This is a genomic window from Megalodesulfovibrio paquesii, from assembly GCF_054653055.1.
The window spans coordinates 227,983-342,227 of record NZ_BAAIGQ010000007.1; the positions used below are offsets into that span (position 1 = coordinate 227,983).

At 62.4% G+C, this 114,245-nt stretch carries 98 protein-coding genes, 2 tRNA genes and 1 CRISPR repeat array (2 of these 101 only partly in view); of the genes, 62 read left to right on the forward strand and 38 right to left on the reverse strand.

Annotated features, from left to right (window positions below; translation table 11 throughout):
- Positions 1–466 carry the 5' portion of a YkgJ family cysteine cluster protein gene (locus ACYQ00_RS17430; protein WP_460033361.1) on the reverse strand. The gene continues 77 nt to the left of window position 1, outside the view, so the window shows 466 of its 543 coding nt (coding positions 1–466); its start codon is at positions 464–466; its stop codon lies beyond the left edge, outside the window.
- A gap of 119 nt (positions 467–585) precedes the next feature.
- On the opposite strand from ACYQ00_RS17430, the gene cbiB reads away from it, so the two are divergent.
- The 3 genes from cbiB to ACYQ00_RS17445 all read left to right on the forward strand — a co-directional run bounded on the left by cbiB (position 586) and on the right by ACYQ00_RS17445 (position 3,214).
- Positions 586–1,635, forward strand: a complete 1,050-nt coding sequence (gene cbiB / locus ACYQ00_RS17435; RefSeq protein ID WP_460033362.1) for an adenosylcobinamide-phosphate synthase CbiB — start codon at positions 586–588, stop codon at positions 1,633–1,635.
- A 74-nt stretch (positions 1,636–1,709) separates the two neighbouring features.
- Positions 1,710–2,033, forward strand: coding sequence for a putative quinol monooxygenase (locus tag ACYQ00_RS17440; protein WP_460033363.1), 324 nt, complete (start codon positions 1,710–1,712; stop codon positions 2,031–2,033).
- Positions 2,034–2,080: 47 nt separating this feature from the next.
- Positions 2,081–3,214: a transporter substrate-binding domain-containing protein gene (locus ACYQ00_RS17445; RefSeq protein WP_460033364.1), complete on the forward strand. Its 1,134-nt coding sequence runs from the start codon at positions 2,081–2,083 to the stop codon at positions 3,212–3,214.
- A 99-nt stretch (positions 3,215–3,313) separates the two neighbouring features.
- Here ACYQ00_RS17445 and ACYQ00_RS17450 read toward each other — a convergent pair whose 3' ends face one another.
- The 3 genes from ACYQ00_RS17450 to ACYQ00_RS17460 are packed head-to-tail and all read right to left on the reverse strand — an operon-like array spanning position 3,314 to position 4,380.
- On the reverse strand, positions 3,314–3,568 hold the full coding sequence (locus ACYQ00_RS17450) for a hypothetical protein (RefSeq protein ID WP_460033365.1): 255 nt from the start codon (positions 3,566–3,568) through the stop codon (positions 3,314–3,316).
- Positions 3,569–3,609: 41 nt separating this feature from the next.
- Complete coding sequence (locus ACYQ00_RS17455; RefSeq protein WP_460033366.1) at positions 3,610–3,819, reverse strand: hypothetical protein; 210 nt, start codon at positions 3,817–3,819, stop codon at positions 3,610–3,612.
- 33 nt (positions 3,820–3,852) lie between these two features.
- Complete coding sequence (locus ACYQ00_RS17460) at positions 3,853–4,380, reverse strand: chemotaxis protein CheX (RefSeq protein WP_460033367.1); 528 nt, start codon at positions 4,378–4,380, stop codon at positions 3,853–3,855.
- Positions 4,381–4,520: 140 nt separating this feature from the next.
- On the opposite strand from ACYQ00_RS17460, the gene ACYQ00_RS17465 reads away from it, so the two are divergent.
- From ACYQ00_RS17465 to ACYQ00_RS17480, 4 genes are all read left to right on the forward strand, one after another.
- Positions 4,521–6,878 (forward strand): heavy metal translocating P-type ATPase, encoded by a 2,358-nt coding sequence (locus tag ACYQ00_RS17465; protein WP_460033368.1) that lies wholly within the window; start codon positions 4,521–4,523, stop codon positions 6,876–6,878.
- A 258-nt stretch (positions 6,879–7,136) separates the two neighbouring features.
- Positions 7,137–7,670, forward strand: coding sequence for an RNA polymerase sigma factor (locus ACYQ00_RS17470; protein WP_460033369.1), 534 nt, complete (start codon positions 7,137–7,139; stop codon positions 7,668–7,670).
- A gap of 3 nt (positions 7,671–7,673) precedes the next feature.
- Positions 7,674–8,048 carry a hypothetical protein gene (locus ACYQ00_RS17475; RefSeq protein ID WP_460033370.1) on the forward strand — a complete coding sequence of 125 codons (375 nt, stop codon included), beginning with the start codon at positions 7,674–7,676 and terminating at the stop codon, positions 8,046–8,048.
- 73 nt (positions 8,049–8,121) lie between these two features.
- Entirely contained in the window at positions 8,122–8,472 is a 351-nt protein-coding gene (locus ACYQ00_RS17480; protein WP_460033371.1) for a S1 domain-containing protein, read from the forward strand.
- A 74-nt stretch (positions 8,473–8,546) separates the two neighbouring features.
- On the opposite strand, the gene ACYQ00_RS17485 is transcribed toward ACYQ00_RS17480, so the two are convergent.
- From ACYQ00_RS17485 to ACYQ00_RS17495, 3 genes are all read right to left on the reverse strand, one after another.
- Positions 8,547–8,891: a DUF6693 family protein gene (locus ACYQ00_RS17485; protein ID WP_460033372.1), complete on the reverse strand. Its 345-nt coding sequence runs from the start codon at positions 8,889–8,891 to the stop codon at positions 8,547–8,549.
- A gap of 64 nt (positions 8,892–8,955) precedes the next feature.
- Positions 8,956–9,375: a hypothetical protein gene (locus ACYQ00_RS17490; RefSeq protein WP_460033373.1), complete on the reverse strand. Its 420-nt coding sequence runs from the start codon at positions 9,373–9,375 to the stop codon at positions 8,956–8,958.
- A gap of 359 nt (positions 9,376–9,734) precedes the next feature.
- Positions 9,735–10,514: a hypothetical protein gene (locus ACYQ00_RS17495; protein WP_460033374.1), complete on the reverse strand. Its 780-nt coding sequence runs from the start codon at positions 10,512–10,514 to the stop codon at positions 9,735–9,737.
- Between the two features lie 431 nt (positions 10,515–10,945).
- On the opposite strand from ACYQ00_RS17495, the gene ACYQ00_RS17500 reads away from it, so the two are divergent.
- Positions 10,946–12,433, forward strand: a complete 1,488-nt coding sequence (locus ACYQ00_RS17500; protein ID WP_460033375.1) for a glycosyltransferase family 4 protein — start codon at positions 10,946–10,948, stop codon at positions 12,431–12,433.
- A 216-nt stretch (positions 12,434–12,649) separates the two neighbouring features.
- Here ACYQ00_RS17500 and ACYQ00_RS17505 read toward each other — a convergent pair whose 3' ends face one another.
- Together ACYQ00_RS17505 and qmoC are read right to left on the reverse strand one after the other, a co-directional pair.
- The gene (locus ACYQ00_RS17505) at positions 12,650–13,339 is read right to left on the reverse strand and encodes a zinc ribbon domain-containing protein (RefSeq protein WP_460033376.1); all 690 of its coding nucleotides are present in this window, start codon (positions 13,337–13,339) and stop codon (positions 12,650–12,652) included.
- 28 nt (positions 13,340–13,367) lie between these two features.
- Entirely contained in the window at positions 13,368–14,576 is a 1,209-nt protein-coding gene (gene qmoC, locus ACYQ00_RS17510) for a quinone-interacting membrane-bound oxidoreductase complex subunit QmoC (RefSeq protein ID WP_460033377.1), read from the reverse strand.
- Positions 14,577–15,223: 647 nt separating this feature from the next.
- Here qmoC and ACYQ00_RS17515 point away from each other — a divergent pair.
- On the forward strand, positions 15,224–15,670 hold the full coding sequence (locus ACYQ00_RS17515) for a hypothetical protein (protein ID WP_460033378.1): 447 nt from the start codon (positions 15,224–15,226) through the stop codon (positions 15,668–15,670).
- A 260-nt stretch (positions 15,671–15,930) separates the two neighbouring features.
- Here the strand turns inward: ACYQ00_RS17515 and ACYQ00_RS17520 are convergent, their stop codons facing one another.
- A complete protein-coding gene (locus ACYQ00_RS17520) occupies positions 15,931–16,584 on the reverse strand; it encodes a LexA family transcriptional regulator (protein WP_460033379.1) in 654 nt (217 codons plus the stop codon).
- A 124-nt stretch (positions 16,585–16,708) separates the two neighbouring features.
- On the opposite strand from ACYQ00_RS17520, the gene ACYQ00_RS17525 reads away from it, so the two are divergent.
- From ACYQ00_RS17525 to ACYQ00_RS17555, 7 genes are all read left to right on the forward strand, one after another.
- Complete coding sequence (locus ACYQ00_RS17525) at positions 16,709–17,749, forward strand: NAD-dependent epimerase/dehydratase family protein (protein WP_460033380.1); 1,041 nt, start codon at positions 16,709–16,711, stop codon at positions 17,747–17,749.
- A gap of 126 nt (positions 17,750–17,875) precedes the next feature.
- Complete coding sequence (locus ACYQ00_RS17530; protein WP_460033381.1) at positions 17,876–18,532, forward strand: hypothetical protein; 657 nt, start codon at positions 17,876–17,878, stop codon at positions 18,530–18,532.
- Positions 18,532–20,055 (forward strand): hypothetical protein, encoded by a 1,524-nt coding sequence (locus ACYQ00_RS17535; protein ID WP_460033382.1) that lies wholly within the window; start codon positions 18,532–18,534, stop codon positions 20,053–20,055. The genes ACYQ00_RS17530 and ACYQ00_RS17535 overlap by 1 nt, the downstream gene beginning before the upstream one ends.
- Positions 20,056–20,118: 63 nt before the next feature.
- Positions 20,119–20,892, forward strand: a complete 774-nt coding sequence (locus tag ACYQ00_RS17540) for a hypothetical protein (RefSeq protein WP_460033383.1) — start codon at positions 20,119–20,121, stop codon at positions 20,890–20,892.
- Between the two features lie 58 nt (positions 20,893–20,950).
- Positions 20,951–21,595 (forward strand): tetratricopeptide repeat protein, encoded by a 645-nt coding sequence (locus ACYQ00_RS17545; RefSeq protein ID WP_460033384.1) that lies wholly within the window; start codon positions 20,951–20,953, stop codon positions 21,593–21,595.
- Between the two features lie 7 nt (positions 21,596–21,602).
- A complete protein-coding gene (locus tag ACYQ00_RS17550) occupies positions 21,603–22,232 on the forward strand; it encodes a hypothetical protein (protein ID WP_460033385.1) in 630 nt (209 codons plus the stop codon).
- A gap of 26 nt (positions 22,233–22,258) precedes the next feature.
- Entirely contained in the window at positions 22,259–23,077 is an 819-nt protein-coding gene (locus ACYQ00_RS17555) for a hypothetical protein (protein ID WP_460033386.1), read from the forward strand.
- 58 nt (positions 23,078–23,135) lie between these two features.
- On the opposite strand, the gene ACYQ00_RS17560 is transcribed toward ACYQ00_RS17555, so the two are convergent.
- The 3 genes from ACYQ00_RS17560 to ACYQ00_RS17570 all read right to left on the reverse strand — a co-directional run bounded on the left by ACYQ00_RS17560 (position 23,136) and on the right by ACYQ00_RS17570 (position 26,153).
- Positions 23,136–24,782, reverse strand: coding sequence for an NAD+ synthase (locus ACYQ00_RS17560; RefSeq protein ID WP_460033387.1), 1,647 nt, complete (start codon positions 24,780–24,782; stop codon positions 23,136–23,138).
- Between the two features lie 95 nt (positions 24,783–24,877).
- Positions 24,878–25,522, reverse strand: coding sequence for a hypothetical protein (locus ACYQ00_RS17565; RefSeq protein WP_460033388.1), 645 nt, complete (start codon positions 25,520–25,522; stop codon positions 24,878–24,880).
- A gap of 7 nt (positions 25,523–25,529) precedes the next feature.
- A complete protein-coding gene (locus tag ACYQ00_RS17570) occupies positions 25,530–26,153 on the reverse strand; it encodes a 3'-5' exonuclease (RefSeq protein ID WP_460033389.1) in 624 nt (207 codons plus the stop codon).
- A 95-nt stretch (positions 26,154–26,248) separates the two neighbouring features.
- Between ACYQ00_RS17570 and ACYQ00_RS17575 the strand changes: the two genes are divergently transcribed.
- From ACYQ00_RS17575 to msrB, 6 genes are all read left to right on the forward strand, one after another.
- Positions 26,249–26,620, forward strand: coding sequence for a VanZ family protein (locus tag ACYQ00_RS17575; RefSeq protein WP_460033390.1), 372 nt, complete (start codon positions 26,249–26,251; stop codon positions 26,618–26,620).
- Positions 26,621–26,774: 154 nt separating this feature from the next.
- A complete protein-coding gene (gene pdxA / locus ACYQ00_RS17580) occupies positions 26,775–27,809 on the forward strand; it encodes a 4-hydroxythreonine-4-phosphate dehydrogenase PdxA (RefSeq protein ID WP_460033391.1) in 1,035 nt (344 codons plus the stop codon).
- On the forward strand, positions 27,794–29,449 hold the full coding sequence (locus tag ACYQ00_RS17585) for a hydantoinase/oxoprolinase family protein (RefSeq protein WP_460033392.1): 1,656 nt from the start codon (positions 27,794–27,796) through the stop codon (positions 29,447–29,449). Before pdxA ends, ACYQ00_RS17585 begins: the two co-directional genes overlap by 16 nt.
- Before the next feature lie 10 nt (positions 29,450–29,459).
- Entirely contained in the window at positions 29,460–30,779 is a 1,320-nt protein-coding gene (locus ACYQ00_RS17590) for a histone deacetylase family protein (protein WP_460033393.1), read from the forward strand.
- A 122-nt stretch (positions 30,780–30,901) separates the two neighbouring features.
- Entirely contained in the window at positions 30,902–32,104 is a 1,203-nt protein-coding gene (locus tag ACYQ00_RS17595) for a sensor histidine kinase (RefSeq protein WP_460033394.1), read from the forward strand.
- Between the two features lie 171 nt (positions 32,105–32,275).
- Positions 32,276–33,415, forward strand: a complete 1,140-nt coding sequence (gene msrB / locus ACYQ00_RS17600; protein WP_460033395.1) for a peptide-methionine (R)-S-oxide reductase MsrB — start codon at positions 32,276–32,278, stop codon at positions 33,413–33,415.
- Between the two features lie 58 nt (positions 33,416–33,473).
- Here msrB and ACYQ00_RS17605 read toward each other — a convergent pair whose 3' ends face one another.
- Together ACYQ00_RS17605 and ACYQ00_RS17610 are read right to left on the reverse strand one after the other, a co-directional pair.
- A complete protein-coding gene (locus ACYQ00_RS17605) occupies positions 33,474–34,172 on the reverse strand; it encodes a response regulator (protein ID WP_460033396.1) in 699 nt (232 codons plus the stop codon).
- Between the two features lie 663 nt (positions 34,173–34,835).
- Positions 34,836–34,929, reverse strand: a tRNA-Sec gene (locus ACYQ00_RS17610).
- Between the two features lie 188 nt (positions 34,930–35,117).
- Between ACYQ00_RS17610 and ftsH the strand changes: the two genes are divergently transcribed.
- The 20 genes from ftsH (at position 35,118) to ACYQ00_RS17710 (ending at position 59,371) form a co-directional block, all read left to right on the forward strand.
- Positions 35,118–37,193, forward strand: a complete 2,076-nt coding sequence (gene ftsH, locus ACYQ00_RS17615) for an ATP-dependent zinc metalloprotease FtsH (protein ID WP_460033397.1) — start codon at positions 35,118–35,120, stop codon at positions 37,191–37,193.
- 13 nt (positions 37,194–37,206) lie between these two features.
- Positions 37,207–38,226 (forward strand): dihydropteroate synthase, encoded by a 1,020-nt coding sequence (gene folP, locus ACYQ00_RS17620; protein WP_460033398.1) that lies wholly within the window; start codon positions 37,207–37,209, stop codon positions 38,224–38,226.
- On the forward strand, positions 38,223–38,975 hold the full coding sequence (gene cdaA, locus ACYQ00_RS17625; protein ID WP_460033399.1) for a diadenylate cyclase CdaA: 753 nt from the start codon (positions 38,223–38,225) through the stop codon (positions 38,973–38,975). Before folP ends, cdaA begins: the two co-directional genes overlap by 4 nt.
- A gap of 18 nt (positions 38,976–38,993) precedes the next feature.
- Positions 38,994–40,082 (forward strand): CdaR family protein, encoded by a 1,089-nt coding sequence (locus tag ACYQ00_RS17630; protein WP_460033400.1) that lies wholly within the window; start codon positions 38,994–38,996, stop codon positions 40,080–40,082.
- Between the two features lie 27 nt (positions 40,083–40,109).
- The gene (gene glmM, locus ACYQ00_RS17635; RefSeq protein ID WP_460033401.1) at positions 40,110–41,462 is read left to right on the forward strand and encodes a phosphoglucosamine mutase; all 1,353 of its coding nucleotides are present in this window, start codon (positions 40,110–40,112) and stop codon (positions 41,460–41,462) included.
- 143 nt (positions 41,463–41,605) lie between these two features.
- Positions 41,606–42,475, forward strand: coding sequence for a UTP--glucose-1-phosphate uridylyltransferase GalU (galU, locus tag ACYQ00_RS17640; RefSeq protein ID WP_460033402.1), 870 nt, complete (start codon positions 41,606–41,608; stop codon positions 42,473–42,475).
- 8 nt (positions 42,476–42,483) lie between these two features.
- Positions 42,484–44,907 carry a replication restart helicase PriA gene (gene priA / locus ACYQ00_RS17645; protein WP_460033403.1) on the forward strand — a complete coding sequence of 808 codons (2,424 nt, stop codon included), beginning with the start codon at positions 42,484–42,486 and terminating at the stop codon, positions 44,905–44,907.
- Positions 44,908–45,036: 129 nt separating this feature from the next.
- Positions 45,037–46,836 carry a M3 family oligoendopeptidase gene (locus ACYQ00_RS17650; protein ID WP_460033404.1) on the forward strand — a complete coding sequence of 600 codons (1,800 nt, stop codon included), beginning with the start codon at positions 45,037–45,039 and terminating at the stop codon, positions 46,834–46,836.
- A gap of 109 nt (positions 46,837–46,945) precedes the next feature.
- On the forward strand, positions 46,946–47,425 hold the full coding sequence (locus ACYQ00_RS17655) for a tRNA (cytidine(34)-2'-O)-methyltransferase (RefSeq protein WP_460033405.1): 480 nt from the start codon (positions 46,946–46,948) through the stop codon (positions 47,423–47,425).
- A gap of 175 nt (positions 47,426–47,600) precedes the next feature.
- Positions 47,601–48,284, forward strand: coding sequence for a response regulator (locus ACYQ00_RS17660; protein WP_460033406.1), 684 nt, complete (start codon positions 47,601–47,603; stop codon positions 48,282–48,284).
- Between the two features lie 35 nt (positions 48,285–48,319).
- On the forward strand, positions 48,320–50,356 hold the full coding sequence (locus tag ACYQ00_RS17665) for an ATP-binding protein (RefSeq protein ID WP_460033407.1): 2,037 nt from the start codon (positions 48,320–48,322) through the stop codon (positions 50,354–50,356).
- Positions 50,357–50,496: 140 nt separating this feature from the next.
- Positions 50,497–51,264, forward strand: a complete 768-nt coding sequence (gene pstB / locus ACYQ00_RS17670; protein WP_460033408.1) for a phosphate ABC transporter ATP-binding protein PstB — start codon at positions 50,497–50,499, stop codon at positions 51,262–51,264.
- Positions 51,265–51,326: 62 nt separating this feature from the next.
- Entirely contained in the window at positions 51,327–51,995 is a 669-nt protein-coding gene (phoU, locus tag ACYQ00_RS17675) for a phosphate signaling complex protein PhoU (protein WP_460033409.1), read from the forward strand.
- Positions 51,996–52,141: 146 nt separating this feature from the next.
- Positions 52,142–52,744, forward strand: a complete 603-nt coding sequence (locus ACYQ00_RS17680; RefSeq protein WP_460033410.1) for a GAK system XXXCH domain-containing protein — start codon at positions 52,142–52,144, stop codon at positions 52,742–52,744.
- Between the two features lie 19 nt (positions 52,745–52,763).
- Complete coding sequence (locus ACYQ00_RS17685; protein WP_460033411.1) at positions 52,764–53,972, forward strand: hypothetical protein; 1,209 nt, start codon at positions 52,764–52,766, stop codon at positions 53,970–53,972.
- 36 nt (positions 53,973–54,008) lie between these two features.
- Positions 54,009–54,299: an amphi-Trp domain-containing protein gene (locus ACYQ00_RS17690; RefSeq protein ID WP_460033412.1), complete on the forward strand. Its 291-nt coding sequence runs from the start codon at positions 54,009–54,011 to the stop codon at positions 54,297–54,299.
- A gap of 59 nt (positions 54,300–54,358) precedes the next feature.
- Positions 54,359–56,038 (forward strand): PhoU domain-containing protein, encoded by a 1,680-nt coding sequence (locus tag ACYQ00_RS17695; protein ID WP_460033413.1) that lies wholly within the window; start codon positions 54,359–54,361, stop codon positions 56,036–56,038.
- A 58-nt stretch (positions 56,039–56,096) separates the two neighbouring features.
- On the forward strand, positions 56,097–56,975 hold the full coding sequence (locus tag ACYQ00_RS17700) for a GAK system ATP-grasp enzyme (RefSeq protein WP_460033414.1): 879 nt from the start codon (positions 56,097–56,099) through the stop codon (positions 56,973–56,975).
- Positions 56,972–58,060: an HprK-related kinase B gene (locus tag ACYQ00_RS17705; RefSeq protein WP_460033415.1), complete on the forward strand. Its 1,089-nt coding sequence runs from the start codon at positions 56,972–56,974 to the stop codon at positions 58,058–58,060. The genes ACYQ00_RS17700 and ACYQ00_RS17705 overlap by 4 nt, the downstream gene beginning before the upstream one ends.
- A 96-nt stretch (positions 58,061–58,156) precedes the next feature.
- A complete protein-coding gene (locus tag ACYQ00_RS17710; RefSeq protein ID WP_460033416.1) occupies positions 58,157–59,371 on the forward strand; it encodes a GAK system CofD-like protein in 1,215 nt (404 codons plus the stop codon).
- A 273-nt stretch (positions 59,372–59,644) separates the two neighbouring features.
- Here ACYQ00_RS17710 and ACYQ00_RS17715 read toward each other — a convergent pair whose 3' ends face one another.
- The gene (locus ACYQ00_RS17715) at positions 59,645–60,451 is read right to left on the reverse strand and encodes an NYN domain-containing protein (RefSeq protein WP_460033417.1); all 807 of its coding nucleotides are present in this window, start codon (positions 60,449–60,451) and stop codon (positions 59,645–59,647) included.
- Between the two features lie 235 nt (positions 60,452–60,686).
- On the opposite strand from ACYQ00_RS17715, the gene ACYQ00_RS17720 reads away from it, so the two are divergent.
- Positions 60,687–62,324: a glycosyltransferase family 2 protein gene (locus ACYQ00_RS17720; protein ID WP_460033418.1), complete on the forward strand. Its 1,638-nt coding sequence runs from the start codon at positions 60,687–60,689 to the stop codon at positions 62,322–62,324.
- A gap of 88 nt (positions 62,325–62,412) precedes the next feature.
- Here the strand turns inward: ACYQ00_RS17720 and ACYQ00_RS17725 are convergent, their stop codons facing one another.
- Positions 62,413–63,666: a methyl-accepting chemotaxis protein gene (locus tag ACYQ00_RS17725; protein ID WP_460033419.1), complete on the reverse strand. Its 1,254-nt coding sequence runs from the start codon at positions 63,664–63,666 to the stop codon at positions 62,413–62,415.
- Positions 63,667–64,555: 889 nt separating this feature from the next.
- Between ACYQ00_RS17725 and ACYQ00_RS17730 the strand changes: the two genes are divergently transcribed.
- From ACYQ00_RS17730 to ureG, 13 genes are all read left to right on the forward strand, one after another.
- Positions 64,556–64,631 (forward strand) — tRNA-Thr (locus ACYQ00_RS17730).
- A 438-nt stretch (positions 64,632–65,069) separates the two neighbouring features.
- Positions 65,070–66,359 (forward strand): urea ABC transporter substrate-binding protein, encoded by a 1,290-nt coding sequence (urtA, locus tag ACYQ00_RS17735; protein WP_460033420.1) that lies wholly within the window; start codon positions 65,070–65,072, stop codon positions 66,357–66,359.
- An 86-nt stretch (positions 66,360–66,445) separates the two neighbouring features.
- Complete coding sequence (gene urtB, locus ACYQ00_RS17740) at positions 66,446–68,110, forward strand: urea ABC transporter permease subunit UrtB (protein WP_460033421.1); 1,665 nt, start codon at positions 66,446–66,448, stop codon at positions 68,108–68,110.
- A 1-nt stretch (position 68,111) separates the two neighbouring features.
- Positions 68,112–69,194, forward strand: coding sequence for an urea ABC transporter permease subunit UrtC (urtC, locus tag ACYQ00_RS17745; RefSeq protein WP_460033422.1), 1,083 nt, complete (start codon positions 68,112–68,114; stop codon positions 69,192–69,194).
- The gene (urtD, locus tag ACYQ00_RS17750; protein ID WP_460033423.1) at positions 69,191–70,039 is read left to right on the forward strand and encodes an urea ABC transporter ATP-binding protein UrtD; all 849 of its coding nucleotides are present in this window, start codon (positions 69,191–69,193) and stop codon (positions 70,037–70,039) included. Before urtC ends, urtD begins: the two co-directional genes overlap by 4 nt.
- On the forward strand, positions 70,033–70,746 hold the full coding sequence (gene urtE / locus ACYQ00_RS17755; protein ID WP_460033424.1) for an urea ABC transporter ATP-binding subunit UrtE: 714 nt from the start codon (positions 70,033–70,035) through the stop codon (positions 70,744–70,746). The genes urtD and urtE overlap by 7 nt, the downstream gene beginning before the upstream one ends.
- Entirely contained in the window at positions 70,743–71,600 is an 858-nt protein-coding gene (locus tag ACYQ00_RS17760) for an urease accessory protein UreD (protein ID WP_460033425.1), read from the forward strand. The genes urtE and ACYQ00_RS17760 overlap by 4 nt, the downstream gene beginning before the upstream one ends.
- Before the next feature lie 31 nt (positions 71,601–71,631).
- Positions 71,632–71,934: an urease subunit gamma gene (locus ACYQ00_RS17765; RefSeq protein ID WP_460033426.1), complete on the forward strand. Its 303-nt coding sequence runs from the start codon at positions 71,632–71,634 to the stop codon at positions 71,932–71,934.
- A gap of 10 nt (positions 71,935–71,944) precedes the next feature.
- Complete coding sequence (locus ACYQ00_RS17770) at positions 71,945–72,268, forward strand: urease subunit beta (RefSeq protein ID WP_460033427.1); 324 nt, start codon at positions 71,945–71,947, stop codon at positions 72,266–72,268.
- A gap of 3 nt (positions 72,269–72,271) precedes the next feature.
- Positions 72,272–73,978: an urease subunit alpha gene (gene ureC, locus ACYQ00_RS17775; RefSeq protein ID WP_460033428.1), complete on the forward strand. Its 1,707-nt coding sequence runs from the start codon at positions 72,272–72,274 to the stop codon at positions 73,976–73,978.
- A gap of 21 nt (positions 73,979–73,999) precedes the next feature.
- Positions 74,000–74,458 (forward strand): urease accessory protein UreE, encoded by a 459-nt coding sequence (gene ureE, locus ACYQ00_RS17780; RefSeq protein WP_460033429.1) that lies wholly within the window; start codon positions 74,000–74,002, stop codon positions 74,456–74,458.
- Positions 74,455–75,228 carry an urease accessory protein UreF gene (locus ACYQ00_RS17785; protein ID WP_460033430.1) on the forward strand — a complete coding sequence of 258 codons (774 nt, stop codon included), beginning with the start codon at positions 74,455–74,457 and terminating at the stop codon, positions 75,226–75,228. The genes ureE and ACYQ00_RS17785 overlap by 4 nt, the downstream gene beginning before the upstream one ends.
- A gap of 15 nt (positions 75,229–75,243) precedes the next feature.
- Positions 75,244–75,852 carry an urease accessory protein UreG gene (gene ureG / locus ACYQ00_RS17790; RefSeq protein ID WP_460033431.1) on the forward strand — a complete coding sequence of 203 codons (609 nt, stop codon included), beginning with the start codon at positions 75,244–75,246 and terminating at the stop codon, positions 75,850–75,852.
- 100 nt (positions 75,853–75,952) lie between these two features.
- Here ureG and ACYQ00_RS17795 read toward each other — a convergent pair whose 3' ends face one another.
- Both ACYQ00_RS17795 and ACYQ00_RS17800 read right to left on the reverse strand, forming a co-directional pair.
- On the reverse strand, positions 75,953–79,108 hold the full coding sequence (locus tag ACYQ00_RS17795; RefSeq protein ID WP_460033432.1) for an efflux RND transporter permease subunit: 3,156 nt from the start codon (positions 79,106–79,108) through the stop codon (positions 75,953–75,955).
- Between the two features lie 69 nt (positions 79,109–79,177).
- Positions 79,178–80,407, reverse strand: coding sequence for an efflux RND transporter periplasmic adaptor subunit (locus ACYQ00_RS17800; protein ID WP_460033433.1), 1,230 nt, complete (start codon positions 80,405–80,407; stop codon positions 79,178–79,180).
- A gap of 354 nt (positions 80,408–80,761) precedes the next feature.
- Here ACYQ00_RS17800 and ACYQ00_RS17805 point away from each other — a divergent pair, with 354 nt between their 5' ends.
- Positions 80,762–81,559: an AraC family transcriptional regulator gene (locus ACYQ00_RS17805; protein WP_460033434.1), complete on the forward strand. Its 798-nt coding sequence runs from the start codon at positions 80,762–80,764 to the stop codon at positions 81,557–81,559.
- Between the two features lie 568 nt (positions 81,560–82,127).
- On the opposite strand, the gene ACYQ00_RS17810 is transcribed toward ACYQ00_RS17805, so the two are convergent.
- From ACYQ00_RS17810 to ACYQ00_RS17835, 6 genes are all read right to left on the reverse strand, one after another.
- On the reverse strand, positions 82,128–82,607 hold the full coding sequence (locus ACYQ00_RS17810) for a pyridoxamine 5'-phosphate oxidase family protein (protein WP_460033435.1): 480 nt from the start codon (positions 82,605–82,607) through the stop codon (positions 82,128–82,130).
- A 4-nt stretch (positions 82,608–82,611) separates the two neighbouring features.
- Positions 82,612–83,307, reverse strand: a complete 696-nt coding sequence (locus ACYQ00_RS17815; protein WP_460033436.1) for a type 1 glutamine amidotransferase — start codon at positions 83,305–83,307, stop codon at positions 82,612–82,614.
- A gap of 605 nt (positions 83,308–83,912) precedes the next feature.
- On the reverse strand, positions 83,913–84,665 hold the full coding sequence (locus ACYQ00_RS17820; protein ID WP_460033437.1) for a hypothetical protein: 753 nt from the start codon (positions 84,663–84,665) through the stop codon (positions 83,913–83,915).
- A gap of 367 nt (positions 84,666–85,032) precedes the next feature.
- On the reverse strand, positions 85,033–85,638 hold the full coding sequence (locus tag ACYQ00_RS17825; protein ID WP_460033438.1) for a hypothetical protein: 606 nt from the start codon (positions 85,636–85,638) through the stop codon (positions 85,033–85,035).
- An 83-nt stretch (positions 85,639–85,721) separates the two neighbouring features.
- Positions 85,722–86,540 carry a hypothetical protein gene (locus tag ACYQ00_RS17830; RefSeq protein WP_460033439.1) on the reverse strand — a complete coding sequence of 273 codons (819 nt, stop codon included), beginning with the start codon at positions 86,538–86,540 and terminating at the stop codon, positions 85,722–85,724.
- A gap of 63 nt (positions 86,541–86,603) precedes the next feature.
- Positions 86,604–87,545, reverse strand: coding sequence for a hypothetical protein (locus tag ACYQ00_RS17835; RefSeq protein WP_460033440.1), 942 nt, complete (start codon positions 87,543–87,545; stop codon positions 86,604–86,606).
- 373 nt (positions 87,546–87,918) lie between these two features.
- Here ACYQ00_RS17835 and ACYQ00_RS17840 point away from each other — a divergent pair, with 373 nt between their 5' ends.
- The gene (locus ACYQ00_RS17840) at positions 87,919–89,289 is read left to right on the forward strand and encodes a tetratricopeptide repeat protein (RefSeq protein WP_460033441.1); all 1,371 of its coding nucleotides are present in this window, start codon (positions 87,919–87,921) and stop codon (positions 89,287–89,289) included.
- A gap of 128 nt (positions 89,290–89,417) precedes the next feature.
- Entirely contained in the window at positions 89,418–90,968 is a 1,551-nt protein-coding gene (locus tag ACYQ00_RS17845; RefSeq protein ID WP_460033442.1) for a glycosyltransferase family protein, read from the forward strand.
- Positions 90,969–91,019: 51 nt separating this feature from the next.
- Here the strand turns inward: ACYQ00_RS17845 and ACYQ00_RS17850 are convergent, their stop codons facing one another.
- The 7 genes from ACYQ00_RS17850 to neuB all read right to left on the reverse strand — a co-directional run bounded on the left by ACYQ00_RS17850 (position 91,020) and on the right by neuB (position 98,808).
- Positions 91,020–92,516, reverse strand: a complete 1,497-nt coding sequence (locus ACYQ00_RS17850; protein WP_460033443.1) for a hypothetical protein — start codon at positions 92,514–92,516, stop codon at positions 91,020–91,022.
- Positions 92,517–92,580: 64 nt separating this feature from the next.
- Entirely contained in the window at positions 92,581–93,615 is a 1,035-nt protein-coding gene (locus tag ACYQ00_RS17855; RefSeq protein ID WP_460033444.1) for an N-acetylneuraminate synthase family protein, read from the reverse strand.
- A 4-nt stretch (positions 93,616–93,619) separates the two neighbouring features.
- A complete protein-coding gene (locus ACYQ00_RS17860) occupies positions 93,620–94,534 on the reverse strand; it encodes a dihydrodipicolinate synthase family protein (RefSeq protein ID WP_460033445.1) in 915 nt (304 codons plus the stop codon).
- Positions 94,522–95,289, reverse strand: coding sequence for an acylneuraminate cytidylyltransferase family protein (locus ACYQ00_RS17865; RefSeq protein ID WP_460033446.1), 768 nt, complete (start codon positions 95,287–95,289; stop codon positions 94,522–94,524). Before ACYQ00_RS17865 ends, ACYQ00_RS17860 begins: the two co-directional genes overlap by 13 nt.
- On the reverse strand, positions 95,286–96,752 hold the full coding sequence (locus ACYQ00_RS17870) for an aminotransferase class I/II-fold pyridoxal phosphate-dependent enzyme (RefSeq protein ID WP_460033447.1): 1,467 nt from the start codon (positions 96,750–96,752) through the stop codon (positions 95,286–95,288). The genes ACYQ00_RS17865 and ACYQ00_RS17870 overlap by 4 nt, the downstream gene beginning before the upstream one ends.
- The gene (locus ACYQ00_RS17875; protein ID WP_460033448.1) at positions 96,749–97,747 is read right to left on the reverse strand and encodes a TIM barrel protein; all 999 of its coding nucleotides are present in this window, start codon (positions 97,745–97,747) and stop codon (positions 96,749–96,751) included. The genes ACYQ00_RS17870 and ACYQ00_RS17875 overlap by 4 nt, the downstream gene beginning before the upstream one ends.
- Positions 97,744–98,808 (reverse strand): N-acetylneuraminate synthase, encoded by a 1,065-nt coding sequence (gene neuB, locus ACYQ00_RS17880; RefSeq protein ID WP_460033449.1) that lies wholly within the window; start codon positions 98,806–98,808, stop codon positions 97,744–97,746. The genes ACYQ00_RS17875 and neuB overlap by 4 nt, the downstream gene beginning before the upstream one ends.
- A 371-nt stretch (positions 98,809–99,179) precedes the next feature.
- Here neuB and ACYQ00_RS17885 point away from each other — a divergent pair, with 371 nt between their 5' ends.
- From ACYQ00_RS17885 to ACYQ00_RS17895, 3 genes are read left to right on the forward strand one after another with little or no spacing between them, the layout of a single operon-like run.
- Positions 99,180–101,252 carry a glycosyltransferase gene (locus tag ACYQ00_RS17885; RefSeq protein WP_460033450.1) on the forward strand — a complete coding sequence of 691 codons (2,073 nt, stop codon included), beginning with the start codon at positions 99,180–99,182 and terminating at the stop codon, positions 101,250–101,252.
- A 42-nt stretch (positions 101,253–101,294) separates the two neighbouring features.
- Positions 101,295–101,978 (forward strand): class I SAM-dependent methyltransferase, encoded by a 684-nt coding sequence (locus tag ACYQ00_RS17890; protein WP_460033451.1) that lies wholly within the window; start codon positions 101,295–101,297, stop codon positions 101,976–101,978.
- 28 nt (positions 101,979–102,006) lie between these two features.
- A complete protein-coding gene (locus tag ACYQ00_RS17895; protein ID WP_460033452.1) occupies positions 102,007–103,059 on the forward strand; it encodes a TylF/MycF/NovP-related O-methyltransferase in 1,053 nt (350 codons plus the stop codon).
- Positions 103,060–103,177: 118 nt separating this feature from the next.
- Positions 103,178–108,902: a CRISPR direct-repeat array (repeat unit 32 nt; unit sequence GTTTCAATCCACGCCCCCGTGTGGGGGGCGAC).
- A 181-nt stretch (positions 108,903–109,083) separates the two neighbouring features.
- Here the strand turns inward: ACYQ00_RS17895 and cas2 are convergent.
- From cas2 to cas5c, 6 genes are all read right to left on the reverse strand, one after another.
- On the reverse strand, positions 109,084–109,374 hold the full coding sequence (cas2, locus tag ACYQ00_RS17900; protein ID WP_460033453.1) for a CRISPR-associated endonuclease Cas2: 291 nt from the start codon (positions 109,372–109,374) through the stop codon (positions 109,084–109,086).
- A 3-nt stretch (positions 109,375–109,377) separates the two neighbouring features.
- A complete protein-coding gene (gene cas1c / locus ACYQ00_RS17905; RefSeq protein WP_460033454.1) occupies positions 109,378–110,409 on the reverse strand; it encodes a type I-C CRISPR-associated endonuclease Cas1c in 1,032 nt (343 codons plus the stop codon).
- The gene (cas4, locus tag ACYQ00_RS17910) at positions 110,406–111,050 is read right to left on the reverse strand and encodes a CRISPR-associated protein Cas4 (RefSeq protein WP_460033455.1); all 645 of its coding nucleotides are present in this window, start codon (positions 111,048–111,050) and stop codon (positions 110,406–110,408) included. The genes cas1c and cas4 overlap by 4 nt, the downstream gene beginning before the upstream one ends.
- 124 nt (positions 111,051–111,174) lie before the next feature.
- Positions 111,175–112,038: a type I-C CRISPR-associated protein Cas7/Csd2 gene (gene cas7c / locus ACYQ00_RS17915; protein WP_460033456.1), complete on the reverse strand. Its 864-nt coding sequence runs from the start codon at positions 112,036–112,038 to the stop codon at positions 111,175–111,177.
- 16 nt (positions 112,039–112,054) lie between these two features.
- Complete coding sequence (gene cas8c / locus ACYQ00_RS17920) at positions 112,055–113,830, reverse strand: type I-C CRISPR-associated protein Cas8c/Csd1 (RefSeq protein WP_460033457.1); 1,776 nt, start codon at positions 113,828–113,830, stop codon at positions 112,055–112,057.
- On the reverse strand, positions 113,827–114,245 hold the 3' portion of the coding sequence (gene cas5c, locus ACYQ00_RS17925; protein ID WP_460033458.1) for a type I-C CRISPR-associated protein Cas5c. 244 nt of this gene lie beyond the right edge of the window; only the last 419 of its 663 coding nucleotides appear in the window; its start codon lies beyond the right edge, outside the window — the gene reads right to left on this strand; the stop codon is at positions 113,827–113,829. Before cas5c ends, cas8c begins: the two co-directional genes overlap by 4 nt.

Genomic DNA, 114,245 nt, shown 5'->3' on the forward strand with positions numbered 1-114,245 from the left:
GGTCCAGCACCTTCCAGATGGCCTTGGCCTCGCGCAGGGCCAGACAGTCAGCATCCAGCACGCGCAGGCGGCGGCGCACAAACCAGAGCGGGAAGAGCGTGCAGTGCGCCGGGCGTACATGCCGGGGCAGGGTGCAGCCCTCGGGGCCCAGAAACACGCAGCTCCCGTCGTCCTTTATCGCCAGCTGCATGTGTGTGCCGTTCATGGGCACCAGCTCGCGCACCCGGTCGGCATCGTCGGGAAAAAGGCGGAGCATCGCTTCCTGAAAGGCCGGAGAATTGGGCGCGGCGACCACCGGGTCCAGGCCATCCGGCGCCACATCCCGCAGCCGCCGGATTTCCGCATCGAAAAGCGGGAACAGCATGTCTTCATCGCCGGGAACCACCACGCAGCACCGGGCGCAGCGGGCGCACACATGCGGCGTGGGTGGTGCGGCCGGGGAGGGGAGGGCTTCGGGCAAGGGCATGTATGGGGGATAGCGTCTGGACGTGACGCAGTCAACAGGCGGACGGATCACGACGGGGGGGAATGTGCAGGCACGCAGGGCTCTTGTCTGGAACGGTCGAGCCGGGTACAGGGAAGGGCATGGTTGACGAACACGTGCTCCCGGCCTCGATTCCCCTGCTGGCCATTGCCCTGGATCTGGCCCTGGGCGATCCCCATCGCCTGCCGCATCCCGTGCGCGGTATTGGCTGGCTGGCCGAGAAGCTGGAGCGGCTTTTTCGCCCGGAATCCGCCTCGCCTCTGGTGCACCGGGCCATGGGGCTGTGCTGCACGGTGTTGCTGATGCTCCTGGCCGGGACCCTGGCCGGGGCCGCCGTGGTGCTGTTGCCTTTGGGCGGGGTGGCGGCGTTGTATCTGGCCTTTGCCGGGCTGGCGCTCGGGCAGTTGCGGCGGGAGGCCCGACGGGTGCTCCGCCTGACCCGGGAGCAGGATGCCCTGGCCCGGAACGCGTTGCGCATGCTCGTCAGCCGGGACACGGAACACCTGACCATGCCCCAGGTGCGTCGCGCCCTGGCCGAAACCGTGAGCGAGAACACCTCCGACGGATTTGTGGCCCCGTTTTTCTACCTGGCCTTCTTTGGCCCGCCCGGGCTCTGGGCGTACAAGGCCGCTTCCACCCTCGACAGCATGTGGGGCTACAAGACGTCGCGCTTTCAGCATTTTGGCTGGGCCGCGGCCCGCGTGGACGATGTGCTGAACTACCTGCCTGCCCGGCTCACGGCCATGGCCATTCTGCTGGTGGCCTGGGCCCGGGGCTTTCTGGGCGGTCGCAGTGTGCGCCGGCTGCAACGCGCCTGGCGCTTTACCGTTCGCGATGCAAAAACCACCTCCAGCCCCAACGCCGGCTGGCCCATGGCTGCGGCAGCCTGGGGTATGGGCGCAGGAATGGGCGGACCGGCACGCTATTTTGGTCAGGCCACGGTCAAACCCTGGCTGGGGCCTCCGGAGCAGGGAGCAGGGGCAGAAGGGGAAGGCCGGCAATGGACCCAGGCCCGCTGTGAGGCCCTGGTGGAAGTCTGCACTGCAGCCTGTCTGATGGCGGCCCTGGGGCTGCATTTTCTGGCATTGAGTGCGGCGCTGGCCCTGTCTTCGTGGTGTGGCGTCTCCTGGCTTGGCTATTTCACGGGATGATGGCATGGTCCGGCTGTGTGGCGCCGGCACTCCGGCGTCGGTCGGCAGCGCATTTCAGCCCCACAGGAGGCGACATGTTTGCATTGATGGTGACCCTTCAAATCAAACCCGGCAAGCGCGAAGAATTTCTGGAAGTCATGATGGACGACGCCACCAACTCCGTGGCGCTGGAGTCGGGCTGCCTGCAGTTCAACGTCATCCAGGACCAGGAGGACGAACATACGCTGCATCTCTATGAAGTCTACGCCAGCAAGGAAGCCTTTGAAACGCACCGCGCCATGCCGCATTTCGCCCGGTTTGCCGCGGCGGCCGAGGTGCTGCTGGCGGCGCCCCCCGTGCGGGTATTCGGGACGCACCTGTTCCCGTCGGATGCGGCGTGGACCAAGCAAACAGCCTGATCTCCCCTTTGGCCGCACCGTGTTTTCACCAGGAAAGGCCGCTGCGGATGCGGCCTTTCCTGATATTGTTACTGGTGCTGTGGGGGGTGCTGGCCGCATGCGCAGTGGCGGCAGCCGCTGAGCCAGCCGGGCCTGCCGAAGCCGCCACGCCGGCGACACCGGCTTCGTCTGCCACGCCGGCAGGACCGCCTTTGCTGGTGGGGGTGGTGGAGGCGCCGCCCTTCGCCTATCAGGACGAAGAGGGCGCCTGGACGGGCATCGCGGTGGTGCTGTGGCGGACGATCATGGAGCATCGCAACCAGACCTGCACCTTTATCCCCATGGACCTCCCCGGGCTGCTGCAGGCGCTGGAAACCGGCAGCATCGACGCCGGTGTCTCCGCTCTGTCCATCACCTCCAGCCGCGAACAGCATATGGATTTTTCCTACCCGTATTACGATACGGATTTGGCTGTGGCCGTGCCGCACCAGGCCTCTGCCGGCGTGTTCCTGAATGTGGTGGAGGAGATTTTTTCCCTGGACTTTCTGGCCTATGTCTCGGCCATGCTCTTTCTGGCCCTGTTGGCCGGGCTGGTGGTCTGGCTGCTGGAACGCAAGGCGAATCCGGAGCAGTTCCGGCAAGGGCTGACGGGCGTGATCGATGGTGTCTGGTGGGCCAGCGTGACCATGACCACCGTGGGCTATGGTGATACGGCGCCCAAATCCACACCGGCCCGGGTGGTAGCCCTGCTCTGGATGTTCACCTGTGTGATTCTGGTGGCGGTCTTCACGGCAAGCATCACCACCACCTTGACGATGCATCGCATTGGCGGCCGGATTTCCAGCGCCGGGGATTTGCGCACGGCCCGTACGGGCTGTCTGGTGGATTCCCAGGCCGAGGAATACCTGCAGCACATCCGGGCCACGCCCCGACGGTACGAGACTCTGGACGCCGCCCTCGACGATCTCACGGCCGGCCGGCTCGACGCGGTGTTGCATGACCGGCCCCTGCTGCAATACGCCATGCTGCGCGGCACGGCCAAAGGGATCACCCTCCTTTCCATGATGGTGGATCAGGAAGACTACGGCTTTGCCTTTCCAGCCCACAGTCCCTGGCGAAAACGGGTGAACATCGCCCTCTTGCGCCTGCGCGCAGACCGCGCGTACTGGGAGCACCTGACCGAAACGTTTCTGGGATCCTGAAATCCTGCCACAGGCCAGATCCTCCAGGCCAGATCCCCTGTTGGACCTCGAAGCCAGCGGAACCGGCACGCGCCACGGCGTGCTCAGGCCTTGTCGTGCTCAGGCCTTGTCATGCACAATGCCGCCACTGTCTGACTCAAGGGTATGTGGTGCGGAGAGGTGCTCGCCAGGGGTATGCTGCCGGGACTGCGCAGCGATGTACTCGCCAATGGAGGGCAGCAGGCCCATTTTCCTATGGCGCTCGTAGCGCTCGGCCATGGCGTGCAGTTCGCGCCCCACGCTGGATTGCGAGGTGCGCGTCCATTCCTTGATGACGGCCCACATGGCATCGCGGGAAAAGCCGGGAGCAGACATGGCGTTCCTCCTGCGGCGCTCGAGCGCGAAATGAACAGGGCTCAGGCAGAGTAATTGGCCAGACGACCGGTCTCGGCCTCAATCAGAGGGGTGATCTCCACCATGGCGGGCTGCTCCGGCATGGTCAGGCCCCGGGCCTCCATGCGTTCGTGCAGTTCGGCCAGTTCCCGCTGCAAGGTGGAGGCAAAGGAGTGGGATACGCTGGAGGTCCGGGCAATGGCTTCCCAGTGTTGGGCCTTGGTCCAGGGCATGGTCAGTTCCTTTGTGTCGGCGCGCCTGCTGTATCAGGAGAGGCTCACTTCCACAGTCAAATCCCCAAACGGGGTGTTGAAGGGAATGCCGATAACAGGCCCATTGGTGGGGTGGACCACGGTATGCCCCTTGCCGTGCAGCACCTTGGGGATGCCGGCATGGAACTTCATGCCCTGGATGGCCAACCCCTTGCGCGCCTGACCGGAAATCATGTTCGTGAGTTCGCCCACGCCGTCCCAGACGTCCGGTCCCATCTCCCGGATGGTCTCATTGAGCATGTTGCCGACGATGACCTTGGCGCAATCTTCGGGAAAGCTCAGGGCAATGGAGCCGTTGGCATAGCCGTTCACATTGATGATGCCGCTCACTTCCCCACGGGCAAAGGTGGACTCCTTCAAAAACGGCTTGCCCGGAGTGGGCACCACCTGGGCCATGGTGGTGAGCACGTCCACAACCGCCTGCAGGAAGGGATTGATGAAGTCCACGTCAAATGTCCGCTTGCGCAGCCTGTTGGCAGCGCTGCCAGGACGGGGAATGTTGTTTGATTCGCCTTGGGCCATGCGGGCTCACCGTGTTGTTGTGCAGGAAAGGATGCCTTGAAGCCCCTTGCCGACAATTCCATCCGGGAGCATAGTAGAGATTCCCCCATGTTCGGTCAAGCAAGCGACGTGCAGAATCGCGTGAAAACGGAGGGATGTTCATGTCTGAGCAAGGGACGGCCGTGCGGCTTTCGGTGCAGGGGATGACCTGCGGGGCCTGTTCGGCCAGGGTGCAACGGGTAGCCTCCATGCAGGCCGGCGTCACGGCGGCGGATGTGTCCCTGCCGGCAGCCAGTGCGGACATTGTGTTTGATGCCGCGCTGGATGACGCTGCCCGGCGCGACGCCCTGAACGCCGTGCTGCAGGCCATTGGCAACGCAGGCTTTTCCGCCAGCGTGGCCTCGCGCCAGGCCGACGCCAGGGCCATGTGGGAGGCGCGGCAGCAAGAGCTGCGCGAGGAGCTGGAGGCGTGGCGCCGCCGCCTTGTTCCGGCCTTTATCTTTACCGTGCCCCTCTTCATTATTTCCATGGGCGAGATGGTCGGCCTGCCCATGCCGGCGTTTTTGAGCCCGCATCATCACCCCCTCAGCTTTGCGCTGATCCAGCTGGCCCTGGTGCTGCCCGTGGTCTGGACCGGGCGGCAGTATTACGTTTCCGGCGTGTCCCGGCTGTGGGCCAAGGCGCCGAACATGGATTCCCTCATCGCCCTGGGCACGGGCGCGGCGGTGGCCTATTCCACCTGGAACACCCTGGAGATCGCCCTGGGAGTGGACCCCATGCGCCGGGCCATGGATCTGTATTATGAAGGCGCGGCGGTGATCATCGCCCTGGTTTCCCTGGGCAAGTATTTCGAACTGCGCTCGCGCATGCAAACCTCCTCGGCCATCAAATCCCTGCTGCAGCTGACGCCGGAAGAAGCCACGCGGATTGTCGCCGGGGCAGGAGAGGACGCGCTGACCGCCACCACCACCGAACGTGTGGCCGTGGCGACGGTTCGGCCCGGGGATGTGCTGCTGGTGAAAAGCGGGGAGCGGGTGCCTGTTGATGGCGAGATTGTGGCCGGTGAAGCGGCGCTGGATGAAAGCATGCTCACTGGCGAGAGCCTGCCCGTGACCAAAGGCCCCGGCGAGATGGTGGCCGGCGGCACCGTGAGCGTGCAGGGCAGCCTGCGTCTCAGGGCCACCCGGGTGGGGGAGGAAACGGTGCTGGCGCGGATCATCGCCCTGGTGCAGCAGGCCCAGGGTTCCCGGGCGCCGGTGGCCAACCTGGCCGATCGCATCTCGCTGTATTTCGTCCCCGTGGTCATGGGCATTGCCCTGGTGGCCGGGCTGGCCTGGCTGGCAGCCGGCGAGCCGTTCAGCGTGGCCCTGCGCATCTGCATCAGCGTGCTGGTGATTGCCTGCCCCTGCGCCATGGGGCTGGCCACGCCCACCTCCATCATGGTCGCCACGGGGCGCGGCGCACAGCTGGGCGTGCTCTTCAAGAATGGCCTGGCCCTGGAGCAGTGCGGCAGAATTGAGGTGCTGGTGCTGGACAAAACCGGCACCCTGACCCAGGGCCGACCGCAGCTCATGGAAATCCAGCCGCTAGGGGAGTTCGACGAGACGACCTGCCTGACCCTGGCCGCCGCCGCGGAAGCCTCCTCCGAGCATCCGCTGGCCAAGGCCATCGTCCGGGCTGCCGCAGAGCGGGGGCTGACGCTGCCACCGGTCCTTTCCTTCGAAACCCAGACCGGCAAGGGCGTGACGGCTGTGATCCAGCAGCCCGAAGGCCAGGTACGGGTCGGCATCGGCTCCCCGAACTATCTTGAAGAAACAGGATTGCCCTATGGGGAAGGCCTGCGCCATCAGTTGGAGGCCCAGGGCGAAGCCGGCCGCACGCCGCTGCTCCTGGCGGTGGAGGGACGTATTGCCGCGGTCCTGGCCGTGGCCGACGCCCTGCGCCCTGAGGCCCGCGAGGTGCTGGACTGGCTGCGCGGCAACGGCATCCGGCCGGTGATGCTCACTGGCGATGCCCGGCGCACCGCCCTGGCCGTGGCCCGCGAGCTGGGGCTGGCCGGGAATGACGGGCAGGATGTCATGGCCGAAGTCTTGCCCGAGGGCAAGGCCGCGGCAGTGGCCCAGTGGAAGCAGGATGGCGGGCGGCCCCGGCTGGTGGGCATGGTGGGCGATGGTGTCAACGACGCCCCGGCCCTGGCCACGGCGGACGTGGGGCTGGCCATGGGCTCCGGTGTGGATGTGGCCGTGGAAACCGGGGACGTGGTGCTGCTCGGCGCTGGCGGTGCCGGCGGATTGCGCAGCCTGGTGACGGCCATCCGGCTTTCCCGGGCCACCCGGCGCAACATTCTGCAAAATCTTGGCTGGGCCTTTGGGTACAACATCCTGGGCATCCCCGTGGCCGCGGGCCTGCTGCATGCCTTCGGGGGTCCGACCCTGAGCCCCATGCTCGCCGGCGCGGCCATGGCCCTCAGCTCCGTGAGCGTGGTCAGCAACGCCCTCAGGCTCCGGTGGGCGAAGTGACTTCCCCAGCGCCGGCCTGCTGAATCCCGGCGCGGACATCGCTTTTGCGCCGACCCTTCCGGCGGGCCAGGAGGCGCATCGGGCCTTGCACTACCAGGAAGCGCCTGGCATGGCCCGTCTGTTTGTGGTGGATTCTCCCTGAATTGATCCAGTAATCCGCTCGGGGCATTTCAGGGGGAATCGTCCGGCGGCCTTGCGCAGCGCGTCTTTTTTCAAGCACCTGGGCAATATTTCTCTTACCCCGCCGTCTTGTTCTGCATGGCATCATCTTCCTCCCTCGCCGCCTTCGTGCAAGGCGAACGCTCCAGACTGCTGCGCTATGTGCGCAAACGGCTGTATCGCGCCTCGCGCATGGACGCCGAAGACATCCTTTCCGACGTGCTGCTGGGCCTCGTCCGGCGGGCGGACGTGTTCGGGGAGATCGAGAGTCTGGCCGCCTATGTGTATCGGGCCATAGAAAACAGGTTGATTGACGCGAGCCGCCGAGGCCACGCTGTCTGGCCGGCCGAGTCCCTGGACGAGGCGGCCCAGTCAGAAGCAGTGTGGGAGGATCACGGGGCGGTGTCACCGGAGCAGCAGGCCATGCGCGGGGAGCTTCGTGAGCGTCTGCTGGCTGCGCTGGGCACGCTCAGCCCGGCGGAACGGGCCGTCTGGCTGGCCACGGAAGTGGACGGCGTGAGCTTTCGGGAACTGGCGGAAGCCTGGGGCGAACCGCTGGGCACGCTGTTGTCCCGCAAGCACCGGGCCGTGGCCAAGCTGCAACAATATTTGCATGAATTTGCCAAGGAGTAAGCCATGATGCATTGCGCAATGACGGACACAACGCGAACCCCGCACAGCCGCGCCTGGCTCATCGCCGTTCATCTGGGCCTGGGGGTTGGGCTGGCGGCGGCATTGTCCCTTGGATTTGGCTGGGTTGTGATGCTCCTCTGGAACGTCCTCATGCCGGATCTCTTTGCCCTGCCAGCCATCGGCTACTGGCAGGGGGTGGGGCTGCTGCTGCTGACGCGCATCCTGACGGGAGGGCTGGGCCTGGGCGGGCACTCGCACCATACCCGGCGGGAGTCGCGCTCTCCCCGGCAGGAGTACGACGACTGGTGGCGGCAAGTGGGTGAGCAGACTGTTCGCGAGCAGAGGCAGGACGCTGCCGGGGAGCGGGCTCCCAGATAGTGGTGCAATAAAACTCCGGCGGGCGCGTCATATGCTGCAGGGCCGCCACTGCGGCCGAAGCAAGGAGGAAAGGATGATTGACGACGCCGTGATCCAGTCGTTCGAGTTGATGTGGGGCCTGTTTCCGGAATCCGTGATGCTGGTGCACAAGAACCGGACCATCCTGGCCGTGAACCGGCAGGGGCGGGAGCTAGGCGTGGCAACTGGCATCAAGTGCTCCAGTCTGAATCCGGAGAATCTTCACGACGCCAACTGCACCCATTGCCGGGCTGCTGCAAGCCTGCGGGAAGGGCAGGCCAAGTGGATATTCGGTGAGTTCCACGGGCGCAAGATTCGCGGATTCTGGGTGCCGCTTGACGGCGTGCCGGACGTGTACCTGCACTTCAGCGTGGGGACGGAGTCAGAGGCTGCTGCGTCCGTGTGATCGCACGAAGCTCCCGCCTGGAGCAGGCACAAACCCATGCGCCGGGGGAAGCGATTCCTCCGGCGCGTCTGTGTTCAGTCGGCATCCACCACGTGCGTGTGTTCGGCCACGAATTTGGCCACGCGGTACAGGTAGATGAAGTAGGCCAGACCGGCAGTGAGGCAGGCGAGAAGGAACCAGAGAATGGCATGCCCGATGCGGGAGGAGATATCCAGATCGCACACCAGCCGGCGGGAGCGGCCGCCGGAGTCCACAAGGCGGGTGCGATTGATGCAGAAGGCAGTGATGGCGTAGGGGTAGAGGAAGGCGGCGAGGCCAAAGGTCAGGATGGTCAGCAGAAACCACTTGAGGGCGTGAAAGAAGGCGGCCAGGAAGTCCAGATCCATTTCCATCGTGCCGATTTTCAACAACACCGTCATGCGAGTATCCTGTGGGGTGACCTTGGTGAGCCTGTGCCATCTGCGCCAACGCACAAGGCGCGGGCTAGCCCTTGATGTAGTCTTCCAGGCCCAGGTCCTCAAACTCCTTGCTCACCCAGAAGGCGGTGGCCCAGATCATCAGGGCTGTGGCCTGGGTGTCATCCAGCTTTTTGAGTTTGGCTTCGAGGGCCGCCGGCGAGGAACCATGGCGCGTGTGCACAAGATCCAGCTCGCACGCATCGGCAATGCGCAGCTGCAGGTAAGCCAGGCGGCTCTGGTCGGGGAGCAGGCGGACGTCCTTATGGGCCTCGACGATGGTTTTTAACTCCGCCGTAGAGAACATGGCCTTGATATTGTTCAACGCCCGATAAAAAGTGTCCACAGCCCAGGGGAGAATGAACTCCGCGCCGGCGCTTTTGGTCTTAAAGAACTCCTTGAGCCACTGCTCATGGGTGGGCGTAATTCGCGCAGCCACTTGCGGCATGTGCTCCCCCTTGGCTTATGGACTGCCTTGAGCGTGTCCTGCTGCAGGATGCAAGGTCTTGGCCGTGGAGCCCTCACCCGTTCACCCGGTCCACAGCGCAGCTTTCATGTAGCGCATTTCACCGGGTAGATCAAGATTATTTCTAGATGGAATACGGTCAGAAAAGCAACATGAATTGATTGCGTTAGATGATGGAATCTGCACCCGCAGGGCGACGCCGATCATGATAATGTTTAACGCACCACGATTCATGAATGTTGGCGCAAGGCAGGCCAAGGACTGCGCGGCGTCCGTATTTGGACAGGTGCAGCACGGGCCTTCTGCATGGCCGGGCAGGGGAGGCGGGCCTTCAGCACGTATTATCCGTCAAACTCTTCCTTGATTTTGCGGAAAAGAACCAGCAAAAATGGCTCTGGTGCATCCACGCCATCCATGGCCAGCCGGGTGATCTGCATCACCTCGTTGCCGCTGGGCGTGGTCACGCGGGCCACTTCCATGCGGTGGCGGCGGATTCGCCCGGTCTCGGGGTCATTGGCGGAAAGGGCCAGCACCCAGCGGGGAGGGTTGGTCAGCCTGGAGAGGGCCACATGGCCGCGGCGCGTGCCGCCATGCTCCACCAGATGCATGAAGTCCTGCAGGCTGAACGGCTTGGTCCGACCCACCACGCCCAGGTACTCGTTGGCCGCGGTGCGGATGACCAGCGGCAGGGAGAGGTGCCAGTCATCCTCGGCACCGCCGGGGGGCGCGTGAGCACCGGGATTTTGTTGCGCTTTGCGGCGGGATTCGTTGTCGTGGTGCGCCCGCTGGTGTGTCTGTTGATGGGCCTGTTCCTGGCGCAGGCGCTCGGTCAGAGCGTCGCGCAATTCATCCAGCTCCAGGGAAAGGGCCACTCGCTGGGATCGCTCCTCGAATACCTGCGCATCCAGGTCGCGGGATTTGGCCCGCACGGAGGCCAGTTCATCCCGCACCGATTCAAGCTCCCGTCGCAAGGCAGTCTGGGCTTCCAGCAACTGGGAGAATCGTTCCAGAACAGAGGAGGCAAACTGCGGGGAGGGATCCTCCATGGCCCTGGCGGCGCCGTAGAGTCTGGCAGCCAGATCCTGCTCAATGGCATCGGTGGTCCAGTGCTGGGTGTACATATCTCGGATCTCCTTGAAAATATGGAGGGCTTCAGGCGGATAGGCGGTCCTTGCAGACGAGGACGCGGGCGAGGAAGCACCAGCAGGAGGAGGGCACGTCGGGATATACGCCTCAAAGCGGTCCTTATAATACGAGACGCTGGAAGGCGGGATGCCGAGACGTCGGCTGATCTCACGCAGGGAGAGGCGTTCTGGGCGAATGTTGTTGCGCATGGTTGTTTATTTTTTCAACACCATGCCCGATAGTTAAAAAAAGTCAAGAAAATTGCTAGATGTGATTGTTGAACAATTGTTGCACATCCTCCCGGGGCCGGCGTTGTTACCTGAACGCTTTACGGAATGGAATTGGCCGTGTAGGGAGTGGATTCTATTTGTTTTGCACTGAAACCTTCGCACTCCAACCGTGCGATGTGATTTTGGATGCTGATGTTATGAACATGGCCCTGCTCGTGTCGCTTGCCGGCGGCATCGGGTTTTTGGTGACGCTATGCGCCATCCCGTTCGCCAAGCGTCTTGCCGGACGCTTTGATATTGTCAGCTACCCGGGTGGGCACAGCTGCCATTCCCGCCCCGTGCCCCTGCTGGGCGGTGGGGCCATGCTGGCGGGGGTGGTGGCTGCCTGGTTGTTCTTTTTTGTCGCCATCGCTCTGCATCCGGGGGCGGAACAGCACCCCGGGATGCGGCAGATGATCTCACTGATGCTTGGGTCACTCTGGATTTGCGGCCTGGGCACCCTCGACGACAAGCGGCACCTGGGCTGGCGCAACAAGCTCTTGGGCGAGTTGGTGGGGGTGGCCATCCTCATTGCCGGGGGGCATACCATCACCGTGGCGACCATCCCCTTTGTGGGGGTGGTACACTTCGGCTGGCTGGGCGTGCCCATCTTCGCCCTGACGATCCTGACCATCACCAATGCCGTGAATCTCATTGACGGGATCGATGGCCTTGCCGGCGGCATCTGTTTCTTTGCCGCGCTGGTCACGGGCATCATCGGCCTGGTCAAGGGTGATTTGTTTGCCGTGGCCACTGGATTTGGCGTGGCGGGGACCATCCTGGCCTTTCTGGTGTACAATTTTCCGCCCGCATCCATATTCATGGGCGATGGCGGCAGTCTGCTCCTAGGCTTCCTGCTGGGCGCCATGGCCAGCAGCTCCGCCGCCACCACGTCCGGGCAGCGCTCTGGCGCCTTGGTGATGCTGCTGGCGCCATTCCTTCCCTTTGGTATAGCACTGCTGGATGTGGTGCTGGCCATCGCGCGGCGGGGGCTTTCCGGACGGCGGATTTTTCTGCCGGATACGGATCACCTGCATCACCGGCTCATGGAAGCAGTGGGCCGCCCTCGTGGCGTGGTGGGCATTTTGTACGCCTTCAGCGCGCTGCTCTCCGCGCTTACCCTGACTCTTATTCTCGGGCAACGGAGCACTTCCTCGCTGGTACTGCTCAGCTTGGCCGGAGTCTTGCTGATAGGACTTGTGGTGATGGTGCTTCGCCTCTATATGCGCGAAAGCCTCCCTTCCATACTGGAAAACCGGCCACACATGAAGTTTCTGGCGAGCTACATGGATTACATGAGTCGCCGCGCCGGACGTTGCGAGTCCGCCGAGGAGCTGTATACCCTGCTAGGCAGCGGTGTGCATGACCTTGCCTTTGATAGCGTCACCCTGCTGCGTCATGGACAGGTGCTCCGCCGCTGGGACCGCACTGAAAAGACGCACCCCGAAGCCGAACGCCATGAAGAAGCCCGCCAGTTAGGGAGCGAGCTGATCGTTCAGGCGGTTATTCCGCAGCATTGCAGTCTTGCGTATCAGAAGTACCTGGTTCTGGTGTGGAATCAATTTCTTCGCGCAGTGGAATGCCGGCTCAGGGAATTGGTGGACGGCGTCTGCACCTCCGCCGACGACCCTGAGTGTCCCTGCTGATTATTCACGAAATTCTCCCTTTCTTGCCCTGTTTTGACCCTGCACAAAGTCGCCCGGAACCGTGCATGTGGGAGCATGTGCTGCACCTTGGCTGAAAATGTTTCGTGAGGTGAGGTCTGGCGTCGGACAATGGCCCTGTACCGATGAGGTTGCAAAAAAAAGGGGCCCTTCCCTAAGGAAGGACCCCGTGTGCATCAGGTCGGAGAGGCGCCAGACCTAGAACCCGAAGCCGTCGGAGCTGGGAGCAGAAGCACCAAAGCCGAAGCTGTCCGGCACCGCTGCTTCCTCGGCAGCCGGGGCAGCTGCGGCAGCGCCGGCCGCCGGAGCTGCCCCGCCAGCAGCCACGGTGACCACGCCGTGCTTTTTGACGTCTTCAATCATCTTGAGCAGTTCGTCCACCTTGCCAATGTATTCTTCCACCTTGGCCTGGGAGGTGACGAGAACCTTCTCGCCTTCGCCCTTGGCGGATTCTTCAAACGCTTCGACCTTGCCCTTGTAGAAGGCCAGGGACTTGCCGGTCTCCTCCAGCTTGGCGTTGGCGCCGGCCAGGGAGGTTTCCAGGGAGGCGACCTTGGCGGTCAGCTCTTCCTGGGCCTTCATCATGCCTTCCATCCGGGCAAAGATGGCGTCCAGTTCGTTTTTGGCCAGGGGAGGCAGTTGGGTAACGGAAACATTGTCGCCCATGGCCACGACGTCGCCACCCTTCATGCGGGCCAGTTCGGGATGCTGTTCGTAAATGTAGGCCCGGCACAGCGCGCTGGCGATGGGCTTGCCGCAGTCACAGATTTCGCGGCCGGTCATGAACGAGAGCAGTTCTTTGACCGAGGCGGCCTGGGCTTCCTGCTCCACACCCTTCAACAGCGCCGCAAAGGCAGCCATGGGGAAAATTTTACGAGCTTCGGACATTGGAAAACTCCTCCTTGAAATCAAATGCTTACACGTGGAAGGTCCTGTCCGCCACAGCAGGCATGGGCAGCCGGCCGGCGACGCGGGTGTAGACCAGAGCGGCAGTGCGATAGACCAAGTGCCCCAGCTTGGACCAGGGCAGGTACGCGATGAGCATGAACACACTGATCAGATGCAAGTAGTAGGTGAAGTACGCCAGAGTGGCCCAGTTAACCCACCGCAGGAGCTGGCTGCCAATGCCCGTCAGCGCCACGGCCCAGATCACGCCGAGCAGGAACCAGTCTGAATAGCTGGAGGTACTTCTGGATTTGTCCAGATTCATCCGCCGCTTGGTCAGTGCCAGCAGGCCGATGATGAGCATCACGGCGCCAACGTTGGCAAGAAGCTTCACCGGATTGTAAAGCGGAAGCGGCGTGTGCCCCATGGGTTCCAGGAAGTGCAGAAATGGCAGGAAGACTGGCCCCCAGTGAGACACAGCAATGACACCTGTGACGATGGCCAGCGCAATGAAGGCGAAGAACGTATAAAAATGCCCCTTGAAGCGCGCTTGATCGCCAGGAGTTTCGCCGCAATCCTTCCACTTGTTGTGAGTGATCAGTTCTTCAAGAATCACTTCCCTGATGGCTTGCAGCCATCCGACCTTCTTATGAGGGCCAATGAAAACTGTTTTGGGGCCTTTGTCGAATTCTGCAAAGAGTTTGCGAACACCCTTGTAAAAGGTGTACACCACAAAGGCAAAGGTCAAACAAAAGATAGGGTCAATGGTGTAGTCGCCAGGAAAAAGCTTGCCATAAACAATTTTGCCTTCTGGGATTCCAAATCCAGCTACGATAAGCCAGATAAATGCAAACAGCACCGCAGGAATAGCAAGCAACTTTGGCAAATGCTTGGGGGCGCTCATCCATTCCCCCAAAAATTTCGGGCCCACCAGTTCACGATATACCATGGACCGGGCCGCAGCCAGCACATCGCCAGGCTTGGCGCCGCGGGGGCAAAGATCCGAACAATTGCCGCACCGATGACACAACCACAGGTCGATGTCGGAAAGCAGCTTGTCCTTGAGGCCCCATTGCGCCCACACCATCTCCTTGCGCGGAAATGGGCCATCCTGCGGCGAGAGCGGGCAGGCAACGCTGCACGTCGCGCACTGATAGCAGCGTTTGACGGTGTCGCCGCCCGCAGCTTGCAGATTTTTGATGAATTCGAGGTTCGGCGCGATGCGCTGTGTCTGCGGCATGTCGCGATCTCCTTATGGTGCGTGCCAGGCTGGTCTGATGGCAGCGGCTTGTGAAAAAAATCCTGAACGCAATCTGCGTATCAGGACTCCTAGGAAAAGCCAAGCGTTTTCCGCACGATGCCCCACACGGCCATCACTAGAGCGTTCTTCGCTAACTGTGCATGATTGCAGAAAGTTAGAAATGTCAGGGACCCGTATCTCTATGTTGACACTATGTTGGGAATGTGTTGATTCATGCAGCCATGCTGGCGAAGTTGAAACGCGCATGACACCACCTGAGGAAACACCTCGGCCTCCCGTGAGCTTACTCGGCACGATACTTTCCTCATCCGGCTTGAAATTGGCTGAAAGAGCCCAAGGGTATGAGGGTTTGTGAAATCTCGGACAGGTTGCCAGTGCGTGCCCTTTTACCGAAGTCTGTAGCAATTGATAAAACTGCAAGAGGCATTGTAGGGTGGCTGTACCTGCTGCACAACAAAAGTTGAGGTAGTTTGTTGAGTTGAAAAAATATGGGAAACTGCAACAAGAGGCCGTGAAATAAGCTGACTAGCTTCATTTAAATGAATAAAAGTAGATTTCAGGTAATGCAGGTGTCGAGTTTCGCAGGGCTTTTGCAGGAATACAATCCGATGCAGTAAAGAGATGAGATGGAAATGAATACACATGAAATCAAAAACTACGTGGTTCAGTTGATAGCATCATCAGTTGTCACGGAAAGTGATACCAGGTTGAGTAATCTGCTGGAGTTCTTGTCTGTTGTGGCTCCACAGGAAAACAAAGAAGGCCCCCTGACCCGGTGGTGTCAGCGCATTCCTTCTCTTTTGCCTGAGCTGTACGAACGATGGGCCTCTCAGTTTGCAGAGAGAATGCTGGAGACCATTCCTCAAAATCAGTTGGAACTCTTATGTAATGGCGAACAAGAGAATGATGCGGCCTTGAAGTTGGCTTTCGTGATGTTTATGGAGTCCGAGCGCATGGAAAAGCAAGTTATTCAAGACCTCACGAGCGGTGCTTTCAAATCAAACACCGAAGAAGATCAGTTGCTTTTGGATACTCTGGCGCAGGCGCTGTCATCTCGTCTCCGTCAACAATAGAGCTGTGGAGACGAGACGACAGCAGGTTACTTGCACCAGAACGTACGCAAGCATCGTTTAGGATAGTTCGTCGATTCGCAACATGCTATTGCACTTCGGGCAGCATTGCACTTTTTCACCACTAAAGTATGCAATGCACCAGAATAATGCTTTCCAACGATCGCCGCGCGATGAAAACTGGACAACAATTTTTTGACCGCAACTGCAGTATCTTTCTTGCATTTGAATCTCCTTTGCGTATGGAAAATCACGGCATAGTGCTAGCGGTACTCCCGACAACTCCAAATCATTTTCCCAATAACCCGGACATGCTCAAGCTCCTCACCGTGTAACACTATTGGTGTGTAGTCCGTATTGTCGGATCGCAACACCAACGCGCCAGGACGCCGCTCTATGCGTTTCAACATGACGGTATCTTCAAGGCCAATGGCATAAATTGATCCGGCAATGATTTGTTTGTTGCTTTGGTCAATCAGGGCCATATCGCCTTCAACTATCAACGGTTCCATTGAATTTCCAAATACATCCATCAGGACCATTGCGTTTGGCTGTCCCTTCCGCAACAGCCAGCTGCTTTTAAATGCATAGTATTCCTGAACGGCGTCGCTCACTTCAAAAGAACCACTACCGGCGCAAAGCCGCGCTTGAACTTTTGGAATTTGAATAAGTTCGTCCTCTGCCGTAGGCGCCGAGAGGCTTGGCGGCCCATGCCCAAGGGAAAGCCATTGGGGGGACAAATTGTGTTTACGCGAAAGAATGGCCACCCAACTCTCAGGGACAATGTTCCGCAGTTTTGCCTGAGTGATTGCAGAACGGTTGATGCCCAAGGCGCGTGCCAAATCTTGTTGCGATGTAAGCCCAAGCAGCTGGGAAACCCGCTGGAAAAATGGCTCAAATTCAATCAGATATTTCATGCCTCCTCCTTCTGTTTATTTTTATAAACAAATTGCTCTTGCTGCGCAACTGTTTTCTTGCTTGCTCCATTGTTTCGGATGGCTTAAAGAACAAGCATTAACGTGAACTCGCCAAGAGGAATGTATGGAATCCAGTAAGTTGTTGCATGATTTTTCTTTCTTGACCCACCAGCTCCCGCGTACCTGGCTTGTGACAGGAGTTGCGGGCTTTATTGGTTCCAATCTTCTGGAATATTTATTGTTATTGAGTCAAAATGTAGTGGGGTTGGACAATTTCTCTACAGGTAGCCATCAGAACTTGGACGGCGTCCGCAAGGCTGTTGGAGAAGAAAGATGGGCAAGGTTTTCGCTCATCACGGGGGATATATGTAATGAGGCAGATTGTTATTCTGCTTTGCAACATGTAGATATTGTACTGCATCAAGCTGCGCTTGGTTCTGTTCCTCGGTCTATTGAAGATCCAATTTCTACAAATGCATCAAACATTACTGGCTTTCTTACACTCCTTACTGCAGCAAAAAAATCTGGTGTCCGACGTTTTGTATATGCGGCGTCGAGTTCAACGTATGGGGACTCCCCTTCTTTGCCAAAGGTGGAGCATGTAATTGGAAGGCCACTGTCCCCTTATGCAGTGACCAAACTTGTTAACGAACTCTATGCAGATGTATTTTCCAAGACTTACGGCATTGAATGTATTGGTCTGAGGTATTTTAACATTTATGGACGTCGCCAAAGCCCTGCTGGTGCCTATGCCGCAGTGATACCACTTTGGTTTAAGGGAATGTTGCGCAATGATGATATTTTTATTAACGGCGACGGAAGTACCTCCCGTGATTTCTGTCATGTCGATAATGCAGTTCAGGCTAATCTTTTGGCCGGATTGACTGAAAACCAGGAGGCAGTTAATCAAGTTTATAATGTTGCCTGTGGAAGCCAAACTACCTTGAATGATTTGTTTATGCTGATTCGCGAAAATGTTGCCGGTCAGTTTCCTCTCGTGGCTTCACGGCAGCCGAAGTACCGTGATTTCAGGGTCGGCGACGTGAAGCATTCGCTTGCGGATATTTCCAAGGCGCGCAGGCTGCTTGGGTATGCCCCTTATTTTATGCTTCCAGAAGGCTTGCGACAAACCGCGGCTTGGTACATCGCAAGTCTGGCTTCGTGAAGCATTGTGGATTGACAGCCTGAGGGGGGACATATAAATAAAGTAGTCTCAGGAATTTGTGTGGTGTCTGAAGCGTTGTTTCAGTGAGGGAATGCTGGGCTGGTATGACCATACATGGAGCCGCATATGCGAACTGTGTTGATCTGCATGGCGTTTGTCATTGGGATAATCGCACAAGCGCACGCGTTTTCATTCTCGGAATCTGAGCAAAAAGAGCAGGTTGAAGATCAAGCGCGTGCAGCGCGAATTATGGATCAGCTTTCAACGCCTTGCCGGAATAGTCTCAAAGGGCAAAAAATTGCTGTTCTCATTGCGGAACGCCATGGAGGAAATCTTCAGGTCGGTGGAAATCATGGCCTTTTGCACGATGCACTGAATGCTAAATTGCAGGCTTTGGGCTTGCAGACGTACTCACAGGCACAGATCAATTCGCAAATCGCCGCTGCTCAGATCAGAGCTGTTTTGAATAATGATCCAGATGCGGCACTTTCAGCTGCCAATAGATTGGGCGCTGCATTTTTTTTGAAAGGCATCATCTCTTCCAGAGCCAATCACGCCATGACAATGAACGTCAAGGGGGCTCAAATGAATGTGAATGATGTAACTGTTACCATTCAATTGACCCTTACGCGTGGTGCGAAACAGGTATCTCATGTTTCTGCAACGGAGTCTTCCTGGGCTGGTGCAGACACTGTAGGAGTGGCATTGGATATCGTTGAACGACAGGCTTCTGGCCTGATCGCTCAAATGTACCAGGATTTCTGCACGCAAGGCGGTAAGTAATGAGCCTCTTACACTTTCTGACTGTGCAATTGGCAAGTTCTTTTCGTGGCATTGCAACAGTCCAATTTTTGAGTGTTCTGTTTATTGTTGTTTCAATAGCTTTTTCCAGCCCTGAACGTGTGTATTCTAAGACTGCAAAACCCACTACTGCGGAACCCGTTGCAGCCCCTGCCGAGGCAAGCAGTAAAACCCTTATTGTCTCTGTTGAAGGACTGGCTGATCCCAATGCGGACACGTACCAGCGAGACAAGGGACTTTTATTGGATGCGTTGCGTCGAGATGCCAAATCGCAGTGCCTTGAAAAGGCTGTCGGTGCTTATGTTGAAACTAATACGTTGATGGAAAATTACACGCTTATTCGTGATCAGGTACTTAGCCGCAGCCAGGGGTTGATTAAGCAGGTTCTCAAGGAAAGCGATCCCTGGATTGGGGAAGACGGTTTTTCACATTTGTTGATGAAGTGCGAAGTCTATGTCGGCGGAGTTCAGGATGCGTTGCGGGAGACTTCGCGGAATGAGAGGCGAATGCTGCTAAAAGAGGTGGGTGATCCGCGCATTTCTGTAGCCATATTTGTGCGAGATGCCGATCGTAGTACTGATACCGAGGTCATTCGTTCTGATATTGCGGAAAATATTCTCAAAGAGCGAATTCAAAGTTTTGGATACCGCGTGTGGTCTGAAGAAATGGCAACAACCTTGGAAGCTGAATTGCGTTCCAAATCTACTGCGGAGAACCAGGTTCAGACCACGGTGGAAGCCAAACGTAGCATGGCCGCGGATTTCTTTATTAAGGGTGAAGCAAAGTTCAAAAAAATTTCCGTCACCTTGCCGCCTTCCGGGGTGACCGTGAGCAAGTATGCCCTTACCTCGTGGTCAGTGAAGTGCATTGATACCCGTACGGGTGAAGAATTGTTGTACAATAATCAGGTGCCCAAAAAGCAGACCTGGCCGGATGAAGATCAGGCCATTGAGGCTATTGGGCAGTTGATTGGCGCTGAATTTTCCAAGGATTTCTTTACAAATCACCTTCAGGCGCCTTCTCAGATGTATCAGCTTGAAGTTCTCGGATTGCCCAACTACGAAACCGGCCAGCTGCTCCGCAAAGAGTTTATTGGCTTGCGACCGGTTTTGAATATCGACTTTAGAAATTTTGATCGCAACGGGCTTTCGCTGTACGAAGTGGAGTTTGCCGGGGGGCGTTCGAATTTTAATGATCTGGTCCATGCATCCATTCTTGGTCCTTTAAACAAGAAGATCGGACAGTCCGCGTTCAGTCTGGAGTCTGCACAGGGGCAGGTTGTTCGTATCGCATTCAAGTCCTCCCTGACTGCCGAAGAGATTTCGCAACGCCTCAATGGCGTTGTTCCCAGCCAGCTTGCTGACGCAGCGCCTGAGCGGCTGCGGGATTTGATTAAAAGCGAACAAGCCTTGCAAAAAGTTGCTGAGCTGGCGCCCGAGGCAGTCAAAAAGCTTGAGGGCAGCGCTTCGCCGTCCGGGACTTTGGACGCGGTCAAGAGTTTCTAATGTGGCTGGGGAGGAGTGTGCTACAGGGTAACTGAAGTAACTATTTTAGGGGAGAGGAAGCACGTGAGCAAACTGCGTAATTTGCTTTTCGTTTTGTTTGCGCTGGCGAGTCTTGCTTTGATGGGGTGTCAAGGCACTGCCTCGCAAAGAGCAAACGCCCAGGCAGATCAGGCAATGTATAAGCCAGTGGCTTATGCGAATCAAAATGTGCAGGGTCCCTCTTTGGTGGTCATTCCTGGCGAATTCAAATCCGTTAACGTGAGCTTTTCGAACAAAATCACTCCGAACAACATTGCCGACTGGGGTGAATTGGAACTGACCAAGGCCAACTTCCAGGTGCTGGAACGTTCTGATCTTGGGCCCATGCTTGAGGAAATTGCCTTGGCAGCCAACATGGGGGACACCAAGGGGCTGCAAAAGTTTCGGAAAGGAAAATTTGAAACGACCAAGTGGTTCATCAAGTTTGACATATTGAAGGCAGAACCGGTTGCTTCCGTGCAGCAAGGGTTCGACGGCCGCGCTCTTGGCGCCATTGCTGGTGGCGTGCTGGGTCAGACTGTTGGCTATGGTGCAGGGTACGCGGCAGAAGCGGGCGTTGGCTCCATCCACTCCAGCGAGGCGGCTGGTATTTGGATTGTGGGCATGCGTTACAAAATTCTGGACGCTTCAACGGGACAGCAGGTTTCCACCGGCTATTTTGAAGAAAAGATGGAGCTTGGCGCAAAAAGCGGTGGAGCGCTCGGGTTTTCCCAGTCAGAACAACACGGCGTCTCGCTGGACACCATGTCTCAGCGTCTTGTGCAACGTTGTGTGCAAGAAATTGACCGCCAAAAATAACTTTTGATGCAACGCCAGCCACACAAGGCTGGCGTTGTTCGCTAGGGAGGCATACTTCATGCGCATACGTTCATTTTCCATTTTGTTGGCCTTGGCTGTTCTCTTGTTTGCGAGCGCCTGTAAACAGCAGCCAACGCCTGTGACCACTCTGCCGCAGCCCACGGCAATGGATTTCTTTAATGATGGACTCAACTACTACAACAGCGCCCAGTATGGCGCCGCGGCACAAGCTTTTGAAAATGCGGTGGCCATGATGCCGAGCATGGTTGATGCGCACTACTACCGTGGCATGTGCTATGTGCAGCAAGGGCAGAGCATGCGTGCGGAAGAGGCGTTTCGGGCTGCACTGCGTTACAATCCCAATCATTTGCTGACGCGTGAGGCGCTGGGACAACTGTACTTTACCACGGGTCGTCCTCTTCCGGCCAAGGCGGAACTCGAAACTGCCCGGGCATTGAACAGTGTGAACCCTACGGTGTATCTGTATCTCGGCAAGTTGTACCTGGCAGAGCGCAATTGCAAGGATGCGATTCTTTCCCTTGAACATGCATTGCGTTTGAATCCTGGGTATGCCGAAGCGCAAATGGAGCTTTCCAGGGCCAAGTCCGTTTGTCGTAGCACGCCCAAGCCTGCCACGCCCAAGGTTCGGGAAGAAAAAAGCTTCAAGGGCGGCGCCAAAGCGCTCGACCCCAGCGAATTCTAGGTGAACCATGAAGACGTGCTCGCGCGCATTCCTCATGGCAGTGTCGCTTTGGATGGTGGTGGCGGGGATTTTTCCCGCCACCTGCCTTCCCCAGAATTCGCCATTGCTAGAGCAACACGCTGCCCGGAAACGTGCTGCGCGCGATATCGTCCTGGAGGCGCTCCGGGCCAAGGGCCTTTTGCCTGCCAACGGCGTCATTGAATTTTCCGCCAGAACCTCGCCGGACCCTGCCAATGCATCGCAGTTGCGAATCCACATTGACTCCATCCGCATCGTGCCTTTGCCGGGTTCGCCCGCTACAACGGCTCCGGGAGTCGAGTTCCCGCCAGCGCAGGGGGAAAGTCTGCTTGCGCAGATTAAAGTGTCGAGAAATGTCGAATACATGGAGCTCGACATCCCGGTGCAGCAAGAGCCGGAATTGAAAGTTCAGCACTCGTTCCGCATGGAGTCAGGCGAGTTGCAGGATGACTTGTCGGGTGGCCTTCCAGAGGTGCTTCCGCCGGCAGAAACTCCTGAATCCGGGGTGCCGCCTGTTGCGTCGTCTCAGGATGAGGAAACCAGCGGACGAGAAGCTGCAACGTCGGGCGGGACAGAAGGGAATGCTTCGGGGGAGCCCTGGTACAAACACATCCAATGATGCATTGAATGACTCGGGAGATGCATATGAATCGCTATCTGCCTGTTTTTTGCGCACTCTTTGTATTATTGTTCGCCTCCTCGGGGGTGGCGGCCAATAAAGAACTGATGTCTGTAAAGATGGCCAAGCAGGATTTGTCCCGCAACATTGTCGAATCCATTGTGGGATACAAAGTAAAAAGTGAATCGCAAATGGGGTTGACGGAAGATCCCCGTTACGAAGTGCAGTCCAAATCCGCCGCCGTGGTCAAGGGTGTGGTGGTGGACAAGATGATTTACGACAAGGAAAAGGACATCGCGCTGGCCTTCGGGCATATCGATCTGGGAACCATCGACAATGTTCTTGGGCAGCGGATCAGCTTCAAGGGCGTTACCGTGCGGTCCATCGGCTTTGGCACCATGACTCAGGGTTCGCGGCCGCCGCTCATGGCGCTCCGGGCCGCGTTGTTGAATGCCTATGACCAGATGGCCGAACTGCTGGTGGGTGAGAAGATTCTCTCCAAGAGCCGTACGGAAAACTACGTGCTTACCGAAGACATCAACCATGCCAAAGTGTGCGCCGCCGTTTTTGGAGCATACATTCCGAACATTGATCTCAACTCCCCCAACCGGGGCTGGGGCTGGGACGAAAGCGGCAATGCATTTGTCCGCTTGCAGCTTGATGTGCGGACGGTCAAGGATGTGATGGGTAACAGATTGCGCTACACTGACGGTGATCACATCGTCGAGGTGCTTGGGCAGGGCTCGCAGACGGATGATCTGAATCCGGATCCGGGTAACATGGTGCAGCAGCCCAAGGCGCAGCCACAGTACATGGATCTGAATGTGCCGGGCGTGTCGCAGTAGGGAACACGGGTACAACTGGAAAAGCCGCCCTTCATGCAGGAGGGCGGCTTTTGCGTGCTTACAGCCAGCGTCCGGCCAGGGGCATGCGCCAGCCCTGGCCAAAGGCGCGGTCGGTGATTTTCAGGCCCGGGGCAGCCTGGCGGCGTTTGAATTCGGCGCGTTGCACCAGACGGACCACCTTGTCCACGGTTTCCTGGTCAAACCCGCGCTCCACAATGGCTGTGGGGCTGATGCGATCTTCGACGTACGCCTTGAGGATGGCATCCAGGATGTCATATGGCGGCAGGCTGTCCTGATCCTTCTGATCCGGCCGCAGCTCGGCCGAAGGGGCCTTGTCGATGATTGCAACCGGGATGGGCTCGCCAAACCGGGCATTCACATGGCGGGAAAGGGCATAGACCGTGGTTTTGGGCAGATCGGCGATGACAGCCAGACCGCCGCACATGTCACCATAAATCGTCGCATAGCCTACGGAAAGCTCGCTTTTGTTGCCCGTGGTCAGCAGCAGGCGGCCCTGTTTGTTGGAGATGGCCATGAGCAGGCCGCCGCGGATGCGCGACTGCATGTTTTCTTCGGTCACGTCCTGGGGCAGGCCGGCAAAGGGTTCGGCCAGGGCGCGTTCGTAGGCCTGCATCAGGTCGCTGATGGGCAGGGTGATGCAGGCGATGCCCGTGCGCCGGCAGAGTTCGTAGGAGTCGTCCAGGGAGCCGCGGCTGGAGTAGGGCGAGGGCAGGCAGACGGCCAGCACCTTGTCCGGCCCCAGGGCCTGGGCGGCCAGCACGGCGGTGAGGGCGGAATCGATGCCGCCGGAGAGGCCCAGCACCACGCGGGAGAAGCCGGTCTTGGCCAGATAATCCTTCAGCCCGCGGATGAGGGCCAGACGGATTTCCTCTTCTGGCGCGGGGTCTTCCGCAGTCATGGAGCCGCCGCGTTCCGAGTCCAGCAGCAGCACTTCCTCCTCAAAGGCCTGGGCGCGGGCGATGCAGCGGCCCGTGGCGTCAAAGGCCATGGAGCGGCCGTCAAAGAGCAGATCGTCGTTGCCACCAACCTGATTCACATAGTAAATCGGCAGCTTGTATTTACGGGCCACGGCAGCCAGCATGGCCTCGCGCGTGGCCTGCTTGCCGGCGGTGAAGGGCGACCCGGAAAGATTGACGATGCAGTCCACCCCCTGGGCCTTGAGGATGGCCACAGGGTCTGTGGCGTACTGTCGGCGCTGCCAGAAGTCTATGTCATTCCAGACGTCCTCGCAGATGGTCACGCCGATGCGCAGGCCGTTCAGCTCAAAATATCCAGGCTCCCCGCCGGGCTCAAAGTACCGGGCTTCGTCAAACACATCATAGGTGGGGAGCAGGCATTTGTGGAATTGCTGTGTGATGGCACCGTGTTGCAACAGTACGGCACCATTGTACAAAAACTTGCCGCCATCCGAACAGCAGGAGGGGCGGGGCAGGGCCATGCCTACCAGCAGGGCCGGGCCATCAGCCAGTTCGCGGGCCAGATTTTCCAGCACGGCCATGCTGCGGGCCAGAAAGTCCTCATACAGCAGCAGGTCGCGCGGAGGATAGCCGGGAATGGCCAGTTCCGGGGAAATGCACAGCTGCGCGCCAGCAGCGGCAGCCTGGCGGGACATGGCGGCCAGCCGGGCGGCATTGCCCGTCAGGTCGCCCACGGTGGGGTTGCATTGGAGCAGGGCGATGTGCATGGCGCGACTCTACGCGTGCTCGTGCTCTCGGTAAAGCGGGGCAGCCGCCTTGCAGCGAATTTTCCTTGGGTATTGGAGAAATCGGGAGTGGCGGACTATTCGAGACCGTCCCGCAGGCTGTCTGCGCCCTGTTCGAGCATGCGCATGATGGCCTGGGTGGCGTTGTCGTCCCGGGTGGGCATGGGGCCAAAGGTGCCACCCATGGGAGACGTCAGAGGCAACGGCGGAACCGTCGGAACCGGCGAAACCGGCGAGGGCGCTGCACGTTCCACGGGAATGGTCGCGTTGCGGTGCAGGGTGTAGACGACCTCCAGCTCCGCCTCCACCGCCGGCCCCTGGCCGGCAATGGCGCCGAGCTCCGTCACCCGGTGCAGATACACGGCCTCGCGCAGCACGTAGTCATCCTCCTCGGGAGGGCGGGTGGCATTGGCCGGCTGACCGGGAAAGGTCAGGGCCAGGCCAAGATTGCGCTGCCGCAGCTTGGTCTGGAGATCCTCGCGCACCTGGGCCAGGGCCTGTTTGCGGGCCTGGGTCAGGGCGGACTGGGTGTGGGCCGTGGCGGTTGCGGATTCCGGCAGGGTGGAGCGACCCTGGACCACCAGCCGGGCAGATCGCAGTTCCCGCTCCGGAGTAATCAGCAGAACCCGAAAGCTCAGGGCCAGCGCCGGAGTGGTGAGGCAGCCTGCCAAGGCCAGCATGAGCAGAAAAGGCAGCAGGAAAGGCACGGTGCGGCGCGGCATGGCTGGCTCAGAGCAGGTTGGCCGCCTGCATGCGCAGGTGGATCTCCCGGCTGGCCCAGGCGTCCGTGGCGGCGTAGGCAATTTGCTGGGGGGTCAGGCTGTCGCGGCCCCAGTTGGAGCAGCGCTCCTTTTTGGATATGCGAATGCCCAGGAAGTTGGCCGCCAGATTGCGCAGTCCGCAGGTGGGCAGGCTGTGCAGCCGGGCCACCTGGCCAAGATCCACAAATCCCGCGGCAGTGAACTGCATCACCTCCCGCAGCTCCCGCACGTCGTCATGCACGGCCACGCCGGTCTTGACGGTGCCGGGGTCGCTGAGCAGCGATTCCAGCACATTCGGCAGGGGCATACGGCAGAGTTGAAACAAATAGACAGCATTGGCCGTGGCCAGCTGCAGCAGGGAGAGCGGAAAGCTCTGGCCCTTGCGAAAGGTCGGTCGGCGTTCGGTATCGAACCCGATGACTGGCTCGGCGATGAGGTCTTCGATGGCGGCGTCGAGGTCTCCGGCGTCGGGGAATACGTGCACAGGCCCTTCATAACGGGTCAATGGAAGGGCGTTGATGGCCTCAGGCGGCAGGGGCTGGCGGTACGCCTCCAGCGTGCTGGACCTGGGCTCGGCGAGGAACATGGACATGATGTATGGGTGCGATTGGGTTGTGACAAGCACAGCGATTAATGATAGGCGATCATAACGCAAACTGACACAAAAGCAACCCGGAGAATACCGGCATGGAAGCGGCTTTGTTTCTGACGGATCGCGGCGCAAAAGTGTTACGCCTCGCATGGCTGGCCAGCATGGCCCTGGTGACGGTGTTGTCCCTGTTGCCGGACGTTGGCCCCCCGGCTGTCTTTGACCATGCGGACCTGGCCGCCCACCTGATTGCCTACGGCTGGCTGGCCTTTCTCCCGCGGCTGGCCCTGCGCGAAGGTGACCGGGCCTGGGCCTGGCGCATGCTCCTGCTGGGCCTGGGCCTGGAACTGCTCCAGGGGCTGACGCCTTACCGCTCCCTCTCGGCCCTGGACATGGCCGCCAACACCACAGGTGTGGCCCTGGGCGTCTGGCTGGGCGGATGGAGCCGGACCCGTCTGCCACTGACCTGATCCTGTCTGCCGTTGACCTGATCCCTCCTTTTCTGGCCTCCTCCTCTTCTTGCTCTTGGCAGGTCGTTTTGCTACGGGTTTCCATGCGTGTGAAAAAACGCGACAAATCAGGAATCGACAGAATCTGGACAGCCAGAATGGGGAGCCCATGCCCATGAATACAGGCTCAGTGCTGCTCGTTACCCTGGGGGATGCCGGCGGGCTGGGGCCGGAGCTGGCCGTGCGGGTGTTGCGACATTCGCCGCTGGCGGCACAGTGGCGGCTGCTCATGCTCGGCAGCGCCGCCTCCCTGGGGCTGCACCTGATCCGGCGGGGGGAATCGCCATGTTATACGGTGGTATCTCAGGACCAGGACTTCGCCGCCCTCACGCCCGGCGTGTATCTGCTGGAGCCGCCAGCCCTGGCAGGCTGCGCCCCTGAAATCGGCCGCCCCACGGTGGAAGGCGGCCGCTCGGCCGGCGCGGCCCTGGAGCTGGCCTGCGCGCTGCTTGCCCAGGGCCGGGCACAGGGCGTGGTTACCCTGCCGCTGCACAAGGCCATGCTCAAGGCGGCGGGCTATGATTTTCCCGGCCACACCGAACTCTTTGCCGAGCATGCCGGCCTTTCCCGCGACGACGTGACCATGCACCTGTGCGGGGACCGGCTGCGGGTCTCCCTGGTCACCACACATCCCCCCCTGGCCGCGGTACCGGGATTGATTACCAGGGAACGCGTGCTGCGGGCCATCCGGCACACGCAGCAGTTTTTGTGCGCCCTGGATCTGCCGCGCCGCCGCATGGCCGTCTGTGGGCTCAATCCGCATGCCGGGGAGAGCGGGACCATTGGCCGCGAGGAAATCAACATCATCGAGCCGGCTATGGCCCAGGCCCGGGCCGAAGGCTGCGACGTGGTCGGCCCTCTGCCCGGTGACACGGTGTTTCATCGGGCCATCCACGGCGCCGGTGGCGGCGAGTTCGACGCCGTGGTGGCCATGTATCATGATCAAGGGCTGGCGCCCCTGAAGCTCCTGCACTTCAACGAAGCGGTGAACGTGACCCTGGGCCTGCCTTTTGTGCGCACGTCCGTGGATCATGGCACCGGCTTTGATCTGGCAGGCAAGGACGCTGCATCCACAACGAGTTTCACGGCCGCGCTGGAACTGGCGGCCCGTCTGGTCACACGCTGGGAGGCGACATGTACTGCGGCATAGACGTGGGAGGCACGCACACGGACGCGGTGGTGGTGGATCGCGGCGTGGTGGTGGCATCCTGCAAGGTGCTTACGGATCATCGGAATCTGCTCATGAGCGTGCACGCGGCCCTGGAGGATGTCTGCTCGCGGGTCAAGGCCCATCGCATCGAGCGCGTCACCCTGTCCACCACGCTTTCCACCAATGCCATTGTGGAGGGCAAGACGGAGGATGCCGGCATCATTGTGTCCTCCGGACCGGGGATTGATCCGGAATCCTTCCGCTATGGCAAAGGGTTCTTCGTCATTCCCGGCTCCATCGACCACCGCGGCTTCGAAATCCAGCCCCTGGACGAGCGCGAGCTGGCCAGCACCATGACCATGTGCCGCGAGCTGGGGCTTTCCACGTACGCCGTGGTCACCAAGTTCTCCACCCGTAATCCTGCGCACGAGCTGCACATCGGCCAGGCACTGCAGGGGCAGGCCGATCATGTGACCCTGGGGCACCGGCTCTCGGGCCTGCTGAACTTCCCCCGTCGCATCGCCACGGCCACGTACAACGCTCAGGTCTGGCGGCTGTACAACCGCTTTGTGGACGCCGTGGAAACCAGCCTGCGGGAACTGGGGCTGGAAGCGCAGGTGGGCATCCTCAAGGCCGATGGCGGCACCATGCCCCTGGCGGCCTCCCGGCTCAAGCCGGTGGAGAGCATCCTCTCCGGCCCGGCGGCCAGCGTCATGGGCATGCTGGCCCTGTGCGATATTTATGAGGATGCCATCCTCCTGGATATCGGCGGCACCACCACGGATATCGCGCTGCTTTCCCAGGGAGCGCCGGTGGTGGAGGAGGGCATTGCCATGGGCAGCTACCCGACCCTGGTGCGCGCACTCAAAACGCGCAGCATCGGCGTGGGCGGGGACTCGCTGCTCACCGTGCGCGGGGGCACGGTCTTTGTGGGGCCGCGGCGCGAAGGACCGTCCATGGCTCAGGGCGGGCACGCGCCCACGCTCATCGATGCCTGCAACTACCTCGGCTACACCAGCTTCCGAGACCGCGACGCCTCCCGCCGCGGCATCGACAAGCTGGCCGCCCTGTGGGACATGTACCCTGAAAAGCTGGCCAGGGCCGCTGTGAGCACGGCGGTGGCCGCCATCAAGGAAGCGGCTCTGGAGCTGGTCCGCGAGATTAACGAAAAACCGGTTTACACCATTCACGAACTCCTCAAGGGCAAGCAGCTGGAGCCTCGCCGGGCCTACCTCATGGGGGGGCCGGCCATGGTCTTTCGCGAACTGCTGGAACAGGCCTTCGGCTTTGAGGTGGAAGCCCCCCAGCATTACGAGGTTGCCAATGCCGTGGGCGCGGCCCTGACCCGCACCACGGCCGAGCTGGAACTGACCGCAGATACCGAACGCCGCCAGCTGGTCATCCCCTCCCTGGGGCGCGTGGAGGACATTCCCGCCAAATACACCCTGGAAGACGCCAAGGCCAGGGCCAGGGACTCCCTCCTGGCCATGCTGGAGGCCCAGGGCCTGAAAGCCCGCGAGGAATACGGCGACGACGTGGAGTTCACCGAGGTCCAGAGCTTCAACATGGTGGATTTCTACGGCGCCGCCCACAAGAACATCCGCGTGAAATGCCAGATCAAGCCCGGCATTTCCGACTAAGGAGCCGCACATGCTCACCGCCAAGAACTCTCTGGGCGTTGTCTTTTTTCCGGCCTTCGACTGGGCCATCGAGGCCACGCATCCCGAACGCGAGGAGCGGCTGCTCTACACCCAGGATCAGCTGAAGGAAGAAGGCCTCTTCGACATCGAGGGCGTGGTCGAATACAAGCCCGAGGTCGCCTCCCGCCAGGATGTGGAGCGCGTGCATTTCTGCCTGCCCAGCGTGGAGACCGTGGCCACCAAGAGCCACATGATCAGTGCCGGCGGCGCCATCAAGGCCGCCCGGCTGGTCTTGGAAGGCGAAAAGGACCGCGCCTTTGCCCTGGTCCGTCCGCCAGGGCACCACGCCATGAAGGTGGTGGAGGGCAACCGGGGCTTCTGCAACATCAACATCGAAGCCGTGATGCTGGAATGGATCCGCGAGCACTACGGCCCCAAGCGCGTGGCCATTGTGGACACCGACTGCCACCACGGCGACGGCACCCAGGACATTTACTGGCACGATCCGAACACGCTCTTCATCTCCCTGCACCAGGACGGCCGTACCCTGTACCCCGGCACGGGCTTTCCCGACGAGCTCGGCGGCCCCAACGCCCTGGGCCGTACCCTGAACATCCCCCTGCCGCCCCGCACCGGGGACGAGGGCATCCTCTATGTGGTGGAACACTGCATCCTGCCGATTCTCAAGGACTTCAAGCCGGACCTGATCATCAATTCCGCCGGGCAGGACAACCACTTTACCGACCCCATCACCAACATGAACTTCTCCGCCCAAGGCTACGCCCGCCTGAACGAGCTGCTCAGGCCGGACCTGGCCGTGCTCGAAGGCGGGTATGCCATCCAGGGGGCGCTGCCGTATGTGAACCTGGGCATCTGTCTGGCCATGGCCGGGGTGGATTACTCGCATGTGCGCGAGCCGGATTTCGACCCCGCCCGCATCAAGCAGGACGTGCGGACCATGGACTTCATCAAGAAGGTCTGTGAACTGACCACCAGAAGCTACTTCCGCCCGCCCGCCCAGCCTGCGGATGGTGATATCTCCAACGGCTGGCACACCCGCATGAAGGACGTCTATTACGATACCGATGGCATCAGCGAGAGCCAGGTGGAAAGCGTCTCCCTCTGCTCGGCGTGCGGTGGCGTGCGCAAAATCGAGGTCTGGTCCTCCATCTCACCACTCTCCCTGTGCATCGAGATTCCCCAGACTGCCTGCGACCATTGCCTGGGACTGGGCAAGCGCGTCCTTGAAGAAGGCCACACCAAAGGCAACTACCGCATCATCCAGTGCATCAATCGAAAGGAAAAGGAATACACCCAGTTTGGGTTTTGATTGTTTGCCCGGCCGGCCTCGCCATGCTATTGTCACGGCAACCATGAGATAGCATGGCGCGATAGCATGACAAGGCCGGCTTTCCGGCAACACATGGTGTAAGGAGCTTGCAGGACCTGCACGTGCCAGACTCCACCCCCCCAACCGAGCATCGGGCAGAGAATGGAGAACATCCCTCCGCTGCCCCGGCCACGGACGCCTCCCCCCAAGACATGGAGGCGCTCACGCGACGTTGCCACGAGCTGGAAGAAGAACTCAAAACCATCCAGGCCATTCAACTGACGGCCGTGGAGCAGGCCCCTGTGGGGCTGCTGGTGGCCGACGCCCGGGAGCGACGCATCCGCCTGGCCAGCCTCAAGGGGTTGGGCATCCTGGGCAAGACCGACGCCAGCTGTCGCAACGCGCCCCTGCACAGCTGGAGTCTGCTGCATCCGGACGGAACGCCCTTTCAGCCCGAAGACCGCCCCCTGGAACGGGCCATGTGCAATGGCGAGGTGGTGGAAGGAGTGGAGGCCCTCATTGCAGGCGCAGACGGTGAACGACGCCACGTGACCATCAACGCGGCCCCCGTGCGTGACGAATCCGGAGAGATCGTGGCCGGGGTGTCCATTTTTCTGGACGTCACCGAGCGCCGCCGCCTGGAATGCCAGCGCACCCAGACCCTGACCTTTTTTGCCCATGATATGAAATCCCCGCTCATGGGCGCCCTGGGCCTGACCCGCCGGCTTCTGGACGGCAAGGAAGGCCCGCTTTCCGGCCGCCAGCTGGAAAATCTGGACATGGTTGCCAGCCTGCTGGACCGGGTGCTGACCCTGTCCATGGACTTTCTGGACGTGGCCCGCATGGATCAGGCCGGCTTTACCCTGGCTCGCGAACCTGTGCCGCTCGCGCCCATGCTCCAGGCCCTGGCCCGCGAGTTTCGCGAACGCGCCGAAGACAAAGGGCTGGTTTTTCACGCCGAATTGCCGCCGGAGCTCCCGGCCATCCTGGGCGATCGGCAGCGCCTTATGCGCATGGTTGCAAATTTACTGGATAATGCTGTCAAATATACCTCTGCGGGCGTTGTGGCTCTGGTGGCCCGCCGCAACGGCCGGGAGCTGGAAATTCACGTGCTGGACGATGGCCCCGGGCTTTCGGATCACGATCAGCACAATATTTTCGAGCAGTTCTTCCGGGGCGAGGCCGGCAAGGGCTCCGAGGGCTCCGGCGTGGGTCTGGCCGCAGTCAGGGCCATTGCCCAGGCCCACGGCGGCCGCGTGGCTGGGGAGAACCGCCCGGATGGCCATGGGGCGATGTTTTCCATCTGGCTGCCGCTGGCGGAGTAGGGGCGCGCCACCCCAAGGAGCACGCGGTCCAGGAACAGGCGGCCCTGGGGATCGCGGTCCTGGGGATCGATGATACCTTTGACACCACCGCAAGACGTCCTATTTATCAGAACATGACAGTCTGGAATGGCCGGGGCATCCTGCCGCTGGCCGAACGCCCGGAGGCTCGTCATGTTCTTTCCATCCAAAATCATTGGTTCCTTACGTGCGCTGCGGCGGGCTGTCTGGGCTGTTCCCGTGCTGCTGGTCTGCAGCGCCGTCTTCCTTTTTGCCGCCACGGAGAAAACCACCATGACTACCCAGCCTGCCAATGCCACTGCCGTCTTCGCCGGCGGTTGTTTCTGGTGCACGGAATCGGATTTCGAAAAAATTCCTGGCGTGTTGGATGCCATTTCCGGCTATGCCGGCGGCCAGGAGGCCAACCCCACGTACGACCAGGTCTCCATGGGCCGCACCGGGCACCTGGAGGCTGTGCAGGTGGTGTATGATCCGAATATCACCAGCTATGCCGCGCTGGTGGAAGTCTTTTGGCGAACCATCGACCCCACCGACGCCGGCGGGCAGTTCGTGGATCGGGGGGCGCAGTATCGATCGGCGATTTTTTACGCCACCCCGGAGGAGCGGGACGCGGCGCTGCGCTCCAAGGCCGCCCTGGAAGCCTCGGGCCGGTTCGGCAAGCCCATTGCCACAGCCATCCTGCCCCTGGAACGCTTCTGGCCGGCGGAAGCCTACCATCAGGACTTTCACAAGACCAACCCGGCGCGGTATTGCGCCTATCGGCAGGGATCCGGGCGGGATCAGTTCACGGCCAAGGTGTGGGGCAACGCCACTGGAACGGCCTGCAACGCGACCCGCACCGGGCCGGATGACGCGGCATGGGTCAAGCCATCTCGCGAGGCCTTGAAATCCCGGCTCACTCCCCTGCAGTTTCATGTCACCCAGGAGGAAGGCACCGAGCCACCCTTCAAGAACGAGTATGCCGAGAACAAGGCAGAAGGAATTTACGTGGATGTGGTTTCCGGCGAGCCGTTGTTCAGCTCTGTCCACAAATTTGATTCCGGAACCGGCTGGCCCAGTTTCTGGCAGCCTCTGGAACAGGCCAACGTCAAGGAGCGCACGGACCGTTCCCTGTTCATGACCCGTACGGAAGTGCGCAGCGCCAAGGCCGACTCCCACCTGGGCCACGTCTTCCCCGACGGCCCCCCACCCACGGGTCAGCGCTACTGCATCAACTCCGCGGCCCTGCGCTTTATTCCCAAGGACCAACTGGAGGCGCAAGGGTACGGTGAGTATGTGAAGCTGTTCAAATAGCACAAAAAAAGCAGGCCCTTCGGGGCCTGCTTTTTTACACGGATGCGTGCGGGGCGTTTCAGGAATGCGCTTCCGGGCGCACCCGGCCGGCTTCCTCGGTGAACATCCCGGCCCGGTGCGCCCAGGCCACCACTTCCGCGGAGTTGCGGCAGCCCAGCTTGCGCATGAGCCGGCAGCGGTGATGCTCCACGGTTTTGGTGGAGAGGCCAAGCATGGAGGCGATTTCCCGGGTGTACAGCCCCTGGGAGACCATCTGCAGCACCTGGCGTTCGCGGTTGGTCAGCTTTTCCACAGTCTGCCCCTGGCCGTTGCCCGGCGTGGCGTGCATGGGCCGCAGGCGGGCCATGGCCACGGACTGGGTCAGCTCCGGGTCCAGATACACATCGCCGCCGGCCACGCGGTTCAGGGCCTTGACGGATTCCAGGCTGCCGGCGGTCTTGGTCAAAAAGCCCGAGGCGCCGGCGTGGAAGGCGCCTTCCACCAGGGCCGGGTCCGTGTTGGAAGAGACGACCAGAATGCGGGACTGGGGCGACAAGGACTTGATTTCCCGCACCAGCCGCATGCCTGCGCCGCCCTGGATGGCGATGTCCAGGAGGACGAGGTCGGGCTTGTTGCTGCCCACGCAGGTGCGGGCGTCAGCCAGTTCTGCCGCCTCCCCCACCAGCCGGAGCGTGCCCGCAGTTTCCACAATGCGCTTGAGCCCCTCGCGGAAGAGCGGATGGTCGTCCACAAGGACTACCGTGAGCAGACGTGGCATGTTGCACCCCCTTGAAGCGTCCGGCTGCGGCGCACAGGCCAGCGCCCGGTCGGAACAGTGAGAAAAGAACTGCACAGCATAGGATTGCCCCCTAGTGACAGTCGGATATTCACCACACTTTCTGAAGGTATATCACAGAAAAATACCAATGCGTCAACACACCGTTGCGTATATCTCCTCAAGGTCCCGGTTTGGTGCGAAAAATAGTTGAACCGGCTGAATGAGCGGACAATTCTCCAGCCCGACCCAAACAGGCTGCGACGTTGCACGGTGTGTTTCAAGCAAAAAAAGGACTTGTGATGTACTGTATGCCGGGGAAATATCCCTAATGGCACTGCAAAAAAACGCCGCTGTCGGCATGAGGAAAACCTGGGCATAGCGAGAGAGGCAGCACTGGAAGTCCGGAGCTTGTGACAGAATTGCTACGGACAATGCGGCCGGGGGTTTCATATGGGTTTTTTTTCACAAACTGCAAAGATGCAGTGGTGTAACGGCATGGCGCACTGTATTTATAGTAGATATATGTATGACTCGGTACCACGAACTTGAGATGTCATGGCGGGCAGCCCTTTCCCTGAGGGGAATATCGCTGGACCGGGACTGTCGATCAGGCGGCTGATCAGGGGGGGGCGTCGGAATACCGGGATGGCAAGGCGGGGGAGGTGGCGGAAGCGTAGTGGAGTCGAACCACCCTGGGAGCTCTCACCCCCACACTGGTTTTGAAGACCAGGCGCCACACCGGTGACGACACGCTTCCGCAATGAAAGAAGAATGTACTTACCCGGCACGGGGCATTGTGGCAAGTCCTTGTGCGCTCCTGCGCCAACAACCTGGGATTTTAAGAAATTGTCATCTCCGTGCCGCGGCGTTGCCAAAATGCCGCCAGCCATCTATAGACAATGGCTCCAAGGATGCTATCCTATCCCCAGACACGGGAGACATACGTTGAACAATTTTGGACGCAATCTGATCATCTGGGTGGTTCTGAGCCTGGTGCTCATCGCCCTGTTGAATGCCTTCAACCAGCCTGCCGGCTCCGTCAAAAAGCTCACCTACAGCGAATTCGTCCAGAGCGTGCAGGAGGGCATGGTCCAGGAGGTCGTCCTTCAGGACCAGAACATCTCCGGCAAGCTTCTCGATGGCACCAGCTTTTCCAGTTACGCCCCGCGCGACGCCGGCGTGACCACCCTGCTCATGGAGAACAAGGTGCGCGTGAAGGCCGAGCCGGACGAAGAGGCCGGCTACATGGTCCTGCTGGTGAACCTCCTGCCATTCCTCATTATTGGGGCAGTGATTTTCTTTTTCATGCGCCAGGTGCAAAGCTCTGGCGGCAAGGCCCTTTCCTTTGGTCGCTCCAAGGCCAGGCTCATCACCCAGGATCAGGCTCGCGTCACCTTCGAGGACGTGGCCGGTGTGGATGAGGCCAAGGAAGAGCTGACTGAGGTTGTGGATTTTCTGCGAGATCCCAAGAAGTTCACCCGCCTGGGCGGCCGCATCCCCAAGGGGGTGCTTCTGGTCGGCCCTCCCGGCACAGGCAAGACGCTGCTTTCCCGCGCCGTGGCCGGTGAGGCGGGCGTGCCGTTCTTCTCCATATCCGGCTCGGATTTTGTGGAAATGTTCGTCGGCGTGGGCGCGGCCCGCGTGCGCGACCTGTTTGTGCAGGGCAAGAAAAACGCGCCCTGCCTGATTTTTATTGACGAAATCGACGCCGTGGGCCGTCAGCGTGGCGCCGGTCTGGGCGGCGGCCATGATGAGCGCGAGCAGACCCTGAACCAGCTGCTCGTGGAGATGGACGGCTTTGAGAGCAACGAGGGCGTCATCCTCATTGCCGCCACCAACCGTCCTGACGTTCTGGACCCTGCGCTGCTGCGCCCGGGCCGCTTTGACCGTCAGGTGGTGGTGCCCACCCCGGATCTGAAGGGCCGCCGCCACATCCTCGGCGTGCATGCCCGCCGCACCCCGCTGTCGGACAACGTCAATCTGGATATCCTGGCCAAGGGCACGCCCGGCTTTTCCGGTGCGGATCTGGAAAATCTGGTCAACGAAGCTGCCCTGCACGCGGCCAAGCTCAATAAAGACAAGCTGGACATGTCCGACTTCGAGGAAGCCAAGGACAAGGTCCTCATGGGCAAGGAGCGGCGCAGCCTGATCATGACCGACGAGGAAAAGCGCAACACCGCCTATCATGAAGGCGGCCACGCCCTGGTCGGCCGCATTCTGCCCGGCACCGATCCCCTGCACAAGGTGACCATCATCCCCCGCGGCCGGGCCCTGGGTGTGACCCAGTACCTGCCCGAGGACCGCCACAGCTACTCGCGCACGTACCTGGAAAACCGTCTGGCCATGATGCTCGGCGGGCGCGCGGCAGAGCTGATCATCAACAACGAGTACACCACTGGTGCGGGCAGCGACATTGAGCAGGCCACCAACATGGCCCGTCGCATGGTCTGCCAGTATGGCATGAGTGAAGCCCTGGGGCCGTTGAACTTCTCCGAGCGCTCCGACGAGGTGTTCATCGGGCGCGACCTGGGCCACTACAAGACCTACTCCGAAGAGACCTCCCGGCTCATCGACGCCGAGATCAAGCGCTTTGTGGAAGAAGGCCAGCAGAAGGCCCTGGATATTTTGCGCGAGCACATTGATGTCCTCCACGCCATTGCGGCGGCCTTGCTGGAGCGGGAAACCATCTCCGGCGATGATGTCGATCGCCTGATCCGGGGCGAGCCGCTGCCGCCGTTCAATGGCGTGGCGGGCAAGCAGGGCGGCACGCCTGCCGCACCGGCCGATCCTGCCGCACCTGCTGCCGCCGGAATGCCCAATGCCCCGGCTTTCAGCCAGAACCTGGCCCAGGCCCAGCAGCAGGCCGCCCCGCAGCAGGCGGAAGAGTTTCACCTGGAACCCGGCGAGGCCCAGCCCGCCGCACCTGCGCCTGAGCCGCAAGGCCAGACAGAGTCCCAAGGCCAGCAGGATCAGGATCAGCAGGGCCGGGCCAAAGACTCCAACACCCCATCCGGCTCCTAGGCAGGGGCGGGAAATGGCCATGATCCGCGGGGAAACCTGTCGGGAGGCACAGGGGGGGCGTGCAGTCTGTTGGGTGGTCCGTGAAGGCCGCCGACTGGGACCGGCTCCCTCCCTGGTAATGGGCATCGTCAATGTCACGCCAGATTCCTTCTCCGATGGCGGCAGGTTCTTTGAACCTGCCGCCGCGGCGTCTCACGCCCTGACCCTGGCGGCGCAGGGGGCGGACATTCTGGACCTGGGCGGCGAATCCACCCGCCCCGGCAGCGATGAGGTACCGGCGGAAGAGGAGTGGGCGCGGCTGGGACCGGTCTTTGGCTTGTTGCGCGAGGCGCCCCAGGGACAGGATCTGGTCCTCTCCGTGGATACCTGGCGGGCCGAGACAGCCGCCCGGGCCCTGGCGGCCGGCGCGGCCATCGTCAATGACATCTCTGCCTGCCGTTTCGACCCGGCCCTGATGGACGTCCTCGTCCAGCACCAGCCGGGCTATGTGCTCATGCACGCCCGCGGCCGGCCCAAGACCATGCAGCAGGATCCGCAGTACGACAACGTGGTCGAAGACGTGCTCCATTTTTTGGAGGAGCGTCTCGGCGCGCTGGTCCGTGCCGGGTTACGGGAAGATCACATCGTGCTCGATCCCGGCCTCGGCTTCGGCAAGACCGTGGCCCACAACCTGGCCCTGCTGCACGGTTTGGAGCGTCTGACAACTCTGGGGCGGCCGGTGCTTATGGGCCTTTCCCGCAAGCGGTTTCTGCAGTCCTTTCTGCCTGCCGGCGAGGAGGACCGCGCCAACGTCACCCAGGCTGCCACGGTGTTGGCCGCCCGCAATGGCGCGCGCATCCACCGGGTGCACGACGTGGCGCTTACCCGCCAGTCCCTGGCCGTGTGTGCGGCGGTGGAAGCGGCTGCGGAGTCCTGCCGGATTTCCGCCGTCGGAGTCTCCGAAGTCTCCGGACTGGCCTCAGACGCGCAGCGCGATCCCTCGGAACAAGCCGCCGCAGCGGGGCCGACGCTTGTTGGTGAGGATGTTTTGTGATCGACCTGGCCGTCATTCGCGTGGGCTGGCGGGATCTGTTGGACATGGCCGTGGTGGCCCTGGCGCTGTACCGGCTGCTGCTGCTCATCAAGGGCACGCGGGCGGTGTCCGTGCTGTATGGGCTCCTGCTGGTCATCCTGGTCTACTTCGCCTCCGAGGAGCTGGGGCTCTACACGCTCAACTGGCTGCTCACAAACTTCCTCGGCTCCATCTTCCTGGTTATTATCATCCTGTTTCAGCAGGATATCCGCAAGGCCCTCTCCGAGGTGGGCGCAGGGCGGTTTTTCCGACGCAAGATCATTGACGAGGAATACCTGAACCAACTCATCGCCGCCCTGGAAACTCTGGCCAAAAGCCGCACCGGCGCGCTGGTGGTCATCCAGCGCAAGGTGCCCCTCGGCGACGTGGTGGAGCGCGGCGTGCAACTGGGCGCGCGCATCAGCCGCGATCTGCTGGTAACCATCTTCTACCCCAACACCCCCCTGCATGACGGGGCGGTGGTCATCCATGGCGATCAGATTGTGGCTGCCGGCTGCATCCTTCCCTTGAGCGCCGGCCTGCGGTACAAGACGGAATTCGGCACGCGCCATCGCGCCGCCATCGGCATCACGGAGGAAACGGACGCCATCGCCCTCGTGGTGTCCGAAGAGCGCGGGACCATCTCCATGGCCATCAACGGCCGGCTGACCACCAGTCTGGACGAGGTCCGCCTCAAGCGCGTGCTCACCAAAACCATCGCCAAGCCCTGAACGCATGGTGACTGCGCTATGACCAAAGGCAACTGGCAGCTGCTGCTGCTTTCCATCGTGCTCTCCGTGGTGGCCTGGTTCTTCGTCTCCGGCCGGGCCAGGGTGGATGCGCTTCTGGAGTTGCCGGTGCAGTTTGCCGGGGTGCCGGAGAATCTGGTCATCCGCGGCGGGCTGCCCAACAAGATCAGCGTCCGGGTGCGCGGACCGCAAGGGCTGCTCAAGTCTTTGGACGCCAAGACCCCCACGGTCTCCATCAATCTCGCCTCCCTCAAGGCCGGGTCCAATGTGGTGGAACTGCGCAACGACACCATCCCGCTTTCCCGCAATTTCGAGATCATGGACATCCAGCCTCAGCGGCTGACCATCCTGGCCGACCGCTTTGCCGTGCGCACCGTGAGCGTGGTGCCCCGCTGGGACGGCGTGCTGGACAAGGACTGGGAACTGCGCACCGCCCTGGCCATCCCCGAGTTGACGGAAATCCGCGGCCCTGAACAGCTGTTGGACACTGTGGAATCCGTGGAAACGCAGGTAGTCGCCGTCAATGGCACGCGGCCTGGTCTGGTGGAGGAGCTGGTGGCCTTGGATCTGCCGGAGGAACTGACCGCCGACCCGCCCCAGGTCCAGGTCCGGTTGCTGTTTGCCGAGCGCCGGGCCACCATGCAGTTCTCCGCGCCGGTGCAGGTGAACAATCTTTCGCCCCTGGACGTGAAAGTGCGGCCGCAGCGGGTGATGGTCAGCGTGGAAGCACCCGTCTCCATGACCCGGAACAAGGACTGGCTCGACCATGTTGCCGCCCAGGTGACTGTGGCGCGCGATGCCCAGCCCGGCAAGCTTTCCCTGGCCTACCGGCTGCTGCTGCCGGCCGAGGTCCGTGCCCTGGAGGCCGAGCCGGAGGCCGTGGAGCTGACCCTCACCGGCACCCCGGCCCCGCCCTTACCGGCCAATGGCCCGGCCAATGGTCCGGCAAATGGTCCGGCAAATGGCGCAGTGAACGGGATCTCCGGCAATACGGGCACGCCGCACGCCACCATGGGCAATACCACGCAATCTTCAGGCGCCGCGGAGCCCGCCGGGGGGCGGCACTTCAGCGCACCAGCCGCGCCTTGAACGCACATAAACAAGGATCACCGCAAGATGGATGCAAAACTCTTTGGAACGGACGGGCTGCGCGGTCAGGTGAACATTTACCCCATGGTCCCCGAAGTGGCCATGCGCCTGGGCCTGGCCGCTGGCACGTACTTTCGCAACGGGAGCAAGAAGCACCGCGCCGTGATCGGCAAGGATACCCGCCTCTCGGGCTATCTCTTCGAGTTCGCCCTGGCCTCGGGACTGTGCGCCGCGGGCATGGATGTCTTCCTCGTCGGCCCCATGCCCACTCCGGCCATCTCCTTCCTCACCCGCAGCATGCGCGCGGATCTGGGTGTGGTCATCTCGGCCTCGCACAATCCGTTCATGGACAATGGCATCAAGTTTTTTGACAAGGAAGGCTTCAAACTGCCGGACGAGGCCGAGGAAGCCATCACCGCCATGGTGCTGAACGAAGAACACCGCTGGCGCTACCCGGCCTCGGAGGAAGTGGGCCGGGCCTTCAAGGTGGACGACGCCGAAGGCCGCTACAACGTCTTCGTCAAGAACAGCGTTCCCGGACAGCTGACCCTGGACGGCCTCAAGGTGGTGGTGGATTGCGCCAACGGCGCGGCCTACAAGGTTGCCCCGCTGATTCTCGAGGAACTCGGCGCGCAGGTGGTGCGCATGGGCAACAAGCCAGATGGGTTGAACATCAACCGCCAGTGCGGTTCCCTGTACCCGGAAATGGTGGCCGCCGCGGTGCGGGAGGAAGGCGCGGACCTGGGCATTGCCCTGGACGGCGACGCCGACCGCGTCATCATCGTGGATGAGCACGGCCGCATCCTGGACGGCGACCAGATCATGGCCATGGTGGCCCAGGATCTCATGACCCAGGGCCAACTCCCGGGCAATACCCTGGTGGCCACGGTGATGAGCAACATGGCCCTGGAAATCTTCATGAAGGAGCGGGGCGGCCGACTCCTGCGCACTCCCGTGGGGGACCGGCACGTGGTCGAGGCCATGCGCCGCGAAGGCGCGTCCTTTGGCGGGGAGCAGAGCGGGCACCTCATCTTCCTGAACTACGCCACCACCGGCGACGGCACCCTGGCCGCCCTGCAGATCCTGCGCATCATGCAGGAGCAGCAGCGCCCGCTCTCGGAACTGGCCCATCTCATCGAGCCCTTCCCGCAGCGGCTGCTCAACGTGCATGTGGAACGCAAAATCCCCTTCGACCAATGCCCCGGCATCCTGGCCGCCAAGGCCGCGGTGGAGGAAAAACTGGGCGAAAAGGGCCGCGTGCTGTTGCGGTATTCCGGCACCGAGGCTGTGGCCCGGGTGATGGTGGAAGGCGAACAGGCTGCCTTGGTGGAGGAAACTGCACAGTATCTTGCAGATGCGGTAGTCAGCAATCTGAAATAAACCCCTTGCCAAGGCATGCAGAACTGGTAAGAATTGAAGCATGATCGAGCCTGCTGCCGGCCTGGGTGGGCGACGGTGCGCTGCGGCGTACGACTGATGAAGCACTGATACGGGAACCATAGAACGACCCAGGGAGTTGGATCATGGAGATTAAGAAGGTAGTCATACCTGTTGCGGGATGGGGAACCAGGTCTTTGCCTGCTACCAAAAACATCCCCAAAGAGATGCTGCCTGTCTACAAGAAGCCCGTGGTCCAGTACGTGGTGGAAGAAGCCATGCTCTCGGGCTGCACGGACGTGATCTTCATCAACAACCAGAACAAAAAGATCATTGAAGACCACTTCGACTACAACTTCTCCCTCGAAGAAGTGCTCCAGCGCGCGGGCAAGACGGAAATCCTCAAGGAAGTCCGCGCCGTGGCCGAGATGGTCAACATCATCTCCGTGCGGCAGAAACTGCAGCTCGGCCTGGGCCATGCCGTGCTCTGCGCCAAGGAAGTGGTCAAGAACGATCCCTTTGCCATCATGGTCGGGGACGACATGATGTTCGGCGCCGAGCCGGGCATCAAGCAGCTCATCGAAGTGGCCAAGTCCGAACGCCTGCCTGTCGTTGGCGTCATGGAAGTGCCGCCCGAAAAGGTCAGCCGGTACGGTATCATCAAGGGCGACGAGTTTTCCCCCGGCCTGTTCAAGGTCCGGGACATGATGGAAAAGCCCAAGCTCAAGGACGCCCCCTCGCGCATGGCCATCGTTGGCCGCTACGTGCTGACTCCGGAAATCTTTGAGCATCTCGAAGCTGTTACCCCTGGTCACGGCGGGGAAATCCAGCTGACCGACGCGCTGCAGGCCATGGCCCACAAGGGCCGCCTGCTGGCCGTGCGCATGCGCGGCACCCGTTTTGACGCCGGCGACTGGTGCGAGTACCTCACCGCCAACATCTACTTCGCCCTGCAGGATGATTCCCTGCGCGACGACCTGATGCACCGGCTCAAGGATCTCCTGGCCTGCCGATAGTCCTGCCAGTGTCCGCTTCGGTGTCCGTTATCCGGGCGGCCCTGCTGTCGCCGCCGTTCACAGCCTATCATTACGCGCTTCCGAACACGCCCCCCGCAGCCGGGATGCTCCCCGGCCTGCGGGTGGCCGTGCCGCTTGGCAACACCATCCGGGCCGCCGTGCTGCTGCCCTGCGAACCGGACTGGGACATCGTGGCCGGCTCGGCCGGTGCACCGCCCGAAGGCGTGACCCTCAAGCCGGTCATCTGGCCCCTGGAGCGCGCGCCCCTCTTCAGCCCGGGGCATCTGGACGTCCTGCGCCAGCTGGCCCTGCGTCAGGGCATGCTGCTGGGGCAGGTGCTGGCCAGCGTGCTGCCGGCCGGGCTCAAGGTGGCGGACATCCGCTATCGCATCCAGGGCCTCCCCAAGCTGCGCAGCATCCGTCCGCGAGAACTGGCAACCTCCGCCGACGCCTTGCGTCAGACCCTGGCCGAGGCCTGGCAGGCCGGGACCATGCAGCCGGAAGCCGCTTTCCGCGAGACGCAGTTCTGCTGGCTCTCCCAGGATCCGCCCTGGCCGGTGCGACCTGCAGCGTTCAATCAGCTGAAAATTCTGGAACATCTCTGGGAGCATGGCCCCACGCCCCGGCCGGCGTTGCTGGCTGTTCTGGGAGACGGCTCCCGCGAAAGTCTGACCCGTCTGGTCGATCGCGGCCTCGTCCGCCAGGGGCTGACGCCTCCCGGCCAGACTGCGGAGGATGCAGAGGATGCGGGTGACGGCGTCCTGGATCCGGCCTGCGTCCTCGCCGGATCGCCGCCTCCGCCTACCCTCAGCGAGGAGCAGACCTCGGCCCTGGGCTCCTTGTCCGCGGCCCTGCACCGCTGGCAGGGCGAGACGCAGCTGCTCTATGGCGTGACCGGCAGCGGCAAAACCACGGTCTATCTGGCCCTGGCTCGGGAGTGCCTGGCTGCCGGGCGCTCCGTGCTGCTGCTGGCTCCGGAAATCGCCCTGGCCTGCAACCTGCGCAGCGCCGCAGCCCTGGCCTTTCCCGAGGCGGAGATCGTCTTCCACCACGGCTCCCAGACCCCGGCCCGGCGCGAGGCCCAGTTCCGCCGGCTGGCCGGCAGGAAGAAGGGCGATCCGCCCGTGGTGGTGGTCGGGGCGCGTTCGGCGCTCTTTCTGCCCCTGCGCGACCTCGGCCTGATCGTGCTGGACGAGGAGCACGACGCCTCCTTCAAGCAGGAGGAGCGGCTGCCGTATCAGGCCAAGGAGCTGGGCTATGTCCTGGCCCGACGCTTTGGCGCGCTGCTGCTCCTGGGCTCGGCCACGCCGGATATCAAATCCTTCCACGCCGCGCAGACCGGGGCGCTGCCCATGGCCGTGCTGCCGCACCGGCACGGCGCGGCCCAGCTGCCGGCCATCGACTTCGTGGACATCAAGACCACCGCCTTTGACCAGCTTCTGGCCCCGCAAACCCTGGCCATGCTGGACGAGACCATTGCCCGCGGCGAGCAGGCCATCATCCTGCTCAATCGTCGTGGCTACGCCCCGGCCATGTACTGCCAGGATTGCGGCCATGTGTTGCGCTGCCCGCAGTGTCAGATCGGCCTGACCTATCACAAGGGCCGCGAGCGCATGCTCTGCCACTACTGCGGCGAGGGCATCCCCTGGCCCTGCCTGTGCCCGCAGTGCGGCGGCATTTCCTTTCTGCCCATGGGGGAGGGCACCCAGCGGCTGGAAGAGATGCTCGCCCAGCGTCTCAAGCACACGGCCGGCGTCCTGCGCCTGGACCGCGACGCCGCCCGCCGGCCCGGTCGCCTGGAAGAGATCCTGGCCGCCTTTGCCCGCAAGGAGGCCCAGGTGCTCGTGGGCACGCAGATGCTCTCCAAGGGGCACAATTTTCCGGACGTGACCCAGGTGGTGGTGGCCGATGCGGACATGGGGCTGAACCTGCCGGACTTCCGCGCGGCCGAGCGCAGTTTCCAGCTGCTCATGCAGGTGGCCGGCAGGGCAGGCCGCGGGGACAAACCGGGCCGCGTGGCCGTGCAGACCCGTGACGCCTCCCACTATTGCTTCGAATTTCTCAAGCAACACGATTACCAGGGTTTTTTTGAAGCCGAGCTGGAACGCCGCAAAAAGTGGCGCTATCCTCCTTTTGTCAAACTGGGGTTGATCCGGGTCAGCTTTCCGGCGGAATGGGAAGGGCATGCCGCGGCCCTGTCCACCTTGGCTGCCCGCTCTCGCGAGGCCGGGCGGGAACATGGTGTCCTGGTTATGGGCCCGGCGCCTGCACCCCTGCCCATGCTCCAGGGTCGCAAGCGCTTCCATCTGTTGCTCAAGGGCGAGGACTGGACTCGCCTGCGCCGCGCTTTTGCAGCCCTCAAGCCCCTGCAGGCACTCCACGAGGGCGCCCTGCGGCTGACCCTGGATCTGGACCCCCTGGACATGATGTGAGAGTCAGCAGGGCAGCAGTGCAGATGTTCGCCACATGCTGCCGCCCCCCAGCTGGAGGGGGTCCGGGGGAACTCGGTTCCCCCGGTTCCCTCAGCCTTTCTTTTCTTCTTTTCTCTTCAGGAGCCAATCATGACGCACGCACCCACGTGGGATCTCGTCTCGTACTTCCCGGCCTTTGACGGTCCCGAATACCGCGCCCATCTGGCCGCCTTGCAAGCGAATCTGGAACGTCTGGACGCCCTGGCCGGAGCGCTCGACCCCGTCGGCCCGGAGAACCTGGAGGCGTGGGCGGAGTTTCTGCTGCTCGATGAGCAGGTGCTGGCCGACTATTCGCACATGGCCTCATATCTCGGCTGCCTGACCGCGGCGGACAGCCTGCACGAAGGCTACAAGCAGGCCCAGGCCGGGTTTGCCCGCATTGGCGCGCAGTTCAAGAAAGCCTTCGCCCCGGTGCTGGAGGCCCTGCGCAACACGCCCGAGGCCATGGTGGACGTGCTCATCCAGCGGCCGGAGCTGGCCGGGGCGGCGCACTTCATCCGCCAGCTCAAGGAAGAAGCCAGCCGGACCATGGCGCCGGAACTGGAGCGCCTGGCCGCGGACCTGGCCGTGGACGGCATCTCAGCCTGGGGCCGGCTGTATAATGAGGTGAGCGGCCGCCTGAGCTTCCGCATGCCCGGCCAGGACGCGCCCGTGCCCATGGCCCAGAAACGCAGCTTTCTGGAAGATCCCGATCCCGAAATCCGCAGGCAGGCCCTGGAGCGTTCCAACGAGGCCTGGGACGGGCTGTCGCATGTGGTGGCCGCCTCGCTGAACGCCATCGCCGGCACGCGGCTGACCCTGAACAAACGCCGGGGCATCGAGTCCATCATTGAGGTGGCCCTGTTCGATGCCGGCATGGAGCGCCGGGATCTGGAGGCCATGTGGCAGGCCGTGGAAGCGCATGTCCAGCTGCCCTGGGACTGGATGCGGCTCAAGGCCCGCTGCCTGGGCCGGGAGCGGCTGGGCTTTCAGGACCTCATCGCCCCCATCCCCCAGGCTGCCAGCCGGACCTACAGCTGGGACGAAGGCGTGCAGACCATCCTTTCCGCCTTTGACCAGGGGTATCCCGCCCTGGCCAACTTCTGCCGCCGGATGCTCGACACCCGCCGCGTGGAAGCGGAAAAGCGCGCCGGCAAGCGTCCCGGCGCCTTCTGCACCACCTCCCTCAAAAGCCGCGAGTCCCGCGTGTTCATGACCTTTGGCGGTCGTCACGGCGACGTGCAGACCCTGGCTCATGAACTGGGACACGCCTTCCACGGCTACACCCTGCGCGACACCCGTCCCCTGGCCAGCATGTATCCCATGACCCTGGCCGAGACGGCCTCCACCTTTGCCGAGCGCCTGTTGCAGGACGCCATCCTGGCCGATCCGAACGCCCCGGCTGGGCAGAAGCTGGGTCTCCTGGCCTCGCGCTGCGACGATGCGGCCATCTTCCTGTGCGACATCCGCATGCGCTATCTTTTCGAAAAAGCCTTTTACGACGAACGCGCTGCCGGCGAAGTGCCCGTCTCCCGATTGACGGAACTGATGCTTGCCGCCCAGGATCAGGCCTTTGGCGACAGCCTGGACCCGGCCGAGCGCGACCCGCTCTTCTGGGCCTCCAAGCTGCATTTTTACATCACCGGCGTCTCGTTCTACAATTTCCCATACACCTTTGGGTATCTGCTCAGCCTGATTCTCTGTGAACGTGGCCGGGCCAAGGGCGAGGCCTTCCACGCCGACTACGAAACCTTCCTGCGCGATACCGGCTCGGGCAAGGCCGCGGCCGTGGTTAAGCGCAGCCTTGGCGATGACATTGGCCAGCCCTCGTTCTGGGCCGAGGCCATGGCCGCCATCGGCCGCGACCTTGAGCAGATGCGCCAGCTGCTGGCCGAAGCCGGCGTGCGGTAAGCCTGCGAAGGGGCGCTGCTTCTGCATCACCCAACCGGAGGGGGCGCGGGGGAAATCAGTTCCCCCACTTTTCTTTTATCCTTTCTTCTCTCTTCCCAGGAGCATTGCCGTGCCTTCGTATCCTGCCTCGCCGTTCGATCTGGCCTTGTTCGAGCCGGAGATTCCGCCCAATACAGGCAACATTTCGCGGCTGTGCGCGGCCACGCAGACACGGCTGCACCTCATTGAGCCCCTGGGCTTTTCCATTGATGATCGCCAGCTCAAGCGCGCGGGGCTGGATTACTGGCCGCACGTCCCGCTTGCGGTGTGGCCGGGCTGGGAAGCGTTTCGGCAGATCATGCAGGGCCGGCGGCTGGTGGGCACTTCCAGCAGGGCCGGGGAGACGCACTGCACGTTTGCCTGGCAGCCCGGGGATGTCATTGTACTGGGGCCGGAAACGCGGGGCTTGCCGGCGGAGGTGCAGGGCGGGTTGGGATCCATGGTTCGCATTCCGGTGTACGACACGGTGCGCAGCCTGAATCTCTCCACTGCAGCGGGGATTCTGCTGTACGAGGCCTTGCGCCAGGTGGCCTGGATGCCGGGTGAATAATTGTGACAAACTGGTGACAAATCAGTGACGTGGCGTCGTCAATGGCGAGAAAGGAGGGAAAACTGCAGGGATTTTGTTGACAGGCCGGGCAATTGTCACACATTCGTCACAGTGGGACCATGCTTTCGTCACCTGTCGCGTGGTTTAGACTGTCTGAATATCCCTGGAGGATTCCATGCAGAAAGATGTGGTGCTCATCGTGGAAGACGATGAAGACATCTTGCAGCTCCTGACCTACAATCTGGAGAATGCGGGCTTTGAAGTGTTGACAGCCGTGGACGGCTACGAGGGTCTGAACCAGGCCCGTCGGCACAATCCCAATCTCATTCTCCTGGATATCATGCTGCCCAATGTGGATGGCTTTGAGGTGTGCAAGGAGCTCAAGCGCCGTCCTGAGACAGCGGGCATTCCCGTCATCATGCTTACCGCGCGTGGCGAAGAGGTGGACCGCATCGTGGGCCTGGAGCTGGGGGCTGATGATTATGTGGTCAAGCCCTTCAGTCCACGCGAGCTGTTGCTGCGCATCCGCGCCATCATGAAACGGGTCAAAAGCGAAGAGACTTACCGCACCCAGTGGCGCAAAAACGGGTTGGTAGTGGATTTGGAGGCGCACAAGGCCGTGGTGGATGGGGTGGAGATGCAGCTCACCGCCACGGAGTTCAAGCTCCTGGCCGAGCTGGTCAAACGCCAGGGCCGCGTGCAGACCCGGGATCAGCTGCTGAATACCGTCTGGGGCTATGAGTTTGAAGGGTATGCCCGCACGGTGGATACCCATATCCGCCGCCTGCGCCAGAAGCTCGGCCCCTATGCCAAGTACGTGGAAACCGTACGTGGTGTGGGCTATCGCTTCAAGGAATAGGGCGGGCAGGGGGACCCATGGCGCGCGGGGCGGGCATGTCGTTCAGAACCCGGTTGTTCATCGCCTTTTTGCTGCTGGTGGTGCTGGGTGTGGTGCTGCCTGCCGGGCTGTATCAGTGGTTTCACTTGCGGGAGTTTGCGCAGGAAATGCGGCGCGATGCCCGGTTCGCCGCAGCAGCGGCGGCGGACGTGCTGCAACACGAAGCCACCCAGGCTGACGCAACAGCCGTTCGTGCGCGCATGACGGCGTTTGCGAAGGACATGCACCTGTACATCCGGGGGGTGAGCGCTGCCGGCACCGTCTGGCTGGATACCGCACCGGGAGCCATGAGGCAGTCGGAGGACGCGCCCGGCGCGGCGGTATCTCCGGCGCAGGAGACGCAGACGGCGGGAGCGACAGGCATGTCGGCGGAGTTTCTGGCCGTACAGGCCGTCCTGGCCCGCCGGCTGGAGGCCTTGCTGCACGAACCGGCCGGGGCCCGGGAATTGGAAGACGCCGGCGTGCTCCAGCAGGGTGACGCCGCCTTTGCGCGGGTTCCCTGCGACATGACCCCGCAGGATCCGGCCGTGCCTGCCGCCGGTTGGCTGCTGGTGGGATCGGTGCATCCGGAGGCCCAGTCCCGTCTGGAAAATATCCTCATTGTCATGGGTTGTGCGGCTGTTTCGGCCGGGGTGCTGGCCCTGGGGTTCCGTATGGCCATGGTCCGCTGGCTGTGCGACCGGCTGGATGAGACCGCCGCCGTGGCCAGGGCCATCGGCGCGGGCGATCTCAAGCGTCGCGCCCCGCATCATGACAGTAAGGAACTTGATGATTTATCCAATGCCGTCAATAGGATGGCCGACGGAATCACCTCGCAGATACGCACCATCACCGAGCAGAAAACCCAGCTGGAGACGGTGCTGAACTCCATGCGCGAAGGCGTGCTGGTCATCGACAAGCACTGCCGCATCACCGCGGTCAACCGGGCCATGCGGGACATCTTTCCCGATGCCGACAATGCCGTGGGCCGCAGTCCGCTGGAAATCATCCTCTCGCCGGAATTGCAGCAGGCCTGTGAGGAGATGGTCTCCAGCTCGGCCATCCGGCAGGCGTCGCGTTCGTTTCAGATAGAGCCGATGCGGGACAAGGTCTATGATGTGACCCTGACCTGCCTGCGCAACCAGGACGAAGCCATTGGCGAGGCCTGCCTGGGCGCTGTGGCGGTGTTTCATGATATCAGCCCGCTCACCCGCCTGGAACGGGTGCGGCGGGATTTTGTGGCCAATGTGTCGCACGAGCTGCGCACGCCGTTGACCAGCATCAAAGGCTATGCCGAGACGCTGCTCCTGGGCATGGAGATGGAGAGTGCAGACGATGGCGGCTCCGCGTCTGGCACCCCTGGCAGCGCCGTCATCTCCGGCGGCGCCAGTGCGGCACGCAAGAATTTTTTGGAAATCATCCTCAAGCACGCCAATCACATGACCAAGATGGTCAACGATCTCCTGCATCTGGCGCGCCTGGAAAGCGGGGAGCGGCAATTCGAGTTCCGCATGCTGAATGCGGCGGAGGCCTTTTCCCAGGCTTACAAGGAATGCCTCCATCTGTTGGAGGAATCCGGCCAGAGCGTGGTGAATGCACTGCCTACGGAAGGCGTGCAGGCCTTTGCCGATCAGACCAGATTGGTGCAGGTATTCCGCAATCTGCTGGAAAACGCCATCAAATATGGTACGCCGCCTGCCACGGACAACCACAACGGTGGCGCAGGGGTCATCACTGTTTCCTGTCAGGTGCGCGAGGGGGATGTGGTCTTTTCCATCAAGGATCAAGGCCCGGGCATTCCGCGGGCGGACCGGGAGCGGGTGTTTGAACGGTTCTACCGCGTGGAAAAGCACCGGCAAAAGCACAAAGGTGGTTCCTCTGGCCTGGGGCTGGCCATCGTGCGGCACATTGTGGAGAAATCCGGCGGCGCCATTTGGGTGGAAAGTCCGGTGGAAGACGGGCACGGAACCGTGTTTTCCTTCACCCTGCCCACCACGGCGCCGGAACAGAGCGAGGACTACCCGGCAGGCTCGCCAGCCAGGGCGATCAGATGACGGCAAACGGTCACGCAGACGTCACCTCAGCCTGTTACGAATCCTTTCCTTGGCTCCGGCCACTTGCACTGGCTGCGGAGCGTTTCATTCTCAGTTATTTATCTGTTGCGTAAGCAGCACAGCACTGCAGAGGACGATTCATGGCCATCGAGAAGCGGGCGAAGATGCATAGCGCCAATCTTGATTTCTATTACGGGGATTTCAAAGCCCTGCACGACGTGAACCTGGAGTTTCTGGAACACGAGGTCACTGCGCTTATCGGTCCGTCAGGATGCGGTAAATCCACCTTTCTGCGCTGCCTGAACAGAATGAATGATCTCATTCCAGGCATCCGCGTGGAGGGTCGCGTGCTGCTGGATGGAGAGGACATTTACCAAAGCAGGATGGACGTGGTCGAGTTGCGGCGTCGCGTGGGCATGGTGTTCCAAAAGCCCAACCCGTTTCCCAAGTCCATTTTTGAAAACGTGGCCTATGGGCTCAAGGTGAACGGGGTCAAGGACAAGGCGTTCATTGCCCAGCGCGTGGAAGAAAGCCTGCAGCACGCCGCATTGTGGGAGGAAGTGAAGGACCGCCTGCACTCCTCGGCCCTGGGACTTTCCGGGGGGCAGCAGCAGCGGCTGTGCATCGCCCGCGCCCTGGCCGTGGAGCCGGAGATCCTGCTCATGGATGAACCCGCCTCGGCCCTGGATCCCATCGCCACACAGAAAATTGAAGAGTTGATTCATATCCTCAAACAGTATTACACCATCATCATCGTGACCCATTCCATGCAGCAGGCGGCGCGCGTGTCGGACATTACCGCCTACTTTTACATGGGCAAGCTCATCGAGGCCGGCCCCACGGAAACCATGTTCACCCGGCCCAAAAACAAGCAGACTGAAGACTACATTACCGGCCGCTTCGGCTAGACGCACGGCGCAGGCGACGAAACCCACCGGCCAGAGATTTTTCCCTGCAAGGACGCATTGCTATGAGCGTGAGACGACACCTGGATACCGACCTGACCCACCTGCGCCTCAAGGTGCTGGAAATGGCTGCCTACACGGAAAAGGCCCTGGACTGCGCCTTGCGCGCGCTCCTGGAGCGCGATTCCTCCCTGGCCCAGCAGGTTATCGACCGCGATGCCCAGATCAATCAGCTGGAATGCGATATTGATGAAGAGAGTCTGCGCATGCTGGCCCTGAGTCAGCCTGTGGCCGGGGATTTGCGCTTCATCGTCGGCTGCATGCGGATTATCGTCAACCTGGAGCGCATTGGCGACGAAAGCGTGAACATTGCCGAGCGCGCCCTGATCCTGGCCCATCGTCCGGCATTGCCGTTCAATCACCTGCTGGAGGAACTGGCCGGTATTTCTCTCGAAATGCTGCGCAGTTGCATCAAGGCCTTCAAGGACGAAGACCCCGAACTGGCCGACGCCGTGTGCGATCAGGATAGCCGGGCCAACGAGCTGGACTTGTCGATTCTCAAAAAACTCATAGATTTCATGCTCAAGGAAACTCCGGCCATCGAGCGCTCCGTGCATACGGTGCTGGCCTCCCGCAGCCTGGAGCGCTGCGCGGATTTGGCCACCAACATCGCCGAGAGCGTGATCTTCATCGTCAAGGGCGTGGACGTGAAACATCGCTGTAACAGAATTTAATGCGCCGCAGCATCGATGCTGTTGTCTTTTTGTTGCACCAAGACTACCTTACAGCATCAGATGGTACTGCCCGTGGCGCTGCGGTTCCGCGTGTCGGGACAGCAGGACACAGCGCCTCTTCACCTTCAAGCGCACAGGAGCCGGCCGTGAACGCAACGCCTCCCACCCACGTGCCCATGCAATACAAACGCAAACTGGAACTCCTGATGACCCGGGAAGAGGCCGCCAGCTTCCTGGCTGCCCTGGCCAAGGGGCTGGAGACGGGCTCCCTGGCTGTGGGGCAGTCCGGGCTGGAGATTTCCGGTTTCAAGAGTCTTGCCGTATCGTTCAAAAATCATCCCAATGGGTTGTACGTCAAGCTCAAGTGCAAGTTCCCCAAGCCGGAAGAATCCCTGGCTTGCAGCGTGCTTCGGGAGGATGGCACCCTGCCGCCCGAGTGCCCGGTTTCCTGCCCCACAGGAACAGTCAAGTACGGTTCGCTCAAAAAACGGATGAAGAGCCAGTTCAAGAGCATCATGGAGTCCCTGGCGTTCGGGAACATGCCGAATCTGGATCTGGTGCGCGCCTTTGTTGCCGATGGTGAACGCATGTGCAGCTACCCAGGCAAGGGCGATGAATACTACCCGGCCTATCTGGAGAGCAACGCTGCGTTGCTGCAGGCTGTGGAGGCCGGCGATGTGGCTACGGCCCAGGCCCTGGCCGGCGCCCTGGATCAGCTGAAGAAAGACTGCCACGACAGATATAAATAAGTTTTGGAGTTGTAGACAGATGGCCACACCCCGCATGGAGCTGGTGCGCTCCGATTCCGCGCCCGACGAGGTGCCCCAGGCACCCCAAGCCTGTGCACCCACAGTGGATCTTGCCCTGGTGGATCGCGAGCCTACGGATGAAGACACCCGGCGTTTCTTTGCCCTCATCGACACCCGCCTGACCTCCGAACAGGCCGCGCGCATCGTCGCGCCCCCAACTTCCTATCCCCGGCAGCAGGAAATCCTGGCTGTGCACTGGCATCCTGAGTATGTGCCCTTTCCGCTCATCGAGCAGCGCATCGCGGCCTTGTATCCCAATGCCAGGGAAACATTGATTATTCCCACCCAGCACAACGTGCTCCTTTCCTGGGGCGACTACAGCGGGGTGGAGGTGGACTGTTATTCCAGCGGCTTCAACCGCAAGGTGCAGCTCCTGCTGCACTTCAAGACTGCCAATCTCGGTGAACGCGCCCACACCCTCAACGCCATGCTGGCGCATACACTCAAGTATCGCGGCTCCCAGCTCTTTGAGCTGCTCGATGCGCTCATGCTTGATTCGCAGGAAGAAATCCGCCAGCGCGCCGCCGGAGAGAGTGGGGCGGATGAGGCACTGGTGGAGTTCTGTACCATCCAGGCATCCAAGCTGAAGTATCTGGTGGAAACCCACTGGAACGACGTGCCCGTGGACATGATCAAAAACAAGCTGGTGCGCAACTGGCTGGACATGCTGCGGACGTACTACGGCGACAAGTTCATCGCCCGCTGCCAGACCTACGTCAAGCAGGTCAAAATGCAGGTCAAGGAGCGCTTTTCGCTGAGCTACTTTTACCGGGCCTCGGAAGTCATCGAGGAAGCCCGCAGCCTGGGAGCCGGGGTGGTCATTCCGCATCCGGAGCAGTTCTGGCCCATTCTCCTGGCCGGCTACGATGTGGACGGCTACGAGGTCTGGAACCCGCAATCCCTGGAGTACACGGAATTCCTCATTACCGTGGTGCACCGGCAAAACAAGAGCCGCTGCCGCACCGAGCGTCAGCTGCTCGTCTTCATGGGCGACGACTGTCACATGAGCGAAAAACTCAAGGACACTGCCAGCCAGGATCCTGAGAAAACCGCTCGGGAAGTCGGTCTGCAGCCGCCCTGGGAAGACATGGGCATCCGCAAAAGCCTCATCGTGGCCGGCATGGACCGCCGTTCCCTCATCGCCGAATACGCCGCCCGGCTGGACTAACCCCTCTCAACCGCACCCGCCGCACGGGAGATTGCCATGAGCGACGACAAGACCTTCAAACACGAAAGCCTGCAGGACCCGGCGTCCGTCCTGGCCTATCTGGACGCCCTGCGCGAGGGCCTGGCCAAGGGCGCGCTGGTGCTCACCACCAAGGAAAAGGAACTCGTGCTGCAGCTCAAGGGGCTGATCCGCTTTGATATCGAGGCCAAGCGCAAGGATTCCCAGCGCAAGCTGACCCTGAAGCTGACCTGGAAAGACTGCGATGAGCCCATGGACGACGCCGAGGATCTGAGCATTGAAGCCAGGCCCGTAGACGCCCAGCGCTAAGGCCGGCTCTGGCCGAAACCCCCTCCGCACCCCAACAGGCAATCACAGGCAGGGACGTTGTGGAACGCATTCTCCTCCGGGAAGGCATCGCTGAAAATCTCCGCTTCATGGTCCTGGAAGTGACCAAGCAGGTGGAGAACACCCAAAAGGCCCTGGACAACTATGATCAGAAGATCATGGACTCCATCGCCAGCCGCGACGACTACATCGACAACCTGAAGAGCGTCGTGGAAAACAAATGCTTCACGGCCATCCATACCCAGCGCGCCCAGGACAAGCGGGCCGTGGATCTGGTGCGCGCCGCAAACACCGTGGCCAATAATCTGGAACGCGTGGGCGACTTTGCCGTCTCCATCGTCGGGCAGATCAAGTACCTGAAGAGCCAGAGCTTCATCCGGCGCTACGACTATCCCCGCTTCTTCAAGGAAGTGCTGGACGCGTTGGAAATGGTCTATCAGGCTGTGGTCAAACAGGATCTTTCCCTGGCCTTCAAGATCTGCCGGGTGGAGAACACCCTGGACATGCTCTACAAGGTCCAGTTCGACCGCATTCTCTATGAACTGCGCAGCGGCAAGGAGACCGAGAACCTCATCACCTCGCACCTCATCCTGCGCTATCTGGAACGCATGGGCGATGCCATCCTGAACATTGGCGAGGCCATCATCTTCGCGGCCGTGGGCGAGAAGTTCAAGATTCGCCAGTATCACGCCCTCAAGGAAACCCTGGCCCTTTCCGGCATCGACACGCCCATCAGCGACGTGGAATTCCACTCCATCTGGGGCACGCGGTCGGGCTGCCGCATCGGCTATGTGGCCAACTCCTCCCAGGACCCCGAGGAAGGCGAGGACGCCGGTCGCGCCAAGCCCTCCGCCGGCGTGCTCTTCAAGGAAGGCAACAAGAAGAAGCTGCTGCAGGAGATGGAAAACATCATGCGCTGGGAGTCCATTCTGCCGGGACTGCCGCCGCGCGTGCTGGCTCATCAGGAGGACGCCACCCAGGCCTCCCTGCTCATCGAGTTCCTGGGCGGCTGCAACTTTCAGGATGTGGTGCTGACTGGCGATCCGGAAGTGGTCAAGAACGCCTTTTTCCTCATTTCCGAAACCCTGGCCGGCATCTGGGACCAGACCCTGGCCGAAACCCAGGCCCGCTCCCACTTCATGGAGCAGCTCAGAAGCCGCCTGGGCGATGTGTTCCGGCTCTATCCCTCCCTGGACGCCCCGCCCATGTGGGTCGGTGCGCACCCGGTGCTGCCCCTGCGGGAGATGATCGACCGCGTGCAGGCCATCGAGGAAACGCTGCTGGCGCCGTACACCGTGTTCATTCATGGCGACTTCAACTGCAACAATATCGTCTACGACCACGAGACCCAGCGCGTGCATTACATCGACCTGCATCGCTCCAAACAGGCGGATCCATTGCAGGATATCTCCGTCTTCCTGCTCTCCAACTTCCGGCTGCCCATTTTCGATACCCACCTGCGCGCCCGACTCAATAGCGTCACAATGGCCATGTATCACTTCGCCAAGGAGTATGGGCTCAAGCATGGGGACGATTGCTTCGAGGCCCGCCTGGCCATCGGTCTGGCCCGGAACTTCATCTCCTCCGTGCGCTTTGAACTCAATCCCAAGTTTGCCAGAGAACTCTTCCAGCGCGGGCGGTACCTGCTGGAACGCATCCTGGCCCACGAGGGCAAGCCCTGGCAGGAGTTCAGGCTCCCGGAACAGGTGCTGGTGTATTAACGGACAACAACCGCGGCGGCCTCTGCCGTCGCCTGGCGCTGGTCAAGGAAGGTAGGACATGAAGAAGATTGCGGTCATCGGCATTCCCGGGGGCTGGTCCTCGGAACTGCTGGCGGACACCGTGGCCAAGAAGACGGGCTTCCGCGCGCTGGTGGAGCTCAAGGACTGTGCGCTGGACCTTGAACATGGCGAGCTCTTCGACTCGCAGGTCAAGCTCCATGAGATGGACGCCATCATCGTGAAAAAGGCCGGGCGCTACTATTCGCCCCACCTCATCGACCGGCTGGAAATGCTGCGCTTTCTGGGGCAGCGCCGGGGCATCCCCATCTTTTCCGACCCCGAGCGCATCATCCGCGTGCTTGACCGCATGACCTGCACCGTGACCCTGGCCGCCAACGACATTCCCATGCCGCCCACGGCCATCACCGAATCCCCGGATCAGGCCCTGGCTTTTGTGGAGCGCTACGGCCGCGCCGTGTTCAAACCCCTGTATTCGACCAAGGCCCGCGGCATGGAAGTGATCGAGGCCGGCCCGGCCGCCCGCCACGAGATTGAAGGCTTCCATGAGACCAACCCCGTGATGTACCTGCAGCGCATGGTCTCCCACATTGGCATGGACCTGGGCGTGACTTTCCTGGGCGGCGAGTACCTGGCCACCTACGCCCGCAAGGGCAATGGGGAAAGCTGGAACACCACCACCCGTTCCGGCGGCAGGTACGTGCCCTACGAGCCCAGCAAGGAAATCATCGAACTGGCACGTCGCGCTCAGAGCCTCTTCAAGCTGGATTTCACCTGCGTGGACATCGTGGAGACCAACGAGGGCCCCATGTGCTTTGAAGTCTCGGCCTTTGGCGGCTTCCGCGGCCTGCTCGACGCCAATAACATCGACGCCGCAGACCGGTATGTCGATTACGTGCTCGGGAGGATCGGCGCATGAGCTTCCCCACCGTGCAAGCCCTGGTGGACGGCCTTCTGGCCGGTGCGGAGACCCCGCACGTCCTGCATCTGGCGTTCGGGCATTACGTGGCCGAGGTCCGCTCGAACCACGAACCCCTGATCGCCTCCCTGCGGAAGTATTACCGGGATTTTCTGACCCCTCCCGCGCAACCCCATGCGGTGATCCATGCCGTGGAAGCGCCCGCACCGGACCCGGAAGCCCTGGGCCTGAATTTTGAGGTCAAGACACCCGATCCGGGCAAAACCAAGATCAAGGAAGAATTTCTGGATCTGCCCGACGGCCGGCTGGTGCGCAAGCGGCTCACCGGGCTGCTCTTTGCCTTCGGCGCGGGCCGGCATCTGGCCGTGGGCCCCTGTCTGGCCAACGACAACCAGATCGTCAACTTCATCAACAACCGCTTCATCGAATACTGTCTGGATGGCGGCAGCCTGCTGTTCCACGCCGCCGGCGTGGCCCGCAACGGGCAGGGCCTGGCCCTGGCCGGCTTCTCGGGCATGGGCAAGTCCACCCTGGCCCTGCACATCATGCGCCGGGGCACGCAGTTCGTCTCCAACGACCGGCTCATGGTCAAGGGCGGCGAACAGTATGATGACGCCAAAACCGGCATCTCCATGTTCGGCGTGGCCAAAATGCCGCGCATCAACCCCGGCACCATCCTGAACAACCCCGATCTGACCTCGGTGATGACCGAGGAGGAGCGCGAGGAGTTCGAGTCCCTGCCCCTGGACGAGCTCTGGAGCCTGGAACACAAGTACGACGCCTTCATCGACGAGTGCTTCGGCCCCGGCAAGTTCCTGCTGGCCTCGCCCATGAGCGGGCTGGTGCTGCTGAACTGGAAGCGCGACGGCGGCCCTCTGAAGATTGCCCAGATCGACCTGAATTCCCGCGACGACCTCATGCCCGCCTTCATGAAGCCGGCCGGCCTCTTCTACGGCCCCGGCAAGAACACGCCTTACACCATGGAGGCCTACCGGGCGCTCCTGGCCAACTGCCCGGTGTACGAGCTTTCCGGCGGGGTGGACTTTGACGCCGCCGCGGACTGGTGCGCCAAGCTCATCAGCTAGCCGCGCCCTGCGACATGCTGCACCCGCGCCGCCCGCTCCGGTTTTTGCACCGGGACGGGCGGCGTCTCTCCACATATCTCCCCTGGGGCGCGATCCATGCAACGTGTTCAGATCACTCACCACATCAACGTGCCGGACCCAATCAAGGTGGCCCGCTACCGCACGGCCCCGCACCTTGGGCCCAGGCTGCTCTTTTTTACCGGCGGCACGGCCCTGAAGACGCTTTCCCAGGAGCTGCTCAGCTACACCCACAATTCCATCCACATCATCACCCCTTTTGATTCCGGGGGAAGCTCCGCTGAAATCCGGAAACATTTCAACATGCTTGGGGTGGGAGACCTGCGCAACCGGCTCATGGCCCTGGCCGACCGCTCCTTGCAGGGCAACCCGCAGATCTTCGACCTCTTTGCCTATCGGCTGCCTAAGGACGCCGAACCAGCTGACCTGCGCGAGCGCCTGCGCAAGCTCATCGACGGCAAGGACCCGCTGATCACCCGCATTCACGACCCCATGCGCAAGCTCATCCGCAGCCACCTGCGCTTCTTTTCCGAGCGCATGCCGGACAACTTTGAGCTGCGCGGCGCCTCCATCGGCAACCTGATCCTCACCGGCGGCTATTTCAATTACAACAGGCACATCGACCCGGTTATCTACCTGTTCTCGAAACTGGTCGAAGCCCGCGGCATTGTGCGGCCGGTGATCAACATGGATCTCCATCTGGCCGCCGAGCTGGCCGACGGGAGTGTCATTCCTGGCCAGCACAACATTACCGGCAAGGAAGCCACCCCCCTGGCCAGCCCAATCAAGCGGCTCTTCCTGACCAGGGAGCGCGACCCCCGCGAAGACGGCGCGCCCTGTGAGGAGGCCGAACCGCCCGTGGTGCGGCGAAAGGTGTCCGATCTTATCAAAACGGCCGAGATCATTTGCTATCCCATGGGCAGTTTTTATTCCAGCGTCATTGCCAACCTGCTGCCCCGCGGGGTGGGTTCGGCCATTGCCGAGACCAACTGCCCCAAGGTCTATGTGCCGAACCTGGGCAACGATCCGGAAATGGTGGGCATGGGCCTCTTTGACGCAGTGCGCACGCTGCTCTCGTACCTGGAAAAAAGCTGCAATCAGGCCACGGCTCGCGACCGGCTACTGAACTTCCTGCTCATCGACACCAAACGCGGCAAGTATCCGCAACCCCTGCACCTGGACAAGATTCGCCGTTTTGGCGTGGAAATCCTGGATGTGGAGATGGTTTCGGAACACAGCGCCCCCTATCTGGACCCCAACAAGGTCATCGAGCACGTGCTAAGTCTGGTGTAGCGGACGGAGGCGAGCTATTGCCCCGCAGGGGAGGCCTGCCTGTACGGCAGCTCCAGGAGTAGCTGGAGCTCCGGGAATGGTGCTGACCAAAGGGCTGGAGCTGGCCGAAAGGGTTGGTGGCTCATATTATGTTGCGTACGCAACGACATGAGGCGTCGGAGCACATAACGGGTCGGCAGCATAGGCTGGCGGCGCGGGCGAGGAGGGGGAAAACAAAACGGGAGGGTCGGCAGACCCTCCCGTGGGGAGTTGGCGGGGCAGGGCGGCGGGTGACTACCTGTTGCCCGGGGCGGGACCGTCGTCTTGTTCTTCCAGGTCATCCAGGTCCGCTGGGTCCTCGGGGTCGCAGTAGTCGTCGCCGTTGACGTACTGGCTCTGGGGCGGGTAGTCCCTGTAGTCGGGGCGGTATTCCTGGTAGCTGGGTCTTCCGGGGCGGATTTCCGGGCCGCGGTCATTGCGGTAGTCCCCCCGGGGCTCAGGACGGTAGTCATTGCGGGGCTCGGGCCGGCCGTCGGGCCTGGTTTCGCGGAAGAGTTCGATATCTTCCCGAATGTCATCAAAATACGTGACATTGGAGGCGATGTCGAAGAGTTCGCGAGCCAGCTGGTCCTTCCAGCTGATGATTTCCACGCGAATGCCCAGATTCAGGATGTAGTGGACGCATTCGTACAGGTCGCCGTCGCCGCTCATGAGGATGGCGGTATCGTAGCCCTTGTTCAGGGCAAGGATGAGCATCTTGGTGGCAATGCCCACATCCACGCCTTTTTCCTCAATCATGGAGCGGGTATGCTGGCAGTTGCGGCAGGTGGAGACGTATGTTCTGGGCTCGTACAGCTTCACGTGCCAATGCAGCTGGCTGCGGACAAAGTGGTAAAAGGCCTCGGAGCTGGAGGTGGTCGGTGCGTCGCGTTCTGTCTGCATCATGGCCGTGCCGAACAGGTAGGTCTGCCAGACAGGGCCGCCAGTTTCGATGTACTCTTGCAGTTTTTTCCAGTCGATGCGCCAGCCGGCCTTGCCGACGCCGCGATAAATGTTGGCATTGTCAATAAAGCAGATGGTTTTCCCGCGAGGGTATGGCATGAAATTCCCTTTCTGAACGTGGCGAGGATGTTACGCGCATATGTGGTGAAAGCCGAATCATTTCGACATACCCCGCTTTGATGCGGCAATCAAGGACGCTTGGCGCGGTGGGAAATTTGCATAAAGAAATCAACGCGGCAACTTGTGCAGGCCGCGTGCGATGAGTTTTTCATAATAATTTGAAATGATATGGATATCAGCAGACAACCCGCCATGGTGGCATGGGGAAGCAGGCATGAATGAAAAATTGTCCACCCAGGAAACACAGCAGCACAGCGGCGAGTTCGGCTTCCCTGAGCTGGATGCCGCGGCTGTTGGCTATGAGAATTATCTCAACAACTTTCAAATCGATGCCCCCCTGGCCGCGTCATTCATCAACCGGGTACTGGCCGAGGGGCGCACGCAGCTTTCCGCCAGGGTCGGGGCCCTGTTCCAGCAGGCTGTGCGGGCTGCGGTGCTGCTATCGCCCTTTGATCCGGACATTCTGCATATCGGCGCCCAGTCCGGACTGTTTCCGAATATCGACACCGTGCGCAAGGTGCTCCTGGCCACCAACGGCGACGCAGCCGTCTTCGAGGAAATCCGTCACGCTCCCTTCAAACATCATGCGGAAGAGATCCGCGCCATCTGCCAGAAGCTTCTCACCCGGCACCCCATGCATGTGATGGCTGCGGATCTGCTGCTGCGCGTGGATTTGTACGAGGGCAGGCCGCCGGATCCACTTCTGGAACGGTTCCAGTGCCCCAAGGTCATCAGCCCACTCTGGGAGAAGCGGCTGTACGACCATTTTGCGACCATGGGCGACGACGCGAACGCCCTGCCGCGATGGAAGTCTGTGGCAGCAGTGGCCGAGGGCGATCCCTTCACCCTCTGCCGGGCCGCGGAGATGTGGCGGCGACAAGGCCGTCTGGACACCTGCCTGGCTCTGTACGCCAAGGCGCAGGCGCTGGATCCATTCACCACGCCCTATGCCCTGCGCATGCAGGCGTTGAAGCGGCCCTTTGTGCCAAATCCGGCGCTGACGGCTGCCAAAAAAGTGTGTATCTGCCTGTATAGTTACAACAAGGCCACGATGATGGGCGAGACGCTGGAAAGCCTGGCTGCCACCCGCATCGGCCCGGCTCGTATTCTGGTGCTGCTCAATGGCTGTACCGACCATAGCCGCGCCGTGGCTGATCAGGCCCGGGCCCTGTTTCCGGAGAATGAGTACGAGGTCATCGAACTGCCGGTGAATGTTGGTGCGCCTGCGGCTCGCAATTGGCTCCTGAGCCAGCCGGCCGTGCGGGAAAGCGAGTACGTGGCTTTTCTTGATGATGACATCTACCTGCAGGAGGATTGGCTGGACCAGTTCCTCACGGTGGCCGAGTCTGATCCTAAAATCGGCAATGTGGGCTGCAAGGTGGTCTTCCCTGGCGAGCATCCACTTCTGCAGTATCTGTATCGCCATGTATCCTGGAGTACAGAAAAGGCAGTTCGCGCCAGCTTGCCCACGCCGTATCTGCAATACGACATCGGTCTGTATGATGTGGTCCGGGAAACGCGCGTGGTAATGGGGTGTTTGCATCTGCTGCGCGTGGCCTCCCTGGCCGACGCGCCGTGGTTTGACATCCGCTACTCCCCTTCACAGATTGATGACACAGACCACGATCTCCAGCTCTGCGTGGCCGGCTGGAAGGTGTGGTATTGCGGCACGGTCACTTGTGTGCACCGGCAGAACTCCGGCACCTCCGTACGCAGCAAGCTGAATTGGGCGGGGCAGGGCAATATTATCGGCAACGATACGAAATTCTATTACAAATGGGTGGAAAAGGCGGAGGCGCTGCGGGCGCTGGATTCCCTGAGCTGCGCCAAGACGCTGCCGGAGGGGCAATAACCGCCGCCCCGGGAAATTGAAAACCTGCCTGCAACGGGGCGGCGCTTGGGATTGACGCGCCCCGTTGCAGGCGCTCTGGCGGCAGACGCTAGTGTGCCGCACCCAGGCCGGTCATGATTTCGTGAAGCCTGTGTGCCTGTTCGGCAAGATTCTGGACACTGCGGTTGGCAGAGCGCATGTCTTCCACCACCCGGCTGGCAATATCGGCAATTTCGCTGCTGGAGCGAGTGATTTCATCGCTGGCGGCGGATTGTTCCTCACTGGCGGCGGCGATGCTCTGGACCTCGCCGGCCGTATCCTGGACCAGGGCGCGGATGGAGGCCAGGGATTCCCCGGCAGCATGCACCTGGGCCGCCACCTCGCCAATGGTATTGGCGTTTTCCTGCGATGCGGCAATGCTGGTGCGGGCACTGTGTTGGATTTTGCTAATGTAACTGCCCACTTCCTTGGTGGCCTGCATCGTTTTTTCTGCGAGTTTGCGGACTTCATCAGCCACCACGGCAAAGCCTCGGCCGGCATCCCCGGCCCGGGCCGCTTCAATGGCCGCGTTGAGGGCCAGGAGGTTGGTCTGGTCGGCAATGTCGTTAATCACGGTCATGATCTCGCCGATGCCCTCAGCCTGGGTGCCCAGGGCGCCCATTTCCTTGGCCAGAGTCTCGGACTTGGCATGCAGACCGTCCATGGCCTGCACCACCTGCTGGACTTTTTCCGCGCCAGCGTTGGCTGTTTCCTGGGCCTCGGTGGCGCGGCGGGCTGCCTGGTTGGCGCTGGAGGCCACATTAAGGATGGTGTCGTTCATCTGTTCCAGGGCGTTGGCCACCTCATGCGCGCGCTGCCGTTGGGATTCCGCACCGTTGCCGGCATCTTTGGTTTCCGTCTCCAACTGCCCGGAGGAGGCCTCCAGGGCTTCGGCGATTTCGAAGGCTGTTTTGGCAGCCTCGGCCAGCCGTTCCTTCTGCGCGGTGATGGTCCGCTCGTTGCGTACCGTATTGGTGAAGTCCATGATGGTGGTGAAACCACCGATGAGCTTGCCGTCCAGGTCCATGATGGGAGCGGAGGCCACGGAAATATACTTGGTATTGCCCTTGTGGGACTGTACTTCCGTCTTGGCAAACTTGCGCTGGCGTTCCTTGATGGCCAATTCCGAGACGGTGGTGCGGTCATCACCATAAAAGAATTCCGAAAACTTCCTGCCGTAATGGTCTTCAGGCTTGCCAGTGTGTTCGAGCAGCTTGAGCAAGCTTTCGTTCATCCATTTGATACGGCCATCCTCAGTCACCACCACCATGGGAGTGATGACGTTGGCAATAATGGCGTCGGCAAATCCGACTTTATCTTTCATCGTGGAGAGCATGGCGCGGAACGATTGCTGTAATTCGCCTGTTTCAAGAATGCATTGATCACTTAAATCAACATTCAGATTGCCGCGTGAGACTTCATCTGCGCATTGAATGAGTTTTCGGAGAGGGTTGAAGGCCTTGTAGAGCGCATAATATGTGCCAATCAGCAAGGCAATGGATGTTGCACAGAGGATGGTAATAATCGTTTCCCCTCCGGAAACGACAATAGTTCCTGCTAACATCAGTGCGATTAATGCCAGTGAGGCAGCTACACGTAGCAACATGACTGTTTCCCCTTGCAGGTGATTGGAAGCCGGGCCATCAAGCAAACGAAATCTTGAGCAAAAAATGCGCCCAAACAATTAGAGCCGTGATTCGCGCAGGTTGCAGATCCTCCGCGTACAAATTTCCACAACGGCAGGTCAACCTGCGCCAGTGAGCAATGCTCCTGATCCGCAAGGATAATCCCCAAGACACGAAAATGCCATACTATTATTGTGCAGGAGGGGTGTGTCGGAAAGATACAGACTGTTTGTTTGACTGTATTGTATTGACACAAAGCCCCGTTTTTCGTTCGGAGGAGCGCGGAAAAATTTTCATGAAAACAAGATATTGTAACGATCTGCCATCCCAGAAAGCGGTCGGCATTCCAATCTGGCCGTGAGCCGGAAGGGAGTGCGTTCGATGCAATTATTGGGGGTTCAGCTGTTGCGGCCAGTGCTTTGTTACAAGCGTGTCGGCATGGCGGCCTGATCGAATGAGGGGGGCAGGGCTGGCAGGCTTCTCCGCCTCGCCGTGGCGCTTGGGGGGCGGTGGATGAGCCGACCTGAAGGGATAACTTTGAGTTGACAAGAGAGGGAATTCTCGCGTACAAACCCATCTCTTCAGAGCGCCGACGTAGCTCAGATGGTAGAGCAGTTGATTCGTAATCATCAGGTCAGGAGTTCAATTCTCCTCGTCGGCTCCAGGAAGTACAGCCCGGGTGCGTGAGCGCCCGGGCTTTTTTGTTGTTGTCAAACGCGCCCGGGCGATGTGTGGCAGGTGTGGTGGTGGCTTGAAGGCTAGGGTTCTTTAATGATTTCAGGAGGAATTTCGGTTGGGACACGAATGACAAATGTGTAAGTCTTGCCTTTTGGCTAATGTGACAAGGTTGACAAATTTGTATGAATTTTTGGTGACAATTTTTAACTGTCTTGAAAAAAATCTTCATTTTCATGTAGTTATTCAAGTGGCATGCCAGTTGCTCCCTCAAGTGCGAATGTCGCTGGGCCCTTGCGCGGGCCGGATCGCAAACGGGTTGCCGGTGTTCCCCAACCCGATGAATGCGTAACAGGTTGCTGCAGCATGAAAAACCCCGACAGGGTGCTGCAGGCGGTGTCCACTTGAACTTCATGAGGAGCAGTACATGCGGCGGACGAAATTTGTCATTTTTGGACTGGCAGCCTTGCTTGTCGTTGCTATCGCCAACCCTGTCCGTGCCGAGGAAACCATCAAGGTCGGCATTCTCCACTCTCTTTCGGGCACCATGGCCATCAGCGAAACCACGCTGAAGGACACGATGCTCATGCTCATCGACGAGCAGAACAAGAAGGGCGGCTTGCTGGGCAAGAAACTGGAAGCCGTGGTGGTGGACCCCGCCTCCAACTGGCCGCTGTTTGCCGAAAAAGCCCGCGAACTGCTGACCAAGGACAAGGTTGCCGCCGTGTTCGGCTGCTGGACGTCCGTGTCCCGCAAGTCCGTGCTCCCTGTTTTTGAAGAGCTGAACGGCCTGTTGTTCTACCCCGTGCAGTACGAAGGCGAGGAATCTTCCAAAAACGTCTTTTACACTGGCGCCGCCCCGAACCAGCAGGCCATCCCCGCCGTGGATTATCTGATGGACAAGGTGGGCGTGAAGCGCTGGGTGCTGGCCGGCACGGACTACGTCTACCCTCGCACCACCAACAAAATCCTGGAAGCCTACCTCAAGAGCAAGGGGGTGGCTCAGGAAGATATACTGATCAATTACACGCCCTTCGGACATTCCGACTGGCAGTCCATCGTGGCGGATATCAAGAAGTTCGGCGCGGCCGGCAAGAAGACCGCCGTGGTTTCCACCATCAATGGCGACGCCAACGTGCCCTTCTACAAGGAACTGGCCAACCAGGGTGTTTCTGCTGAAGACATCCCCGTGGTGGCCTTCTCCGTGGGCGAGGAAGAACTTTCCGGCATCGACACCAAGCCCCTCGTGGGCCACCTGGCGGCCTGGAACTACTTCATGAGCGTGGACGCTGCGGCCAACGACGAATTCATCGAAAGCTGGCACAAGTTCATCAAGGATACCAAGCGGGTTACCAACGATCCCATGGAAGCCCACTTCATCGGCTTCAACATGTGGGTGGAAGCGGTCAAGAAGGCCGGCACCACCGATCCCAACGCCGTGGCCGATGCCATCATCGGCGTGGCCGTGCCCAACCTGACCGGCGGCATTGCCACCATGATGCCCAACCACCACATCACCAAGCCCGTGCTCATTGGCGAAATCCAGGACGACGGCCAGTTCCAGGTGGTGTGGCAGACCTCCGGCACCGTGGTGGGCGACGCCTGGTCCGACTTCCTGCCCGGCTCCAAGGACATCATCGCCGACTGGCGCGCCCCGCTTTCCTGCGGCAACTTCAACGTCAAGACCAGCAAGTGCTCCGGCCAGAACTACAAATAGGCTGACGCGACGCATCCCCGGGGCCGCCGACCGCATTGGCGCGGCGGCCCTTTTCGAATTTTCTCAAGCAACTCCAGGGAGCAGCGATGCGCTTCGCAGCCAAGACCATGCCCGCGGTCCTCGGCCTTTTGCTGATCGGCCTGGCCCTGAATCTGGCCCTGAACTGGGCCCTGAACCTGGCCGGCACGCCCCTCTCCCTTGTCCGGCCCGCCGAAGCCGCCCCCGCCGGCGAGGCCCTCATTCCCCTGCTGACCAGCGACAACCTGGAAGACCGGGACAAGGCCGTGGATCTGCTGGCCCGGGATGATTCCCCGCAGGCTGATGTCCTGCTTGCCGCCTTGCTGGAGGGCAATCTGTACGTCCGCAAGCAGGACGGCCGGATCGTCCTGGCCCAGGATACCGGGGAGGCCCTGGCCATCACCGACCCCATGACCGGCGAAGCCCTCGGCGAGACCACCAAACGCAAGCTCTCCAAGGTTTCGGTCAACAACAGCCTGCGCACGCGCATCCGCAGCCTCCTGGCCCAGCGGACCCTGGCCAGCCCGGATCTGGACCGCCGCCGCGAGGCCGCTGCGCATCTGCTCGGCCGGCTGGAAGAAATCGAGCCCGAAACCCTGCAGGCCCGGCTGGAAGTGGAGCAGGATGCCCAGGTGCGCGAGAGTCTGGAAAAGGTTCTGGCCCTGAAAACCCTGGAAACGGCCGCCGGCCCCACGGCCATTGCCGCCGTGGAAAAGCTGGCTGGGGATCTGAACCCGGAAACCCGTCAGGCCCTGGTCAAAATGCATGAACGCGTGGCCAATCCCGAGCTTCGGCAGGCCATCGAACGGGTGCAGCGGGACATCGACCGCAAGGTGCAGCTGGTGGGCTTTGCCGAAACGCTCTTTTTCGGCGTCAGCCTGGGGTCGGTGCTGGTGCTGGCGGCCATCGGCCTGGCCATCACCTTCGGCGTCATGGGCGTCATCAACATGGCCCACGGGGAGCTGATGATGCTCGGCGCGTACACCACCTACGTGGTCCAGCAGCTCATGCCCCAGCATATCGGCGCCTCGCTCTTTGTGGCCGTGCCGGCTGCCTTTCTGGTGGCCATGCTGGTGGGCGTGCTCATCGAGCGGCTGGTGATCCGCTTTCTTTACGGCCGCCCCCTGGAAACCCTCCTGGCCACCTTCGGCGTCAGCCTGGTGCTGCAGCAGGCTGTGCGGACCATCTTCTCGCCCCTGAACCGCTCCGTGACCACGCCGGACTGGATGAGCGGCTCCATCATGATCAACCCGGTGCTGTCCCTGACGCTCAACCGGCTGTATATCATTCTCTTTTGCCTGCTGGCCTTTGCGGCGCTGAGTCTGGTGCTCAAGCGGACACGGCTGGGGCTGGAGGTGCGGGCCGTGTCCCAGAACCGGGCCATGGCCCGGGCCATGGGCACCAGGGCCTCCCTGGTGGACGCGCTGACCTTTGGCCTGGGCTCGGGCATTGCCGGCGTGGCCGGAGTGGCCTTGAGCCAGCTGACCAACGTGGGCCCCAATCTGGGCCAATCCTACATCATCGATTCCTTCATGGTCGTGGTCTTCGGCGGGGTGGGCAACCTCTGGGGCACCCTGGTGGCCGGGCTGGTGCTCGGGGTGGTGGACAAGGTCATGGAGCCGCTGAGCGGCGCGGTCCTGTCCAAGATCCTGGTGCTGGTGGGTATCATCCTCTTCATTCAGAAGCGCCCGAGAGGCCTGTTCCCGCAGCGGGGCAGGGCGGTGGAGAACTGATATGCGCATGCAAGAGCCCTTGCTCGACAAGCCGACCCGGGTCTTCCTCCTGGTCCTGGGCGTGGCCACGGCGGTGGTGTCCCTCTCCAACCTGTTCATTCCGCAGGGCACGGTCCTGCATGTGTCCACGTACACCGTGACCCTGCTGGGCAAGTATCTGGCCTATGCGCTCCTGGCCGTGGCCGTGGATCTGGTCTGGGGCTACCTGGGCGTGCTCAGCCTGGGGCATGGCGCGTTCTTTGCCCTGGGCGGCTACGCCATGGGCATGCACCTGATGCGTCAGATTGGCGACCGCGGGGTGTACGGCAATCCGCTGCTGCCGGATTTCATGGTCTTTCTGAACTGGAAGGAACTGCCTTGGTTCTGGCACGGGTTCGACAGCTTCCCCTTCGCCATGCTCATGGTGCTGCTGGTGCCGGGGCTGTTGTCCTTTGTGTTCGGCTGGCTGGCGTTTCATTCGCGGGTGACGGGGGTCTATCTGTCCATCATCACCCAGGCCATGACCTATGCCTTGATGCTGGCCTTTTTCCGCAACGAGATGGGCTTTGGCGGCAACAATGGCATGACCGACTTCAAGGATATCCTCGGCTTCAGCCTGCAGAGCGACGGCATGCGGGTCACGCTTTTTGTCCTTTCGGCCCTGGCCCTGGCCGGGGGCTGCCTGCTCTGCCGGGCCATCGTGGCCTCCAAACTGGGCCGGGTCTGCGTGGCCGTGCGCGATGCCGAAGACCGCACCCGCTTCCTGGGCTATCGCGTGGAGCGGATCAAGGTCTGGGTTTTCACGGCCTCGGCGCTGCTCGCCGGGGTGGCCGGGGCGCTGTACACGCCGCAGGTGGGCATCATCAACCCCGGGGAGTTCGCCCCTCTCAACTCCATCGAGCTGGTCATCTGGGTCGCCGTGGGCGGCCGGGGGACGATCTACGGCGCGGTCATCGGCGCGCTGCTGGTCAACTTTGCCAAAACCTGGCTCACCGCGGCCATGCCCGAGGCCTGGCTGTTTGCCCTGGGCGGGCTCTTTGTCCTGGTGACCATGTTCCTCCCCCGCGGGGTGGCCGGGCTCGTCCGCCGCAAGGAGGACGCATGATCACCGACGCTCTGAAAAAAGCCGGTCTCCTGGGACGCAAGCCCCCCAGACGCCCGGTCCGCAATCCCCGCATCGACAACGAGGCTGCCGACGCCATGCGCGGCTTTATCCTCTATCTGGACAGCGTCTCCGTCAGCTTCGACGGGTTCAAGGCCATCAATAACCTGAACCTGTACATTGACGAGGGCGAGCTGCGCTGCGTCATCGGTCCCAATGGCGCGGGCAAGTCCACCATGATGGACATCATTACCGGCAAAACCAGGCCGGATACCGGCACCGTGCTGTTTGGCGAAGAGCTGGATCTGCTCTCCATGTCCGAACCGGAAATCGCCCAGGCCGGCATCGGGCGGAAGTTCCAGAAGCCATCGGTGTTCGAGAACCACACCGTCTTTCATAATCTGGAACTGGCCATGGCCGGCCCCAAGACCGTGCCGGCCCTGTTCCGCAGCCGGCTTTCTGGCGAAGAGAAGGACGGCATCGAACAGACCCTGGAGCTGATCGGCCTGGCGGACAAGCGCGGCCTGCGCGCCGGCGTGCTTTCCCACGGTCAGAAGCAATGGCTGGAGATCGGCATGCTGCTCATGCAAAAGCCCCGGCTGCTCCTGGTGGACGAGCCCGTGGCCGGCATGACCACCCAGGAGATGCACCGCACCGGCGAGCTGCTGACCTCCCTGGCCGGGGACTACTCCGTGGTGGTGGTGGAGCACGACATGGACTTTGTGCGCTCCATCGCCAAAAAGGTCACCGTGCTGCACCAGGGCTCGGTCCTGGCCGAGGGCAGCATGGACGCCATGCAGGCCGACCCGCGGGTCGTGGAAGTCTATCTGGGAGAAACCCAATGCTGAGCGTGGAAAAACTGAACCAGAGCTATGGCGAAAGCCGCACCCTCTGGGACCTGGACCTGACCGCGGCCAGGGGCGAGTGCCACTGCCTCATGGGCCGCAACGGCGTGGGCAAAACCACGCTGCTCAAGTGCATCATGGGCCTGCTGCCCCTGGACTCCGGAACCATCCGCTACAATGGTGCGCCCGTGCAGAAGCTCTCTGCCGAACGCCGCGCCCCCCTGGGCATCGGCTACGTGCCTCAGGGCCGGCAGATCTTCCCCCTGCTCACGGTGGAGGAGAATCTGCGCATCGGCCTGCCTGCCCGCCGCACCCGACACAAGGAACGAAATGGCCAGCGGCGCATTCCGGACATGATCTTCGAGCTTTTCCCCGTGCTCAAGGAGATGCTGAACCGCCGCGGCGGGGATCTTTCCGGCGGGCAGCAGCAGCAACTGGCCATCGGCCGCGCCCTGGCCACCGGGCCGGACCTGCTCATCCTGGATGAACCCACCGAAGGCATTCAGCCCAACGTGGTGCAGCAGATTGCGGACATCATCCGCCTGTTGAACAAGGAGCAGGGCCTGACCGTGCTCCTTGTGGAGCAGAAGCTGCACTTTGCCCGCAAGCTGGGGGATCGTTTCACCATCCTGGACCGCGGCCGCGCCGTGGCCGTGGGCGCCATGGCCGAACTGGACGATGGATTGGTGAAAGAGTACCTGACTGTATGACGATGGAATCGGCCAGCCCGGAACGCTCCTGGAAGGCCCGGCTCTCCCTGGGGTTCGAGGCCCGGCCGGATCGGACCGTGTTGCGGGAGCTGGACTTCCGCGGCCCCCTGCGGGTGCAGCGGACTTTTTACCCGGAAGGCGCGCCCTGCCACTGCTGCATCCTGCATCCGCCGGGCGGGCTGGTAAGCGGCGACCGGCTGGATATCGCCGTCCAGGTCGAGACGGGGGCGCATGCGCTGCTGACCACGCCTTCGGCCGGCAAGATCTATGGCGCAGACAGCCGCAACCTGCCGCAGGAGCAGCACGTCCGCCTGCAGATCCGCGATGGCGGCCGGCTGGAATGGCTGCCCATGGAGACCATCGTCTTTGACCGGGCCAATGCCATGACCAGCCTGGAGATTTCGCTGGAGGGCAGGGCGGTGGTCCTGGGCTGGGATATCGTCTGCCTGGGCCGGCCTGAATCCGCAGCCCCGTTCGGCAGCGGCCGGCTGGTCCAGCGGCTGGCCATTCATTGCGACGGGGTGCCCCTGCTGCTGGAACGCCTGGCGCTGGACGCCGGCGGACCGGTGGCCCTGGGCCGCTTTGGCCTGGCCGGCCAACCCGTGCTGGGGACCTTTTTTGCTGCCGGGCTTGCGGAACCAGCCGCCCAGGCTGCCCTGCTCGCGGCCCGCAAGGTGTTGGACCGCGCCAGCCCGGGCGTCAGCGCCGCCACCTTCCGGCGCGGCGTGCTGCTGGTGCGGCACTGCGGCGCCTCCACCCTGGCGGCGCGCACCGCGTTCGAAGCTGTCTGGCAGGCCATCCGTCCGCTGGTGCTGGACCGGCCGGCCTGTCCGCCCAGAGTCTGGGCCACGTGACCTGAACCGAGGAGAATTGGCGAGGCAAACCATGGAACTCACCCCCAGAGAAAAAGACAAGCTGCTGCTCTTCACTGCCGCCCTCCTGGCTGAACGCCGCCTGGGTCGCGGGCTCAGGCTCAACTACCCCGAGGCCGTGGCCCTCATCAGCGCGGCCATCCTCGAAGGCGCGCGAGATGGCCGCAGCGTGGCCGAGCTCATGAAGCTGGGCCGCGAGGTGTTGACCCGAGACCAGGTCATGGACGGCGTGGCCGAGATGATCCACGACGTGCAGGTCGAGGCCACCTTCCCGGACGGCACCAAGCTCGTCACGGTCCACAACCCCATCGTCTAAGGAGCAGCGCATGATTCCGGGCGAATTCCGCATCAAGGACGGCGAGATCGAACTCAACGCCGGCCGGCCCTCCCTGGAGCTGGAGGTGGCCAACACCGGCGACCGGCCCGTGCAGGTCGGCTCGCACTATCATTTCTTCGAAACCAACGCGGCCCTGCGCTTTGACCGGGACCAGACCCTGGGCATGCGGCTGGATATTCCCGCCGGTTCGGCCGTGCGCTTCGAGCCCGGCCAGACGCGCCGGGTGGTTCTGGTGCCCTATGCCGGCGAACGCTGCGTATACGGCTTCCGCGGCCTGGTGATGGGCCGTCTTGCAGACCGGGTGGAGGACTGAGCCATGGGCAGGATTTCCAGACAAGCCTACGCAGACATGTATGGTCCCACCACGGGCGACCGCATCCGTCTGGCCGATACCGAATTGTGGATCGAAATCGAGCGCGACTTCGCCATCCCCGGCGATGAAGTCAAGTTCGGCGGCGGCAAGGTCATCCGCGATGGCATGGGCCAGAGCCAGCGCGGTGGCGGCGAGGCCATGGACACGGTCATCACCAACGCCGTCATCCTGGACCATTGGGGCATCGTCAAGGCCGACGTGGGCATCCGCAACGGCCGCATCGCCGGCATCGGCAAGGCCGGCAACCCGGACACCCAGGCCGGCGTGACCATCGTCATCGGCCCGGGCACGGAGATCATTGCCGGTGAAGGGCAGATCCTCACCCCCGGCGCCATCGACGCGCACATCCATTTCATCTGCCCCCAGCAGGTGGACGAGGCGCTCATGTCCGGCGTCACCACCATGCTTGGCGGCGGCACCGGCCCGGCCACGGGCACCAACGCCACCACCTGCTCCCCCGGCCCCTGGCACCTGGGCCGCATGCTCCAGGCCGTGGATGGCCTGCCCATGAACTTCGGCTTTCTGGGCAAGGGCAACGCCAGCCAGCCCCAGGCCCTGCGCGAACAGCTGGAGGCCGGGGCCTGCGGCCTCAAACTCCATGAAGACTGGGGCACCACCCCCGCAGCCATCGACTGCTGCCTGGGCGTGGCGGAGGAATACGACGTCCAGGTGGCCATCCATACGGATACATTGAATGAATCCGGATTTGTGGAAGACACCCTCGCCGCATTCAAGGGCCGGACCATCCATACGTACCACACCGAAGGCGCCGGCGGCGGCCATGCCCCGGACATCATCAAGGCCTGCAGTCTGGAGCACGTCCTGCCTTCGTCCACCAACCCCACGCGGCCCTACACGGTGAATACCGTGGACGAGCATCTGGACATGCTCATGGTCTGCCACCATCTGGACCCGGGCATTCCGGAAGACGTGGCCTTTGCCGATTCCCGTATCCGCAAGGAGACCATTGCCGCTGAAGACATCCTGCACGATATGGGCGCCTTCTCCATGCTTTCCTCAGACTCCCAGGCCATGGGCCGGGTGGGGGAGGTGGGCATCCGCACCTGGCAGACGGCGCACAAGATGAAGGTGCAGCGCGGGCTGTTGCCCGAGGATGCGGCCCTGGGCTGCGACAACTTCCGGGCCCGGCGCTATCTGGCCAAAATCACCATCAACCCGGCCATTGCCCACGGCATCAGCCACGAGGTCGGATCCATCGAGGTGGGCAAGCTGGCGGATCTGGTGCTCTGGCAGCCGGCCTTTTTCGGGGTCAAGCCGTCCCTGATCATCAAGGGTGGCTTCATCGCCGCCGCCCCCATGGGCGACCCCAACGCTTCCATCCCCACACCCCAGCCGGTGCATTACCGGCGCATGTTCGGCGGGCTGGGTCTGGCCGCCGCGGCCACGAGCGTCAATTTCGTTTCCCAGGCCAGTCTGGCCAATGACGTTGGCCGCCAGCTCGGCCTGGGCCGCCGGCTTGTCGCCTGCCGGAACGCCCGCACCGTGCGCAAGGCGGACATGCGTCACAACGCCGCCACTCCGCACATGGAAGTCGATCCGCAAACCTATGAAGTCCGCGCCGATGGGGAACTGCTGGTCTGCGAACCCGCCGCCGTGCTGCCCATGGCCCAGCGGTACTTTTTGTTTTAGGCGATGCGTGGGAGCGTCTTCATGTTGCGACTGGTGGAGCTATTGAGACCGGACCCGGCGGTGGCGGTGCAGGATACGCTGACCCTGCCCTTTGACCAGCGCGTCCGCAGCCGCTTCAAGACCGTGAGCGACGGCGGCCGGGCGCTCGGCCTGTTCCTGGAGCGCGGCCACGTGCTGCAGGAAGGGGAACTGCTGCGGGCGGAGAGCGGGGAGCTGCTGCGTGTGCATTGCGCCCTGGAGGATCTGATCTCCGCCGAATGTGAGGACTGGGACTGCTTTGCCAAGGCCTGCTTTCATCTGGGCAACCGGCACGTGGTGGCCGAGATTGGCGAGCGTCGGATTCGCTTTCAGCCTGATCACGTGGTGGAGGTGCTGGTCTGCCACCTGGGCCTACGGGCCGTGGCGGTGCGGGCGGCCTTCAACCCTGAACCCGGCGCGTACTTCAGCGGTTTCGGGCACGGCGCAGGGATAGTGGGATGACGCTGCCGGACCGCCGCATCCTGGCGCTCCTGCATCTGGCCAGCCCGGCCCTGCCCGTGGGCGCCTTTGCCTATTCCCAGGGGCTGGCCTCGGCCATAGATCTCGGCTGGCTGCGTGACGAGGCCGACATCGCCGCCTGGCTGGAGGGGCTGCTGGTCCACGGCCTGGGACGGCTGGATCTGCCCGTGCTCCTGCGGCTGCACGCCGCGGTGCAGGCCGGGGACAGTGCGGCCATTGCCCGATGGGACGCCGTGATCCAGGCCTCGCGGGAAACGAAGGAACTGTTGCTGGAGGAAGTCCAGCTCGGCCAGGCCCTGCGTCGGCTCCTGGCCGGACAGGGCCTGCTGTCCGAGGCCAGGGAGCTGGCGCGGCCAGCGTCATCAGGCCAGCTGGCGTTGCCGGCGACATCTGGCCAGCCGGCTTTGTCAACGTCACCAGGCCAGCTGGCGTTGCCAGCGTCACCAGGATGGACGTGCATGTTCGCCCTGGCTGCGGCCGCCCTGGGGCTGAAGGACATTGAGGATGGCCCCGCCGTGGCCCTGGCCTATGCCTGGAGCTGGCTGGAAAACCAGCTGGCCGCCGCAGGCAAGGCCCTGCCCCTGGGCCAGACCGCGGCGCAACGAATCCTGATCGCCCTGTCCGACCCCCTGTACCGCACCGTCGAGGGCGCAGGGAACGTGCCCGATGACGAACTGGGGGCCGCGCTGCCGGGGCTGGCCCTGGCCTCCAGTCTGCATGAAACCCAACATTCCAGACTATTTCGGAGCTGATTTCCAGGAGATTCCATGAGTGCGCATTGTCTTCGTGTGGGGGTGGGCGGTCCCGTGGGCTCGGGCAAGACGGCCCTGGTCTGGCAGCTTTGCATGGCCCTGCGCCACCACTGCAACATGGCCGTGGTCACCAACGACATTTACACCCGGGAGGACGAAGCGTTCCTGCAGCGTCACGGTGCGCTGCCGGCGGACCGCATCCTGGGCGTGGAAACCGGCGGCTGCCCCCACACGGCCATCCGGGAGGACGCCTCCCTGAACCTGGCCGCCGTGGAAGAGCTGCAGGCCCGGCATCCCGGCCTGCAGCTGGTGCTGGTGGAAAGCGGCGGGGACAATCTTTCCGCCACCTTCAGCCCGGAGCTGGCCGACCTGAGCCTGTACGTCATCGACGTCAGCGCCGGGGACAAGATTCCCCGCAAAGGCGGCCCGGGCATCTGCAAGTCCGACCTGCTGGTCATCAACAAGATCGACCTCGCCCCGCTGGTGGGCGCGTCCCTGGAGGTCATGGACCATGACGCCCGGCGCATGCGCGGCGACAAGCCCTTCGTCTTCGCCAACATGAAAACCGGCCAGGGCCTGGAGGAGATCATCGCCTTCATCCGGGATCGGGGGATGCTGGAGTAGGCGGCCGCAATCTTGGCAAAGGGCGTCCATACGAAAACAAGCCTTGCGGCTTCCACCGCAAGGCCTGTTTGGTTGTTGTTGGTCAATTATCCCTGGCGCGTCAGAGATCCTGCGCCTGGGGTTCCAGCTGGGCCGCGGCCTGCAGCTGCGCATGCTTTTTGCGGCTGGACACGGCGTACACCAGCACGAAGAACACGGGCACAAAGAAACAGCCCAGCACCGTGGCCGAGAGCATCCCACCAATCACACCCGTGCCGATGGCCTGCTGGCTGCCGGAGCCGGCCCCGTTGGCCAGGGCCAGGGGCAACACGCCCAGGATGAAGGCAAAGGAGGTCATCAGGATGGGCCTGAGTCGCAGGCGGGAGGCCTCCAGGGCGGCGTCGAAGAGGCTTGCGCCCTTGTCCACCATATCCTTGGCGAATTCCACGATCAGGATGGCGTTCTTGGCGGAGAGGCCGATGGTGGTCAGCAGGCCGACCTGGAAGTACACGTCGTTGGACAACTCCCGGCCCATGGTGGCCAGCACCGAACCGATCACGCCCAGGGGCACCACGAGCATGACCGCCGTGGGCACGCTCCAGCTTTCATAGAGCGCGGCCAGGCAGAGGAAGACCACCAGGATGGAGATGGCGTACAATGCCGGGGCCTGGGCGCCGCTCATGCGTTCCTGGTAGGAAAGGCCGGTCCACTCCACGCCAAAGCCCGGCGGCAGCTGGGAGGCCATTTGCTCCATGGCGTTCATGGCGTCGCCCGAGCTTTTGCCCGGCGCGGCAGAGCCCATGACTTCCACTGCCGGCAGCCCGTTGTAGCGTTCCAGGCGGGGGGAGCCGTAGACCCAGCGGCCATGGGAGAAGGCCTGGAAGGGCACCATCTCCCCCTGGAGATTGCGCACAAACCAGCGCTGGATGTCGTCAGGCATCATGCGGAAGGGGGCATCGCCCTGGACGTAGACCTTCTTGACGCGGCCGCGGTCCACAAAGTCGTTCACATAGGTGCCGCCCAGGGCCACGGACATGGTATCGGTGATGTCGGCCATGCTCAGGGAGAGCGCGCCAGCCTTGGCCAGATCCACATCCAGCTGATACTGGGGCGTGTCTTCCAGGCCGTTTGGCCGCACGCCAGCCACCACCGGGTTGCCGGCGGCCATGCCCAGGAGCTGGTTGCGGGCCTGCATCAGCTTTTCGTGTCCATGCCCGGCGCGGTCCTGCAGGAACATGTCAAAGCCCGTGGCGTCGCCCAGTTCCAGCACCGCCGGCGGGGTGAAGGCGAAGATCTGCGCGGACTTGATCTGCATGAAGGCCCCCATGGCCCGCCCGGCGATGGCCTGGGCGCGCTGGGAGGGATCATGCCGCAAGCCCCAGTCCTTGAGCTGGATGAAGGCCAGGCCCGCGTTCTGCCCTTGGCCGGCAAAGCTGAAGCCGGCCACGGTGAAGATGGACGATACCGAGGCCGCCTCGCCTTCCAGGAAATGCTTCTCCACCTGCTTGAGCACTTCCACGGTGCGTTCCTGGGGCGAGCCCACAGGCAGCTGGACCATGCAGAAGATGATCCCCTGGTCTTCATCCGGCAGAAAGGACGTGGGCAGCCGCATGAAGAGCACGCCCAGGGCCGCCACGATGAGCACGTAGAGCACCATGACCCGCTTTTTGCGTGTGATGAGCCCCTGCACCCCGCGTTGGTAGCGGTGGCTGTTGCGGTCGAACATGCGGTTGAACCAGCCGAAGAAGCCATGCTGGGCCTGGATGTGCTGCTTGTGATGCTGCTTGAGCATGGTGGCGCACAGGGCCGGCGTGAGCACCACGGCCACCACCACGGAAAGCAGCATGGCCGAGACGATGGTCAGGGAGAACTGCCGGTAGATCACGCCCGTGGAGCCCTCAATGAAGGCCATGGGGATGAACACGGCAGAGAGCACCAGGGCAATGCCCACCAGGGCGCTGGTGATCTGGTCCATGGATTTGCGGGTGGCATCCCGGGGCGAGAGGCCTTCCTCGCTCATGATGCGTTCCACGTTTTCCACGACCACGATGGCGTCGTCCACCAGAAGGCCGATGGCCAGCACCACCCCGAACATGGTCAGCGTGTTGATGGAATACCCGAATGCCGCCATGGCCCCAAAGGTGCCCAGGAGCACCACGGGCACGGCGATGGTGGGGATGATGGTGGCCCGGATGTTCTGCAGGAAGAGGTACATGACCAGGAAGACCAGGAAGATGGCCTCCAGCAGCGTCTTGACCACTTCCTCGATGCTGGCCTTCACGAAGGGCGTGGTGTCATACGGGAACACCACGCGAACGCCGGCCGGGAAGGTGGTGGAGAGCTGTCCCAACATGTCCCGGACGTTGTTCACCGTGTCCAGGGCGTTGGCCCCGGTGGCCAGCTTCACGGCCAGCCCCGCGGCGGGGTTGGCATTGAAGCGGGAGAGGGTATTGTAATCTTCGCTGCCCAGTTCCACACGGGCCACATCACGCAGGCGCACGGAGGAGCCATCCTCGTTCACGCGCAGCAGAATGTTCTCAAACTGCTCCGGGTTGGTGAACTGGGTCTGGGCCAGAATGGTGTAGCTCATCTGCTGCCCGGCCACGGCGGGGGTGCCGCCGATCTGGCCGGCGCTGGTCTGCGTATTCTGGGCCTCCACGGCGCTGACCACATCGGCAGGGTTGAGCTTGTAGTTGTTCAGCTTGTCCGGATCGAGCCAGATGCGCATGGCATACTGCGCGCCGAAGATCGAGGCTTCGCCCACACCATCCACGCGGCTGATGGGATCGAGCAGGTTGGAGGAGGCGTAGTCGGCAAGGTCCGGCCCGGTCATGGAGCCGTCTTCGCTGATGAGGCCGATAACCATCAGGAAGCTGGAGGAGCTTTTGTCGACGGTGATGCCCTGGCGCTGCACTTCCTGCGGCAGCAGCGGGGTGGCCAGGGCCAGCTTGTTCTGCACCTGGACCTGGGCGATGTCCGGGTCGGTGGAGGCATCGAAGGTGATTTCGATTTCCGCCTGCCCGGTGGAATCGCTGGTGGAAGTCATGTAGCGCAGGTTGTCGATGCCCTTCATCTTCTGTTCGATGACCTGGGTCACCGTGTCTTCCACAGTCTTGGACGAGGCGCCGGGGTAGGTGGCCTTGATGGTGATGGCTGTGGGCGCGATGTTGGGATATTGCGCAATGGGCAGGCGCAGGATGGACAGCGCGCCGGCCAGCATGATGATGATGGCGATGACCCAGGCAAAGACCGGGCGATCGATGAAGAATTTTGCCATGATGTTCCTCTGAAACCTCTGGGCGTCGTCCCTTGGGGAGTGACTGGAAGGCGTGTCCCGAAGGGATCCTTACTGGACAGCCGGCGCGTTCGCGGCCGCACCGGGCTGCGATTCGGCCTGGCTGAGCGCAGCGGGAGTGTGGGCCTGGGCCGGGGCGGCCTCCACCGTTTTTACCGTGGCGCCGGGCTTGGCCTTTTGCAGACCGTCCACCACGATTTTTTCGCCGGCGGAAAGTCCGGCGCTGACCAGCCAGCTGTCGCCCACCACGCGGTCCACCACCAGGGGGCGGGCCTCGACCACACCGTCAGGCTTGACGACCATGGCCAGGGCCGTGCCCTTGGGGTCACGGCTGACGGCGGCCTGGGGCACGAGGATGGCTTGCTCATCCACACCCTCCGCCAGCACGGCGCGCACGTAGAGGCCGGGCAGCAGCAGGCGGTTCGGATTGGGGAATTCGGCGCGCAGGGTGATCATGCCGGTGCTCTGGTCCACGGTGATGTCGGCAAACTGCAGCTTGCCTTCGTGGGGGTACTGGTGGCCGTCTTCCATGAGCAGGGTCACGGTGGCCCCGCCATCCTCGGCACGATGGAGCTTGCCGCTCTCCAGTTCACGGCGCAGGCGCAGGACCTCGGCGCTGGACTGGGTCAAATCCACATAGATGGGGTCGGTGCTCTGGATGGTGGCCAGTGCGGCGGCCTGATTGGCCGTGACCAACGCCCCGGGAGTGACGGCGGATTTGCCAATGCGTCCGGAAATGGGCGCGCGCACATCAGTGTATTCGAGGTTGATGCGGGCGGTATCCAGGGCGGCCTTGGCGGCGAGGACCTCGGCTTCGGCCTGACGAGAGGTGGCCTGGGCGTCATCGTTGTCCTGCTTGCTCACGGCGTCCTGGCGGGCCAGATTGGCCGTGCGCTCGGCCCGGAGTTTGGCGGGCAGGAGGTTGGCCTCGGCCTTGACCACCGCGGCCTTGGCGTTGTTGTAGGTGGCCTGGTAGTGCGCGGGGTCAATTTTATACAGAATCTCGCCTTCCTTGACTTCCGCCCCTTCGGTAAACATCCGCTTTTGGATGATGCCGTTCACCTGGGGCCGCACATCGCTCACCAGATGGGCCGAGGTTCGGCCGGGCAGCTCGGTGGTCAGGGTGAGAGGCCTGGGAGCAATGGTCAACACCGTCACTTCGGGTGTCATGGCCGGTCCGGCCGGCTGGGCGTCCGCAGCCTGGGGACCCTCGCTGCACGCAGAGAGCAGGAGGAGGGCAGCAAGGCAACAACACTGGAGAAACATGGCGCTCGTGCGCATACGATATCCTGACGTGTGTTTGAGGTGGCTCTTATGAACTGAATAGTGGAAGGTGGCGTGGGTACAGCGCCGCGCAAGGGTGTGTACGCCTGGATGGTTGCAGGCAGGGTACGTGAGCCTCACTGGCCATCAGCCGGCACGCGTCCATAAGGGTGCGGCTCGGGTCGCTGACGGAAAATTGCTATAACAACGAATTTGGGTCGCGGCATTCCTAAAGTTTGCCATAATATATTTCAAACCGGTCATACTTTGTTGCTTTAAACAGCCAAATACGCCAATGTGTTGACTGGATGGATAAACATGGCAATAATGTGTTTCAAAAATGTCACACGCCACTGAGGACGGACGCGAGCCATGCCGATTCTGAAGCCAGATTGTGAGTTCTTTGACCCGGATGCAATCCCCAAAGACGTGGTGGCAGTGGGGGTGGATGAGGTGGTCAAAAGCGTGGAAAAAACCATTCTGCCGTGCCGCAAGGCGCATTTGATGCTCACCTTGCGCGGGGTGGTTACCTGCGAGGCTGCGCATGCGGTATGGATTGTGCCGCCGCGTTGCGCCTTGTGGATACCCAGCTACATGCCGGTGACAGTGCGCGCAAGTGGTTCCTTGGAAGTGTACCTGCTGTTTGTGGAGCCTGTTGCCGTTCCTGCCCTGCCGGCGGAGTGCTGCACGCTCTCCGTCTCGCCGTTGCTGCAGGAACTGCTGCTGTATGCCGCGCAAATGCCCGTGCTGTATGATGAGCAAGGCCCCGACGGCCGACTGGTCCGGGTGATTCTGGATCAGCTGGTCGCCTCACCCGTGGCCCAGCTGAAGTTTCCCATGCCCCAGGACGACAAGCTGCGCGCCATTGCCACGGAATTGCTCAACAACCCGGCAGACCGGGCCACCATTGCCGAGTGGGGGCGCCGGGTGGGCACGGCAGAGCGCACCCTGGCCCGCAAGCTGCATCGGGACACGGGCATGAGCTTTGGCCGCTGGCGGCAGCAGCTGCATATTCTCATCGCCCTGAAGCAGCTGACACAGGGGGCGCAGGTGCAGGCCGTGGCCATGGAGCTGGGCTACGAAAGCGCCAGCGCCTTCATTACCATGTTCCGCAAGGCCATGGGCAAATCTCCGGCTCGCTATTTTGCCGAAAACGGCCTGGGGCGGTAAGTCCCGGCCTCGGGAAATGAGCATTTTCCAGAGGGCGTCCTGCTGTCAGGAAAGTCGATCATTGCAGCTGCACCAGGAGAATCACGGGGGTGAATTTTCGTGAGTGTGGAAGCTCCGACCGCAAGGCAAGTGCAACACGCAATTAAATTAATTCGTGAAGAAATCAATGCAAGCTCCCAACGTATTGAGCTAACTTCACTATTCACGAGTAAAGTATTATTCGTGATTTTGTTGGTCTTTTTGGGGTGATGCCTGGACGCAACTCCAGGTTTGCGCCATCCTCTCTCGGCATCACGCCTGCGGCAGCTCAATGCAATGTCTCTGCAGTATGAAAAAAATCTGTATGCATGAAGTTCCTCTTGCATGCGGAGAGGATGTTACGCATTGCTCACGAAGAAGAAAAGAACAGGAAAGTCAGCGCTCTCAATCTGCAGGTTAGGTGCCTTCGTTCTGGCCGGTTGCTCTGCGGTACGGGGCACACCCGGCACGACGTGCCAGCAGGGCGAAAAAAAAGGGCCGAAGCGGAATCCGCTTTGGCCCTGTTGCAAGGCGGTTATGCAAGGACTGCTCAGACCTGGGGATCGCCGGCAAAGGCCGGGTTGCCCTTGCCGATGAGTTTTTCCAGCGTCACGCGGACCACCGCTGTGCGTTCCAGCACCCGGGCGTCGTAGGTGCGCACAGGGCCTTCGTGATGCGCCATGATCACATCCAGGGCCTGGGCCTTTTCTTCGGCATCCGTCAGTTCCTCGGCCCGGCCAAACCCGCTCACGGACTTGTAGAACGTGCTGTACCCACAGGCTTTTTCCGCCCGGACCAACTCGCTTTCCACCACGGTGATGAAGCTGACCAGCCCGTTTTTGCGGATGCAGTCCATCTTGCGGCCTTCCCTGGCGCTGTGAAAATAGATGCAGCCGTCGGCGTAGCCGAAGTTCACAGTCACGGCATAGGGCTCTTCGCCGTCCCAGAGGCCCAGCTGCATGGTGGTGCACTGCTTGAGCAGGGCTTCCACCTGGGCGTTGTCTCGAATGGCACGTTTTTCCTTGCGCACGGCATCACTCCTGAATCATGTTGCTGAAGAGTTGGACCAGTACAGGATGCGTCGCGGCGGTCTGCGCCAGTTGCTCCCGCATGCGCCCGGGGCTCTGGATGTACGGGCCGGCGGGAGAAAGCTCGTCGGCGCAGTGGGTGAGCAGTTGTTCCATGCTGAGCGGGGTGGTCTCCAGGTGGAACTGCAGGCCGACGATGCGGTTCCCCACGGCAAAAGCCTGGTTGGCGCAGGCCTCGCTGGAGGCCAGGCGTATGGCCTGCTCGGGGATGGAAAAGGTTTCGCCATGCCAGTGGAAGGCGGGGAAGGTATCGGGGATGCCCGCCAGCACCGGAGCCTGCCGGCCTTCTGGCGTCAGCTGCACGGGGAACCAGCCGATTTCGCGCTGGGGATTGCGCGTGATTTGCCCGCCAAGGACCTCAGCCAGGAGCTGCGCCCCCAGGCAGATGCCCAGCATCCGTGTGCCGGCATGCACTGCCGCGCGTAGCAGGGCCTTTTCCGCCGCCATCCAGGGGAATTGCCCTTCGTCATGCACGCTCATGGGACCGCCCATGACGAAGAGGACGTCCACCTCCGCCAGGGCGGGCAAGGGGTCGCCGGCGTACAGACGGCTGCGCGTGAGCGTGTGGCCCTGCATGACGGCCAGTTCGGTAATGGCGGCGGGGCCTTCAAAGGGAACATGCTCCAATGTGTGCAACCGCATGGCAGGCGCTCCAGGGGGTGAGGAAAAAGAAAATGGCATGGAAGGGCGCGGGGTATGCGCGGGCACCCCGGTGGCGAACTCCTGACGCAGACGCCGGGAGTTCACACGCGTCCAGACGCACAGGCCGCCCGCCAACGTCCAGGCCGGGCCGACATCGCTAGGCCGACATCGCTAGGCCGATATCGCCGGGCCAGTGGGGGCATGACCCTGGCTGGGGCCGGCGTGGCAGGGCGCTGGCTGGGCTTGTCCGCCGCGGCCGCAAATGTATCCGCAAAGTGTTCCGCAGGGATGCTACTCTTGCTGTCGCGATCGCGCAAGGGGGGAATGAGATGGACAGGGCACTAGGCCCTGGGCTCGTCAGTTCCCCCCTCACGCAGGCGTTGAGATGGAGCAGCCAACTGATGCCGCCAGATGGCTGCTGCAACATGGCAGGCTTCGTCCCGGGGATGCTTACCCGCAGGACCAGTTGCGGACCAGCGTGCCAGGGTCTCAGTCGCTGGCCGGGATTGCTGACCATGGGGCAGTGGTTGCTCTCCACGGTACAGCCCAGCCAGCCGAGTCCCTCGGCGACATTGGCCATGCGCCGGAACCGCGATGGGAGCAGATCAGAAACACCCCACCCGATAGATACTTTGAATGCCGGTATGCTGCAGGAACTTGCAGCGGTCGTTCAGGTGGACCTGGTAGCGGCGGGAAATGCTGTTCGAGCTGGGGTTTGTCTGGGTGTTGAAGCTGGCCGCCAGGGAGGCGGTGCGCAGAATTTCCGACGCCTGGACCTCTTGGTAAAGCGGTTTATTGGGATCAGGATCCAGGATGTACAGTGTCTCAAAGGCCGGCCCAGGGTATTTTCCGGGGTAGCCCATGGCAAAGGTGGCGCCGATGATCAGCACGGCATGCCCGAGCTCGGCACCAGTGGGATTGTAGTACACCAGCACATACTTGCCGCGCGCAAGCGCCTCGGTGATCTGGTGGGAGGAGAGCGTTTGATGGCTGATGTCCATCCCCCAGCGGCGGTTCTTCGAATGCTCCAGGATATCCAGAAAATCGCCGGCTTCCGTCTGGGCCGTCAATTGACTTAAGATGCTGGTCGCTTCCGCATCGCGCTCATACCCGGCATACCCATGTTCAAACATGGTCCGCAAGGAGGCAGCCCAGCAATCATTCGCATTCGGACGCTGCTTGTGGACAGTGCAGTCGGGCGTTTTGGCGCCGACAAAATAGCGGTTCTGGCCAATCCGCGTGGCCCGTTGCACATACTCGGTATCCGCGAACGCCGTCCTTGGATCGAACGTGGCGATGTTCGGATAGTCTTCCGCAAGGGCCACGGGGTCGTTGCCGTCAAAAATGACAATGCTCATGAAGGGGTCTCCGGTCGGCACGCCACGATGGACACAGGCCGCAGCCGCCAGCAAGAGACAACCACTCAGACACAGAATCACACGACGGGACAGCATGCTCATGGTATTCTCCGAAATTGGGTGTTGCAGTGTAATACGCTTTTTTTACATGAAAAGTGTAAAGAAGCCCTGCTCGGGCGCCCAGGTGTTCACGGGGTTTGGCCAGTCTGGGAGGTCGAAGAGGATGTTGGGGGCTGGCCACAGATGGGGGGCGGCTGGGGAGGGGCGCTGGGGAAGATGGGCGGTGACGGGCGAGGGCCGCCGGCTTTGGAGCAGCCGCACAACGCGAGGGCCAAGAGCAACGCCAGACATAGAACCATTCGCATGATCAGCTCCATGGGGCTCGGGCGAATTTAAGAAGTTCCTGCTGGGATTTGGCCAGGGAGGTGGAAACATGATGGAGGATGGCAAAGTATTGTAAGCGGATCGCATCCACTTTATTAAGGAAGTCGTCATAGGACTGCTTGCGGATATCAAACTCCTCAAGTTCTTTGTACTTGGCCTCCAGTTCATCGATTTTGCACGACAGCGCAGGGTCATCATCAAAGAAGATTCTGAGCTGTACAATGCCCACTTCGGGCGGAACCGCCTCACACCAGGCCTTGTAGGCCTCCACCATGGCCTGATCATCGGTTGTGCGGTTCATGGCGTGCTTGGCGAGTTCGCGAGCATACAGTTCGTACTTGCTGAGGGATGTGGTGAACACAGCGGCAAAGGTCTCAAAAGCCTTTTGTTTGCTGAAGTGGTGCTGTTTTTTGATTTCTGAGGAGATGGTGAGGTGGTTATAATACAACGGAACAAATACTGCTCCAGCCAGTAAGACAAAAGTGCCTATGACGCTGATCCAAAGTTCCTGTCTGGCAATACTGTTATGCAGTTCACTGTCAGAAGCCACAGTGCGGCGTCGCCTTTTTCGCATTGAGAATCTGGCCATGGTGGAGAATCCCTGCAGGAGTAGATAGTGTGCTCAACCGCGCGTGGACTTCACAGGCGCGGTCATTCCGATTGGCAACAGCGTCAGTACTGTGCGGTCACATCCTCCCCCAGCCCGCGTTGGACGGCCAGCTTGAGGCTGCGCTCCAGTACATCAGGCGAGTGGAAGGTGATGGATGCGTATTGCGGATCGGTCCAGAGCCGCAGATCGCGCCCATCGAAGCGCACCCACTGGGGGATGGCCAGGGTCACCCGGCTGCCCAGGTGGATGCCGGCCCGGTCCGCAGCGCCCACGGCAAAGCCGGTGCATTGCGGACCTGTCAAGGAAAAAACTGAATAATCGTACTGTTCCACATAGTCTTTGACGGCCTGGAAGGCCTCCGGGGTGAGCGGGAAGCGGACGGCACAGGCCGGGGTGTTGCCGCCATTGTGGGGTTCGTAGCGCCCGTCGCGTTTGGCTTCCCAAAGATGCCTGGCCGGGTTTTCCTCCCCGCGCTGCGCCGCCCGCAGCACTTCGCGGTAGTAGGAGGTGTCGTGGAAGCCATACTCGCCGGTATGCCCGCATTCGATATGAAAGTTGTCACCATCGGAGAGGATGATCCACGAATGGCCCACGGCATTGCTTTTGCGGTCGCCCCGCGGATGCTTGTGCAAACTGGTGAAGAATCCTTCGGGGTTGGCATAGTTCAGCCCGATGGGGTTGACCAGAATCACCAAAAACGGCGCAGGTCTTGCGGGGGGGGCTTCGACGCCTGCCCCTTCGCGGGACGCGGCGACCTCCTGGACCGCAAACGGCGAGTGCAGAGGCGCCAGATGCGTGGGGACGGTAATCACTGCGCAGCCGGCAGACAGGCCCAGCACGGCCAGGAGAAGGCCCGTGAGGGCAACGCGCATGACATGCATGAGAATATCCTGTGCGCCTGACGATGAGCCCTCTGCAGGGAGGGCTCATCGTCACTGCAGCGCCTAGTCGATGATGTCTACGGTAAAGTCGATTGCAATGCCGGTTGCCTTGGGCATGGAGACCTTCTGCAGTGAGAAATGCAACACGTTGCCATCCACTTGCTGTTCCATTTGCAAGGAACCAGGGGCGATGGGGGTATAGGTGTAGTCATCCATGCCCAGGGCAATCAGGTTCAGGAGGGGAATGAAGGCCATGACCTTCTTGGCCGTATTGCATTCGGCATGTTGCACGGCCTTCAGATTCTTGAAGCGCAGGCCCCGCACCAGATGATCGAGCACCAGGACATTACCCTGGAAGTCCAGGTCACCGTCATTGAAGAGTCGGAGTCGGAAGGTGGCTTGCTTTTTATCCTTGTCCACCTTGAGCTCCACAACGTGCTCAAAGCGTTGCCGGCCTTCCTTTTCCAGGGCCACTTCCTTGCTGATGGACAGCGCCGCGTGCTTGTGCTTGCCCGGGGCGGACTGCTTTTGCTGGGCATGCTTTTCCGGCTGTTCCTGCTTCTGTTCCTTGTTTTTCCGTGCACCCAGCTGTTCCGACTTGAGCGGGTCCGGCTTTTGCTTGGCCGCCCGCGTTTCTTCGGATTTCATGGGGTTGGGTTTCTGCTTTTCAGCCTTCTTGCCTTCGGCCTTGCTCTGGTCCGGCTTGTGCTTGGCGGCGCCCAGGCTCTCGCTCTTCATAGGGTCGCCTTCGGGTTTGCCGGGTTTGGCCATCAAGGCAATCAACACCTCGTTGGAGTCCTCCAGTCTGAACACGGAGCCCTGGAACACCGCAATGGTGTCGCCTTCCCCCAGTTCGGCAAAGGAGCCGGCCTTGACGGCTGCCTCGGTGATAAACGGCGGAGTGTCCTTGCCGTTTCGCCGCAAGTCAATTTGTTGATATTTTGAACAGCCGAAGGAGAAGAGAATGAGGCAGAGGAAAATTAGTAAAGCTATTGATCGATTCATGACTGCTTGCCCCTCATGTGCTATTATGAATTATTGTTCAGATAAATAGATAAAACGCTGTCTATTGTCAATTGATACGTGGCGGGCGAATCTACGATCCTGATTTTATCGCCGGCTCGGGCCGGAGGAGGGGGCGGCCCCGGCGAGGAGGTCTGGGAATGCCGCACGCCAGGCTGCACCCTGGTCCTACGAGCAGCTCCAGGCCATTACATCCCGGAGACCGAGGGAACAGCCCTGTCCTGGGTGTGGGACACCCGTCCGGCATGATCCTCGCATGCGGAACTGCAGCCGTGCAAAAGTTGACACCCGGCAGGCAGGCGGACAACTGCCGTCTTGCCGTCCCCTCGTTCACCACAGCCAACATGCTGCACTTATGACATACGATCTTGCTCACACGGCCGGGCCCGAGGCCGCCGGTTTCGTCTCTGCCCTGACGGAGGTGCAACGCGCCATGCTGTTTCCCCAGGATGTCGCGTTTTCGAGGATCGGGTCGGATTTTGACGAGCCGCCCGCGCGCGTCACGGCGCGTGACCGGCTTGAACCCGTGCTGCGCCAGTTGCGCAAAAATGACCGTGAGGGTGCCTTGCGCGCCGCGGAGAGCCTCTGTCGCACGCATCCAGGGCAGCTGTTCTACCTGGTGGAAAAAGGGGTGCAGCTGGCCGGGCTGGGGCGTTTTGCCGAGGCGGTGCAGGTGTTTGACGAGGTTCTACAGCGGAATGCCAATCATTTTCAGGCACTAAAATACAAGGCCTTCATTGCCTTTGTGCAAGGTGATTCAGGGGCCGCGCTGGAGCTGTTCGGCCGGGCCTTGCGGGCGCAGCCGGGAGATCTGTTTGCCAATCTCAATTTTGGCATGGCCAAGGCCGCCATCATGCCCAAAGAGCGCCTGCCGCGGCATGCCATGCCGAACACGGCCATCTGCACCAGCCTGCCGCCGCGCAATTTTGAGCGCTCCCAGCAGGCGGTGGCGTCCTGGCTTGCACGCGGCTTTACGGTCTATTCCGTCAATACAAAGGCCGAGGCGGAGCTTTTGGCGCCGCACTTTCCAGAGGTGCGTTTCCATTTGTGCGAGGTGACAGCCAGGGAGAAGTTCGGGAAGGATTTCCAATACCTGTCCACGGTGATGGAATGCCTTGCCGCCAGCGGGGCCGAGGTGTGCGGCATTGTGAACGCAGATATCGTGATGCGCGGCACGCCGGAGGACTGGGCCACCATCGCCCATTCCGGCCGCACGGCGTTCACCTACGGCTCACGCGTGAACATGCACAGCCTGGAGGACGCCCACGGCTGGGTGCATGAGCCGGGCTTTGATGTGTTTTTCTTCCCACCGACGTTTGCCTCGCAGGTTCCTGCCTCGGAATATGCCCTGGGGTTGCCGTGGTGGGATATCTTTTTGCCAAACTGGGCCATGGCCTCGGGATTTCCCATTGCCTATGTCTATTCCCCAGTGGCCATGCATCAGTATCACGCCATGAACTGGGATTTCACGCTGTATTACGATTTTGGCTTGTACACGATTCGCCGGTTCTTCGCGCCCATGCTTGGCACGCTTGTGGCGGCCAACCCGGGGCGTAATCTGTACCTGCGCCGACTGGTGGCGGCGGTGGCCTTTACCGCCAAGCGCACGCCCAGGGGCGTGGCCACCCCGGTGATCTGCACCAGCGATCTCTTGCGCCGCGCCCATGCACCCATTGACCCCATGCAATGGATGCATCTGGAATACGATACGTTGGTCATGTTCTAGTGTTTGGTTCTCAAGCCAGATTTCTTGCATTATTAGATGCAGGCTGGCCGCGCCGGATTGCGGCGCTTGCGTAACGTCCGCTCCCAGGGTTGTCGTCTTGTCACCCCGGGAAACCATATGGAGCCCTCATGGACCACCAGATTTCCTCGCAAGCACAGTCTGCTGCAGGTCGCCCCTTGCGTTTCATGCAGGTCCATACGTTTTATGACCAGTATCTGGCCCAGCTGTACAGCCAGTTTCCAGCTCTTGCGCAGGCTCCGTACGCAACCCAGCTGCAGGTGTTGAAGGAAGACGGCTTCAGTGCCGTCCATATGCTTGGCTTTCATATGGATTCGCTTGGGTATGAGACCAATGTGGTCATTGGCAACAACCTGCCGGCCCAGTATGCCTGGGCCTTTGAAAACGGGCTGGCCCAGGGACCGCGCCGCGCCCCATCCATGCGGGAAATCCTGCTGGCGCAGATCGAGGCCTTCAATCCGGACATTCTGTACCTCACGGATCCAATCCACTATGATTCCGGCTTTGTCCGGCAGTTGCCCCGGCGGCCGCGGCTGGTGCTCGGCTGGCGCGCCGCCAATGTGCCTGCCGATTGGGATGTGAGCGAGTTTGACGTGATCCTCTCCTGCTTGGCCGGGATGCGCCGCATTGCCCTGGAGCGAGGCGCCCGCAAGGCCGTGCATTTTTACCCGGGTTTTCCGCAGGTGCTCTTTGATGCGGTAAAAGACGTGCCGCAGGGGCATGACGTCTGTTTTTACGGGCAGGTCAACGGGCATCAGTACCCGGCCCGCATCCGCATGCTCCACACCCTGGTGGAGGCTTCCCTGCAAGCCCAGTATTCCTTGCGCATGCATGTGGGCGGTCAGCTGGAGACTGCCACGCCGCTGACGCGGGCAGTCAGCCAGGGGGCGGTCTATGGCATGAATCTTTGGAGACTCCTGCGCGCCAGCCGACTGATTTTTGATGTGCGAGGCAGCATTGCCACCCTGAACGCCAAGGGCGAACTGCAGGACCTTGCCGGCCGCGAAACGGCCAACATGCGGCTCTTCGAGGCCACGGGGCTTGGAACCTGCCTGCTGACCGAGCATTATGACAACCTGCATGAGCTGTTTGTGCCCGGCAAGGAGATCGTCACCTACGCTTCGGAAAAGGAAATGGTGGACAAGCTGCGCCACTACCTCGCCCACGAAGAGGAACGCCAGGAGATTGCCGCGGCCGGTCTGGCGCGGTGCCAGCGCGACCATTCAATGGCCGCGCGCATCCAGGAATTCCATGCCATCATCCAGCGCCATCTGGCCCGGCAACAGGACGCGCACGCGCCGGAACTGCATTCCCGCGCGCTCCCGGCGCACAGCATTGAGCGGGTCATCACCAGCCTTGGCCGTCTGGCTGCCAGGGGCACCACGCAGGAAGCCCTGGTGGGCCCGGTGCTGCAGCAGGCCATGGAGCTTGCCGAATCCCTGTTGCAGGGCGGCGAGTACCGCAAGGCAATGCAGCTGGCCATGGCCGCAAAGGCATTGCCGGTGGCCGCGCCGGGTGTGGATGTCTTGCGGGCCAGGGTGTTCCTGGCCCTCAATCAGTCGGAACGCGCACGGGAAGCACTGCAGGAAGAGTTGCAGGCGTTTCCACACAGTGCCAGCGCCACAGTCTTGCTCCAGCAGATCGCGCCCCCTATCCAATAGCGGACAAGCGGGCGCGCCCAGAATGCGCCACCCGCGTGGCCGTTTCGCCGGTCAGCAGCAGGGGGGCTTCCCGGAACGCAGACTGGCGAGACACTGACGCATTCTCTCCTGGCCATGGAGAATGTAAGGATTGTGTTCCTGACGCTTTGGCTCGACAATGCCCCTGGCGACGCTGTGCAGGATGGTTTCCGCACGGTCCGCGTACCGGAAGTGCCCGCATTCGAGGTACGTGGGATACAAATCCAGGGCCGTGGGATGAAACAGGGTGGAGGACAGGCCGAACTGCAGGGCCTCGTATGCCACGCTGGAAAAGCCGGTCACATGGTGTACGCTGCGTTTGAGCAGGCTGTACAAAGGCATTTCATTGGCCAGGGTAACTTCCACATTGCGCACGCCTTTTTCTGCAAGCCATGCTGCAAGGGGACCGGCCTCTGATGCATTCCGGGGATGCAGGCGCAGCAGCCACAGCCAGGACGGCGAAGACTGCAACATGACCTGCAGCAAGGCCGGCGGCAGTGGTTCTGCCAGGGGTTGCAGGGATACAAGCACGGGATGCCGGCCGGCGCAGCGGGCTTCCAGCCGGTGCAGCGCCTCTGGCGGCGGCTCGCAGCCCGGGCCATCCAGCCACAGCGTCAGCCACGGATTGCCTGCTGTGAACACCACCGGGGCGGTGCGGTCTTCGGGCAGACCGGCGGTCAGGTTCTGGCGGGATTCCTCCCCCCACATCCAGAAATGATCGGGCATCAGCTCGTAGCCTTCAGGGGGCATGCAGGTCCAATGGGTGTACATGCCGTGGTATTTTCCCTGCTTGCCGTGTTGCAAATCCACGCACGGGATTCCCAGCGAGCGGCAGGCCCAGGCCAGGCCCATGGCCTGCACGTGGTAGTAGCAGACAATTCCCACGCACCGGGGCTGCAACGCTTGCAGGATCTGCGTGTACAAGGCCCGCCACGCCCGCAGCGTGATCAGTTCTTCCAGGAAGCGCGCCTCGCTCACCTCCTCGCCGAGGACGGCCTGCGTCGTGTGGCGAAAGGAATCAAAACCGGTGATCACCCCTGCCTTGGAGACGGGCACCTCCCGGCACTGTGTTGTATAATTGATTGTCAATCCCGGATATTTTCGCGGCAGGGCCGGCGCGCGCTGGCCTTCCGCAAGTTCCAGCGGCACCATGTTCCATGTTTCTCCGAAGAGATCCAGCAGAGGATCCACATGGCGATTGTAGGCCAGGCCATTGCAGCGGTCGGTGTAGTATCCACTGGCCGAGAACAGCAAAAAGTCCGGGCCCGGGCCGGCCTGTTCCTGCCCGGCCGGCCCGATTTGGGCAGGCCGGGCTGTCAGGGCGGCCTGGCTGCGAGGAGACAGGATAAACCGGGTACTTTTGATGTCCGGACCGGGCAGGCGAAGAAACTGCGAAGCCGGGCCGCCGATGCACTGCCAAATGGCCAGGCGCATCACCGGCCACACCCGCAGGCCGTGATGCCGGAGCGCGTTGACATCGCAGCGGCGTTCTATTTCGACCAGTTGCTCGGTCAGGGTGCGGTGATTCATCGGTATGTTTGTTCCATGTTGCCGGCCGGGGCTGCCCGGGAGCCTGCAGCCTGCCGTGGAGGCGCTAGGCACCCAGGTTGCTGTGCAGCACCTGGGCATACCGGGCCAGGGGGGCGGTCAGACGCCGGCCTTTCAGCGCGGACCAGGCCGTGGGCGGCAGGCCGGGCTCTCCGGACGTGCGCATGAATTCCACCATGTCCCGCGTCAGTACTTCCCCGGCCGCGAGATTCCGCGCGGCGACGATGGATTTCTTCTGGAACTGGCGGTAGGTGCGGTCGGATTCAGAGAGCGTCTTGAACCGCGCCGGCCCCAGGGCCGCCTCCGCCGTGCGTACCAGCTGCACGTACCGGGCGAACTCCTCCGGCTCCAGCGCGGCCTGATAATCCACCCCTTTTTCGGCCCGGCTCAGGGTGTAGTGCTTTTCCAGCACGCAGGCCCCGGCGCCCAGGGCCAGAAGATCCATCAGGGGCGATTCCGGCAGGGAGCCGTCGGTATGGTCGGCATACCCCACGGGATAGTCGAAAATACGCTGCAGCAGCCCCACGCGGCGGATGTGCGCATCGGCAATGGCCGTGGGGAAGTTCTGCACGCCATGCATGAGTATCATGTGCAGGGGGGCGTGGCGCTCCGCGGCAAGCACTGCGGCGCAGATCTCCTCCACCGTGGAGGCGCCGGTCCCCAGGGTGAAGGGCGTGCCCGAGGCGGCCACCAGATCCAGCAGGTCCGGATTGGACAGGTCCGAGGAGTTGAGCTTGATGCCATCCACCCGAAACTCCAGGGCCAGCCGGGCGCTGGGCACATCAAAGGTACAGGCCAGGACATCCAGCCCCGTGGCGCGCGCCGCGGCGACGATGGGCTCCCACTGCTCGCGGGTAAAGGCAATGCGTTGCAGGGTGGCATAGGCCGGATGGTCCGGGGTGACCTGATGGTCCCTGGAAAAAAACTGCAGCTGCACGGCGTCCGCGCCAGTCGTGGCGGCGGCTTCCACCAGACGGAGGGCCTTTGCAGGATCGCCATCATGCGCGCAGGCCATCTCGGCGATGATGTACGCGGGCCGCTGCGGGCCGACTTCTTTGGAACCAAGGCGAATGCAGTGCATGGGATCAGTCCGCGGGTAAGAGGTGCACCAGTTCGTCCCGAATCGTCTGGCCCGGCATGGGCATGGGCGCGCGTTCCCAGGGCGGCATCAGGCCGCGGCCGGCCAGGGCGGCCTTGAGGGAGAGATGCCAGCCATGGCGGCAGGCGGTCTCGAAAAAGGGCTCCTCCACCTCAAAGACGATGGCCCGGGCCCGGTCCAGTCTGCCGGTCCGCACGGCCTCGAAAAATTCCAGCTCAATGGCGGGGACCACATTCCCGATGCCCACCAGATAGGCCGGCTGCCCCCAGAGGGAGGCCGTCAGATAGGCGCGCATGCCGCCAGCCCCGCCGATGATGCACAGATCCTGGCCGAGCTGGCGGTTGTACGCGTAGCTCATGGCCGGGCTGTGGCTTTCTTCCTTCATGCCGGCCACGGCGGGCAGCGCCGCCAGCCGGCGCAGCAGGGCCACCGAGGGCACATAGGGAGCGCCGCCAAACCCATTGGGGATGGGGGCCAGATGCAGCAGAATAGGGAGGGGGCTGTTCTCGGCCACGGCCCTGGTGTACTCGTACGCCGCCTCTTCCCCATAATACCGGTCGGGGAAAACGCTCAGGATGGCCGCTGCGCCGATGGTGGCCGCGTGGTGGACGAATTCCCGCGCCCGGGCCAGCGGACCAGCCGGGGGCGTGGTGACGATGACCGTCGCCCGGCCCGCGGCGGCCTGCACGGCCGTCTCGTTGACGGCCAGCATTTCCGCCTCGGTCAGCAGCGAAAAACGGCTGGTGCCGATGGTGGTCATCACCGTCCGGGCGCCGGCGTCGATCAGGTAGCGGACATAGCCGGCCAGACCATCCAGATCCAGGCTGCCGTCCTCACCAAAGGGCACGGGCAGGGGAAAGACAGGGCCTTCCACCCGAAACTGCGCGCTTACGGCTGACATGGTTCCATCTCCTGCGCTCTGGCGGGCGCCTGCAGTTGCGCCATGAACTGTTCCACCACGGTGAATTGGTAGGGGTAGTCGATATCGAAGGAGCGTTCCGGCGGCATGACGTGCACGGTCATGGGGCGGCCAAAGAAGGTTTTTTCCCGAACATAGGTCTCCACGGTGGCAAGGTAGATGGAGCCATTGGGGTAATACAGGGGCTCGATTTCCTGGCTGCGGGTGGAGAATTGATAGGCCTCCGGCTCGCGCATGTCCATGCGTTCGATGCAGCCCGGTCGGCTGCCGTTGGCCGGTGCAAGGGCGCGCAAGGCCAGCTGGGGCGGAAACTCGTACCGTGTCACGCCGATCAGCCGCGGGCATTCGGCCCGATGCCGTGCAAAACGGGCCATGGCCTCGCGCACGTCTTCAGCCGTGCGCAGGGGGCAGGTGGGCAGACACATGCCCACCACGTCGTACTGCCCGGCATGTCCTGGACGGTCAAGGAATTCAGATATGATTTCAACGGCCTTCACCGTATCGCCCGCCAGTCGCTGCGGCCGGGTATCCGCCTGCGCACCAACGGCCACCGCCAGTTCCAGAATCTCCGGATCGTCCGAAGAGACGTACACCTCGGAAAAAACCCCGGCCCGGAGCACGGCTTCCACCGTGTAGGCCAGCAGCGGCTTGCCATTGAGGGGCAGCAGATTCTTGCGGGGGATGCGTTTGGACCCCCCGCGGGCAGGGATGATGCAGACGGATTGGCCGGTGCTCATGCCACCTCCTCCAGCAGGCTGAGGGTATTATGGTAGGCCACGCTGTCCCGTACGCTGCGACAGACGCGTTCGACCTCCTCGGCGGTCATGGTGTTGCTGGACGGCAGGCTGATGCCCCGCTGGGACAGGCGCAAGGACACGGGCTGCACCGGACTCATCCCTGCAAAGACCGGCTGGCTGTGCAGGGGGGGGAAGAAGGGCCGGGAATCCACCCCCTCGCGATTCAGCCAGCGCATCAGCTCGTCCCGCGTCAGGGGGAAGGAGTCTTCCACCAGCACGGTGAACAGCCAGCAGATGCTTTGGGCCCAGGGAGCCTTGGGTTGCATCGTCAGCCCGGCGATACCCTTGAGCAGATGCCCATAGGTATCCGCCAGACGCTGGCGCAGGGTCAGGAACTTGTCCACCTGTTCCAGCTGGGCCAGACCAATGGCAGCCTGGAGGTTGGTCATGCGATAATTGAAGCCCACGGTTTCGTGAACGTACCGTTGCGTGGGGCTCATGCCGTGGTCGCGCAGGACTTTCATGCGCTCCATGGCCGGGACGTTGGAGGTGGTGATCATCCCGCCTTCGCCCGTGGTCATGATCTTGTTGGAAAAGAAGCTGAAGCAGCCGGCATCGCCAATGGATCCCACGCTGCGGCCCTTGTAGCGCGCCCCGAGAGCCTCGGCGCAATCCTCGATGACCACCAGCCCGTGCTCGCGGGCCAGTTCCATCAGCGGGTCCATGTCACAGGGGTGGCCGTAAAGATGCACCGGGAGCATGGCCTTGGTGCGCGGGGTGATGGCTTCGCGGCAGCGGTCGGGGTCCATGGTCCAGGTTTCCGGGGAAACATCCACAAAGACCGGCGTGGCCCCGGCATGAACCACCGCATTGGCCGTGGCGGCAAAGGTGGCATCCGGCACCAGCACCTCGTCGCCCGGGCCCACGCCAAAGCCCAGCAAGGCCAGGTGCAGGGCCGTGGTGCAGTTGCTGGTGGTCAGGGCGTGGCGCACATTGGCAAAACGGGCGAACTCCTGTTCAAACGTGCGGACGTAGGCGCCCTGGGAGGAAATCCAGTTGGAGGCAATGCAGTCCGTCACATATTTGAGCTCATTGCCGCCAAGGTGGGGCTGCATGACCGGCATGCGCCACAGTTCCGCCAGGGAGATGAAATCCACCAGCCGGCCCTGATCATCCAGGATGGGCAGGTGCCGGATGGTGTCCGTCAACTTGTCCATATAAGTCTCCCGAGGCTGCCCGGCCAGGGCGAACACAAAATTGCGCTGCATGTGGTCGCGGGCGGGGGAATCCAGATGCGCGCCTTTGAGGATGGCCCGGCGCACGTCGCCATCGGTGAAGATGCCTTGCACGGTGAGTTGGGTGTCTGCCACAAACACAATCCCGAACGCGCCGGCGTTCAGGGCGGTGAGCACATCCTTGATGACGGCGTCGTGCGGCAGAATGTTCTTGCGAATGTCCTTCATGCGATCTGCTCCCTGTTGTCCGGCGGAATCCGGCCGGAGCGAAAAACAGCCTCCAGGAGATCAAGCTGCGGCCGCAGATCCTGGAACGGCACACGCCAGGCTTCCAACACCAGATCCACCCCCCCCGGCAGCAGCGGAGCCAGCCGCCGGAACAGGCCGCCATCGGGCGGCAGGGGAAGGTGACGATCCGCCAGGCCATCGTTGTGGCTGACATGCACCACCCGCACATGCGGGGCCAGCAGCCGGACGGCGCTATCCACCTCGAATCCCAGGGTCCGGGCGCTGACATGCAAATGGCCCAGATCCAGCAGCAGCCCGACGTTTGGCGCAGCAATCCTTTCCAGAAGCATCAGCAACTCCAGCGGCTCCCCACCAAGCAGCAAGGGATCGCCCGGCAAAAAGTTGCTGTCTTCCACCACATTGTTTTCCACAGCAAGTTCCAGACCAAGCTCCGCAGCCTCCCGCGCCAGGATCTGCACGGACTGCACAAAGATTTCCTGGGCCTGTGCGGCCGGGATGCGCGGCAAGGAACGCAGTGGCCGCCCCAGATCCGCTGGCGAGGCATGCACGCAAAACCCGGCATGGACGCTGTAATAGGGAATCTCCAACGCCGCGCAGAGCTGCAGGGCCGTGCGGCACAGGGTCAGGCTGGCCTTGAGTACGTCCGGATCATTGGAGGCCAGATTGAGGACAAACTGGTTGGCCGGCGGCGGGAAATAGTTGTGGATGCGGAAGCGGAAGCCCGATTCGGCGACGTGCCGGGCCAGGGTTGCGGCCAGTCCCGCCACGGCAGCCGGCCCGTCCCCGGCAACCGGACAGGCCAGCCCGGCGCTCAGTTCCAGACCCGACACACCCGCCTGTCGCGCCTGATGCACCAGCTCGTCCAGCGTGGAGGCGGCAAAGCAGACGTTGGAGGCGAACACGTTGCCATCGTCAATGGCCGGGCCAGAATCCGGATCCAGCTCCGCAGGGGGGGGGCAGGTTGCGGTGTTCATGCCAGAAGTCCGAAGTGGATGCGCGTATCGGCCGCAATGGCAACCCGGGCCGTGCAGCCAGCCACGCGCAGGGCGGTTTCGCCACTGAGGCCGCCGGCCGGGCGCTTGAAACAGAGGTTGCTCCAGTCCAGCACCTCGCCGGCCGCAATGTCCCGCGCAGCCACCAGACTGCGGCGCATGGCCGGCAGGTTGGCCTGCTCCTGGGCACAGGGCGCCTTGTGGCTCGACCCAAGGCTCAGCTGGGTCTGGCGCGCCAGTCGCACCAGTTCGCCCAGCTCCGCCGGCTCCATGGAACTGGTGTGGTCCGGCCCGGGCAGAGTGCGGTCCAGGGTGAAATGCCGTTCCAGCACGCAGGCCCCCAGGGCCACTGCCGCCAGGGAGGCTGCCAGCCCCTCGGCATGGTCGGAATAGCCGGCCAGACAGTCAAAGGCCTCTCCCATGGCCACCATGGCCCGCACATTGGCGTCTTCCAGAGCCGAGGGATAGTTTGTGGTGCACTGCAGCAGGATGATCTGTTCGTTGCCGGCCCGGCGGATGGCCTCCACGGCGCTGGCCACCTCGGCCAGGGTGCACATGCCCGTGGAAAGCAGCATCGGCTTGCCCTTGGTCGCCACATGGGCCAGGAATGGCAGCTCCACGGCCTGGCCGGAGGCGATCTTGAAGGCCGGCGCCCCCAGCTCATCCAGAAGATCCGCATCCTCAAAGGAGTAGGGGGTGGACAGGAAGAGAATGCCTTCATCCCTGCAGCACTGGGCCAGGGCGGCAAAATCGCTGTCTCCCAGCTCCAGCTGTTTGAGCATGGCCAGCTGGGACTCTGCCGGATCCGTGAGGCGCTGCTGATAGGCCGCCTTGGCTGCCGCCCTGGTGACCACCCGTTCGGCCTTGAACGTCTGAAATTTGACGCAATCCGCCCCCTGGCGCCGGGCCTCGGCCACCAGACGCTTGGCCAGCTCCAGGCTGCCGTTGTGATTCACCCCTGCCTCGGCGATGATGCAGACAGGCTCGTCCGGGCCCGTCAGGCGTTGGCCAATGCGGATAGGTTTGATCATAGGTTTGATCATTGTTGCGCGCTCCCAGGTCCTTAGTGCTCACCCGGGCCGTCCCGCCCCTGACCGGCCGGACGGCGCGGTCTGGTGCAATACGGCGAGGCACTGTTCATTGCGTTGCAGGAGCACCTGCCACGTTGACGCGAGGTGCTGTTCGTGCATCCATGCGTGCATAGCAAGGATTGCACCATCCTTCTTCGCAAGGCTGGAACAGTTTTGGCATTACAAGAGAATCTCATAGGTTGATGCAGGGAACCCGCCGGCGAACCCGTCGGAAGTGCGGCTCAGGCCGCCGCCGTGCGCGGGCTCTGCGGCACTCATTCAACACACTGGCGCGCAGGCCCTGGCGGTGGCTGCCACAGTGGCTGGTTCCGGAGGAGGAGTTCATGTCGCGTTTGCTCAATCTTGGCTGCGGAAGCACCTTTCATCCCGATTGGGTGAATGTGGATGTGGCTCCCAGGCCTCCGCATGTCCTCGGCTATGACCTGCGGCATGGCGTGCCCTTCCAGGACGAGCTGTTTGACGCCGTGTATCATTCCCATGTGCTGGAACATTTTTCTCGCAAGGATGCCGGGGCCTTTCTCCGGGAGTGCCTGCGGGTGCTCTTGCCCGGCGGCATCCTGCGTGTGGCCGTGCCGGATCTGGAGGGTATTGCCAGGGCCTACCTGCAGACGCTCGCAGACGCCCAGGCCGACACGCCAGAGGCCGAAGCCCGGCACGAATGGATGACCATTGAGCTGCTGGATCAGCTGGTCCGTCACGCCAGTGGCGGGGAGATGCTGGAATTCTGGCAGCGCCGGCCTGTTCCGGCGCGCGAATTCGTCCTGGAGCGGGTTGGGGCCGAGGCGCGCCAGGTTCTTGACGATCCGAACCCCGGCCCGGCCGCCTCTGACGCTCCGCCCTCCGCCCAGGAGGTGGGACAGTTTCGGCTTTCCGGCGAATGCCATCTCTGGATGTACGACCGCCTCTCCCTCAGGCGGCTGTTGCACGACGTGGGATTCGAGCAGATCCGCGTCATGCCGGCTGCGGAGTCGGCCATCCCCGGCTTCGCGCGCTATGGTCTGGACGTGGAAGCCGACGGCAAGGTCCGCAAGCCGGACTCCCTCTTCATGGAAGCCCGCAAACCTGCTGGCACCACCACGACCCTGCGCGTGGCCGGCTTCTGCATGCAACCTGCCGGGGGCGCAGGCGGTGCGGCCTTCCGGCTGCATCAGGGACTGCAGGCGGTGCACGCGGCCTCGTTCCTGTATGTTGCCTCCAGCAAACAACACACTCCTGGCGTGGGGGTCATCCCTGCCGTCGGCCAGGCCCGTGTGGCCAGGGAACCGCATACCGGTGAGCTGGTGCACAGCAGCTGGCCTGCCTATGTTGCCACCACCCGCGCCCGGCTGGCTGCCTACCCGGCCCGGCCGAACTATTATGAAATCTTCAGCGACTGCAAGGCGCAGACGGCAATTTCTTCCATTCCAGGCCTGGAGACGGCCCAGATCATCCAGCTGCATTGGATCCCCGGCACGGTGGATGTGGCCAGCGAGGTGGAATTCCTGCGCGGCCGGCCCATCGTCTGGACCCTGCACGACATGAATCCAATCACCGGCGGCTGCCATTACGCCGAAGGCTGCCGCGAGTTCGAGCGCTACTGCGGCCGCTGCCCGCAGCTGGGCTCCAGCGAGGAAAACGACTATTCCCGGGAGCAGTGGGCCAGAAAAAAGGCCGCCTACCGGGAGCTGGACATCACCGTGGTCTGCCCCAGCCAGTGGCTTGCCGAAGAAGTGCGCCGCAGCTCGTTGCTGGGCAAGGCGGCGGTGCACGTCATTCCCAATGGCGTGCCCACGGACGTATTCAAGCCCATGAACCGCGGTGCGATTCGTCAGGCATTGGGCATTGCAGACAATACCTTCGTGGTGATCTTTGGCTCGGACGCCCTGCACACGCGTCGCAAGGGCTTTCCGGAACTGCTGGCTGCCCTGGAACACCTGCGCGCCATGGCCAGCCCGACGGAATTGATGCTGCTGACCTTTGGCTCCCCCGGGCAGCTGGCCCAGGTGAAGCTGCCTTTCCGGTGCATGCACCTGGGCACACTGCATGCGCCCTCAGACGTGGCCATGGCCTACAACACTGCGGATTGTCTTGTGATTCCGTCCCTGGAAGACAACCTGCCCAATGTGGTGCTGGAGGCCATGGCCTGCGGCGTGCCCGTGGCCGGCTTCAGCACCGGAGGCATCCCGGACATGGTGGATGCCGGCCCCGCAGGCACGGGACGACTTGTTCCCAAGGGCGATACCGGCGCCCTGGCCGCAGCCATTGCCGAACTGCGGGACATGCCCGCCCCAGCCAGACAGCAGCTGCGGATGCGTTGCCGCCAGACGGTGCTGACCCGCTTTACCCTGCTGCACCAGGGGCAGGCCTACAAAGCCCTGTACGAGGAAGTGCTGCAGCGCCGTGCTGTCCAAGCATGATATTTGCATTAAATTTCGAGATGCTCATCTGGAGGACGATATATGCCGACGATCGAATGGTTGAAGCAGGAGTTTGATTACGGGTACGACAGCGGCGACATCCTCGCACTGCGTCCCGATGCCTGCCGGGCGAATGAAGAACGGCGCTGCGGCGGATCATATTTCAATTATTTCAACAAAGCCGTGAAGCCACTGCTCCGACCGGACGCCCAGGTGCTGGAGCTCGGGCCCGGGCGCGGCTCCTGGACCCGGGCACTGCTCGCCCAGCTGCCGGAGGGGAGTCTGCACACCTGCGACTTTCAGGATGCCACGCCCTGGCTCAAACCCGACCAATACGGCGGCCGGCTGCAATGCCATCAGGTGGAAGACAATACCTTCTCCTGCGTTGCTGATGAGCAGTTCGACCTGTTCTTCTCCTTTGGGGTGCTTTGCCATTGCAACACCTCCACTATTCGCACCATCCTGGAACACGCCCTGCGCAAGGTGAAACCCGGCGGTCATGCCATCCACAATTATGGCGCCTGGGAAAAGCTCGGCGCGTGGGGATTTGCCCGCGGTGGCGTGCCGGAAGAGTTCAGCACCCAGCCGGATGACGCGATCTGGTGGCCCCGCAACACCGTCAACATCATGGCTTCCCTCTGCCGCGATGCGGGCTGGACGGTGCTGTGCGATGACCTGCAGTATTTCCAGCGTGATGGCGTGATTTTGTTGCGCCGTGATGCCTGATCACCTTTCCACGATTGCGGAGCCTTTCATGTCCACCCCTTCCATGCATCGGAGCGAGGTCCAAGGTCCTCCGCCAGCCTCGGCGGAGCAGGCCAGACTGCTGGCAAACCGGCTGTACCGGCTGGGCAGCCATGCGCCCGCCCAGGTGATGCGCCCCTTGCTTGACGATGTGGTCAGCATGCTGCGGTCGCTGGTGGCGGCTGGCCAGCACGATGCGGTCAATACCCTGGGAGCGGCGGCCAAGGCCCTGCGCATTCCCGTGCAGGACCTGGATTTGCTGCGCTCCCTGGCCTTTGTCGCCCAGGGAGACACGCTGGGCGCGCGCGAGGCGCTCAAGGAAGAACTGCGCTATTTTCCAGACAACGAGACGGCCCGCCGCATGATGGAACTGCTCCAGGGGCATGACAGCCGGACAGAGACCGTAGCAGACCCCGACCTGGCCGCCATTCTGCCGGTCATCCGCGCCTATACCATGGTCGGCCTGCCCAGGCTCCAGTCGCTCTTTTCCCTGGCCAAACAGGTCTGTCTGGCGGACCTGCCCGGGGATTTTGCCGAGTGCGGCGTGGCTGCCGGCGGCTCCAGCGCCTTGCTTGCCTATGCCATCCGACGGTACAGCCGGCGGCCCAGGACCCTGTACTGCTTTGATACGTTTTCCGGCATGCCCGATCCTGGCCCTCAGGATGTCCACCGCGGCATCACCGCCCAGGAAAGCGGGTGGGGCGCGGGGACCTGCGCTGCGCCTGTGGAAAGTCTGCTTGAAGTCTGCCGGCTCTTGGGCCTGGAAGATCTGGTGCGCCCGTTCCCGGGTTTCTTCAAGGATACCCTGCCCATGGCAGCCAGGGAGATTCCGGCCCTGGCGCTGCTGCACATGGATGGGGACTGGTATGAATCCACCATGGATATTCTGAATAATTTCTATGACCTGGTGACGCCCCAGGCTCCCATTCAAGTGGATGACTTCGGGTATTGGGAAGGCTGCGACCGCGCCCTGGCCGATTTCGCCACCGCGCGCGGGCTCTCCCTGGCCGTGAAGCGCATCCCCGGCGGGGTGGGGGCGGTCTTTCTCAAGCCTGCTGCCTGAGGAGCCCCCGGCTTGGCCGAGTGCCAGGGGAGGAGGGGGAGCCAGCCTGTTGCGCTCCATCAACATGGACACTGCGCACCTGAGCACCTGCCCCGGCCCCCCTTCCTGGCCCGACCACACTGCAATCCACGCCCCCGTGTGGGGGGCGACCCGTCCGCGTCACCAGCGAGGTATCCCCCAAGCTGTTTCAATCCACGCCCCCGTGTGGGGGGCGACTCAACCCCTATCGTTTACGTTATACGGTAGGGGGTTTCAATCCACGCCCCCGTGTGGGGGGCGACCGGACCTGCTGCGCGAAGGCAGGGTTGTGGCCCGGTTTCAATCCACGCCCCCGTGTGGGGGGCGACTGCGGGGTGCCCGTCATGCGGCGGGGCATCCCAGCGGTTTCAATCCACGCCCCCGTGTGGGGGGCGACGCCCCTTTTTGGCGGTACGCCGCCTTCTGTGGCTGTTTCAATCCACGCCCCCGTGTGGGGGGCGACGTTTAACCTTCCAGCCAAACAGGGAGCCCAGCAGTTTCAATCCACGCCCCCGTGTGGGGGGCGACTTATCACCCCGCCGGCCCTTGTGGGCAGCCCGGAGTTTCAATCCACGCCCCCGTGTGGGGGGCGACCACTTGGTGGCTGGGCAGTGGATGAGTCTGGAGGTTTCAATCCACGCCCCCGTGTGGGGGGCGACCCACGGCGTCACGTGTGTTGCCCTTGATGATGGTGTTTCAATCCACGCCCCCGTGTGGGGGGCGACCTTGCCGGTATCGTCTTTGCGGCCTTGCATGGCTAGTTTCAATCCACGCCCCCGTGTGGGGGGCGACGGTCAGCGGCAGCCAATGCAGCACCCGCAATAGCGTTTCAATCCACGCCCCCGTGTGGGGGGCGACCCTCGCAAGATCATTATTAACGTTTTAATTGCGACGTTTCAATCCACGCCCCCGTGTGGGGGGCGACTATTGCTTTTGAGGACGCCTTTCAGGGCATCTACGTTTCAATCCACGCCCCCGTGTGGGGGGCGACGCTGCGGACGGACTACATGGCCGACCGCGCAGCGGTTTCAATCCACGCCCCCGTGTGGGGGGCGACCTTCATGCAGACGCTGTAGACCAGCCACCCGGCGGTTTCAATCCACGCCCCCGTGTGGGGGGCGACTCAGCGCCCTTGTAGGTTTCACTGGTGGCCATGGAGTTTCAATCCACGCCCCCGTGTGGGGGGCGACCCAGCGGTCCAACGCCCAGTTCCCCGGCGCTGTTGTTTCAATCCACGCCCCCGTGTGGGGGGCGACCGGCCAGTCCGGCAGGTCCTGGCCGCGGCCGGCCTGGTTTCAATCCACGCCCCCGTGTGGGGGGCGACTTTTCCGAGACGTTGCTCTCCTCGCTCCAGCCAGAGTTTCAATCCACGCCCCCGTGTGGGGGGCGACCAGAGGCTAGGCTGCTATTCCACGACGCTAGGCAGTTTCAATCCACGCCCCCGTGTGGGGGGCGACCGCGGCACCAGCAGGCCGCGCCCAGGCCGCCGGTGTTTCAATCCACGCCCCCGTGTGGGGGGCGACACGCAGGACGAGGCCGCCGCCCTCCTGGCCGTGCTGTTTCAATCCACGCCCCCGTGTGGGGGGCGACGGTCGCCCCTCCCAAACCGGAGGGGGGCGCGGGGGTTTCAATCCACGCCCCCGTGTGGGGGGGCGACGTTGCGACGGGCATCAAGCACACTCCTTCTTCTTGTTTCAATCCACGCCCCCGTGTGGGGGGCGACCCCACTACACGGCAAGCACGGCGCGCACATCGAGCTGTTTCAATCCACGCCCCCGTGTGGGGGGCGACGCACAGCCAACGCGGTGGACGTCTGCCAGGGCTCGTTTCAATCCACGCCCCCGTGTGGGGGGCGACGTGTTGGTTTGATCCTCGCATATGACCTCCTCGGAGTTTCAATCCACGCCCCCGTGTGGGGGGCGACGCCAGCAGGGTCCGGGTCATCTCCAGCAGGCGGGTTTCAATCCACGCCCCCGTGTGGGGGGCGACGTGTTGGTTTGATCCTCGCATATGACCTCCTCGGAGTTTCAATCCACGCCCCCGTGTGGGGGGCGACGCCAGCAGGGTCCGGGTCATCTCCAGCAGGCGGGTTTCAATCCACGCCCCCGTGTGGGGGGCGACAGGCCTCCGCGTCGATGCTGCTCTCGTTGACCAGGTTTCAATCCACGCCCCCGTGTGGGGGGCGACGGTTTGAGGCCCAGGGGCAGCCGGCCAAGCTCAAGTTTCAATCCACGCCCCCGTGTGGGGGGCGACTGTACGTAGAATATGGATGATAGCTTTGGTCAAGAAGTTTCAATCCACGCCCCCGTGTGGGGGGCGACTCCCGACCAGCCTCCAGGGCCAGGCCGAATACTGGTTTCAATCCACGCCCCCGTGTGGGGGGCGACCTCGCCGCGCTGCAAGCCCAGGTGATAGCCTGCCAGTTTCAATCCACGCCCCCGTGTGGGGGGCGACGTAGTTCAAATCCAGCCTGGATGGTCTTGCCGCGTTTCAATCCACGCCCCCGTGTGGGGGGCGACGCGGGGAGCGGGGAATGAGTGATCAGGACATCAGCGTTTCAATCCACGCCCCCGTGTGGGGGGCGACTGATCCAGCTCCATGGTGTCGGCATTGACGATGGTGTTTCAATCCACGCCCCCGTGTGGGGGGCGACTTCCACAAGCACACGCACGGGGCCAGAGAGATTGTTTCAATCCACGCCCCCGTGTGGGGGGCGACGTGCGGATGTGTGCGGATTTATGCGGATGTGTGCGTTTCAATCCACGCCCCCGTGTGGGGGGCGACGGAGTGCCACGCCTTCACCTTCTCTTTCATGCGCGTTTCAATCCACGCCCCCGTGTGGGGGGCGACAGCTGCAGTAAGGGCGGCTCTTGCGAGGAGCAAGTTTCAATCCACGCCCCCGTGTGGGGGGCGACGCTTGCCATTGAGCGCCAGGCTGACAGCAGGCAAGGTTTCAATCCACGCCCCCGTGTGGGGGGCGACCAGCATTCACGTCCCCAAATGAAGTGAGTGCTCGTTTCAATCCACGCCCCCGTGTGGGGGGCGACCTCGGTTGCTACGTGCTCTTGATCGTCTAGTACTGTTTCAATCCACGCCCCCGTGTGGGGGGCGACGCCACCATCCACGTGCCAGCCCACAAGGACGTCAGTTTCAATCCACGCCCCCGTGTGGGGGGCGACGGCGGGTGTCGCTCGTGAGCCACAACGGGACGCAGTTTCAATCCACGCCCCCGTGTGGGGGGCGACCACCTCCGTTATGCGCGCCGGGCAGTATAGGCCGGTTTCAATCCACGCCCCCGTGTGGGGGGCGACGGCCTAGGTGGTCCTCCCCGTCGATCTCTTGGCTGTTTCAATCCACGCCCCCGTGTGGGGGGCGACGATGACGATCCGCATCAGCTCATGCGCCTGCATAGTTTCAATCCACGCCCCCGTGTGGGGGGCGACGTCAGGGCCGGGACGTGGATCCCCCTGGACCTGGTTTCAATCCACGCCCCCGTGTGGGGGGCGACATCAGCGACCTGGAGGCCTGCGTGCAGTGCTACGTTTCAATCCACGCCCCCGTGTGGGGGGCGACCAGGCGATGGTCGCGGATAAACGTCTCGCTCTCGTTTCAATCCACGCCCCCGTGTGGGGGGCGACGGGATATCGCCAGTCTCCAAGATATCCGACAATGTTTCAATCCACGCCCCCGTGTGGGGGGCGACGTCCAGCGAGCGTGGCTATGGTGGGGATTGGCAGTTTCAATCCACGCCCCCGTGTGGGGGGCGACCAAACACGGCTTCGGATGGGGCCAGCAGGATTGGGTTTCAATCCACGCCCCCGTGTGGGGGGCGACGTTGTCCCAACGGCTGCAACAGCGTCACAATAACGTTTCAATCCACGCCCCCGTGTGGGGGGCGACAATGGTGCGGCGGCGTCAAGGCGCGGCGTGCGGTGTTTCAATCCACGCCCCCGTGTGGGGGGCGACTGATTCGATGTTGGCGGCACGCAGGGCGGCACGGGTTTCAATCCACGCCCCCGTGTGGGGGGCGACCCAACTACGGCGTGAGCGTCTACGAACACTTCCTGTTTCAATCCACGCCCCCGTGTGGGGGGCGACAGGCTGTTGAGCTGCTCATGCTCACGGCAGCTCAGGTTTCAATCCACGCCCCCGTGTGGGGGGCGACGCCAGATACAGTTGCATACCACGGGTGCAGTGAATGTTTCAATCCACGCCCCCGTGTGGGGGGCGACGGAGTTGATCCCATCTACCCACTCCCCCCAGCTCTTGTTTCAATCCACGCCCCCGTGTGGGGGGCGACCGCACGCCGCAGCTCCTGGTCAGCAATGAGGAATGTTTCAATCCACGCCCCCGTGTGGGGGGCGACTCCTGGCTTCACGTTCGCAGATGAATACGTTGACGTTTCAATCCACGCCCCCGTGTGGGGGGCGACGGTCATCCCCAACAGGGCCACCTCATTCCAGGACAGTTTCAATCCACGCCCCCGTGTGGGGGGCGACGCCTTGGGGCACCGTTGAGGCTAATGGCTGCAACAGTTTCAATCCACGCCCCCGTGTGGGGGGCGACCCCTGCATGGCGACGTTGTAGGCGACGTTGAGCGCGTTTCAATCCACGCCCCCGTGTGGGGGGCGACCTCTTGAATCCTCCGTCGGCATACTCCACCACCCGGTTTCAATCCACGCCCCCGTGTGGGGGGCGACCACGGATCGTTGTCCCCCTGGACCCAGATACTGGTTTCAATCCACGCCCCCGTGTGGGGGGCGACCAGGTAGACGTTCTGCCCGCTGACCAGCACGTCGTTTCAATCCACGCCCCCGTGTGGGGGGCGACGTCGGGTGGTGTGGGCGTGGTCAGACATGACGAGGTTTCAATCCACGCCCCCGTGTGGGGGGCGACGCGGGAATATTCGTCCTTGGACTTCTCCACCGGGGTTTCAATCCACGCCCCCGTGTGGGGGGCGACCCGGACCACATCTGTCACGACGGTAATCATACCCATGTTTCAATCCACGCCCCCGTGTGGGGGGCGACAGCCGTCACTCGTGCGGAGTTGCGAGAGGCCATCGTTTCAATCCACGCCCCCGTGTGGGGGGCGACCCACGTGCATGACGCCTCTGGCGCATGGTGCCGATGTTTCAATCCACGCCCCCGTGTGGGGGGCGACAGCATGGCGTGTTGGATTTGCCCCAGGAGTTGTTTCAATCCACGCCCCCGTGTGGGGGGCGACGTGCATGACACGTGGCGCGCTGTCCCGGCGCACAAGTTTCAATCCACGCCCCCGTGTGGGGGGCGACATGGACGCCACGCGACTGGAGCCCGTGCAGCTCAAGTTTCAATCCACGCCCCCGTGTGGGGGGCGACCCTCTACAAACTCGATAGCCCCGCCTTTGCCGGTGTTTCAATCCACGCCCCCGTGTGGGGGGCGACGGTGAGGGAGTCAGCACGTGTCATTGAGCACAATAGTTTCAATCCACGCCCCCGTGTGGGGGGCGACACAATGGAGAAAGCACGAGACCCATGCCAGAGCTGTTTCAATCCACGCCCCCGTGTGGGGGGCGACTGGATACAAGTTGCTTTCAGTCCCCTGTGTTGCGGTTTCAATCCACGCCCCCGTGTGGGGGGCGACCAACCCTGTGGTGATGGTCCCGGCAGTGTGCGTGGGTTTCAATCCACGCCCCCGTGTGGGGGGCGACGGAACTGACCGTGCGGCAGGTCAAGCAACAGATGGTTTCAATCCACGCCCCCGTGTGGGGGGCGACGCAATGTGCGGGATGAGCTGGACCGCGCCAACAATGTTTCAATCCACGCCCCCGTGTGGGGGGCGACTGCGGGGTTAGCGTTACAGGTTTTATCAGGGCTCGCAAGCCCCGTTGCGCTGACCGGGAGGCAAAAGGGAGGAGGATGGAACACTGTCAGTGGGTTGATTGGATAATCTGCTTTATTACAATATACTAGCTCTTCGCGAACCTCCCGGGAAAATCGCCGTCACTTGGGGTCCGCGCACGGGTCATACCAGTAGTACTCCTTGCGGGTCGTAGCCGGCCTTGGCCCCCACATGCTCCACCCGGCGCTTCCAGTGTGCTCCCAGAAAATAGAACCGCAAGCTGTCTTCCTCCTGATGCATGATTTCCAGGAGCCGGCCGCGGAAGGCCACCCACTGCGCCGGCTCCACCAGGCATTCGAATACCGAATACTGCACCCGCTGCCCCATGTTTTCACAAGCCTTGGCCATGCGCCGCAACCGCGACCGGCCCTCGGGCGTGTCCGTCTTCACGTCGTAGCTCACCACCACCAGCACGGCTTACCTCCATAAAAATGGTGCGTAGGCCTCCACATCGCCCCGCAGGTGCCGCGCCAGCAGCAGCGCCTGGGCAAAGGGCAGCATGCCCACGGGCATTTTTTCTTCCAGAAACGGGTGCAGCACCTCCTCGCGCTTGCGCTCCTGCCAGGCCTTGATCACCTCCTTGCGCGGCTCATCCTTGAGCAGCACCGCGCCGGATTCTTCCCGCCGGAAATCCTCTGGCCTGAGCTGCTTGCGATTGATCAGGGTCAGGACCAGCCGGTCGGCGAGGTAGGGGCGCAATTCCTCCATCAGGTCCAGGGCCAACCCTGGCCGGCCAGGGCGATCCCGATGCAGGAAGCCCACCTGCGCATCCAGCCCCACGGCCGAACAGGCCGCCCGCACGTCGTGGGTGAGCAGGGTGTACAGAAAGGAGAGCAAGGCATTGACGGGATCGAGGGGCGGCCGCCGCGTGCGCCCGGAAAAGGCAAAGGCTGGAGATGGATGAAGGATCATTTCATTGAAGACGCCAAAGTACGTTGCCGCGGCCTCGCCTTCCAACCCGCGCAGGGAGTCCAGGGATTGGGGCTGGCGGATGTCCTGGAGCAGGAGCTGCAACCGGGCTGCGGCGGCCTGCACCCGTTCCTGACCGGCGGCCTCGGGATTGTTGCGCAGAAACCGCTGCAACCCGGCACGGCAGTTGCCGATCTTGGCCGTGAGGATGGACCGGGCGATGGCCGCCGCGCGTTCCAGGTCGTCGGCCCGGCGGTACTGCTCGCGCCGGAGCAGCACGTTGCCGGAGGTCTCACCCTCCACACGGGCCTGAAAGCGGCCCGTGTCCGTCAAAAAACTCACGGCCACGCTCTGTCTGGCGCACATGGCCATGCATTCCGCGCTCATGGAAGAAAGCCCCAGCAGCACCACGCCGCCCAGGGTGTGGATGGGAACGCGCAGACGCTCGTCGCCATCGAGCACAACGCGGATGGTCTCGCCCTCCTTGTGCAGCCAACTGCCGGGCGTGACGACGAACAGGGTGTTCAGCAGCTGCTTCATTCCAGTTCTCCTTCCAGATAAGCCGCCTGGGCCAGATAGTCCTGCAGCCGGCCCATCTCGGCGCGCGTGCCCGAAAGTTGTGGCAGGCAGCGCTCCTGCAGGGAGCAAGCCTTGCACCGCTTGCCCCAGACCGCGGGCGGGGTGCGGCCGGCGGCGAGCATGGCGGCCGTGTCCCGCACGGCGGCCTCGGTGGCCTGGCGCAGGGCCGGGGTAAAGGCCACCTCCTCGCGCCGTCGCGTCCGGGCATAAAACAACGCCCCCTGCGGCACGGGCACCTGGAGCATTTCCTCCAGGCACAAGGCCTGGGCGCATAGCTGCACACGGTCCCAATCCTGGGTCTTGGCCGCGCCGTGCTTGTGCTCCACGGGAAAGGGGACCAGCTGGCCGTCTTCGCGGTGGAATTCCACCACATCGGCCTTGCCCGTCAGTCCCAGCCGCTCGCAGACCAATTCCAATCCAAAGGCGGCCTTGATGCCGCGGCGGGTGTCGCGGTGTTTGACGTCCACGGCCTGATGCTCCAGGCGCCCCAGGGCTGTGGACAGGCTCTCCACCCAGCATTGCTCCAGGTGGATGAGCGCGCACTGCCGCGGGCAATAGAGCCAGTGCTGCAGGGCGGAGATGGGCAGGCGCGAGTGGTGCATGGCCGGCCTTGTGTGTTTCCAAAGTGTTTATAGGTTCCTGATGAAACTGACAAAAATCTTTGGAAAGGGAGTGCCGGGGGGACGCCTTTCTTTAAGAAAGGTGTCCCCCCGGCAGGCCATCCCGTTAAAACACTTCCCGCACTTCCACGCCGGCGGGCAGGTCAGCGGTGTTCACGGTCACGGCGTAGTCGCCATACTTGCGGGGTGGGGTGGACGTGTCCTTGAGCGCCACGGTCACGCGCTCGAAGAGGGCCTGGGCCGGGGCCTTGCCCATCTTGCAGGCGTGTTTGAATACCACCAGCTTGCGGGCGGCCATCTCGCCGCGGGCGGCGGAACGGTCGTGGTCGAACATGTTGGCCAGGGCCTCGAAGAGCAGGTCCAGATCTTCCTGGGAAAAGCCGGTCTGCTGGGCCAGGGGGGCGGACACGAAGCCGTGGCAGCGGTACAGGCCATAGGGCACGATGGATTTGCGGCCCATGGTGCGGTTGTCGCCGGATTGCTTGTCGGCCTCGCCTTCAGTCTCCACGGCCATGCGGGTGATGGAGATATCCAGGGGCACCACTTCGCTGATGGACTGGGAGAAGGCCAGCTGCACCGGCCCGCGGACTTGGCCGCAGTTGTTTTGCTTGGTGGACATGACCGCGCCGAAGGTGCGGACATCGAAGAAATTGGCGCACATGAAGTCCCGGCCGAGCTTGATTTTTTCCTCCTCGTTCTTGGCCTTGCCTTCCACGGCCACGTACGCGTCGCCGCGCACGGTGGAGAGCACGGCCTTCTCCTTGACGTAAATGCGCCAGGGGCTTTGCTCTTCCTTGGTCATCTGGACATAGTTGCGGATTTTGCGCTTCAGGCACACGTCGGTGACGAGGCCGTGGCTGGTTTCGGGGTCCAGGCGGGGGAGGTTGCCGGCGTCGGGGTCGCCGTTGGGGTTGCCGTTGGTCACGTCGAAGAGGAAGACGAAGTCGTGGCGGTGTTCAATGGCGGGCATATGCTGTTCCTCGCGCTTAGGCGGTTTCTTCTTTCTTGGCGTAGAGGGCGTTGCGTTGCTGGTAGTAGCCCAGGGCAAAGCGGCCCTGGTCGTCCAGACCCAGATGGGCCGGGAACTCGTGGACGTCGTCCAGGATTTGGCCCAGGGCCTTGTCCAAACGCACGCCGTATTCCGCCTTGGCGATGTGATGCTGGGCCAGCCGGATGAGTCGGGGGAAGACGGCCCGCGGCGTGGCCGAGGCGGCGCCGTAGAAGCGGTCCTTGATGGTGGCGTTGACCTTGCCCAGGGCGTCCAGCTGGGCTTTTTCCAGCACGGCAAAGAGCCGACCCAGGCGATAGCCGATGTTGGTGGAATCTTCGTTCAGGGACACGGTGATCTCCTCCGATGTGTTGGCCAGACGGGCCTTGCGCACGAGCAGGCCCTTGATCATGGCGGCGCGCAGGTAGTTGATGTCGCCATCGGCGCGGATGCGGCCGATGAGGCGGCTGAGCAGACTGAAAGGATAGTTCCCGCCGCTGAAGATGGCCCGGGCCAGCTCGCCCCCCAGCAGGGGCGGGATGTTCTCGGCCTTGCGCAGGGGGGCGGCCTCCACCAGCAGGCGGAACATGCCGGGGAAGGCGGGGTCGCGCGGATGGCGCTTGTCGAGGGCAATATCCTGGAAGTGCTGCCCCAGGCGGGCGGTGATCTCGCCCACGGTGCTCACATGCCAGAACCGCACGGCCAGTCGGGCATTGTTCGGACTCAAGCCAAGAATATAAAAGGGAATGTTCGGCTCGTCCAAGTCGGCGTCCAGATCCCCGGCGGTCTTGCCGTCCCGGAAGGCCTCAAGCACCAGCCGCACGAGGTGCAGCAGGCCGGCATCCTGCGAGGGCGGGGTGCTGGTGGCATCGGGATCTTCCTCGTCCTGTTCCAGATCCCCGCCCAGGCCCCCGCCCATGGTGGCGCCGAACAGGGCAAGGGCCACGGGCGCGGGCCGGGCCGTCCAGTAGACTGTGGTGGCGTCGCCAATCTGAACGCGCTGTTTGTCGTCGCGCAGCAGGTGGTTCAGGGCCGTGGTGTAGGCAAAGGCCGCGTCCTCGCAGACCGGGGCGTTGTAGTTTTGCTCCTTGCCGTAGGAAGTGAAGGCGTTTTGATTGAAGGAGACGAGATACGCCCCCGAGGTCTGCGCGCCGCGCACGCCCTTGAGATTGGGGTGCAACGCGGCGATGGGGCCACGTTCCCCGCGTGCCAGACAAAAGCCGCTGACCCCGGCCTCCCGGGCGTGGCGATACCGCAGCCAGGCCTGCCGGGCCGCGGGGCGTTCATGCACGAACTGCTGCTCTCCATCCAGTTTGAAGACCACGTTCTTGCCGGCCAGATCCGCCCAGTCGGGCAGGGCGGCGGCGCGATCCGGGGTCCAGGCTGCCAGGAATTTCGAGACGGCCTGCAGTCCGACGTCGTCGCTGTCCCCGGTCACGGCCGCATGCAGGGCCTTGAAGGCGTTGAATTGTTCCGCCAGCTTGGCCGCTTTGCCTTTGCCCTCATCCGCACCCAGCACGTAGGCCGTCTTGTCGCACAGCACATAGGCCTTGACGCCGGAGGTCCGGGTGTCCTGCTCCGGCACCACCAGCTGACTGGCCACGACTTTCTTGCCGCTGCGCTGCTGGAGATTTTGCACGGTCACCAGTTCGCCTTCGGGATTGAGGACCAGGGCGTAATGCACCTTGGCGGTGGAGAAGCCGGCGCGGGGGATGTCGACTTCGGGATCCGCAAGCAATTGCCCATAAAGGGCGTCCAGCGATTGGATGATCATGCCACGGCCTCCTTGAGGGGGGGGACAACGATGCGCCCGTTGACCATGGTGGCCCGGAAAAAGCGCGGCTCCGGCTCCTGGGTGTTCTGGCTGTAGTCCAGGTCATGGAGCATCCAGCCCAGGTTTTGGGTGCCGGTCAGGGAGGGGTCGGGCTGGAGGGAAGGATTGTCCGGGGCGAAGAAGGCCGGGAATTCCCGGCAGCCCAGATAGGGCCGGTGGAAGCAGGCGCCGTCGCGCAGGCGGCGGTTGAAGATGTCCAGGTGCTTGCCGTCGTTGCGCTCTTGGGCCTTGGGCGTGAATTCGAAGTGCGCCTCCACCCGGTAGCGGACGTCGCGCAGGAGCAGGGTGGCGCGGGGCTGGCGGTCGTCCTCGATGAAGGTCTCCACCGTTTTTGTCTTGTCGCGCATGGCCGCGG

What these genes read in the sequence shown, in the direction of transcription:
- cbiB (WP_460033362.1), top strand. Translation starts at nt 586, where the DNA reads ATGGTTGACGAACACGTGCTCCCGGCCTCGATTCCCCTGCTGGCCATT.
- ACYQ00_RS17440 (WP_460033363.1), top strand. Translation starts at nt 1,710, where the DNA reads ATGTTTGCATTGATGGTGACCCTTCAAATCAAACCCGGCAAGCGCGAA.
- ACYQ00_RS17445 (WP_460033364.1), top strand. Translation starts at nt 2,081, where the DNA reads ATGCGGCCTTTCCTGATATTGTTACTGGTGCTGTGGGGGGTGCTGGCC.
- ACYQ00_RS17450 (WP_460033365.1), bottom strand. Translation starts at nt 3,568, where the DNA reads ATGTCTGCTCCCGGCTTTTCCCGCGATGCCATGTGGGCCGTCATCAAG.
- ACYQ00_RS17455 (WP_460033366.1), bottom strand. Translation starts at nt 3,819, where the DNA reads ATGCCCTGGACCAAGGCCCAACACTGGGAAGCCATTGCCCGGACCTCC.
- ACYQ00_RS17460 (WP_460033367.1), bottom strand. Translation starts at nt 4,380, where the DNA reads ATGGCCCAAGGCGAATCAAACAACATTCCCCGTCCTGGCAGCGCTGCC.
- ACYQ00_RS17465 (WP_460033368.1), top strand. Translation starts at nt 4,521, where the DNA reads ATGTCTGAGCAAGGGACGGCCGTGCGGCTTTCGGTGCAGGGGATGACC.
- ACYQ00_RS17470 (WP_460033369.1), top strand. Translation starts at nt 7,137, where the DNA reads ATGGCATCATCTTCCTCCCTCGCCGCCTTCGTGCAAGGCGAACGCTCC.
- ACYQ00_RS17475 (WP_460033370.1), top strand. Translation starts at nt 7,674, where the DNA reads ATGATGCATTGCGCAATGACGGACACAACGCGAACCCCGCACAGCCGC.
- ACYQ00_RS17480 (WP_460033371.1), top strand. Translation starts at nt 8,122, where the DNA reads ATGATTGACGACGCCGTGATCCAGTCGTTCGAGTTGATGTGGGGCCTG.
- ACYQ00_RS17485 (WP_460033372.1), bottom strand. Translation starts at nt 8,891, where the DNA reads ATGACGGTGTTGTTGAAAATCGGCACGATGGAAATGGATCTGGACTTC.
- ACYQ00_RS17490 (WP_460033373.1), bottom strand. Translation starts at nt 9,375, where the DNA reads ATGCCGCAAGTGGCTGCGCGAATTACGCCCACCCATGAGCAGTGGCTC.
- ACYQ00_RS17495 (WP_460033374.1), bottom strand. Translation starts at nt 10,514, where the DNA reads ATGTACACCCAGCACTGGACCACCGATGCCATTGAGCAGGATCTGGCT.
- ACYQ00_RS17500 (WP_460033375.1), top strand. Translation starts at nt 10,946, where the DNA reads ATGAACATGGCCCTGCTCGTGTCGCTTGCCGGCGGCATCGGGTTTTTG.
- ACYQ00_RS17505 (WP_460033376.1), bottom strand. Translation starts at nt 13,339, where the DNA reads ATGTCCGAAGCTCGTAAAATTTTCCCCATGGCTGCCTTTGCGGCGCTG.
- qmoC (WP_460033377.1), bottom strand. Translation starts at nt 14,576, where the DNA reads ATGCCGCAGACACAGCGCATCGCGCCGAACCTCGAATTCATCAAAAAT.
- ACYQ00_RS17515 (WP_460033378.1), top strand. Translation starts at nt 15,224, where the DNA reads ATGGAAATGAATACACATGAAATCAAAAACTACGTGGTTCAGTTGATA.
- ACYQ00_RS17520 (WP_460033379.1), bottom strand. Translation starts at nt 16,584, where the DNA reads ATGAAATATCTGATTGAATTTGAGCCATTTTTCCAGCGGGTTTCCCAG.
- ACYQ00_RS17525 (WP_460033380.1), top strand. Translation starts at nt 16,709, where the DNA reads ATGGAATCCAGTAAGTTGTTGCATGATTTTTCTTTCTTGACCCACCAG.
- ACYQ00_RS17530 (WP_460033381.1), top strand. Translation starts at nt 17,876, where the DNA reads ATGCGAACTGTGTTGATCTGCATGGCGTTTGTCATTGGGATAATCGCA.
- ACYQ00_RS17535 (WP_460033382.1), top strand. Translation starts at nt 18,532, where the DNA reads ATGAGCCTCTTACACTTTCTGACTGTGCAATTGGCAAGTTCTTTTCGT.
- ACYQ00_RS17545 (WP_460033384.1), top strand. Translation starts at nt 20,951, where the DNA reads ATGCGCATACGTTCATTTTCCATTTTGTTGGCCTTGGCTGTTCTCTTG.
- ACYQ00_RS17550 (WP_460033385.1), top strand. Translation starts at nt 21,603, where the DNA reads ATGAAGACGTGCTCGCGCGCATTCCTCATGGCAGTGTCGCTTTGGATG.
- ACYQ00_RS17555 (WP_460033386.1), top strand. Translation starts at nt 22,259, where the DNA reads ATGAATCGCTATCTGCCTGTTTTTTGCGCACTCTTTGTATTATTGTTC.
- ACYQ00_RS17560 (WP_460033387.1), bottom strand. Translation starts at nt 24,782, where the DNA reads ATGCACATCGCCCTGCTCCAATGCAACCCCACCGTGGGCGACCTGACG.
- ACYQ00_RS17565 (WP_460033388.1), bottom strand. Translation starts at nt 25,522, where the DNA reads ATGCCGCGCCGCACCGTGCCTTTCCTGCTGCCTTTTCTGCTCATGCTG.
- ACYQ00_RS17570 (WP_460033389.1), bottom strand. Translation starts at nt 26,153, where the DNA reads ATGTCCATGTTCCTCGCCGAGCCCAGGTCCAGCACGCTGGAGGCGTAC.
- ACYQ00_RS17575 (WP_460033390.1), top strand. Translation starts at nt 26,249, where the DNA reads ATGGAAGCGGCTTTGTTTCTGACGGATCGCGGCGCAAAAGTGTTACGC.
- pdxA (WP_460033391.1), top strand. Translation starts at nt 26,775, where the DNA reads ATGAATACAGGCTCAGTGCTGCTCGTTACCCTGGGGGATGCCGGCGGG.
- ACYQ00_RS17585 (WP_460033392.1), top strand. Translation starts at nt 27,794, where the DNA reads ATGTACTGCGGCATAGACGTGGGAGGCACGCACACGGACGCGGTGGTG.
- ACYQ00_RS17590 (WP_460033393.1), top strand. Translation starts at nt 29,460, where the DNA reads ATGCTCACCGCCAAGAACTCTCTGGGCGTTGTCTTTTTTCCGGCCTTC.
- msrB (WP_460033395.1), top strand. Translation starts at nt 32,276, where the DNA reads ATGTTCTTTCCATCCAAAATCATTGGTTCCTTACGTGCGCTGCGGCGG.
- ACYQ00_RS17605 (WP_460033396.1), bottom strand. Translation starts at nt 34,172, where the DNA reads ATGCCACGTCTGCTCACGGTAGTCCTTGTGGACGACCATCCGCTCTTC.
- folP (WP_460033398.1), top strand. Translation starts at nt 37,207, where the DNA reads ATGGCCATGATCCGCGGGGAAACCTGTCGGGAGGCACAGGGGGGGCGT.
- ACYQ00_RS17630 (WP_460033400.1), top strand. Translation starts at nt 38,994, where the DNA reads ATGACCAAAGGCAACTGGCAGCTGCTGCTGCTTTCCATCGTGCTCTCC.
- glmM (WP_460033401.1), top strand. Translation starts at nt 40,110, where the DNA reads ATGGATGCAAAACTCTTTGGAACGGACGGGCTGCGCGGTCAGGTGAAC.
- galU (WP_460033402.1), top strand. Translation starts at nt 41,606, where the DNA reads ATGGAGATTAAGAAGGTAGTCATACCTGTTGCGGGATGGGGAACCAGG.
- ACYQ00_RS17650 (WP_460033404.1), top strand. Translation starts at nt 45,037, where the DNA reads ATGACGCACGCACCCACGTGGGATCTCGTCTCGTACTTCCCGGCCTTT.
- ACYQ00_RS17660 (WP_460033406.1), top strand. Translation starts at nt 47,601, where the DNA reads ATGCAGAAAGATGTGGTGCTCATCGTGGAAGACGATGAAGACATCTTG.
- ACYQ00_RS17665 (WP_460033407.1), top strand. Translation starts at nt 48,320, where the DNA reads ATGTCGTTCAGAACCCGGTTGTTCATCGCCTTTTTGCTGCTGGTGGTG.
- pstB (WP_460033408.1), top strand. Translation starts at nt 50,497, where the DNA reads ATGGCCATCGAGAAGCGGGCGAAGATGCATAGCGCCAATCTTGATTTC.
- phoU (WP_460033409.1), top strand. Translation starts at nt 51,327, where the DNA reads ATGAGCGTGAGACGACACCTGGATACCGACCTGACCCACCTGCGCCTC.
- ACYQ00_RS17685 (WP_460033411.1), top strand. Translation starts at nt 52,764, where the DNA reads ATGGCCACACCCCGCATGGAGCTGGTGCGCTCCGATTCCGCGCCCGAC.
- ACYQ00_RS17690 (WP_460033412.1), top strand. Translation starts at nt 54,009, where the DNA reads ATGAGCGACGACAAGACCTTCAAACACGAAAGCCTGCAGGACCCGGCG.
- ACYQ00_RS17700 (WP_460033414.1), top strand. Translation starts at nt 56,097, where the DNA reads ATGAAGAAGATTGCGGTCATCGGCATTCCCGGGGGCTGGTCCTCGGAA.
- ACYQ00_RS17705 (WP_460033415.1), top strand. Translation starts at nt 56,972, where the DNA reads ATGAGCTTCCCCACCGTGCAAGCCCTGGTGGACGGCCTTCTGGCCGGT.
- ACYQ00_RS17710 (WP_460033416.1), top strand. Translation starts at nt 58,157, where the DNA reads ATGCAACGTGTTCAGATCACTCACCACATCAACGTGCCGGACCCAATC.
- ACYQ00_RS17715 (WP_460033417.1), bottom strand. Translation starts at nt 60,451, where the DNA reads ATGCCATACCCTCGCGGGAAAACCATCTGCTTTATTGACAATGCCAAC.
- ACYQ00_RS17720 (WP_460033418.1), top strand. Translation starts at nt 60,687, where the DNA reads ATGAATGAAAAATTGTCCACCCAGGAAACACAGCAGCACAGCGGCGAG.
- ACYQ00_RS17725 (WP_460033419.1), bottom strand. Translation starts at nt 63,666, where the DNA reads ATGAAAGATAAAGTCGGATTTGCCGACGCCATTATTGCCAACGTCATC.
- urtA (WP_460033420.1), top strand. Translation starts at nt 65,070, where the DNA reads ATGCGGCGGACGAAATTTGTCATTTTTGGACTGGCAGCCTTGCTTGTC.
- urtB (WP_460033421.1), top strand. Translation starts at nt 66,446, where the DNA reads ATGCGCTTCGCAGCCAAGACCATGCCCGCGGTCCTCGGCCTTTTGCTG.
- urtC (WP_460033422.1), top strand. Translation starts at nt 68,112, where the DNA reads ATGCGCATGCAAGAGCCCTTGCTCGACAAGCCGACCCGGGTCTTCCTC.
- urtD (WP_460033423.1), top strand. Translation starts at nt 69,191, where the DNA reads ATGATCACCGACGCTCTGAAAAAAGCCGGTCTCCTGGGACGCAAGCCC.
- urtE (WP_460033424.1), top strand. Translation starts at nt 70,033, where the DNA reads ATGCTGAGCGTGGAAAAACTGAACCAGAGCTATGGCGAAAGCCGCACC.
- ACYQ00_RS17760 (WP_460033425.1), top strand. Translation starts at nt 70,743, where the DNA reads ATGACGATGGAATCGGCCAGCCCGGAACGCTCCTGGAAGGCCCGGCTC.
- ACYQ00_RS17765 (WP_460033426.1), top strand. Translation starts at nt 71,632, where the DNA reads ATGGAACTCACCCCCAGAGAAAAAGACAAGCTGCTGCTCTTCACTGCC.
- ACYQ00_RS17770 (WP_460033427.1), top strand. Translation starts at nt 71,945, where the DNA reads ATGATTCCGGGCGAATTCCGCATCAAGGACGGCGAGATCGAACTCAAC.
- ureC (WP_460033428.1), top strand. Translation starts at nt 72,272, where the DNA reads ATGGGCAGGATTTCCAGACAAGCCTACGCAGACATGTATGGTCCCACC.
- ureE (WP_460033429.1), top strand. Translation starts at nt 74,000, where the DNA reads ATGTTGCGACTGGTGGAGCTATTGAGACCGGACCCGGCGGTGGCGGTG.
- ACYQ00_RS17785 (WP_460033430.1), top strand. Translation starts at nt 74,455, where the DNA reads ATGACGCTGCCGGACCGCCGCATCCTGGCGCTCCTGCATCTGGCCAGC.
- ureG (WP_460033431.1), top strand. Translation starts at nt 75,244, where the DNA reads ATGAGTGCGCATTGTCTTCGTGTGGGGGTGGGCGGTCCCGTGGGCTCG.
- ACYQ00_RS17795 (WP_460033432.1), bottom strand. Translation starts at nt 79,108, where the DNA reads ATGGCAAAATTCTTCATCGATCGCCCGGTCTTTGCCTGGGTCATCGCC.
- ACYQ00_RS17800 (WP_460033433.1), bottom strand. Translation starts at nt 80,407, where the DNA reads ATGCGCACGAGCGCCATGTTTCTCCAGTGTTGTTGCCTTGCTGCCCTC.
- ACYQ00_RS17805 (WP_460033434.1), top strand. Translation starts at nt 80,762, where the DNA reads ATGCCGATTCTGAAGCCAGATTGTGAGTTCTTTGACCCGGATGCAATC.
- ACYQ00_RS17815 (WP_460033436.1), bottom strand. Translation starts at nt 83,307, where the DNA reads ATGCGGTTGCACACATTGGAGCATGTTCCCTTTGAAGGCCCCGCCGCC.
- ACYQ00_RS17820 (WP_460033437.1), bottom strand. Translation starts at nt 84,665, where the DNA reads ATGAGCATTGTCATTTTTGACGGCAACGACCCCGTGGCCCTTGCGGAA.
- ACYQ00_RS17825 (WP_460033438.1), bottom strand. Translation starts at nt 85,638, where the DNA reads ATGGCCAGATTCTCAATGCGAAAAAGGCGACGCCGCACTGTGGCTTCT.
- ACYQ00_RS17830 (WP_460033439.1), bottom strand. Translation starts at nt 86,540, where the DNA reads ATGCATGTCATGCGCGTTGCCCTCACGGGCCTTCTCCTGGCCGTGCTG.
- ACYQ00_RS17835 (WP_460033440.1), bottom strand. Translation starts at nt 87,545, where the DNA reads ATGAATCGATCAATAGCTTTACTAATTTTCCTCTGCCTCATTCTCTTC.
- ACYQ00_RS17840 (WP_460033441.1), top strand. Translation starts at nt 87,919, where the DNA reads ATGACATACGATCTTGCTCACACGGCCGGGCCCGAGGCCGCCGGTTTC.
- ACYQ00_RS17845 (WP_460033442.1), top strand. Translation starts at nt 89,418, where the DNA reads ATGGACCACCAGATTTCCTCGCAAGCACAGTCTGCTGCAGGTCGCCCC.
- ACYQ00_RS17850 (WP_460033443.1), bottom strand. Translation starts at nt 92,516, where the DNA reads ATGAATCACCGCACCCTGACCGAGCAACTGGTCGAAATAGAACGCCGC.
- ACYQ00_RS17855 (WP_460033444.1), bottom strand. Translation starts at nt 93,615, where the DNA reads ATGCACTGCATTCGCCTTGGTTCCAAAGAAGTCGGCCCGCAGCGGCCC.
- ACYQ00_RS17860 (WP_460033445.1), bottom strand. Translation starts at nt 94,534, where the DNA reads ATGTCAGCCGTAAGCGCGCAGTTTCGGGTGGAAGGCCCTGTCTTTCCC.
- ACYQ00_RS17865 (WP_460033446.1), bottom strand. Translation starts at nt 95,289, where the DNA reads ATGAGCACCGGCCAATCCGTCTGCATCATCCCTGCCCGCGGGGGGTCC.
- ACYQ00_RS17870 (WP_460033447.1), bottom strand. Translation starts at nt 96,752, where the DNA reads ATGAAGGACATTCGCAAGAACATTCTGCCGCACGACGCCGTCATCAAG.
- ACYQ00_RS17875 (WP_460033448.1), bottom strand. Translation starts at nt 97,747, where the DNA reads ATGAACACCGCAACCTGCCCCCCCCCTGCGGAGCTGGATCCGGATTCT.
- neuB (WP_460033449.1), bottom strand. Translation starts at nt 98,808, where the DNA reads ATGATCAAACCTATGATCAAACCTATCCGCATTGGCCAACGCCTGACG.
- ACYQ00_RS17885 (WP_460033450.1), top strand. Translation starts at nt 99,180, where the DNA reads ATGTCGCGTTTGCTCAATCTTGGCTGCGGAAGCACCTTTCATCCCGAT.
- ACYQ00_RS17890 (WP_460033451.1), top strand. Translation starts at nt 101,295, where the DNA reads ATGCCGACGATCGAATGGTTGAAGCAGGAGTTTGATTACGGGTACGAC.
- ACYQ00_RS17895 (WP_460033452.1), top strand. Translation starts at nt 102,007, where the DNA reads ATGTCCACCCCTTCCATGCATCGGAGCGAGGTCCAAGGTCCTCCGCCA.
- cas1c (WP_460033454.1), bottom strand. Translation starts at nt 110,409, where the DNA reads ATGAAGCAGCTGCTGAACACCCTGTTCGTCGTCACGCCCGGCAGTTGG.
- cas4 (WP_460033455.1), bottom strand. Translation starts at nt 111,050, where the DNA reads ATGCACCACTCGCGCCTGCCCATCTCCGCCCTGCAGCACTGGCTCTAT.
- cas7c (WP_460033456.1), bottom strand. Translation starts at nt 112,038, where the DNA reads ATGCCCGCCATTGAACACCGCCACGACTTCGTCTTCCTCTTCGACGTG.
- cas8c (WP_460033457.1), bottom strand. Translation starts at nt 113,830, where the DNA reads ATGATCATCCAATCGCTGGACGCCCTTTATGGGCAATTGCTTGCGGAT.